Here is a 90685-nt window from a genome sequence, read left to right as displayed (position 1 = left end):
CATTGAATAATCAGGGATATGGAAGAGAGCTGAGGCCTCGCGAATGGAATACCCTTCGTCTTTAATCCATTGAATTACCTTCAGTTTAAAGTCTGAGGAATAGTTTGTATAGGGACACGCAAAAGCTTGATTGCCATGATACTCATATAATTTGACCCAATAACGTAGAGCGGAGTTGTCTACGCCAATCTCGTTAGCAAGGTGACGGTAGCTTATCGTTTCATCAATATATCGACGAACGGCTTGGAATTTGTCTTCTTTCGTAAATTTTTTCAAGGTGAATCCCCCTTAACTCAGAGCTAGATAAGTGTCCAACTCTTGGGGGTCACTTCACTAACGCTCTGCGGGGTCTCATCTACCACGCACTTCCCACAGGAGTCTCACCGTTTCCCTCCGCACCTTTGCCATATGAGGTTCTCGAAATCGCTCTAGCAGTAACCTGCCAAGTTCGGTAATGAAGACCTGCTCACCCACGCCGTTATAGAGTCGTTTTAACCATAGATTCTGCACGAATAAGGCGAGGGAACAGGGTCTGGAAACGTCCACATGAAAAGCGAAAGAAGACCCGAACGTGTGTGTTTTTCTACGAACGGATTCCAAACACCGCAAATCGTCGTTTCCCTGACCCCGTATCCATGCCAGGAATTATCATTCATTATTTCAACTAGACAAGGCTTTCTTTAAGGATGCGCGGTATGTCCTCCTTGCGTTTCCGCGGAAAGCGAGTTATTCTCCGCAGCCCCCATCAACTTCAACAAAAGTCTCGAAACTGAGTCTTCCACAAACGAGAGCATATATAGAAGATGCGGATAATAATGTGTCTTTCATAGTTGCTGAGCTTAGAAATGAAAATATGCATAATCTTTTGGTTCTGTTAAAAACTACCCCTATAACAAAACTATTGGGTCAGGGGTGGATATTGGATGGTATGGAAGAAGACGATGGTCGTTTTTTTGGGTTTAGCCTTGTTGCTTTTCCCTTTATCAGAGTTGACCTATGTCAAACCTGTCCTAGGTTTTTCAAATCAGGTCATTCAGCAAGGGGCCACGGGTGATGATGTCATTGAACTTCAATCCAGGCTGCAGTACTTAGGTTTTTACAACGGCGAAATCGATGGAGTTTTTGGTTGGGGAACCTATTGGGCAGTTCGTAATTTTCAGTATGAATTCGGTCTGGAAATTGATGGGCTCGTGGGTCAGGAAGTGAAAAATAAGCTGAATAAAGCAAGCAACTATGATGAGGGTTATGTGAAAGAACAGATCAGAAAAGGTAAAGATTTTACGCACTATGGAGGTACTCCTAAAACTCAACAAACAGAACAAGGAAATCAACAGCAGCAACAGAATCAACAAAAAAATCAGCAACAACAACAAAACCAGCAGCAACAGCAGCCAGAGGAACCGACAGCCGTCAATGTTCCAAGTGGCTATTCACAAAATGATATTCAATTGATGGCAAACGCTGTTTACGGTGAAGCTCGCGGTGAACCTTATGTAGGCCAAGTGGCAGTAGCAGCGGTCATACTGAACAGGATCAAGAGTGCTTCATTCCCTAACAATGCATCTGGTGTCATATTCGAACCTCGTGCTTTTACTGCCGTAGCTGATGGTCAAATTTGGCTGGAACCAAATGATCAGGCGAAAGATGCAGTTATGGATGCGATTAATGGCTGGGACCCTTCTGGTCAAGCCTTGTACTACTTCAATCCAAACACAGCTACATCGGACTGGATCTGGTCAAGACCACAAATCAAACAAATCGGCAAACATATTTTCTGTAAATAGGAGGTGGGCGTATGGGAAAATGGATCGCCATCATATTACTGAGCATAACTACGATCGGTGCAGGTGTGTGGGGGTATAAAGAGAATCAGGATAAAAATGCCGTCCTGATCCAAGCTGAAAACAGTTATCAAAGAGCATTTCATGAACTGACTTACAATGTCGATCTTCTCCATGACAAAATCGGTTCAAGCCTAGCGATGAACTCTCGAAACCGATTATCTCCTCAACTCGCTGAGATATGGAAAATTTCTTCTGATGCAAGTTCAGATGTAGGCCAACTGCCACTGACGCTTCTTCCTTTTAATAAAACTGAAGAATTCTTACACGACATCGGTGAGTTTACTTATCGGACAGCTGTTCGAGACCTGGAAAAGAAACCCCTAAGTGAAGAGGAGATTCAAATGCTGGAAGAGCTCCACAAAAAGTCCGGTGAAATTGAAGGGGAACTCAGAAAAGTACAAAATGTCGTAATGAAAGATAATTTAAGGTGGATGGATGTTGAACTTGCCTTAGCTACAAACGATGAAGTCGGTGACAATACCATCGTCAATGGATTCAAGACGGTAGAAAAATCTATGGATGGCTTCGAAGAATCCGTGACTAAAACAGGATTCGGATCCTCCGGCCCAGAAAAAAGCTTTCGACACCTTGAAGGTGAAAAAATCGATGAAAAACAAGCGAAAAAAATTGCCAGTCAGTGGCTGGAAAAAGTATCCACAGATAAGCTCACGGTTACAAAATCAGGGAAAGGCGCAGATGTACCTATGTACACAGCTTCCTTCCAAAACGGTGATAAGAATGGGTACATCGATTTAACGGAAAAAGGCGGACATCCTTTGACCATTATGATCAGCCGTAAAGTGGGAGAGCCTGAAATTTCGCTATATGAAGCTTCTGAAAAAGCGAAGGAATATGCGGAAGGCTTGGAAATATCTGATCTAGAGCTCGTCGAAAGCAATCAATATGACAACATGGGGGTCTTCCGTTTCCTCTACACTCAAAATGATGTCAGGTTCTTCCCTGATTCTGTTGTGGTAAAAGTGGCGCTTGATAACGGGGAAGTGTTAGGCATGAGTGCTCGTGATTATTACAATTTCCATAGTGAGCGAGAACTCAATGAACCTGAAATCTCATTGGAAGAAGCAAGAGGAAAAGTGAATCCAAATGTTGAGATACAGGAAAATCACCTTTCTGTAATTGAAAATGATGTCAATGAACAAGTCCTCTGTTATGAATTCCTGGCTACGATGGAAAATACGACCTATCGTATCTTTATCAATGCGACCAATGGACAAGAAGAAAAAGTGGAAACATTGAAGAAAGCGGAGATGAAGTTCAACCAGGAGGTCTGAAAAAGAACCCTTTGATTAGGGTTCTTTTTCTCTGTCTTTAGACCTATTATCTTCCATTTTTTAAAAAGACGTGAGATAATATAATCACGTTTATAGAGGAGGAGCATGATGCAGAATTTGAAGGTGGGGACACCTCTGACACTGGAATTGAAAAAATCAGAAGTGGATGAAGTCGATCATTACAAGTGTAAATTGGTGGACTTTGAAGATAGTAAAATTTACATTGATTATCCTGTACATACTAAAACCGGCCGGACAGGTTTTTTTCTGGATGGCACACAATTCCAAGCAAGCTTCGTCGGTCAAGACCAATCCGTTTATTGGTTTAAGACAGAGGTGGTGGCAAGGGAAAAAAGAAACATACCAGTTATCGCTTTATTCTTTCCAGGCTTGGAAGAATTGAACAGGGTCCAAAGACGTAAGTATGTCCGTGTCAACGCATCTGTGGATGTAGCTATAGAGTGGGATACTTGTTCTTTTCCTACCATTACGAATGATATTAGTGGAGGAGGCGTCATGGTCGTACAATCGCCCTCTAATAAATTAGAGGAAGAGAATAAGATCGACTTGACTCTGGTCCTTCCCATGAATACAGGGGAGACCCATTACGTGTTTGCAATCGGAAAGGTCATCCGCGTCATTCCGGCAAAAGTTTCCCAGCCTGAAAGGGTTTCTATTGAATTTATTGAAATTCATGAAAAGGACAGGCAGTTGATTATCAAATATTGCTTTGAACAACAAATGCAATCACGGATGAGAGCACTCAAATAAAATGGATTTTCATAGTAGAATTATGTTATTCTTGACTGTGATCATTTAGCAAAAATTTTAGAGAAAACGCGCTGTGCCAGTGCGTTTTCTCTTTGATAAGACAGATGGAGGATACGGATCGTATGAACACAATGACAATTGCCATTGACGGCCCAGCGGCAGCCGGAAAAAGTACTGTAGCAAAAAAAGTCGCAGAAAAGCTCTCTTTTATTTATGTAGATACAGGTGCAATGTATCGAGCATTAACATGGAAAGCCTTGAAACAAGGCATTTCGCTTGAAGATGAGGATGGTTTGGCTCAGCTTCTAAGTCAATCTGATTTAAATCTCGTTCAAAGTGATGCCGGACAAAGAGTCATCCTCGACCAACGTGATGTTTCTGAGGAAATCAGGACAGCAGAGGTGACCAATCAAGTGTCAATCGTTGCTAAGCACAAAAATGTTCGCGAAGAAATGGTGCAAAGACAACAAGAACTCGTCAAGGACAAGGGTGTGGTCATGGATGGCCGTGATATTGGAACCCATGTGCTTCCAGACGCGGAAGTGAAGATCTTTATGATTGCTTCTGTCGAAGAAAGAGCAGAAAGGCGTCATAAAGAAAATCTTGAAAAGGGTTTTCCTTCTGATTTGAAACAATTGAAAGAAGAGATCCGAAAACGTGATGAAATCGACTCCAATCGAGAGATTGCCCCGTTGGTAAAAGCAGAAGATGCCATCGAGATCGATACAACATCCATGAATATCGACGAAGTAGTCGAGGGGATTCTAACTATCGTGAATGAGAAATGGGAGAAGGGGGAGCAGGGATGAATCTTTATAAAATAGGAAAAGCCTTATGTAGTGTGATCTTATATCCGATGTACAGAATTAAGATTGTCGGAAAAAAGAACATTCCTGCAGAAGGTCCAGTCATTATTTGTTCCAACCATATCTCCAACGTGGACCCACCGGTTGTAGGCATAACGAGTAGTCGGAATATTTACTTCCTTGCGAAAGAAGAGTTGTTTAAAAACCCTGTTATCGGGGGTATATTGAAAAAAGTCCATGCTTTTCCGATCAAACGTGGCATGAGGGATAGGAACGCCTTAAGAAAAGGTCTGGATATATTAAAAGAAGGCCATGCCCTTGGACTATTTCCTGAAGGGACAAGGCAGAAAAACGGCGAAATCGGCAAAGGCCTTGCCGGAGCTGGTTTCTTTGCTTTGCGGTCTGAAGCGGCGATAGTTCCTTGCGCGATTATCGGTCCATACAAAAAGTTTAAGAAATTGAAAGTGGTTTATGGTGAACCGATTGATATGACGGAATATCGTGAACAGAAGGCTTCTGCCCAGGTTGTTACAGATCGGATCATGGAAGAAATCAGACAATTGCATAAAATTCATCAATCATGAGGCGTAATCACTTGACAAAATGCTCTAAATATTAGAAGTTAGACAAAAGGGCATTTCTGTATTATTAGGTTGTGTCGGAAATTGAAGGAGGTAGCTTGGTATGGATGAAATGAATCAAGAAGTATCTGGAATGAAAGAATTCTCTGCAGGGGACATCGTGACTGGTAAAGTCGTGAAGATTGAAGAAAAACAGGTCCTCGTAGATGTTGGATATAAAGTCGAAGGTATTGTACCTATCAGTGAATTATCCAGCCTTCATGTAGAAAAAGCTTCAGATGCAGTGAGCGAAGGAGACGAGCTCACTCTACAAGTGAAGAAAGTGGAAGATGATGAAATCGTACTTTCTAAGCGTGCCGTTGATGCTGATCAGGCATGGGAAGATCTGGAAGCTAAGTTCGAAAGCGGAGAAATCTTTGAAGCTGAAGTTAAAGATGTTGTAAAAGGCGGGCTTGTTGTCGATATCGGCCTGCGTGGGTTCATTCCAGCTTCTTTGGTTGAAACGTATTACGTTGAAGATTTTGAAGACTATAAAGGAAAAACGCTTTCCCTAAAAGTCGTGGAATTGGATCGTGAGCAAAACCGTGTAATCCTTTCCCACCGTGCCGTCGTTGAGCAAGAGGAATCAGCGAAGAAGCATGAAGTGCTACAATCTCTAGAAGAAGGACAAGTCATCGAGGGTACTGTACAACGTTTGACTGACTTTGGTGCTTTCGTAAATCTTGGAGGTATTGACGGACTTGTACATATCTCCCAGTTATCCCATCAGCATGTGGAAAAAGCATCTGATGTTGTGGAAGAAGGCCAAGAAGTCAAAGTCAAAGTACTTTCCGTCGATCGTGACAATGAAAGAATTTCTCTTTCACTGAAAGCTACTCAACCAGGACCATGGCATGACATCACTTCAAAAGTGAATCCTGGTGAAACTCTTGAAGGAACCGTTCGTCGTCTCGTAAGTTTCGGGGCTTTCGTAGAAGTGTTCCCGGGAGTTGAAGGCCTTGTCCACATTTCTCAAATTTCCAACCGCCACATCGGTACACCTGATGAAGTGTTAGAAGAAGGACAAACGGTTGAAGTGAAAGTTCTGGATGTTGACGAGGATGCTAAACGCCTTTCATTAAGCATGAAAGAGTTAGAGCGTGACGAAACTCGTGCTGAAATCCAACAGTATGAGAAAGAAGATGACAATTCCGGTTTCTCTTTAAGTGACATGATTGGCGACAAACTTGATAAATATAAAAAATAAGCTCTTGAGCAATTAAGTACTGGTCTTTGAACCAAGTCTAAATGGTATAGAGCTTAATAGAAGTAGGGATGGATATGAGCAGATCTGAAAGGAAGATTGACCATATCCGCCATGCCATCAGTCACGAACGGGAGATTCATAATCATTTTGATGATATCGAAATTGTTCATCAAAGTCTTGCCCGTCTCAATTTCGAGGATATACAAATGAATATACAAGTAGGGGAACTTTATTTAAGTTCCCCTCTTTTTGTTAATGCGATGACTGGCGGTGGCGGAGAAGAGACCATGGCGATCAACCGTAACTTGGCTATAGCAGCAAAAGAAACTGGAATCGGTATGGCTGTAGGTTCTCAAATGTCAGCTTTAAAAAATGTTGAAGAACGAAAAACTTATGAAATTGTTCGAGAAATGAATCCTGAAGGGGTCATCTTTGCTAATGTAGGAAGTGAAGCTACTTTAGACCAGGCAAGGGAAGCGGTTCGTATGCTCCATGCCGATGCTCTGCAAATTCATATCAACACTCTTCAGGAAATGATTATGCCTGAGGGGGATCGTGATTTTTCACAACGGATGCACAGGATTCAGGATATCATTGACCATATCGATGTTCCAGTTATAGTAAAGGAAGTTGGCTATGGGATGTCTAAAGAAACCGCTGATACACTCTATCAAATGGGAGTTCGTCACCTTGACGTAGGTGGAAGAGGTGGGACGAATTTCTCTAGAGTGGAAAACATGAGGCGCGAGCGTGCGTACACTTCTTTTAATAATTGGGGCATCCCCACTCCAGTATCTGTTCTTGAGACGTCTATTTCTGATGATTTGCATGTTTTCGCATCAGGAGGAGTTCGGAACGGCCTTGATGGAGCGAAGGCGATGGTGCTCGGTGCAAAAGGTTTCGGAATGGCCGGTTCACTGCTGAAGATACTGGTGAATGAAGGAAGGGAAGCATTAACTGAAGAGATCCATCATATTCTACATGAATTCAAAATAGCTATGATGCTTCAAAATGCTCTCCACCCTAAGAAATTGAATGGAAAACCACACGTAATGCTCGGTTATACGAAGCAATGGTATGACCAAAGGATGAATTAAGCCTATGACAAATTTGTCATAGGCTTTTTTATGTAGCTTTTTTCATGCTTATTTAATATAAACTTCCGATTGTGGAAGACTCATTTTCGAGACTTTTGGTGAGTGGATGGGAGCTGCGGGGAATAGCTCGCTTTCCGCGGGAGCGCGGTGAGCCTCCTCGGACTGCGTCCTTTGGGGTCTCACCATGCACTTTTTCCCTCTTAGTTATCCGGTTCCGGCGCCTAGCGGCTAGTGAGACTTCCCTCGCTTCTGTACGATAAGTCAACATCGAATCACTCCGTTCTTCGTGTTTCCTTTATCTCCGCCAGCTCAGTCCATTCCATACGCCGCTGACCGAGGCGCCTGCACACTTAAGGTAGGAGTCTCGCCATTCCCCTCCGCCCCTTTGCCATATAAGTATCTCGAAACCACTTCCACAAAGGAAATTTACTATGATTAGCATGCAGATGATAAAGAATGGGGCCCCACATTGAAAGCTGCTACAGAGCGCTTGGTAACACTCTGGTATGGATAGTGGAAAACACTCATCCTAGGCAAAGGGGTTGGTTTTTCAGTCTCATGGAATGGGGTGGTTGGGAAGCTGCGAGACTCCCGTGGGAGAAGGAGATAGGCGAGATCCCGCAGGACGCAGTCCGAGGAAGCTCGGCGCTCCCCCACAGGAAAGCGAGTTGCTTCCCAGCCACCCCTGACGCGCAACTCAGCAACGAACCCCAAAAAATATCAAATCGAGTCTTCACAATCCTGCCATATTCTTTAATAACTAATAATCACAATTACGGGCTAACAAACCCTTTCTTTATATAAAATGTTTAAAGCTTTCGTGAACCACACATAATAAATGGTGAAGCTTGGGAGGTGTGGGGTCTTGGAGGCAACGTTTTATTGGTTTGCTTGGTCATTAACGGTCATAGCTGTCTTTTTCATTCAACGTCGGAAACTGAAACGCGATTTGTTACTGATTTTGGGTGTTTTTATGTGTACATATGACATACTTTCTTGGAGTCAAAAAGGTCAATTTTACTTTCACGTCCTTATCCTTCTCGTCTTCGGAACTTATCTTTTTATATCGATTAAAAGAACCGTGTTTGATTATTTCTGGCCGTTCATTCTTAGCGTTGGCTACGCAGCCATTTGGATGTTTCTCATCGTGCATCCTGTGTGGGTGAACTTCCCGGGAATTTCTCTGTTTCTCTTTGTGATCGTGGGAATTCTTCGAATGTTCGTTAAGGATGTCGGTGGCCAGATGGGTTTATGGATGTTAACCAATGCTGGTGGCTCCTTATTTTCTTACATTACTTTCGCCCTTTATCAAAATGAAGGGCTCATTAATACTCATGTAATGCTTTCTCTCTCGATAAAAGGGGTGTTTGTTCTGCTCCTTTTTCATGGCGTAGATCAATTGAAGAGAACTATTCGTAAAAAGAGAAAATCCCTATCTAAAGGAGCTGCTTTTGTGTGAATGAATACACCTATCCAATCATTTTAGGAATCCTCGTCGGTACAGCTCTTCGAGTCTTTATGTTGCGTACTGATTACAGGCAATATCCGACTTACCTTCATGGGAAGATCATCCACTTATCCTTAGGGTTCATTGCAGCTGCGCTTGGAACCATCGCGATCCCCTCTATTATGGAAAAGGAATTCACCGCCGTGACTTTTTTGACGTTAGCTGCTTCTCAGTTCCGGGAAGTACGCAATATGGAGAGGAATACATTGACGGAAATGGACTCTTATGAACTTGTCCCACGAGGCAATACGTATATTGAAGGAATAGCAGTTGCTTTCGAGAGCAGAAATTACCTCGTCATTTTCACTTCTTTTGTCGTCACCCTTTGTTATTTAGCACTTAATGTTTGGGTGGCTTTAGGGGCAGCTGTCATATGCTTTCTTCTATCTGGAATGTTGATGAGCGGTTCGAAGCTCTCGGATATCGTAACGGTAGAAGAGAAATCCATTTCCTTCGACGGAGCCGGATTGTATGTCGATAACATTTACATCATGAACATTGGATTGCCTGAGCGGCAGGAAGAGATTTTGAAATATGGAATGGGCTTCGTATTAACCCCTAAAGAATTCAGTGTCCGTTCTACCATTGCAAACCTTGGGCAGAGGCAGGCCATCTTGCATGATGTATCTGTGACCCTGGGGGTCTTCAGGGATTCAGGTACACCCGCTCTTGTGCCATTGATCAAAAGAGACTTGAATGATGGAAGGATTGGAGTGTTCATTCTTCCTCAAGAAAAGGATTCAAAACGGGCGAAAGAGATTATTGAACACGTACCCGTTCTCGAAAATGCCATACAAATGCCTTCGAAGAAAGGTAGGAGGAAACATTCATGAAAATGGAGAAAGCGATACTGGCTTCCGTTACGACACAGGAAAACAAAGTCCACGGCAGTGCAGCTGTATTCAAGTGTGAAACGAAAGAGGAAATGGAAGCTGTTGCAGCAAACTTAGAAGCTATTTTGGATGGAATCGCTCATGCATTAAGTGATCAACTATATATTATCGTCAAGCATTGAGAAAGAATTGTTTCTTTTTCTAAAGTTTGCTAAGATAGTAAAGTTAATGGCTTCCTGCTGTTCTTCGGAAGATGGGCTGTTAAACCATCGCCCGGGGGAGAGCAGTATTTTTTTGCTTTTCACTACTGAGGAAACATGGAATAATGAAAATAGAAATAAAGAAAGGATGATCCTTTCATGAGAAAATCAGTAATTGCTATTGTAGGACGACCGAATGTTGGGAAATCAACGATATTCAACCGACTTGTCGGAGAAAGAATCTCTATTGTAGAAGATACGCCCGGTGTCACTAGAGACCGGATTTATGCAGAAGCCGAATGGCTGACAACGCGATTCAATGTCATTGATACTGGTGGGATTGAACTTGGGGACGAGCCGTTGCTCGTGCAAATGAGAGCACAGGCACAAGTAGCTATTGATGAAGCAGATGTCATCGTTTTCATGGTGAACGGCCGTGATGGAATTACCGGAGCTGACGAAGAAGTCGCCAAACTTCTATTTAAATCAAATAAACCGGTTGTTCTTGCAGTGAACAAGGTAGACAACCCTGAAATGAGAGAAAACATTTATGAATTCTACTCTCTAGGTTTTGGTGAACCTTTCCCAATTTCGGGGACCCACGGATTGGGACTTGGAGACATGCTCGATGAAGTTGTGAAACACTTCCCTGAAAAAATTCAGGAAGAAATCGATGATGATACCATTCGTTTCAGCTTAATCGGCCGACCGAATGTAGGGAAATCATCGCTCGTAAACAGTCTCCTTGGTCAGGAACGCGTGATTGTCAGTGATATCGCAGGTACGACAAGGGATGCTATCGATACTCCATTCACGAAAGACGATCGGGATTATGTGATCATTGATACAGCTGGAATGAGAAAACGAGGCAAAGTTTATGAAACGACCGAAAAATACAGCATCATGAGGGCATTGAAGGCGATTGAACGCTCAGATGTTGTCCTGACTTTAATTGATGCAGATGCAGGCATTCATGAACAGGACAAAAAGATTGCGGGCTATGCCCATGAAGCTGGAAAAGCTGTCATTATCGTCGTCAATAAATGGGATACCATAGAGACGGAAGAAAAAACGATGAAAGAGTTTGAAGATAAGGTTCGGGATCAATTCCGTTTCCTTGACTATGCACCTATTGTCTTTTTATCTGCGAAAACAAAAAAACGGATTCATACGTTGATCCCTAAAGTTCTGGAAGCAAGTGAGAATCATGCGAAGCGTGTGCAGACGAATCTGCTTAACGAAGTAATTATGGACGCCCTTGCTATGAATCCTTCTCCATCCATCAAGGGTCAGAAGCTGAAAATCTTTTATGCGACTCAAGTTTCTGTCAAACCGCCAAGTTTTGTGGTATTTGTTAATGAACCTGAGTTGATGCACTTCACGTATGAGCGATTCTTGGAAAATAGGATCCGTGAGGCCTTCGGTTTTGAAGGAACTCCAATCAAGATTTTTGCAAGGAAACGTAGCTGATTCATTCAGGAAGGGAGTAGGTAGCATGGAGAAAGTAGCTGTACTTGGTGCGGGGAGCTGGGGCACAGCTCTTGCCCTCGTTCTTGCTGATAATGGGCATGAGGTTCATCTCTGGACACACAGGGAGAACCTTGCTGAAGAAATCAACCAAACGCATCGGAATGAAAAATATTTGAAAGATATTGATCTTCCTCAATCGATTACTGCAAGCCATGACCTAGGAGCGACTGTAGAAAATGCTAAGCATGTGATCTTAGTCGTTCCGACAAAGGCTATGAGAGAAGTCTGCGGCCAGTTAAAGGAAGTTCTAAATGACAAAGTGATCATTACACACGCTTCAAAAGGGATCGAGCCTGGCTCTTACAAGCGTGTATCTGAAGTGATTTCCGAAGAGATCCCGAAAGAAAAGTATGAGGATATCGTCGTCCTCTCCGGTCCAAGTCATGCGGAAGAAGTAAGTCTCAGGCAGCCAACAACCGTAACTGTTTCTGCAGAAGAACTAGAAGTAGCGGAGAAAGTGCAGGACCTCTTCATTAATCGTCAATTCCGCGTGTATACATCTCCTGATTTGGTCGGCGTGGAACTTGGAGGCGCGTTGAAAAATATTATCGCTCTTGGTGCTGGTATTTCGGACGGGCTTGGTTACGGGGATAATGCCAAAGCGGCTCTAATTACGAGAGGGCTTGCTGAAATTGCCCGTCTTGGAACTTCAAAGGGAGCGAACCCGCTCACCTTCTCCGGTTTGACAGGAATCGGGGACCTTATTGTAACTTGTACAAGCTCTCACAGCCGAAATTGGAGGGCTGGGAATAAGCTTGGACAAGGATATCCATTGGAAGAGGTTTTAGACCAAATGGGAATGGTCGTAGAAGGAGTCAGGACGACAAAAGCCGCTTTTCAACTTGCACAAGAGCAAGGGGTGGAAATGCCGATCACTTCAGGGATTTACAGGATTCTATTTGAATCGGCTGATCCAAGAGATGTCGTCGACGAATTGATGACAAGGATCCGTCGACATGAAATGGAGGATTTGACAAATATTCTTGATGAAAAGATGAATGACTGACACATATCGACTCTCGTGCATATACTACACAGAACCTAACGCACGAGGAGGTCAATTGTTCATGAATGATTTTCAAAAGAATATTTTTGATCATCTGAAGAAAAAGGCAAACATCGACCCAGAAGATGTCTTCAAAGTGGCGAATTCTGTACAGAATGCTGATTTCAGTGATGAAAAGACGGTCAGACGTCTTGTTCGCCAGCTCGCAAAGGTTGCTAATAAGAACGTGTCAAAATCGAAGGAAGATAAAATCGTTGAAGCAATCACCAAACAAAACATGCCTTTGGATATGAATACCTTAGGCAAGTTTTTAAAATGATTACGAACCAATAGGCGCCTGAGGAGGCGGTCCTTCATTCGTATGCATAAGATATTACGCAGCAATCATTACACATGAGCTGGTCAGGGAATTGTTTAGTCAACCGGGGCAAACCGTTTGCCCCGGATTTTTTTATGCTTTTTTCAATTGAATCGCTCCGTAAATCTCAATGTTTATTTCATATAAGCTCCCGATTGTGGAAGAATCAGTTTCGAGACTTTTGTTGAGTGGATGGGGGCTGCGGGGAATAGCTCGCTTTCCGCGGGAGCGCAAGGAGCACCTATCGGGTATCCCTAAAAGAAGCCTTGATTTGGTTGAAATAATGAATGACGAATCCTGACCATGGATACGGGGTCAGGGAAACGACGATTTGCAGTGTTTTGGATCAGTGAGTAGAAAAACACACACGTTGTTATCTCCTTTCGCTTTTCATACGGACGTTTCCCAGACCCTGTTCCCACGCCTTATTCGTGCATTTTCTATGTCGGAAACTATGAAGACGACATGGTTTATTAGGACTTCCATTCGACATAGGCCGTTTACTATATGTAGGGTTTCGAGAACCTCATATGGTTAAGGGGCGGAGGGGAATGGGGAGACTCCTGTGGGAAAAAAGTGCATGGTGAGACCCCACAGGACGCAGTCCGAGGAGGCTCACCGCGCTCCCACGGAAAGCGAGTCATTCCCCGCAGCCCCATCCACTTACACAGAAGTCTCGAAACTGAGTCTTTCACAATCCTGTCATATTCTTTAATAACTAATCATCGACTCAATGATTAACAGAGCATACTAAAAAGGTTATAAAAATGGATTAAAAGACTGATAGACTCTGTTTTCTCATCTGTCCGTATACAAAGACTTGTGGTATAATACCATCAGCAAAGTGTGCTTTGAAGGAGGAAGAGCTGTGTCAGAATCAATGCTCAAAATGTACATATCCTTCGCAGGGATTATTTCATTGTTCCTGGCTGTTGGTTTAATTTACTTAAGCAGATATAAATTAAAGGGCTTTCTATCAATAATGATCGCTGTTTTTGCTTATTTGTTTATGATTTTCGGAGGAATTATTATTCTTTATATCGTCCTGAGCGGACCGACGGCCTAACAGGAGGGAGACACTACATGAAACGCTTTTTATTCATATTATTGCCCTTGACGGCATTGTTGCTTTCCGGATGTCTATATCCGCAGAACAAGTTGGCGAAGAACCAGGTGCCGAATGATCAACAGCTTGAGATGGTTCAAAATGCTGTAGACACCTATCAGGAAAAGAAAAACGGCCTGCTGCCTATAAAAACGAAAGATCAAGACACGCCGATCTTTCAAAAGTATCCAATTGAATTCAGTAAGTTGAAGGAATTGAATCTTCTCAATGATTTACCGGGTACATCCTTTGAAAACGGCGGCCATTATCAATATGTGATCATCCACCCTGAAACAGATCCGACAGTGAAAGTACTGGATCTCCGAACAACGGAAGAGGTACGTTCTTTGCAGGTCAAAGTGAAGTTCTACAGAGATAATAATAAATATCCGCCTTTCGGTGATTTCGTCGCTCCTGGGGTTTATGAACTGGATCATGAGAAAATTGGAATGGACGAGCCGCCGATGGTCAACAGCCCCTATTCCGACCAAAAACTTCCCGTTTACCTGGATGAACAGGGGAGAGTGTATATTGATTATCGGAAAGACTTGTACACATACCTAAGAAAAGAAGAGCACAGTTACGAACAAGGGGAAGATATTCGTTACTTATTAACTGATCATACCCCATTTGTCCCTGCCTATTCGACTACCTATACAGTAGAAAATGGAGAGCCTGTGTTTTCAAAAGCTCAGCCATCGACATGATTGTGAACCGTTCCTGCATAGAGGGACGGTTTTTTTCATAGATTTTTAGTGAGCATAAACTAAACTTGATTATACCTTACCTATCCAGCGTTTCTCTTCTCCTGTTTATGCGAATCATCTATGATTGTTCGTCCAGTATGAGTTTCCGTACTTATAATTTCTTGCATATTTCACTAGGACAACGTCATAGAATTAGATTGTCTAGGCTTGTATGAAGGTGAAATTTTATTTGGGAGGGGATCCTTTGGAAAAGGTTGATATCTTCAGTGATATTTCCAAACGGACAAATGGAGATATTTATTTAGGAGTCGTCGGGGCTGTTCGTACTGGAAAATCAACATTCATAAAGAAATTCATGGAGCTCGTTGTTTTACCAAATATGGAGGAAGAATCAGAGCGTGAGCGTGCATTAGATGAATTGCCTCAAAGCGCGGCAGGGAAGACGATTATGACGACAGAACCTAAGTTTGTCCCTAATACGGCGGCAAACATCAATATTGATGATCACCTTGACATCCGCGTCCGCATGGTTGACTGTGTCGGATATGCCGTGAATGGTGCGGTTGGGTATGAAGATGAGCACGGACCAAGAATGATTCATACACCCTGGTATGAAGAGGCGATCCCTTTTCATGAAGCAGCGGAAATTGGTACGCAAAAAGTAATCCAGGAGCATTCGACCATTGGAATCGTTGTGACTACGGACGGTACCATCGGTGAAATCGCCCGGGCTGATTATGTGGAAGCAGAAGAGAAAATCGTAGAAGAGTTGAGAGAAGTCGGAAAACCTTTCATTATGATTGTGAATTCCGCACAGCCGCATCATCCGAATACGGAAAAATTGAGGGCGAACCTCTCTGAGAAGTACGATATACCCGTCCTTGCACTGTCCGTAGAGAGCATGCGGGAAAACGATGTTCAAAATGTTCTACGTGAAGCATTATTCGAATTCCCTGTGCTGGAAGTGAATGTGAATTTACCAAGCTGGGTGATGGTTCTTGATTCCCGCCACTGGTTAAGGAACAACCTTCAAGAGGCGATTGAAGATACAGTTAAAGATATTAAACGATTACGTGATGTGGATACAGTCGTAGGTAACTTCGATCAATACGAGTACATTACAGGTGCTCATATCTCAGGGATGGACCTTGGGGAAGGGATTGCTGAAATCGATCTTCAAGCGCCGGAACATTTGTATGATCATGTCTTAAAAGAAATTGTCGGAGAAGAAATCCGAGGGAAAGATCATTTACTTGAGATCATGCAGGATTTCTCCCATGCGAAGAGAGAATATGACCAGGTGGCAGATGCCTTACAGATGGTCAAACAGACGGGTTATGGAATTGCTGCACCGACCTTAGAGGATATGACTCTCGATGAACCTGAAATCATCAGACAAGGCTCGAGGTTCGGGGTAAGGTTGAAAGCTGTCGCGCCATCGATCCATATGGTTAAAGTGGATGTCCAATCAGAATTTTCGCCGATTATAGGAACAGAAAAACAAAGCGAAGAACTCGTGAGGTATCTTATGCAGGACTTTGAGGAAGACCCACTATCCATTTGGAATTCAGATATCTTTGGCAGATCTTTGAGTTCGATCGTCCGTGAAGGCATCCAGGCCAAACTGGCACTCATGCCGGAAAATGCAAGGTACAAACTACAAGAAACGCTCGAGCGTATCATCAATGAAGGTTCTGGTGGTATGATCGCAATCATTTTATAACGGCTCCGTGTGAGCCGTTTTTAATTTTGCTTTTTTCAGGGATTTGAATAAGACTTAAATGATAGAAATGTGGGTTCTATTTTCACTCGAAGGCACTGTATATCCTCTCCTTTCCATTCTCAAAAACACCAGAAATGCTTACTTTTCAGTGTTTTTAAGAAAAAAATTACGAAGTTTAAAGGATTTTTTAAGGTGGGTGTCGTAATTACCTATGTGAAGATCATTAAAGTTGTGGAAATGCCGTCATATCAAGGTTTTAGAGGGTTTGCCACTTGAAGAAGATTATGGTAGGCTACACCTGAAATGAAGCGGAATTCAGCTCGGAAGTCGCGTTGTTACGCGTTTTTTACAGGATTGTCTATTGAATTTCGCTTTAAACTCGTTTATTATAAGGCTTGTCATCATAAAGATGGCACCTAAATAAACATTTGAAGTGGATGAAACCACTTGAATGAGTTAAACCTTCTTGGGAGGAGGTGAATGGCATGAATAAAACAGATCTAATCAACGCTGTATCTGAAAAAGCTGATCTTTCTAAGAAAGATGCTACACAAGCTGTAGATTCTGTATTCGAATCTATCATGGATTCACTTAAAGACGGTGATAAAGTCCAATTAATTGGATTCGGTAACTTCGAAGTACGTGAGCGCGCGGCACGTAAAGGCCGTAACCCACAAACTGGAGAAGAAATCGAAATCTCCGCGAGTAAAGTACCAGCTTTCAAACCTGGTAAAGCCCTTAAAGATGCGGTTAAATAATAGCTACATAGGGCTTCGGAAAAGGGTGCATGTGCACCCTTTTTCTTTTTATTTTTTTAAAAATCCTGCATTGAGGCCATAATGATGGAAAGGCTCTTCATTCGCAGTGTTCAACAAGGTGGATGTTTTGACAAAAGTCCCCTTTGTAAGAGATAGTAATGATACTAGAAGGAGGCGATCCTATGACTACATCCAACAATGATTTCTTCGTCATAAAAGCCCTTGAAGATGGCGTGAATGTCATCGGTTTGACCCGCGGTACGGATACGCGTTTCCACCACTCCGAAAAGCTTGACAGTGGAGAAGTAATGATCGCTCAGTTTACCGAGCACACTTCTGCCGTGAAAGTACGTGGGAAAGCTGTCATTCAAACAAGCCACGGCGAAATGACGAACGATGCAGAGTGACCATTCGCTCTGCGAACGTATACATAGTAAACAGTAGAAGGTCAAATATGCTATAATGGGAATGGTTTAATAGTGTTCAGGAAGGGACAAGGTGATCAAGTTGAATTCTTCAGATAATGACATCAAACAACTCAAACGAAAAATTGCATCGAAAGTTCGCCACCCTTATTTGGTACGTTTTATCCCTGAGCCGACGATCGATGAAGATAAGCTTGTGATCCTGTCTTCAATCATGGATCACACGAAATTGTCTGAGGTGAAAAAAGAACAATATATCATTACAACGATGCTCGTTCAGATTGCTCTTGATACACACGATCTTGTTACATTATCGGATGAAGACGATGATCGGGAGATTGTTCGCAGCCGTCAATTGACGGTCCTTGCCGGCGATTATTATAGTGGCCTATATTATTATCTCCTCTCTCAACTTGACGACATTCCTATGATTCATACGCTTGCGGGCGCAATTAAGGAAATCAACGAATTGAAGATGGAACTTTATTATAAAGATGTGGAGTCATTCCAAGAATTTTTAGAAGGTTTGAAAAAAATCGAATCCCTTCTTATTCAAAGGGTTGCTTCGTATGTCCAAAAAACAGCCATTAATGATATGGCGGGTGAATGGCTTTTAGCTAAAAAATTGCTGGAAGAAAAACGCAGCTATCAGGAAGGTAATTTTTCCCCTCTCATTGATGCACTTATCAAACGTCCTGCATTGCTAGGAAATAGTGGACAAGTATTGGTGAACATTGAACAAATGCTACAAAACCATATGCACCGGTTGGAAGCGACAATCACCCAGCTTCCCGTCCATTTCAACTGGCTGAAATCTTACATGCATGCTGCCATTCATCATCAATTCAACCATAGACAGATAGCGGAAGAAGGGTGAACATGGAACCACAATCAAAAGAAGAAAGAGTACATCACGTATTCGAAAAAATATATGATCGATATGACAGTATGAATTCAATCATTTCCTTTCAACAACATCGGTTATGGCGTAAAGATGTCATGAAACGAATGAATGTTAAAAAGGGTGACCGTGCGCTTGATGTCTGTTGTGGTACGGGTGATTGGACGATGGCATTAGCGAATGAGGTCGGTACAGAGGGAAAGGTCATCGGCCTTGACTTCAGTGAAAATATGTTATCGGTTGGAATTAAAAAAAAGCTTGCTGGCAGAGTGAAGCAAGTGGAGTTCCAGCATGGGAATGCCATGAGTTTGCCCTATGAAAATGACCAGTTCGACTTTGTCACCATTGGCTTTGGTTTAAGGAATGTACCTGATTATCAACAAGTTTTAAAAGAATTGCATCGTGTTGTAAAACCTGGAGGGAAAGTTGTCTGTTTAGAAACATCACAACCAACCAACCCGGTCTTTAAAAAGCTCTATTATTTCTATTTTGGAAAGATTATGCCTGTATTTGGCAAGCTTTTCGCCAAAAGTTATCAAGAATACAGCTGGCTTCATGAATCAGCTAAAGACTTTCCTGGAAAAAAGGAACTGAAAGCGATGTTTGAAGAAGTCGGATTCAAGAATGTAATAGTAAAATCCTATACGGGCGGCGTTGCAGCCATGCATATGGGGGAAAAGCAATAACTAAGGATGAAATGCCATGAAACTAGCAATGATTTACTCTTTTCTTAAAAATGACCTAGCGGTAATCGAAGAGGCTGTAAACGATACGATTCAATCTGACAATCCAGTACTCAGAGAAGCATCCAGCCAATTGTTACAAGCAGGAGGGAAACGGATCCGTCCTGTCTTTGTCTTGCTTGGCGGTAAATTCGGGCATTATGATATTGAGCGTATGAAAGCAGTCGCTGTTTCTTTGGAGCTCATACATACCGCATCCCTTGTTCACGATGATGTGATCGATGAAGCTGAACTGAGGCGAGGGGAACCTACGATTAAATCACGTTGGGATAACCGGATTGCTATGTACACGGGAGATTACATTTTTGCCAGGTCGCTTGAAAATTTATCTGTGCTTGAAAACCCACGTGCTCACCAGATTCTTGCTGGGACAATGGTTGAGTTATGTTTAGGGGAAATTGAACAGATCCGGGATAAATATAATATCGAACAGAACCTACGCACCTATCTCAGAAGGATCAAAAGGAAAACCGCGTTGCTCATCGCTGCCAGCTGTAGACTCGGTGCCATAGCCGCAAATGCAGATCCTGCTCATGAGCGTGCGCTTTATCAGTATGGCTACTATGTCGGTATGTCTTATCAAATCATCGATGATGTTCTGGATTTTACAGCATCTGAGAAAGAATTAGGTAAACCTGCAGGCAGTGATCTTCTACAAGGGAATATTACTTTACCTGTACTTTTTTCTATGGAAGAAAAAGAGTTCAAGAGGGAATTGGATGTTGCTTTCCAGGAGAAAGAGGATCTGACATCTGATCAACTTCAACACTTGATCAAAAAAGTGCAGTCTAATGGTTCGATCGAACGGTCATTAGAACTGAGCGACCGCTATTTGGAAAAAGCCTATCAATCCTTGAACAAGTTACCGGCGAACCGTGCTAAACAGACCCTGAAAGGGATTGCGAAGTATATTGGTAAAAGAAGGGCATAAATCTATTGCCTTTCTTGCCTTTGTTTGATAGACTTTTTTATGGCACTTATTAAAAGCGCTTTCACACTATACATAAGATGAGGTGTTTGTCATGGAAAAGACATTTTTGATGGTTAAGCCAGATGGTGTACAACGCAATTTGATCGGTGACATTACAGCAAGATTTGAACGCAAAGGGTTTAAACTGGCAGGGGCCAAGTTGATGGCTATTCCTACAGAACTTGCAGAAGAGCATTATGGTGAACATAAGGAAAAACCATTCTTCGGTGAGCTCGTAGACTTCATCACATCAGGTCCTGTCTTCGCAATGGTTTGGGAAGGCGAAGATGTAATTGCAACGGCACGTACAATGATGGGAGCTACAAAGCCTGCTGAGGCTGCTCCAGGAACCATCCGTGGTGATTATGGTGTAACAGTAGGGAAAAACGTCATCCATGGCTCTGATTCGAAAGAAAGTGCTGAAAGAGAAATCGGTTTGTTCTTTGATGAAAAGGAACTCGTCGATTATGAAAAAGATTCACTCAACTGGATCTACTAATGAAAAAAGCCACCTTCCAAAGGTGGCTTTTTTCATTTCATCAACATAAAAAATGCTGTTCACAATATGGCAGGATTGCGGAAGACTTATTTTCAAGATAACCGGGGTTCGTTGCCATGCAAAGAGCCAGAGGTGGTGGGTAAGCTACTCGCTTTCCTGCGGGGATGACGGCAAGCCTCCTCGTGCTTCGCACTGCAGGGTCTCGCCAGCTTCCCAACCACCCCATTCAATGGACGTGAGAAACGAACCCCTTGGCGGAGTGTGAGGGTCTTCCACGATCCATGTCCTATAGTAATCAAGCATTCTGTATCAGGCTTTCAGTGGAGAATATACACTCTTAGGATCTACACGCTAATACTTAGAATCTCGACTATTTATTGAAGTGGTTTCGAGATACTTAAATGGCAAGGGGCGGAGGGGGATGACCCGGCCCACCTCACAAACATTTCGAAACCGAGTCTTCCACAATCGTGAGCTTTTTTTGAATGATAGAGGTTACTCGTTTACAACCTGAAGATGCTGGAGTACGCTTATAGGGAATAAGCAGAGGGAGTTTTGGGGATGAGTCAGGATTACATACAATTCATAGAGAAAGTCCATCGAAAAACAGGAATCGATTTATCGCAGTACAAGGAAGCTCAAATGAAGCGACGGCTGACTTCTTTACGGGAAAAGCGAGGCTATCATAATTTCAAAAGCTATTACAACGCCCTGGAAAACGATTCATCGTTGTCAGATGAATTACTAGATCGTATGACAATCAATGTGTCTGAATTTTACCGGAATAGGAAGAGGTTTGAAGTACTTGAACAAAAAGTCATTCCGTATTTGCTTCAACAAAAGAAGAAGTTACGGATATGGAGTGCTGCATGTTCCACCGGCGAGGAGCCGTACACATTGGCTATGATATTGAGTCGATACATACCTCTTCAACAAGTGGAGATCCTTGCGACAGATCTCGACGTTAATGCCTTAAGGAAAGCAGAACAAGCCCTGTACCATGAAAGATCATTGAAGGAAGTATCACCAGATATACTTAGAAAATACTTCAGAAAAGAAGGAAGCTCTTATCGAGTGATTGATGAGATTAGAAATAGTGTCACCTTCAAAAAGCACAACCTTTTAGCTGACCGTTACCAAAAGGATTTTGATCTCATCGTCTGTCGCAATGTGATGATCTATTTTACGGAAGAAGCGAAGAAGAGCATCTACAAAAACTTCAGCCATTCTCTCGTAGATGGGGGCATCTTCTTCGTCGGGAGCACGGAGCAGATTTTTTCTCCACAAACCCACGGATTTGAAATTTTTGACACGTTTTTTTATAGGAAATGGCAAAAATAAGTGATCGTAAACGCTTTCTAATCTTATTTTATAAAAATTCCGATATTTTGACGACACAAATTTACATCCATATGATATAGTAGTATCTAAAATTTAGAACACCCCCTACAAGGGGATGAATACATAGGAGGTACGTTTATGCGCTACTTAACCGCTGGTGAATCACATGGAAAGCAATTGACAACGATTATCGAAGGAATCCCCTCTCATCTTCCTTTATTGAGAGAGCAAATAAATGAATCACTGATCAGACGCCAAGGCGGATACGGGCGTGGGAAACGTATGCAAATCGAAAAAGACTTAGTAGAAATAACAAGTGGGGTTCGTCATGGATACACCCTTGGCTCTCCCATCACTTTGGTCGTAAATAATGATGACTTTAAACACTGGACGGACATTATGGGCGAAGATCCTCTACCTGAGGAAACGCAAAAGATCCGTCGTACGGTAACGAAACCTCGTCCAGGTCATGCAGATTTGAATGGTGGAATGAAATACGGTCATAGAGATATGAGAAACGTACTCGAACGTTCTTCAGCAAGGGAAACGGCAGCACGAGTAGGGGCAGGAGCCGTTGCTAAGGTGCTTTTGAAGGAGCTTGGCATTGAAGTGACAGGCTATGTGCGTGAAATCGCAGGTATTGTGTCAGAGGTTGATGAAAACCTAACTTTACAACAACGGAGAGAAATTTCAGAGGCATCGCCTGTCCGTACTTTTGACGAAGAAGCGGCAGAGAAAATGATGCATGCGATTGATGAAGCGAAGAAAGAAGGAGACTCGATCGGCGGGGTAACTGAGGTGTATGTAGAAGGAATGCCACCTGGAATCGGTTCATATGTTCAATATGATCGAAAGCTGGATGCGAAAATCGCTGGATCTGTAATGAGTATTAACGCCTATAAAGGGGTTGAATTCGGGATCGGTTTCGAAGCCGCTCGTAGAAACGGAAGCGAGGTCCATGATGAGATCTTATGGAGCGAAGAAAGAGGATATTACCGTCGTACCAATCGCCTCGGAGGCTTTGAAGGTGGGATGACGACGGGTATGCCGATTGTCGTTAAAGGGGTCATGAAGCCAATCCCTACCTTGTACAAACCTCTACAGAGTGTGGATATCGAAACCAAAGAACCGTTTAATGCAAGTATTGAACGGTCCGATTCCTGTGCCGTTCCGGCTGCTTCTGTCGTAATGGAGCATATCGTAGCTTTTGAGCTGGCTAAAGCCATTACAGATGAATTTCCAGCCGATTACTTTCCACGTCTCAAACGTGCTGTCGATGATTACCGCAAGGAAGTACGTGAATTTTAATGGCTTCTGTCACGGTCCGATCCAGTAGTCATGACTATGAAGTATTGATTGGAAAAGGTCTACGGCATCATTTGGTTGAATTCATTTCATCCGGTTACACGTCTATATTAGTTATTACAGACAGTACGGTTAAGGATTATTACTTGCAGGATGTGAAGGAAAGTTTATCAGAAGCAGCTCCTGTTTTTACGGCAGTCGTTCCTGCAGGAGAGTCTTCGAAGAGTATGGTCAGGTACGAAGAGCTCCTTGACAGTTGTGTGGATGTAAAATTGGATCGCAAATCTCTTATTATCGCCCTTGGTGGAGGGATGATCGGGGATTTGGCAGGGTTTGTATCATCCACGTATTTACGCGGTATTGATTACATCCAGATGCCTACTACGATTTTAGCCCATGACAGCAGTGTAGGCGGTAAAGTGGCCATCAATCACCCTAAAGGGAAAAATCTAATTGGTTCCTTTTATCATCCAGTGAAAGTAATCTATGACATTGAAACGATGGAAACCTTGCCCGAGAGCGAAATTCGTTCCGGGTATGGGGAAGTGATCAAGCATGCTTTTCTCAGTGACGAAGACTGGGCGCATCGCCTGCTAAAAGGAAAACTTTCCGAACTTTCAGTGAACCAGTTAGAGAGCGATATAATGAAAGGGATCCAGGTGAAGGCTTCGATCGTAGAGAAAGATGAAAGAGAAGCTGGAATCAGGAAGTATTTGAATTTAGGTCATACCCTTGCTCATGCGATTGAAGCGGAGCTGGGTTACGGGGAGATCACCCATGGGGAAGCTGTTGCCGTAGGACTGCTATTTATGATGAAGTTGAGTAACGAACTTAAAGGGGCCCAGCTTCCTATACAAGCGTATAAGGAATGGCTGGATAATAATAATTATCCAGTTTCCGTTTTAACCAGGATCCGACCTGATCGAATGTTGGAGAGAATGAGGTTGGATAAGAAAACACTGAGGCGGAAAATCAATTTTGTCCTCCTCCATGAACTGAGTGACCCTTATGTGGTGGAAATCGAGGAGGCGCAATTACTAGAACAGATGTCTCTTTTAATTAATGAGGTGAGTGGAGAATGATGATTCGAGGTGTAAGGGGAGCGACAACGGTTGAAAGAAATGAACATGATGAAATTGTAGAACAATCCTATCAATTGCTCCAAGATGTCATAGCTTCCAACCAAATTGAAGCAACGGATGTTGTTTCGGTCTATTTTACAGTGACAGAGGATTTGAATGATGCCTTCCCTGCAAAGTCCCTGAGAAAAATAGATGGATGGACGTATGTTCCGGTGATGTGCATGCGGGAAATTCCGGTGCCTGGTAGTCTTGAGAAGTGTATCAGGGTCATGGTGACCGTACAGACGGAAATTGCACAAAAAGATATCCAGCATATCTATCATAATCATGCAAAACAACTGAGACCAGATTTAAAGAGTTGAGAGGAGTATCCCAATGAAAGCCAAAGACATTCTAAAAAACATGAAACCATACAAGCCGGGTAAAGGGATAGAGGAAGTAAAGAAGGAGTTCGGTTTGGATCGGATCGTTAAGCTTGCTTCCAATGAAAATCCATTTGGTTTTTCTCCCGTGGTGGAGAAAGAATTGCCGAAACTAATCTCGAATTTAGAAATCTATCCTGATGGATATGGCGCAGAAATTAGAAAGAAAGTCGCTCGTTTCATCGGTGTGGAAGAGAACCAGTTGATCTTCGGAAATGGTTCAGATGAAGTGGTCCAAATCATTTGCCGGACTTTTCTTGAGCCAGGTGCCAATACAGTTATGGCGACACCAACTTTTCCACAGTATCGCCATAATGCGTTGATTGAAGGTGCGGAAGTTAGAGAAGTCCCACTGGTCGATGGTCACCATGATTTAGAAGGCATGCTTCAAAATATTGATGAACAGACACGTGTACTTTGGATTTGCACGCCGAATAATCCGACAGGTGTCCATATCGATCTAACGACATTACAGTCTGTTCTGGAACGGACGCCTGATCACGTTCTTGTTGTCATTGATGAAGCTTATTACGAATATTTGGAAGCGGATGATGCTTTTGATTCCATAGAGGCATTGAATCGCTATCCAAACCTGATGGTACTCCGTACTTTCTCTAAAGCATACGGTTTAGCAGGTTTACGAATCGGCTATGGTGTCGGTCACCCAGAGGTCATTCAAATTCTTGAACCATCCCGCGAGCCTTTCAACACTTCAACAGTTGCACAAGCGGCTGCTCTGTTAGCTTTGGATGACCAGAAGTTCATTGAAGAAACGGTTGATGAAAACCGAAAAAACAAAAAAGCTTTGATGCAATTCTGTGATGATCATGGATTGAAATATTTCGACACTCAGGCAAATTTCCTTTTGATTCATTTGCCTTGCAGTGGTGATGAAATGTTCGAATACTTGTTGACAAAAGGGTTTATCGTACGCTCCGGGGAAGCGCTGGGTTTACCGAATACCATTCGATTAACCATTGGGAAGAAAGAAGACATGCAGGAGATCCAGGAAGCGATGAAGCAAAAGCTCGCTTCTGTTGATGAACAATGAAGCAGAAAATACTCATCGTTGGTTTAGGACTCATCGGTGGTTCTATAGCTATGAACGTCTCTAAGAAAGAGGATGTATTCATCATTGGAATGGACGGGGATGAAGAAACCCTTAATATGGCTCTGAAGCAAGGGGTCATTGATCAGGCCTCGTTCAATTTTGAAGAAGCAGCTCAGGAAGCAGATATCTGCATTTTAGCTACACCCATTTCCATTACCATCGACTACATTCAAAAGCTCGAGTCTATGGATTTGAAAAAACCGTTGCTAGTGACAGACGTTTCTTCTGTGAAAAACCAGGTGCTGGAAGCGGCGAACCGATTAACACATCCTTTCCTTTCCTTTGTAGGTGGACACCCGATGGCAGGTTCGCACAAACATGGCTATACGGCTGCGAAACCACATCTGTTCGAGAATGCGATTTATGTGTTGACCCCATCTGTGCATGCCGATGAAAAGGAAGCGGATGTGATTAAAGATTTGTTATCAGAAACGAAGGCTCGTTTCGTGACATTTACAACGAAAGAACATGATGAGATGACCGCGGTCATCTCTCATTTTCCGCATTTAATCGCTTCTTCACTCGTCCATCAGGCAAAAGAGTGGGAAGTCACACATCCATATATTAAACAGATGGCGGCAGGGGGATTCAAAGACATTACTCGAATCGCCTCCAGTAATCCGAAATTGTGGCAGGATATTTTCTTTCAAAATAAAAAACTCCTCATTTCCATGCTTGATGACTGGATCGGGGAGATGGAGAGAATAAAAATCTATCTTTCCGAAGGTGAGAAAGAGAAAACGTACAAGTATTTATCTGATGCTAAATTGTACAGAGACGGCCTCCCAACAAAAGACAAAGGAGCCATCCCATCTTTCTATGACATCTATGTTGATATCCATGACCAACCAGGTGCGATCCGTGATGTGATCGGAATCCTGGCGGAAGAAGCCATCAGCATTAAAAATATTCAAATCCTTGAAATTCGGGAAGGGATTACCGGAGTGTTGAGAATCAGCTTTGCTACAAGTGAAGAACAATGGAAGAGTAAAGAAATATTAGATCACTACCAATACGAAGTAATGATCCAACAGTAGAGGAGGATTCCTATGTCCAGTATTGAGTTGAAACCAACAGATAAACGACTGAAAGGGGAAATATCTGTTCCTGGTGATAAATCCATCTCCCACCGATCCGTCATTTTCTCAGCATTGGCGCAAGGAACTTCTGTCATTACGAATTTTCTTACCGGTGAAGATTGTTTGAGAACGGTCGAAGCCTTCCGCCTCATGGGGGTTAACATCGAGCAGGAAGGGAATAAGATTACGGTTCATGGAAAAGGGATTTCCCACCTAAGAGAACCTTCCCAACCGATCAATTTCGGAAATTCAGGGACAACGGCACGGCTAATGAGCGGAGTGCTTGCAGGTCTTCCTTTATTCACGACAGCATTCGGAGACGAGTCATTGTCCAAGCGCCCCATGGACCGTGTCATCCAACCGCTTAGAGTGATGGGAGCGGAGATCCGAGGGCGTGAAGATGACTCCTTGCTCCCACTTGCCTTCCGCGGGAAAAATCTTGAGGGGACTCGCCATGAATTGACAGTGAAAAGTGCTCAAGTGAAGTCTGCTTTGCTATTAGCAGGTATGCTGGCAGAAGGAGAAACTGAAGTGATAGAGCTTGGGGAAACCAGAAATCATACGGAAATGCTTCTTCCTGAATTCGGGGTGGATGTAGAAGTGGAGGGCAGGTCTATTAAAATCAAGGGTGGACAAAAGCCTTTTGCTTCCGATATCAAAGTTCCTGGTGACATCTCTTCGGCAGCCTTTTTCCTCGTGGCCGCTTCGATTGTTCCTGATAGTGAATTAATAATTAGGGATGTCGGGCTCAACCCGACGCGTGACGGGATTGTAAGAGCATTGAAAGAAATGGGAGCGAATATAGAGGTCCATGTACATACACATATCGGAAGTGAACCTGTTGGTGACATCGTTGTCCGTCACAGCCGGCTAAAAGGAATGACCTTAGAAGGAGACCTTATTCCGAATGTGATTGATGAAATCCCGATCCTTGCTCTGGCAGCGACGCAGGCAGAAGGAAAAACGATCATTAAAGATGCGGAAGAACTGCGTTACAAGGAAACGGACCGAATTGAAGCTGTCGTCGAGACGCTTACTACTTTAGGCGCGGATGTTCAAGCCAAAGAAGATGGAATGGTTATCCAGGGAGGCTCACCTTTAAAAGGGGGATCCGTCGATTCTTTTGGAGATCATCGTATCGGTATGATGGGTGCGATCGCTTCCTTAATTTGTGAGGGAGAAGTCATCGTCAAGAACAAAGATTGTATCAACATCTCTTATCCTTCATTTTTCACAGACTTAAATCAAGTCCTGAATTAAATTAACTTCATAGTTTATGTAAAGCTCTCATACGATATAAAAAGCCTACTTGGAGGTTTCATCGTATGGGAGCTTATTGGTTTCAAGGATATGTTGAAAATGACAAAGGCCCCTGTTTTAGTGAATGCACAGTTAAGAAAGAGAAGTTTGTCAGAGACCGGACTGGAAAAGAGCCTTATACGTTGATGGTCGTGGATGGATTTCACGTCAGCCCAGGACATGTGATGATGGATCTTAACGAGCCGCTTGCTTTTTCACCCTCCGTAACCGACACAGGGAATCGCTACATAAAAAGAGGGTGTACCTTGTTACTCACACAACACCTAGTGACTAGTTTACGTCACTACCGAAATCAATATGACCAATTTTTAAATCGATGTCAATCACTGCCTCTCGATTATATGGTCATACCTGTTGTGCCGGCAAAGATGCTGCGGCCAGAAATGGTCCGTTTTTTTGCCAGAAAAGGAAGCCCCTTTTTATGTGTGGAAGTGCAGTCTGTAGGAGAACTAACTGAGGTTTGTTGGGAATGGGTAGCTCAGGCGCAGGCTTATAAACGAATGCCGTTGACAATGTTCGTCAAAGATACAGAGAATACGTCGAACAACTATGCAGAATTGTGGTCTTCACTTTGCGAACAGTATGGTATCATAAAGCTAACAGATGTACAGGATGATGAAATACTCTCTTTGAAAAATTTAAAAGACAGCGGGATCTACCCTCACAAAGGCGGAATCGTCCCTGGAGGGTATGCGGATTATAACCTTTATCGCTTTTCAGAAGACCGAACGTTTGAAGAGGCGGATGATTTTAGATATCATAATTCTGTTCCTAATGTAACGGTTATGAATGGACAGGTGAAACAGGTGAACCAGAAGGTCATCGATGAAAAGCCTGGATCCCACATACAAGTGAAGATTCACAAGCATTTTGTTTAAACGGAAAGGATGTCATCATGGAGGAAATTCAAAAAGCCATCCGTCAAATGGAAGCCCACAAGACGGAAGATGCGATAAAAACTCTAACACAATATTTGCCAGAAGCAGATGAAGAAGAGAGGTTCACGATTGCTGAACTATACATGCAATGGGGGATGCTCGAAGAAGCTAAGATGGTGTTGCACGAACTGATACAACGCTATCCTAAAGAACAAGAACTGAAAGTCATGATGGCAGAGATCCACATTGACCTTGATGAAGATGACGAAGCGATTGAACTGCTGGACCAATTTGGGCCGGAAGATGAAGACTACTTGCAAGCGCTCGTGCAGCTTGCGGATCTTTATCAGGCTCAAGGGCTTTATGAAGTAGCTGAACAGAAGTTACTAATGGCTAAACAAGTGGAGCCGAATTCAGCCATCATTGATTTTGCTTTAGGAGAGCTCGCATTCTCCAATGGGGAATATTCGAAGAGTATCCCTTATTATGAAAATGCCATGCACCATCAGCCGGTCATTGGTGATATTGAAGTTGCAACAAGACTGGCCGAGGCTTATGCAGCTAATGGAGAATTTGAACAAGCACTTGAGTATTTCCAAAAAGTCGAAGAAGATAATCCTGATGTCATGTTTCGCTATGGTTTCGTAGCTTACCAGGCAAATCGTAATGACATTGCCATCCACGTTTGGGAAGAGTTGATTGAAAAGGACCCTTACTTCCAATCGGTTTATCCTCACTTGGCTCAAGCTTATGATTCAGAAGGTATGCCGAAGGAAGCATTGGATATGGCTAAACAAGGACTCGCAAAAGATGAATTCAACAAGGAACTCTATCATCTTGCCGGTACGTTATCTCATAGACAGGGAAATAAAGAAGAAGGTTACGAGTGGATGAGAGAAGCGGTTGCTTTGGATCCTGGATATAAAGAAGCCATTCTTTTCCTGATTGAAAATTATAAAGCTGATGATATGAATGATAAGATCATCGATTTGATCAACGAGTTGATCTCGATGGGAGAGGAAGATCCGAATTACCTGTGGGAACTCGCTCAGGCTTATGAAGAGGAAGAGAGATTCAAGGAGGCTTATGAACAGTATCAACAAGCGTATCCTTCCTTGAAGGAAGACACAGACTTCTTGAAATCTTACGGTTATTTCCTTGTAGAAGAAGGAAGGATGTCTGAAGCACGACAGATTTTTGAAGAATACCTGGCGATCGACCCTACAGATACAGAAATTGAGGACTTCGTAGAGCGGCTGAAAGAACAATGAGCTGATTAATAAAGCGCAGGAGGGGCGCCCATATGCAAACACCAATCTCTGTGGATGAGAAAAAAGACTTTGTCCGCTGGTTTTTGAATCACTTTCAGTTGAAAAAGCGAGAGAGTGTTTGGATTCTGAATTATTTAATGAACCATGAATCTCTTTTGTCTAGTGTCCATTTTGTTCAGGAAGTGAAGTTTTGTCCGCGTGGCATGGAAATCAGTGCCCAGGGTGTTTCTGACCCACCTTTCCGTTTTTATAAAGGCCAGGTTATGACGAATGACGCCGAGAAGTCGTTTCATGATTTAAGGATGAATCAAGGAGAACCTGTCTATATTCAAATGAACTTTGAGAATGCACAGCAATGCTCGAAATATGCTCTCGTACTAGAGGAAAACCCTTACCTTCCAAAAGACTACTACTTAAATGACAGAGATAAAAATGAAGCGGAACGCCTGTTGTCTGTCAGTCTTTTACAACATAGGCAGAAAAGCATAGAAGATCGAATCGACGAAGCTCTGATCAATGGGGAGCGAGACGAATTTAAAGCATTATGCGGAAAGCTTGAGAAAGTCAAGCAGGATTTGAATGCATTTTTATGAGATATGAAAGCCGGAACCTTCAAATGAAGAGGTCCCGGCTTTCATTTTTGTTTAAATATAGTAAAATAAAAAGAAAATGATACATAGATAAAGGATGAAATGAATTATGAGATGGACAAAAGCAGATACTACGCAATACATACCTGAAAAACAGTATATTGATACCGTAATCATTCCCTTGATTCCATTTGATCCGGGGAACGACCAACACATGGTAAAGCAAGCCTTCCAGCGGGAGTTGAACCAAGTGTTTACGAACCTGATCGAAAAAGAATACAAGGGGAGGATCTTCCTAGCGCCTGATTATTACTATCTTGAAGGATCACAAGCTGACGAAAAAGAGAGGATCAATCGTTGGATTCATAAGTTCAAAGAGCAACCTTTCCATCACGTTTTTCTTTTTACTTTCGACAGTAAATGGAAAAAATACGAAGGAGAACTTGAAGGACACGTCCTATGGGTGCCTGGCATGGGTTCTGGCGATATTCAGTCTACAGAAACACAGTCGTTCGTTCGGGAGCAAGCCCATCAGATCAGTGATTTGATCCAGGCCTATTGGTAACTGGATAAAAGTTCCGACAAGGTTTGATAATTTATTGACCGCGCCTTAAGATTGCGCTATCATGGTAATGTCCTAGTAAACTGTGTGTAATCAATCCATGTCGCATGGATTACAGCATAGAGGGGGGAAAAGAATGAGCGATAAAAAACGAGTATCCCGACGCCAATTTCTCAACTACACACTTACTGGTGTAGGCGGTTTCATGGCAGCCGGAATGCTTGCACCGATGGTTCGTTTTGCAATCGATCCAGTATTGAAAACGAAAGAAGGTGGAGATTTCGTCTCCGTAGCTTCCGTTGATGAACTTACGAATGAACCGCAGCGTTTTGAGTGGACGATCGATCAAGTGGATGCTTGGTATGAATCAGAAGTTCAGAAAACGGCATGGGTGTACAGAAACGAGAATGATGAAATTGTAGCACTATCACCAATTTGTACTCATTTGGGATGTACGGTCGACTGGGCTTCCAACGAGGAGTACCCGAACCAATTCTTCTGTCCTTGTCACGCTGGCCGTTATACGAAAGACGGAACCAACGTGCCAGGAACTCCACCGACGGCACCACTGCCACGATTCGAGTTTAAAGTTGAAGAAGGTATGCTTTACCTAGGTGAAACGAAAGATTCAGGAGGGGGGGTATAATACATGCTACAGAAAATTTACGACTGGGTGGACGAGCGTGTAGATATCACCCCGCTTTGGCGTGATATCGCTGATCACGAGGTTCCTGAACACGTAAACCCAGCACACCATTTTTCAGCATTTGTGTACTGTTTTGGTGGATTGACTTTCTTTGTAACGGTCATTCAAATCTTGTCAGGGATGTTCCTGACCATGTATTATGTGCCGGACATTGAAAACGCTTGGAAATCTGTTTATTACTTGCAACGAGAGGTTGCTTACGGTCAAATCGTCCGTGGTATGCACCACTGGGGAGCGAGTCTCGTCATCGTCATGTTATTCTTACATACGCTACGGGTATTCTTCCAGGGAGCTTACAAAAAGCCTCGTGAGTTGAACTGGGTCATTGGTGTACTCTTGTTCTTCGTCATGTTGGGACTTGGCTTCACAGGATACCTGCTACCATGGGATAACAAGGCTTACTTTGCGACTCAGGTCGGTCTTGAAATCGCTGCAGCAACACCATTTATCGGTGACCAAATTCGGACGTTACTAGCCGGAGATCCATCGATCGTTGGTGCACAAACGCTTACACGTTTCTTTGCTATTCACGTATTCTTCTTGCCGGCTGCACTTTTCGGATTGATGGCGTTCCACTTCATTTTAATCCGTAAACAAGGAATTTCCGGACCACTATAAAATGTATCGTTAAAAAGGAGGGAAAGCTGTGCATAGGGGAAAAGGGATGAAGTTCGTCGGTGATTCACGAATCACGGCTGAACGAAAAGCCAACTTACCAAAAGACTATTCGGAATACCCAGGCCGTACAGAAGCCTTCTGGCCTAACTTCTTGTTGAAGGAGTGGCTCGTAGGATCTGTCTTCTTGATTGGATTTCTTATTCTGACTGCTGCTCACCCATCACCACTTGAGCAACAGGCGGATCCGAACAACGCAGGTTATATTCCATTGCCGGACTGGTATTTCTTATTCTTGTATCAATTTCTAAAATATCAATTCGCAGGTGGAGATTACATCGTTCTCGGTGCCATCGTTATGCCAGGCCTAGCCTTCGGTGCTTTGCTGCTGGCTCCATTCCTGGATCGCGGGCCAGAACGTCGCCCTCATAAGCGTCCGATTGCTGTCGGATTGATGCTTTTAGGCTTTATCGCAACATTCTGGTTGACTTATGAGTCTGTTTCTCATGCTGATTATGAAATGCGTGCGGAAAAGTACGGAGTCAACGTGGAAGCGGTTGAATCAACGATCGATAAAGAACATCCTGGATATGCAGTTTATGAAGCGAACTGCTTGAGCTGTCACGGGGATGCTCTGCAAGGACAAGGAAACTATCCATCCTTGATTGATGCTGAATTGACTGTGGACCAAGTCAAAGATATTGCTGTAAACGGTGTCGGTGAGATGCCTTCAGGTATTTTTGGCGGAAGCGATGAAGAGCTTCAGCAACTTGCTGAATTCGTCGTTCAAGCTGGCGGCGGTGAAGCTGGTGGTGAAGGCGGAGAATCTTCCGGTGAAGGATCCGAAGGGGGATCTGAGGAGGGTTCTTCTGGTGAAGGTTCTGAAGAAGGATCTTCAGATGAAGGCTCCAGTGATTCAGAAGGTTCTGGATCTGAAGAGTAATTAGATACTTAATTCAATGTAGCCGCGCTTTTCAAAAGCGCGGCTACATTTGTATTGGAGGTACGAGGTAACATGAAACAAATGATCACCTACCTATTGACTAACCGATCATTTTTAATCATGCTTTTCTTCATTAATTTATTTGGAACCATTTACGGATACATATGGTATGAACCTCAGCTTTCTGTGACCGAACCTATATTTCTGCTGTTCGTTCCTGATAGCCCGACAGCCAGTTTGTTCTTTACTATATTCCTGGGGTTTTATATTTTTGGAAAAAATGTTCCCTACATAGAAGCACTTGCCATCATTACCCTTTTAAAATATGGAGTATGGGCAGTCGTTATGAACGGTTTGACTTTATTAGAATATGGATCGCTTCCATGGACCGGTTATATGTTAATTTTTTCACATGGAGCTATGGCTGTTCAAGGGCTTCTGTATGCTCCTTTTTATAAAATAGAAATGAGGCATATTGCCGTTGCTGCCGTATGGACGCTTCACAATGATGTGATTGATTATGTATTCGGTCAAATGCCTGTGTATCCAGCTATTGTAGAGTATATGGACGAAATCGGATATTTTACATTTTGGCTTAGTATCGGATGTATTCTTTGTGCCTACGTCTTATCTGTAAAAAGAAAATACCCAGTCTAAATTTCCTTTCCTTCTCATAAAATGAAATAATACTTGTGAGAGGGGAGAAGTGAAATGGGACGTGCCGTGTTATTGTTCATTTGTTCCCTTATTTTCACACTCGTACCATCGGGCCTTTTACATTCATGGTCGGAGGGACCTTCTGATTGGGAAACTTTTGCATCACAATACCGCCGGTTAGCTGCTGATGAAAAATTTGACCTTGCTGAGCGGCTTTGGAATAGTAAATATGCGGAAATGGAACAATATGTCCAAACCCTGCCGGATCACCATAAAGAAACATGGACACACCTCGACCTCTATAGTTCAACAGATGAGCTTGAAGAAACCAAGTGGGAGGAGGGGCTCCTTACTTTTCTCGAAGTTACTTCGTCCGAAAATCCCTATCCCGTCATAGCAGAAAAGCTGGAGCATTTTTCAGACCGTTCTGTTTCTTCTGTTCCTCTTGAAGATATCGAAGAGGAGTGGAACATGATACGTCCTGTTGTTATGAATTATGTAGACGGGGCAAAAATGAAAGAAGCCAATCAAGCGCTGCATGAATTATCGGTTATTGATTCTATTACTGGTCGGGAAAAGTTCAGTGAAAAAATTACAGAGCTCGTCAAAGGAAAGTCCCAGCAAGACTGGAATGCTTTCTTATCGACAGCCATTTTTATAGGTGGCGCGATATTAGTTACATTGCTTTATGTTGGCGCGATCAATTATAGAGAAAGTTCGAAAAATAGACACAGAATGAAGAGTGGTCATAGTTGATTTTTCATGCATTTTTGACTAAAATTGACCTATATACTCACATCCAAGATGGAGGAATGAAAGATGAGTTTTATTATTTACTTTGCGCTAATATTGATTATTCCACTGTGGGCGCAATCAAAGGTGAAAAGCACCTACAAAAAATATTCAAAAGTTCCAACATCATCTGCCATGTCAGGAGCAGAAGTAGCTAGAAAAATTCTTGATGACAATGGATTATACAATGTTGCTGTAGAAGAAGTCCGTGGACATTTAACGGATCATTATGACCCTCGTTCGAAAGTGATCCGTCTTTCAACAGATATTTACCATGGTCGGTCAACAGCAGGAGCTGCTGTTGCCGCACACGAAGTCGGTCACGCGATTCAAGATGCACAGGATTACGCATTTTTACGCTTCCGAAGTGCTCTTGTTCCCGTTGCGAGTTTCGGTTCTAACATTTCCATCTTCCTTATTATCGGTGGATTTCTACTTGGAATGGCAGGACTTGCTCTGGCAGGAATTGTATTCTTCGCGGCTGCTGTGTTGTTCCAATTGATCACGTTGCCTGTTGAATTCGATGCTTCAAACCGCGCGATGAGCCAGTTGGTTTCAACCGGAGTCATCCGTAATGATGAAGAGCGCAAAACGAAGAAAGTGTTGAACGCTGCAGCGATGACTTACGTTGCCGGTGCTCTCGTTGCACTTGCTGAATTGCTGCGTTTTGTATTCATGTTCGTTGGCATGAATGAAGAGTAAATAAGAAAAACCGATCCTTGTAGTAGGATCGGTTTTTTCATTGAGATTTTTTTCATTTAAAAATTTAGTAGATAGGATTTTTGTTCTCATCAAGAGTGAAGCCTTCGCCCATCACATCATGTACATGACTAACGGCGACAAATGCATGAGGATCAATATGGTCGATAATTGACTTGAGTCTTACAATTTCATTTTTTCCGATTACGCAATAAAGCACATCCCTCTTCGAACCAGAAAAGGAACCTCTTCCTTCGAGCACGGTTACGCCTCGATCCATCTCCTCCATCACGCGCCTTGAGATTTCTTCACTCTTCTCAGAAATGATTGTGGTACCTCTTGCGGCATATGCCCCTTCTTGGATGAAGTCTATGACTCTTGCTCCGACAAACACAGCTACCAATGTGTACATACCTCTTGTGTATTCGAGATATGTAATAATGGATACAAAAATGACAAGGGCATCAAAGAGGAACATGGCTCTTCCCATACTCCAGCCAAGATACTTATTGATAAGACGGGCGATAATATCGACTCCACCTGTCGTCCCACCGTACCGGAAAATAATGCCCAGCCCTACGCCAATGAACACTCCTGCGAACAGGGCAGCCAATGTAAGGTCATCGGCCAGGTTGAATTCAATCATATAGTTCTGAGAAACTGAAATGAAAACGGAGACGGCAAGGATGCCGATTAAGGAATAAAAAAATGTAGTACGACCAAGTATCTTCCATCCGATGATGAGGACCGGAATATTGAGCACAATATTCATAATGGCCGGATCCCATTCAAATAGGTATAAGAGCAGCAAGGTAATTCCAGTAAATCCGCCTTCTCCTAATTCATTTTGAATGTTGAAATGGACGAGTCCGAAAGAAAAGATAGCGGATCCGATTAAGATCCATATGATATTTTTCAAGCGTAGTCCGAAGATTTTCATATGTACACCTCCAATATTTAATCACACGACTTCAATTATAGATAATTCAAGCGATTGCGGCAATAACATCATTTTTCTATTTGGATTTTGCTTAAGGTTAGTATTGATTATTCATAAGGAAGTTATTGAAGTATATGGCAGGGTTCTGGAAGGCTTGATTTCGAGCCTTTTGTGTAAGTGGATGGGGCGGAGGGGAATGAGTCGCTTTCCGCGGGAGCGCGCCTGAGCCACTTCGGACTACGTCCTGCGGGGTCTCACCAAGCACTCTTTTTCTCTTAAATATCCGGTTCCGGCGCCTAGCGACTAGTGAGACTCCCCTCGCTTCTGTACGATAAGTCAGCATCGAAACACTCCGTTCTTCGTGTTTCCTTTATCTCCGCCAGCTCAGTCCAGTCCAAACGCCGCTGACCGAGGCGCCTCCACACTTAAAACCGCTTTTTCCTATAATACAGAGATGGTTGAAGACATCCCATCTTGGTCTAGGGGTTCGTTTGTCTCCGGTATCAAATGGGGTGGTTGGGAAGCTGCGAGACTCCCGTGGGAATGGATTGGCTGGCGAGACCCCACAGAGCGAAGCTCGAGGAGGCTTGCCGTCATCCCCACAGGAAAGCGAGTAGCTTCCCAACCACCCCTGACTCCCAATATGGTAAACGAACCCCGTTTATCTCCAAAAGGAGTCTTCCACAATCGGAAGCTTATATAAAATAATCAATAATTTTTAAAGGTTTAAACTAAAAAATTTGTCAAATGGCGGCCTTTTGGCTAACATTTAGAGAGAGTCCTTAAAGAAGCGAGGGTTTTTAATGAACTACACGACAAAAGATATCCAACAAAGAGTGGATGAGTACATATCGCAATTTAAAGAAGGTTATTTTTCTCCTCTTAGTCTTCAGGCACGGTTGACAGAAGAAGTGGGAGAGATGGCAAGAGAAATCAACCATCGATATGGGGAGAAACCCAAAAAGAGTACGGAAAAAGATAAAGCTCTTGAAGAAGAGCTTGGCGATGTTATTTTCGTCCTTACATGTTTTGCAAATTCACTGGACATCGATCTCTCTGATGCTTTTGAACAATCCATGAGTAAAATTGAGACGAGAGATAAAGATCGCTGGACACGTAAAGAAGGAGGAACGAATAGTGAGTAATATTAAAGTGATTGTCGCAGGCCCGCGTGGTAAAATGGGCAAAGAAGCATTAAAAATGATCGATAATCAATCCACGCTTACACTTGTGGCTTGTATTGATCGAAAGCACGAAGGAATGACTGTGAAAGAACTGGATGGTTTTCCTGATATGGAAGCGGTCATCTATACGGATGCTGCCACATGTCTGAGTGAAGTCGAAGCTGATGTTCTGATTGATTTGACGACACCTGAGAATGGGTACAAACATACAAAGCTTGCTATTGAAAACGGCGTCAGACCCGTCGTTGGTACTACAGGATTTTCAGAAGATGAACTATCCGAGTTGACTACCCTGGCATCGGAACGAGGGATCGGGACCATCATTGCTCCTAACTTCGCTATCGGGGCTGTTCTCATGATGCAATTTTCAAAGTGGGCAGCCAAACATTTTCCGGATGTGGAAATCATCGAAAAGCATCATGATCAAAAGCTTGATGCTCCTTCAGGGACCGCACTTAAAACCGCTGAGTTAATTAAAGAGGTTCGCCATCCTCATAAACAAGGACACGAATCAGAAACCGAAACGCTTGAAGGTGCCCGCGGGGCGGATGTTGATGGAATGAAAATTCACAGTATGAGGCTTCCGGGTCTTGTGGCTCACCAGGAAGTCATCTTTGGTGGACACGGCGAAACACTGACTGTAAAACATGACTCCATTCATCGTGAATCATTTATGAGCGGGGTGAAACTTGCTGCAGAACGTGTGATGGAACTTGACGTCCTCGTTTATGGTCTTGAACACATACTTGACTAACAGGGAGAGGTTTACAATGAATATCGCATTGATTGCGCACGATAAAAAGAAAGAAGATATCATCCGTTTTGCGAAAAAATATCATTCCATCTTATCGAAGCACCAATTGTTTGCTACAGGTACGACAGGGATGAGAATCGCAGACGAAGCAGACTTGAAAGTGACAAGGTTTCAATCCGGGCCGCTCGGCGGCGATCAACAAATCGGAGCTAAAATTGCAAGTGAAGAGATGCATATGGTTGTCTTTTTCCGTGATCCGCTTACAGCACAGCCCCATGAACCTGATATTAGTGCTTTGCTGAGGTTATGTGATGTTCATCAAATCCCTGTAGCGACAAACCAAGCAATGGCAGATATTATGATTCAGGCCTTGGATCATGGAGATTTCGATTGGAAAGGCATCATTGAAATGAACAGATAACAGGAGTGATCGATTATGGCTAAAATAGGTATCACTTGTTACCCGACCGTAGGGGGATCAGGTGTCATTGCTACAGAGCTTGGGAAGTTGCTGGCAGAGAAAGGGCATGAAATCCATTTTGTGGCATCTCAAGTCCCCTTCCGTCTGAACCGTGTATATCCGAATATTTATTATCATGAAGTGGAAGTCAGTAATTATCCAGTATTCCAGCACCCCCCTTATGACCTAGCTCTCGCAGCTAAGATGGCAGATGTAATTAATAGAGAGGAATTGGATATTCTCCATGTCCATTATGCGATGCCACATGCCATTTGTGCGATTTTAGCCAAGCAAATGTGTGAACGTGATGTAAAAATTATTACGACGCTTCATGGAACAGATATTACTGTCCTGGGCATAGATTCCAGTCTTAAACAAATGATTCGGTTTGGGATCGAACAGTCGGACAGAGTCACGGCTGTCTCGCAAAGCCTTGTTGACCAAACGAAAGAAATGTTACATACAGACCGGTCCATTGACGTCATCTATAATTTTGTAGATGAAAGGGAGTATTATCGTAAAGATGAACAACGTCTTAAGGAGCACTATGGAATTCATGAAGAAGATGCGGTACTCATCCACATTTCTAATTTCCGAAGAGTAAAAAGAGTGACAGATGTCATCAAAACCTTTGCAGCTGTCGCAGAGCAAATGCCTGCGAAGTTGTTGCTAGTTGGAGACGGTCCGGAATATTCCGAATGTCATCAACTTGTTCAACAGCTAGGGTTAGATGATCGCGTCCTCTTTTTAGGAAAGCAGGAAAACGTTAGTGAACTCCTTTCTATTTCAGATTTGAAATTATTGTTATCTGAGAAAGAAAGTTTTGGACTTGTCCTTCTTGAAGCCATGGCGTGCGGCGTGCCTTGTATCGGAACAAATATCGGAGGGATCCCAGAAGTTATCGATCATGGGGAAACCGGTTTTATCGCAGAACTTGGAAATGTTGAACAAATTTCCTACTTCGCCACAAAAGTATTAGAGGATAAGGATCTGCATCAAACGATGGCTGAACGATCGAAAAGAGTCGTTCATGATAAGTTCGCAACAAACACAATCCTTAGACAGTACGAAACTCTTTATGAACAGGTGTTGAATCATGAGTAATCACGAAGTATTCGAACCTGCCTTTGAAGTAATTCAAAAGATTGAGGAAGCTGGGGGCGAAGCTTACATCGTCGGTGGTGCTGTTCGTGACTATTTAAGCGGCATACCTGTCAATGATATCGATATTGCTACTTCAGAAACCCCTGAACGGATCCAGGAAATATTTGAAAAAGCCATCCCTGTAGGAATTGAGCATGGCACCGTGATCGTGCGCCATCGTTCTGTTTCATACGAAGTTACGACATATCGTGTAGAAGAAGGTTATGAAGACTACCGTCATCCAGATGAGGTGACCTTCGTCCGGGATATCACCCTTGATTTGGCGCGAAGAGACTTTACGATTAATGCAATCGCTATGAGTAGAAACGGCAATCTTATTGATCCTTACCACGGACATGATGCAATACGCAAGGAAAGGATTGAAGCTGTTGGTCAGCCAGCTGAGCGTTTTCAAGAAGATCCGTTACGAATGATGAGAGCTGTCAGGTTTGCCAGCCAACTTTCATTTCATATTGAAAAGAAGACAGAAGAAGCATTGAATCGCTTGTCTCATTTACTTCAATACATTTCCATTGAAAGAATTGCAGTGGAAACGGAGAAAATTTTCAGAGGCTCGGATTATGCATTAGGATTACACTTACTGCATACGACAGGGTTGAAGAATCATCTGCCAATTCTTAAAGACTTGGACATCCATAGAAATGTGCCGAATTCACCTCTAGTTGGATGGCATGAGATTATCGCTTTTTATGTGTTGCAATTTCCACAGTTATCAGCAGAAAATTTCATGAAGTCATGGAAACTTTCAAAGGATACAAAGAAAAAAACAATTCAGTTATTGTACGCCTATAAACAGTATGAAATAGAGAAGAATGTGACAGCATGGCTTGTTTATCAATTAGATGAAGAACTCTTCCCATCGTTCTCTAGATTGTTCTCTGCTTTACACCAAGAAGATGTAAACTTGGACAAGGCTTTGATGGAGATGAAAGAACGGCTTCCTATTCTTGACAAAAGGGAGCTGACTTTCCAAGCCAAAGACCTTCTGCAATTGTTCTCAGATTTACCGAAAGGTTCATGGATCTCAGAATGGATGGATACGATTGAACACCATGTGGTCACAGGGGAAATGGAAAACGATTATGAAAAGATAAAGGAGTGGGTGAGGGAATGGAATCCACCCGCAAGGAATTAATCCAGTTACTCAATAACGTAGAGGGCCATATATCAGGCCAGGAACTTTCCGGCCAGCTGGGAATATCAAGGACAGCCGTCTGGAAGCATATGAACGAATTAAAGAAGGACGGATATGAAATTGAGGCCGTCCAACGTAAAGGTTATAAAATTTTGTCTTCCCCCGATAAGATCAGTGAGAACACTCTCAGATGGGGGCTGGATACAAAATGGATCGGTCATGAATTGCATCATTACGACCAGGTAGAATCCACCCAGGAAATTGTGCATCAGCTTGCCAAACAGGGAAAACCGCATGGAACTGTAGTCATTGCAGATGAGCAAGTGAAAGGAAAAGGGCGAATGTCGAGAAATTGGGATTCACCGAAAGGAAAGGGGATATGGATGAGTGTCCTCTTACGCCCGAATCTACCTCCTGTGCAAGCACCTCAAATCACTCTCCTGGCAGCAACCGTATTAGCAAGGATGATTGCAGAAAGGTCTGCGTTGGCTCCGCAAATCAAATGGCCGAATGATTTATTAATTAATCATAAGAAGGTATCAGGAATTCTTACCGAAATGCAAGCGGAACAAGATACCATCCAATATATTGTGCTGGGTATGGGAATGAACGTAAACCAAGAAGATCGTGAAATCCCTGCAGATATTAAATACAAAGCTTCTTCACTGAAAATCGAATCCAGACAGCATTGGAATATTCAACAAACGGTTCAGCACATTCTCCGTCTTTTTGAAGAAACGTATGAACGGTTTGAGGCCCATGGGTTTTCATCCATTAAAAAAGATTGGGAGCACTTCGGATACAAAATCGGCGAAGAAGTGACCATATCTACAATGAAAAAAACGTGGCAAGCGACCCTTGTAGGGATTGAGCCTGATGGAGCTTTGCGCGCGAAAAGCAAAGACGGAGAAGAAGAGAAACTATATTCAGCGGAAATTCATTGGGGAGAGGGAGGATATCATGCGTAATAAGGCACAGTTCCTGCGTATGAAGCATGACAAAGATAAAATCGTCATGATCACAAGTTATGATTATCCATCAGCGAAAATGTCAGAGGAAGCGAATGTTGATATGATTCTCATCGGAGACAGCTTGGGAATGACGGTACTTGGTTATGACTCAACGATCCCGGTGACGATGGAGGATATGATCCACCATGGAAAAGCGGTCTATCGTGGTGCACCTGACACATTCAAAGTCATTGATATGCCCTTCATGTCCTATCATATTTCCACAGAGGACACCTTGAAAAATGCGCGTAGACTCTATCAGGAAACAGGTGCTCAAGCATTAAAGCTTGAAGGGAGCGGTGAAGTCTCTGAAGTGATGAAAAAGCTTGTCCATGCCGGGATTCCTGTGGTCGGTCATATCGGTTTAACTCCGCAATCGGTCAACGTTCTCGGGGGTTACAAGGTTCAGGGGAAGGATCAGGGATCAGCGGAACGACTCATCGAAGAAGCGCTTGAAATCGAAGCGGCAGGTGCAATGGCTCTTGTTCTTGAGTGCGTTCCTAGACAATTAGCAGAGCAAATTACAAACCGGTTGTCTATCCCTACGATTGGGATCGGTGCCGGGGCAGAGTGCGATGGTCAGGTTCTCGTCTACCACGATATTCTAAAATATGGGGTTGATCGATTACCGAAGTTCGTAAAGCCTTATATCGATAGCAACCATCTTCTAGGAGAAGCGGTGCAATCTTATGTAAAAGAAGTGAAGATGAAGGCTTTTCCGGAAGAATCCCATACATTTACTATGAATCTTAATGAACTGCCAGAGGAGTAAGGTGAAAAATGGAAGTACTAAGAGAAATTGATCAAGTGAACACATTGATTTCCGAGTGGACGAAAAATGGGGAGACCATTGGATTCGTTCCTACGATGGGCTACCTTCATGAAGGGCATATCCGCCTTATTAAAGAAGCGAAGAAGGAAAATGATAAAGTGATTCTCAGCATTTTCGTGAACCCTCTGCAATTTGGGGAGGGGGAAGATTTGGATACATACCCTCGTGATGAGGAACATGATCGAAAGGCAGCAAAAGAAAACGGTGTTGATCTTGTTTTTCTTCCTACCAATGAAACGATGTATCCGCAGTCATTATCCGTGAATATGACGGTTACCAAACGGACGAATGTTTTGTGTGGAAAGAGCCGTCCGGGCCACTTTGATGGGGTAGTTACCGTCCTCACTAAGTTATTCAATATTACAAGACCTGACAACGTCTACTTCGGAATGAAGGATGCACAACAAGTAGCTGTCGTAGATGCGTTGATCAAAGATTATAATATGCCTGTCAATCTCATCCCTGTCCCTACGGTAAGAGAGGAAGACGGTCTTGCGAAAAGCAGTAGAAATGTCCGTCTCTCCGATAAGGAACGAAGAGAGTCTCCGTCCATACAGGAAGCGCTGCAGTATGGCAGGAGACTTGTCATGGAAGGACAAAGGTCCAAAGAATTTATCATTGAGGCGACAGAGAAGTTTCTTGAACAGAAAACTCGTGGTAAGATAGATTATATTGAATTATTATCTTATCCTGAGTTAGAATTTATAGAGAAGATCGATCGTCCTGTGATTCTCGCTGCGGCTGTATTTTATGACAATGTGAGGTTGATTGACAATGTCGTTTTCGATCATGAAGGACATGTCATCTATGGGTGATCGTCAAGGAGGTCATTTCATATGTTACGTACAATGATGAAAGCAAAAATACACCGGGCGCGCGTAACTGAAGCGAATTTGAACTATGTTGGAAGTGTGACGATCGATCAGGATTTGCTTGATCAAGTCGGTATACTTCCCCATGAAAAAGTGCAGATTGTCAACAATAATAATGGTGAACGTCTTGAGACCTATGTGATTGCTGGTGAGCGTGGGAGTGGTGTTATCTGCCTGAATGGTGCAGCGGCCCGCCGTGTACAGCCGGATGATATTATCATTATTGTTTCCTATGCGATGCTTAATGAAGAGGAACTTGAAGAATTTCGTCCAAAGATTGCCCTGATGGATGAGAATAACAAGGTTGAGAAAATCATCGAGGAAGAACCACCTTTACAAGCATTGCCATTATAAGAAGTGACTAGCGAGTGAAGAAAGGATCTATGCCACGGTCTTAGGCAAGGTCCTTCCTTTTTGTTGTGAAAGTAGGGATGAACATGAAAAGATTTGCAATTGTGGATTTAGAGACAACAGGAAATGCGGCTTCAAAAGGGGATCGCATCATAGAAATCGGTGTCGTTGTTATGGAGGAAAATGGGACCATAGTGGAAGAGTTTTCTTCCCTTGTTTATCCAGAAAAAGAGATCCCTCCGTTTATTCGGTCATTAACCGGAATTGAAAATGACGATGTTTTAGATGCACCGCTCTTTTCTGAAATTGTAGGGGATGTCTATCCTCTGTTTCAACATGCTTACATTGTGGCGCATAACATCGAATTCGATCTGGGTTTTCTAAATGATGAATTGGTACGGTGCGGTTATCAACCTTTACATAATCCGATTATTGATACCGTGGAATTCGCACGCATTCTTATGCCGACTTCTCCTACTTTCAAGCTGGGACAGCTAGCAGAACGGTTAGAGATGGGCCATGATCGACCACACCGAGCATTGTCAGACGCTCAAGTAACCGCTGATTTGCTCCTTTATTTATTGAAAGAACTTCAGCGTCTCCCAGAGCGCACGATCCAGCATCTGTTAAAAATCGAAGGGAAATTGAAAAGTGATTTCAGAGAGTTCTTTCTGAAGTATTTGGAGGAAAAGCGGTATGGCAGCAACAACGAATCTGATGTGATGCTTAAGCACGGGATTGCCGTCCGTAAGCAAGTGCCGGACCGTGCACCTAAAACCATTCAACTTCCACCGTTCAATACGTGGAAAACGCAAGTGTTTGAAGGAGAAAATGGCCTTGGGAGTCTGCTTCCTGATTATGAAATCCGCAAAGGACAGCAGGATATGACAGCAAGTGTCAAGCAAGCTCTTGAAGAGAACAATCATGCGATATTAGAAGCAGGTGCTGGAACGGGCAAGTCAGTCGCTTACCTACTATCCGCAGCTTTCCAGGCTATGGAAAGTGGAAAACGTGTCGTCATTTCCACCCACACGACGAGTCTGCAAAAACAATTGCTGGAAGAAGAAATACCTAAGGTCGAGCGGATGTTTCCCCGCCCGATTAAGGCTGTACTTTATAAAGGGAAATCTCATTATATAAGTTTAATTCACTTCCATTATGAGCTTGAGAGGTCGTATCAAGATAATTATGATATTGCACTGACAAAGGCGATGATTCTCGTTTGGTTGACCATAACCCGTACGGGGGACGTGGATGAAATTCAACTTCCGTCAAATGGCAGACAATTTTGGCATAAAGTATCATCGGAACAGTCAAGCAAAACCGTAAGGCTCGGTATTACTGACGACAGCTTTTTCCAATGGGCCCAGGAGAAGGCGGCTCAAGCGGACCTTGTGATTACAAATCACGCTCTTCTTTGCATGGATATAATGAAAGAGGAATCAGCCCTGCCGGATTATGAGCATGTAATTATTGACGAAGCTCATCATTTGGAAGCAGTGGCTAGTCGGTACTTTGGAGTACGAATGAATTATCGTGAACTTCAACGGCATTTGACCCAATTTGGAGAGATCTTTCATAAGAGTCTTTATAAGGAATGGTCTTTGCAGGAAGATTTTTATATGAACCTGATGAGAGGCCAACAATCTATTGATGAGGCGAAGGAAGAACTGAGTCATCTTTCGCGTTATATTTATCAAAGTGTCAAAAAGCAGAAGAGGTTTGGGAAAGGGAAGAGTGATGTTGGACGTACCCAGCTTCTGTTAAAACCTGGAGAGATGCCGGCATTCATTGACACAGCTAAAGAAATGTCCCATCGTTTCTTAGCTATGATAAAAAAATTGATTGTCCACATGGGAAGAATGGAAGAACAACTGAGAATGCAGCTTGCAGTTAGAGAAGACTACAGTATTCCCATTCTTCTCTCCCGGTTGAACAATCAAATGGATGTATGCCAACAGATTCGCTCCCAGCTCATTCATTATTTTGATTTCACAAGAGAAGAAGAAGTGAAATGGGTGGAAATTGAAGGAGAAGGAGCCGTTAACGCGATCTATTTATTCAGTGAACCTTACGATGTCGCTCACCTTCTCGAACAACGGCTTTTTAGTAGAAAGCGTAGTGCAATTTTGACGAGTGCCACTTTATCAACAGATGGTTCTTTCGAGTACATTCGAAAGTCCTTGGGGTTAAAAGATTTTGCCAATACCATAGAAGCTGTCATTCCATCTCCTTATCAGTTTAAGGAGCAGGTCCAGCTTATGGTACCGAATGATTTCCCAAACATAAAAAATGATCCCGACTCGTTTGTTGAAGCGCTTAGTGAAGCCATTTATTCTGTTGCTGAAGTGACAAAAGGGAGAATGCTTGTTTTATTTACTTCTTATGAAATGCTTCGTCAAACCTACACACTTCTAAAAGAGTTTATTGACCCAGAAGAGTTCATGGTTTTCGCACAAGGCGTATCAAGTGGAAGTAGAGATCGTTTGAAAAAAAACTTTCAAGCGTTCGATCAGGCTATTCTCTTAGGGACGAGTTCTTTCTGGGAAGGTGTGGACATACCAGGAGAGGATCTCTCCTGTCTAATGATGGTCCGTTTACCTTTTCAACCACCAGATCAGCCTATACAATCGATGAGGAACGAACGATTGCAAAAAGAAGGGAAAAATTCCTTTATGGAGAAATCCCTGCCTCATGCAATCATTCGGTTCAAACAAGGTTTTGGAAGATTAATTCGAAGCAGTTCTGATCGAGGAGTCGTCTTTATTTGTGATCAACGGTTGATAGAGGCAAGGTATGGGAAATACTTCCTGAATTCCTTACCAGAAGTCCCCGTATCTTATGAGTCCACCCGTCAATTGATTAATAAGATTGAAAAATGGCTCTGACGCTAGCGCATTGGACTAGACGAACCTGTTATAATAAAAAGCGGACCCCGCACAATGGAGGTTTTTAACCGATGGAAAATAAGATTGAAACGTTATCGACGGTCAGAATCCAAAAGTCTGATGATCTTTATAAAATTGTCGATACATTGAACCGCACACTGAAAGAAAATAATCTGATGTTTGGGTTGGCACTGGATGATGACGATGCTGAGACCGCAGTCTTCACCATTTACCGTACCTAGTTGGTTGAAGTGGAGCCTTGCGATAGTAGGAACCCTCTTTATTCTAGCTTTTATCCTTTTCCTATGGGTATATATAGATGTGAATCAGGACCGGAAAGAGGGTCACCCTCAAGCAGAAGCGATTGCTAGAGAACAAGGGGACCTTACAAGGATCGACCATGTTTCTACATACCATGGCGAAAGAGAATTTCATATCGTCCAAGGAATCAACGAATCCAAAGAAGCATCTATTTTATTCATGGACATCAAGGAAAAAAAGATCCTTGATGAGGTTCCTGAAGAAGAAGCGCTGCCTTTGGAGGAGATGCGCTCCCGGTGGGGGAATACATGCTCCAATTGTACATTCAAGGATATACAATATGGTTTTGAGGAAAACGAACCTGTCTTTCAATTGACTTATATCGATGAACAGAACCGTTACGTACTGGATTATTTTACATTGCAGGGTGAAGCGTTTGATCAGCGTTTTGCTTTCAGACAGAATGAGTAAAAGGAGTGAACGTTTATGGAATTAGCACAACGCGTGCAAGCTTTAACACCATCAACAACATTGGCAATCACAGCCAAAGCGAAAGCATTGAAGGCAGAAGGTCATGATGTGATTGGATTGGGAGCTGGCGAGCCCGATTTCAATACACCCTCTTATATTTTGGATGCTGCCAAGCGTGCGATGGATGAGGGAATGACGAAATACACACCAGCTGGCGGTGTTCCTGAGCTGAAGAACAGCATTACAGCAAAACTGAAACGCGACCAAGACCTAACCTACACAAATGAACAAATCATCGTTACCACAGGTGCGAAACATGCATTGTTCACTTTGTTCCAGGTCCTCTTGAATAAGGGGGATGAAGTCATCGTTCCGGCTCCATACTGGGTCAGTTATCCAGAACAGATAAAACTCGCTGAAGGTACGCCTGTGATTGTTTCAGCAGAGGAATCCAATGACTTTAAGCTTACACCAGAGCAACTGAAAGAAGCCATCACACCTAAAACGAAAGCTGTGATCATTAATTCACCAAGTAACCCGACAGGTATGATGTACTCGGAATCAGAATTAAAGGCGCTCGGCGAAGTGTGCCTTGAGCATGATGTCCTGATTGTATCGGATGAAATCTACGAAAAATTGATCTATACAGATGAAAAACATGTTTCCGTAGCTCAGCTGTCAAAAGAACTCTATGATCAAACGATTATTATCAACGGGGTTTCCAAGTCCCATTCTATGACAGGGTGGAGAATCGGTTTCGCTGCGGGAAATAAAACGATCATTAAAGCGATGTCCAATATGGCTTCCCATTCGACATCTAATCCGACGACCATTGCCCAGTACGCAGCACTCGCTGCTTATACGGCATCTGAAGAAAAAGTAGACGAAATGAAAGAAGCGTTCAAAGAGCGGCTGGACGTGCTTCACAAGCGTCTTGTTCAAATTCCTGGTGTGAACTGTGCGAAACCATCCGGCGCTTTTTACCTTTTCCCGAATGTGAAAGAAGCAGTTGAACAGGGTGGCTTTGAGAACGTGGATGCATGGGTGAAAGCTCTATTAGATGAAGAAAAAGTTGCGCTCGTCCCTGGGTCTGGATTCGGAAGCCCTGATAATGTGCGCCTGTCCTATGCGACATCTCTGGATCAGCTTGAAAAAGCAGCTGATCGAATCGAACGTTTTGTAAACAAACATCAATCTTAAGCTTTTGGAGGTTTTAGTGTGAAAACAACTATTTCTGAAGTATCAAAATATGTAGGCGAAGAAGTGACGTTAGGAGCTTGGCTTAGTAACAAACGCTCCAGTGGTAAAATTGCATTCTTGCAACTTCGTGATGGAACAGGATTTATGCAAGGGATCGTCGTTAAAGCAGAAATCGGGGAAGATAAGTTTCAAGATGCTAAGGCTTTAACACAGGAGTCTTCTCTTTATGTGACAGGTGTGATCGTGGAAGATACTCGTTCGCCACTTGGGTATGAAATGCAAGTGAAAGATTTTGAAGTCATTCACGAAGCTGTCGACTATCCAATCACACCAAAGGAACACGGTCCAGAGTTCCTGATGGATCACCGCCATTTGTGGTTACGATCTAAGCGTCAACATGCCGTCATGAAAGTACGAAATGAAATCATTCGATCCACTTACGAATTTTTCAATGACAATGGGTATGTCAAAATTGACCCTCCTATTCTTACGGGATCATCGGCGGAAGGAACGACAGAACTCTTCCATACGAAATATTTTGATGAAGATGCCTACTTGTCTCAAAGTGGTCAGCTTTACATGGAAGCTGCGGCGATGGCGTTTGGACGAGTATTCAGTTTCGGACCAACGTTCCGTGCTGAGAAATCAAAAACCCGCCGTCATTTGATTGAATTCTGGATGATTGAGCCTGAAATGGCCTTCATGGACCATGAAGACAGTCTTCAAGTACAGGAACAGTATGTTTCTCATGTCGTTCAATCGGTTCTTAAAAACTGTAAGATTGAACTTGATGCACTCGGTCGTGACACAGAGAAACTTGAAAAAATTCAAGCTCCATTCCCGCGCATTAGTTATGACGATGCCATCCAACTTTTGAAAGATAAAGGATTTGATGATATCGAATGGGGAGAAGATTTTGGAGCCCCACATGAAACAGCTATTGCTGAAAGCTATGATAAGCCTGTTTTCATTACGAATTACCCTTCTGATATCAAAGCGTTCTATATGAAGCCAGATCCTGAGCGCCCAGAAGTGGTTCTATGTGCAGATTTGATCGCCCCAGAAGGATATGGTGAAATCATCGGTGGATCTCAACGTATCGATGATCTGGAGTTAATGAAACAGAGGTATGAGGAACATGATCTCACAGGGGATGCGTACAAATGGTACTTACAATTACGTGAATACGGCAGTGTTCCACACTCTGGCTTCGGATTAGGACTTGAACGTACGGTCGCTTGGATTTCAGGAGTCGAGCACGTTCGCGAGACTATTCCATTCCCTCGTTTATTGAATCGACTTTACCCGTGATCACCAATCATGTGGATGAACGAACACCGATTTAACGCCTGTGGCGTATCGGTGTTTTTCATTCCATGAAGATTAAGAATGGAGGGATTGATTTGGCTAAATACCAAAGCTTTCAGAACATCATGGATAACCAAATGGTCGTTCCAACCAAACTTCTTGAACATTTTCATCAGCTGAAGTTGAATGAAACAGAATTGGTCGTTCTTTTGCAAATCCACCGTTTTCGCACAGAAGGCAACGGTTTTCCTACACCTGAACAACTGGCAGCTCATCTTTCCATTACAGCGCAAGAATGTTCACGAGTGCTTAGAAGCCTGATACAAAAAAGAATGATGACGATTGAACAAAATCAAAATGAAGATCGTGTGCTTAATGAGTACTATTCATTGGAGCCTTTGTGGGAAAAACTTTTTGCTGCATCACCGAAACCTCAAACGAATGACCGGTCGTATGATGAGAATATTTTTCCGTTGTTCGAGCAAGAATTCGGGAGACCCCTGTCTCCATTTGAAATTGAAACCATCAATATATGGCTTGATGAGGAAGATCAATCCCCTGCATTGATCAAGGCCGCGTTAAGAGAAGCTGTATTAATGAGCAAATTGAATTTTAAATACATTGACCGCATCCTGAGGGAGTGGAAACGTAAAGGTGTCAAAACGGTGGAGCAAGCCCGGGAACAGGGCAAGCAGTTCCGCCAAGGCCAACAGGCACCAAAAACACAAAAGCAGGAAAATAAGAAGCGGGATATCTCCCTTTACTATAACTGGTTGGAGGAGGATTCTTAAAACATACGATGTTGAATAAACAGCAAATCCGTCATTGTTTAGATACGTTTGAAGAAATGTTTCCTGAGGCCGAGTGCGAATTAACACACAGCAATCCTTTTGAACTCCTCGTTGCTGTCGTTCTCTCTGCTCAAGCGACAGATGCATTAGTGAACAAAGTGACCCCTCACCTTTTTGAAAAATATAAAAAGCCCGAGGACTATATCGCTGTTCCATTAGAAGAGCTCCAGGATGATATCAAACGGATCGGCTTATACAGGAACAAGGCAAAGAACATAAAGAAGCTTTCCCAAACACTTGTGGAGAAATTTAATGGGGAAGTTCCCCCGACAAAAAAAGAGCTGGAAAGTTTAGCAGGAGTGGGGAGGAAAACGGCAAACGTCGTAGCTTCCGTTGCTTTTGATGAACCTGCAATAGCAGTGGATACACACGTGGAGCGTGTTTCCAAACGCCTCGCTCTTTGTCGATGGAAAGATTCTGTGTTGGAAGTCGAAAAGACGTTGATGAGGAAAATACCGGTGGAAGAGTGGAGTGTGACCCATCACCGGATGATTTTTTTCGGCCGCTATCATTGTAAAGCGCAGCGTCCGAATTGTGAAGAGTGTCCTTTATTATTTCTGTGCAGGGAAGGACAAAAACGAATGAAAAAGAAAGAGAAGTCCTAATAAAAATACCCTCTCGAATTTTCGAGAGGGTATTTTTTGTTTAGGCCGCATCTTGTTGATTATCCTGATCCTCTTCAGCTGGCGGTTGTTCTTCATCAGAACCACTGTTCCCGTCTGAACCACTGTCTCCACCTGAACCAGAACCATCATTTTGATTTTGGTCATCGTTTTCACTGTCATTATTATTTTCAGATCCATCGTCTTGTCCATCGTTTTGTCCATTGCCTTGGCCGTTGCCTTGATCATTGCCTTGATCATTGCCTTGATCATTGCCTTGATCATTGCCTTGATCATTGCCTTGACCATCACCGTTATTGTTACCGTTTCCGCCGTTATTTCCTTGTCCGTCTCCCTCGTTGTTTTCTTCAGGAGGACCTTCACCTTCAGCGTTTTCTTCTTCATCTTCCTGATTTTCTCCGTCTTCGGATTCTTCAGGATTTTCCTGTTCAAGAGAACCTGGAGCTTGAACTTTGACGGTAGCCGGATCACTATTTGCTGTATTATCGTCATCACTGATGACCACTACAGCAAATTCGTAGGAAGCACCCGGATCAACGTTCGTAATCTCGACACTCGTTTCTTTCGTTGTTGTCAATTCTCTCATTTCTCCACCATCAATAGAGGCAGCAATACGGAAACTGACTCCATCTGTATTTCCGTAGGACCAAGAGAGATCTATACTGGATGTTTCTTCATTGAATTTACCTGCCAACGATTGGACGGGATCCAGCTTCTGATAAGTTTCTGATACTTTAGAAGGCTGATTGTCTACATGGAATAGTTCTGTCACAATCCGGTCCGAAGGTGTATATTCACTAGGTAAACGTGCTGGTCTGGAACCTTTTTCTACATCTACCCATGCAACGGAATCCGGTTTAGTAAAGTCAGCAGTTTCTATTCCTTGCGACAATTGACTCATCAAAGGTTTGTAAATCTGTTTGGGTATATCTTTTGCCGCCTGGGACATTGGATCTTCTTCATCGTAACCAGACCAAATGGAAATGGAATAGTTCGTTGTGTACCCATTGAACCAGGAGTCTGATGCAGAATTCCCGCGGTTTGTCGTTCCGGTTTTTCCTGCGTCAGGTACACCAGGTACGTTGGCTGCCGTTCCTGTACCTTCACTCATAGTTGTTTGTAGCATGTTAGAGATCATGAATGCTGTGTAACTGTTCATTGCAGACTTAGGCTCCGGAGTCAGTTCAATCGTTCCTTCACCAGGTACTTCGACTTTTGTTACAGTATGCGGTTCATTATATACACCTTCATTACCAAAGGCAGCGTAGGCGGCCGCCATTTCTTTAGGGTTTGTTCCCACTCCGCCTCCAATGGCATCTGAAAGCATAAAACCTTTCTCAGGTATCTTAAAGCCGAGTCCACTTGCGAACTCTTCAGCTTTATCGACCCCTGTTTCTTCCATTAATTTAATGGTTGGGATATTTAATGAACGGCTTAAAGCGTATCTCGCTGATACCCATCCTCTGAACTTATTATCAAAATTATTGGGTGTCCATCCGTTATTGACGTCAAATTCAGTTTTTTCATCTTTAATCTGATGATAAGTGGACATTTTATTATATTGAATCGCTGGTCCATAGGCTGTAATCGGTTTGAATGTTGAACCTGGTTGACGATTGATTTGTGTGGCCGTATTGAATTGACCTTTTTGGTAGTTTCGGCCTCCACCAATCGCTCGAATGGCACCTGTCTGTGTATCGGTTACAGCAACTCCCGCCATTAATTTTTCGTCTGGCCACGGAGTAGGGCCTTCATTACTTAAGAGCTGCTGAACTTGTTCCTGAGCTTTAGGATCGAGCGTTGTATAAATTTTCAACCCGTCCTTATAAATATCTGAACCATCCATTTTCTCTTTAATTTCACGTTCCACTTCATCCAGGAACGCTTGGAATGGTGCTTCTTTTTCAGGTTGTCTTTCAATCAACATGTCTTCGATCTTCACTTGTCGTGCTTCTTCTGCTTCAGCTTCTGTTATTTTCCCATGTTGTACCATCAAACTAAGAACCGTGTTCATTCGATCCTTCGCTAAATCTGGATTTTCAAATGGCATGTACCCACTCGGCCTTTGAGGGAGACCTGCCAATAGGGCAGCTTCAGGCAATGTTAGCTCACTGAGCTCTTTCTTACCAAAATAAGTTTCCGCAGCTTCAGCAACCCCGTAAGCCCCAGCACCATAGTAAATCTTATTCAGGTACATTTCTAAAATCTTTTCTTTGGAATATTCCTGATCTAACTTAATAGCCAAATACTGTTCTTGCACTTTACGTTTTATGGTTTTATCTTTCGTCAAAAATGATTCTTTGACGACTTGTTGTGTGATTGTACTCGCTCCTTCAGCACCGAACCCGCCAGTGATGTTCGCCAGTACGGCGCCTCCGATTCTACGGAAGTCAATACCGATATGATCGAAAAAGCGTACATCTTCTGTCGCTAATACAGCGTCTTCAAGAACGGTAGGAATGTCGTTGTATGTGATTTTCGTCCGTCGTTCGTCTCCGGCTAAATCAGCAAACAAGTCTCCGTTTTTGTCATAAACTTTGGAAGAGAATGGATCGGATAATTTCGATTCATCTAAACTTGGAGCCGTAGCGACATAATAGGCGAATAGTGCTCCAACCCCTAACATCAGAACAACTCCGATGGTTAAGAGGGTCATAAAAATCCTTTTGAATTTTGAATTGCTTTTTCCTTTTTTCGATGATTTCTTTTGTTTTCTTCTTGCTGTACGTGACTGGCTATCGTTGGCCATTTACATTTCCTCCATTTCAGAAATAAAGCTTATCGATGGCAGTGGCATAGTGAACCCTGGCCTGATAATGAAAAGGGATTTTGATTCCTTCATTTGTGATGTAAGCATAAGGAATCGATTTCCTTCCACCATTCCACTGATCTTCCCAAAAAGAAAAAATCGCTGAGGATGGAAGGAGGTATGTCTCGTCCAGAGGTGTGAACTTTATGATCATAAAGCTGATTCCATCATGTGCTTGGACAGCCCTCATATGGTCAATCTGGTGTTGGTGAACGTTACTTAATGGAAAAGACGTTTTGTTTTTCGTTTCTTTAGCCTCAAAATCGATGTACTTCCCACGATAAACTCCATTAAAGTCTGTCGTTGAGGCTTGTTTGAAATACGCTTCTTTAATGACAGCGGCGCTACGCTTCGGGTAATCCACTTGTACAATTTGAACAGGCGTGGGTTTTTTATGGACCACCGCGACTCCTGCTTGCAGATAATATTCATTTGTTACATTAATGTCTTCTTCCAGTGACATTCCCCTGTTACTGAAATCCGGTTTTGTTTTTCCTTTGGGAGCCAAATTTGTCTTGGAACCACGTCTCCCATTGGGATAATTCACAACCAATCCCTCCCTATAGCCATGAGAGTATCATACCAAATTTTCGTGTCCAAGAATATATACATGCGACTCATTTTATTTAGACGTATAAAAGAAAGGAAAGTTTCACCTGTTCACACGATTGACACATATAAGGAATCCGCCATGACTATCTTCCCTTCCATATTCCATTCAAAACCCTAATCATAATCCTTCGATAATGGAAGGGGTTTTTTGTCTCGTGTAGTGAGTGAATGGTATCCTTTACTCCCGAAATTATTAAATCGAAAGAAGAGGGAATAGAACATTGTTGTTTCTGCTGTTTCAAATGTTTTTTATAAAAAAAGCTGCTGCTATAAAAAATAGCAACAGCATCTGTCCAATCACGTAGAAGGGCGGTTCTCACCAGCTAATTTAGGATTGTCAGTTTTTGCTGGTGTCGGTTTCTTATTTTTCTGTTCTTTTTTCTTAGCCATATGCTTTTCTCCTTTTATGTCGAAGATTAAAGTCTGGTTTGACTTGTTTTGTTGCTTTAGTTCTAGTCTTGTCATCCGTAGAGGAGTTATGCATGCAATAGAGAATTTGTATAACACCAATAAAAGGGGGAGTAGTGTATGAAGAAAAATAGTGTCATCACACCAAATGAATTTGAGGAACAGCTCTCGCACTTACAGGAAAAATTCTCCTTACTTGAGCGCAGGTTGTCGATCAAAACAGATGAAATCGTGTTTAATATGGCCGTCTCCCACCGTAAAGAAATGGATGAATTGAAGAATGAAGTCTTCGGGCTTCGTGATGAATTAAGGAAGATGAAAAGAGAACGTCGGTATGAATATATGGGTAAGGTTGCTCAACAGGCCAGACGTCGTTCCGTAGGTTGATTTTGATGCCCTTTGTTCCCTCATGATATTATGAAGGAGGAAAGGTGTGGGAAGTAATGAATTTAAAAGCCAATACGAACAAATTGAAGCGTCTAATTGATGAAAGACATCAACGCTTTTTAAATACGGAAGGTCCCGTGGAAAAAAAGAGCTATGACTTTTTTAATCAGGTTAAAAAAGAAACGGATCCGATGTTCCGTTTGACCAACGAATGGGTCAAGGAAGCAGAAGCCTTCGTGAAAGACCGAAAAACGAATGTGCATCCGAACCAAGTGAAATCAACACATGAAAATATTGAAATGATCATCCTTCATAGTTATTACTTGGATGTTCATCGCAAAAGGTTCAAAGAATTATATCAATCCTCCCATTATGTTTTGGATATGGTACTTGACGATATAGAACGAAATGAAAAAAGCTCCCAATAAGGGAGCTTTTTTCATTTGAATGAAGTTTTAAAGGGTATCCTTTAATCCCACATCCGCCAGTTATTTTCTGGATATTAACAAGTAAAACGATGGAACAAGCAAAAGTGTGAGTACTGTTGAAAAGGCGAGACCGGATACAATCGATACCGCCAGTGGCTTGAAAAGTACATCTCCTGTATAAATGATTGGTGCAAGGGCTGCAATTGATGTTAACGATGTCAGGACGATTGGGCGGATTCTTGCTCGACCTGCTTCAATGACAGCTTCTACATTACTGGTATATCGTTCCCGGTTCTGCTCAATAAACTCGACAAGGATGACGGAGTTCCTTACAACAATACCAGAAAGGGAGACGATGCCTAATACAGCTAAGAAACTGAGCGGTTCCCCTGAAACGAAAAGTCCGATTATGGCCCCTGTTACGGCTAAAAATACGGTTCCTGTGATCAGTAAAGGCATAAGCAGGGAATTGAACTGGATGGCAATCGTCAAATAGATTAAGAACAAGACGATGACAAATAGCTTCGTTACTTCTACAAAAAACTCGGAACGTGCATCCGATTCGCCGCTTTCAACAAGCGAATAACCTTCCGGAAGGTCATTTTTAATGTCGTTTATGACTTCCGATGATTGTTGATTGAAGCTACTTTCCATTCCCTCTTCAGGATATGCTTCAACTGTGATGGTGCGTTCTCCATCCAAGTGCGGAATTACACCGATCCGTTCAGTTGAATCTGTTGTGATAATTTCATCAAGTGTAAGGATTTCTGGTGGGCCATCACCTTGACTCGACTGCTGGCTGACAACCTTCAGCTCAGATAGGGCTACACCATCCTCTACGCCGTCGTCAACCATTATCTCGATCGGTAAGCGTTCTACACCATTGTCGAAAGTGCCCAAAGGTACTCCGATATTTGCCAATTGGAGTTGAGATGTAATTTGGTTGATCGCAATATTATTTTCCGCAAGCAGTGTACGATCAGCATTGTATTCCGTGAAAGGCTGTGTCTCGGCATTTAGTGTAGCTATTTCAGCACCTTCCAGCTCACTTAATCGATTTCTTGCTTCCTCTGCCTCGGAAATCAATGTTTCAATTTCAGGACCTTGGATTTGGATCTGGACAGGTGGTGAAGGTGGTGGACCAGAAACAATGGTTTCAAGGAAAATTTCACTTTCCGGGAACTCTTCCCTTAAAGGCTCCTCCCATTCCTCTATAAAATCACTTGCGCTCGTCTGGTCTCTGTCTACCCGGACCAGCACTTGACCTGTATTCTCACCGGAACGCTGCAATCCTGAACTGAATAAGTTAGGAAGGCCACTGCCTGAATAGATGGCTGTTTCAGTAATGTTTTCTTCAGATTCCTCTAGAAATTCGGTTAATTCTTGTAACCCTTGATCTGTTTCCTGAATCGTAGTTCCTTGAGGGTTCTCAACAGAAATGGTGACTTCAGGACGATCAGCAGCAGGGAAAAACTCAAACGGAATCCGAATGGCGAGTGTAGCTAATAGGGCACACACAACAAGACCAATTAAGGAAGTGACTAGTGGCTTTTTCGTAGTAGTAGGAAGAATCCTGTCAGCGTAGATACGTTCTACTCGATCAAACAAACCACCAAGAAGTCCCGATTTTGCTTTTTTAGATTTTTTCCTCCGTTTTTTCCTTGCATATTGAACGGTAGGAATGAAGGTCAGAGCAATGATGGTGGATGCCAACACCGTAAAGATTAAGACAGATGGCAGGGCTCTGATGAAATCCCCGTTCGATCCCGATAGAAACGTCAAAGGCAGGAAACTGAAAATGATCATGAGTGTGGAAGTAATGATGGACTTGCCGACTTCCCTCACACCCCGGATTGTACCTTCCATCGGGCCATCTCCGAGTTGAAATCTTCTTTGAATGTTGTCATTGACGACAATAGCGTCGTCTACCAAAATACCAATGGCTATAATCATTCCAATGACTGAAATTTGATTTAAATCCACTCCGACATATGGAAGAGGGATTAAACCAATGAGAATGGATATTGGGATCGATAAAGCAACGAGAATCGCTGACGATAACGGAAGACCCAGTACCATAATGATGATGACAGCAAGAAACGAAATAGCAAAGGAAGTAATCAGATTCGAAAAGACTTCATCAATGATTGTGCTTTGTGTGTAAAATCGATCGACCTGAATTTCTGATGGCAGCTGTTCTGACAAAACATTAATCTTGTCTGTCAATTCTTTTTGAAGGGCACTAATGTTTACCCCTTCTTCAGTAAGTACGGTGACAGATAGAGCAGCCTGGTCTTTATAAGTAATAAGGTCTTCAACTTCTTGGTTTGTAATCTCTATGGACCCAATTTCTGCGAGGGTGACAGGCTCTCCTTCCGAGCTATTTCCGACAAATAAACTTTCCAATCCTTCAATGTCTGAATATTTCTCGAAAATTAGTTGATGGATGGTGCCATCTCTTTGTTCTGAACCAATTGGTGAAGGTCCTAATTCTTCACTCAAAGAACTGATTACGGAAGATGGAGATATTTGCAACTCATTCAATTGGTCATTATCCAAACTGACGGCTACTTTTTGATCGGGCAGGCCTTTGACTAAAACGGAATCGACACCAGGGGTCTTGGTCAATTCTGCCTTCCATTCTTTTAATTCTTCGCGTAAGTTAAATAATTCTGTTCGCTCATCACTGTATAAGTGATAGGAAGCAACGGCTGACATCGTAGTGTCTGTGTTCACGTCAGGGGCTTGTACTTCCTCTGGAAAAGACCTTGATACTTCTGATACGGCTTGCCGGATCTTGGCATTCGTTGTATCTGTATCTTCATCCCCGGATAGAGTAGCGGTCACTGTACCGAATCCTGTTGTGGACGCAGAGGTGAGCTCATCAATCCCTTCTGTATTCGAAAGCTCTTCTTCTAAAGGATTGATGATTGTCCGTTCCACTTCTTGAGGTGTTGCTCCAGGATAAACCGTGGAAATTGATGAGACATTTACATTAATTTCAGGAATTTCCCGTTTTGGTAGTTGTAGATAAGTGAAAATCCCTGTGAAAATCAATAACAAAATAAAAATCCAAATGATTTTGTTGTAATTTAAAATTGACTTCATTTTGTTCCTCCTAACCTATATGATTTTAATGCTCTTTCAGTATAAACTTTTTTCCGACACATGTGTCAATTAAATGCTCCCTCAATGTGCTATACTAAAGTGAAAATGAAACCGCTTTACATTTCGCTTATATTCATATATAATGACCTTCCCATAAGTAGGGAGGGATGTAGATGGAATCGAAACAACTAATCAATGAAGCTAAAAAGATACGGGAAAAAGCTTATGTACCTTATTCAAAATTCCCCGTTGGTGCTGCTCTAGTCACAGAAGACGGGACCCTTTATACAGGATGCAATATAGAAAATGCCGCCTATCCTGTTACATGTTGTGCTGAAAGAGTGGCGATTTTCAAGGCTGTTTCCGATGGGCATGACAAATTCAAGGAACTGGCCGTTGTCGCTGACACGAAAAGACCGGTTCCTCCATGTGGATCTTGTCGTCAAGTCATGAGTGAATTCTTCCAGTCTGATGTTAAAATTCACACAACGAATCTGCACGGGGATACAAAAACATTTACAATGGAAGAAATACTTCCATTTTCGTTTTCTTCTGCTGATCTATCAGAAGAAGAGGCGGAATAGGCAGGAAAAGGATGAGACTCTCATCCTTTTTTTATTTGATTTCTATAGCTCTATAGAAATCGATGATTTACCGATGGCTTATAACAGGGAAAAAGCGGTACAATCCAACCACGAAGAGAGGTGCGAAAAATTGTATAAAACGAATGATTTTAGAGGCGAATTGCAAATTTCTGTGACAATGAATAGGTATCCGTTGATAAGAAAGTAATGGATATGATGATATCGCCTAGTACATTCAAGCTCTTTGTGACATACGCTGATAAGGAATAACAGAACAAGGAGTGAAAGCACAATGCATCAACATTCTATGCAGGACTCTTGCGGCTGTGGACCGATGTCCCCCATGTCGCCAGCCGGAAACCGCAGACCGATCGTATGTCCGGTCCAAAACTGTGTAGTGGATAACTACTTCTGTGAGAATCAAGACTACATTCATCCTACGCACATTCTCGTTCGAAATAATCATACGTTGAACAATAACCACTATTTCCCATATATGGTTTCTGAGCAAAACAACTTCCGAACTCAAGACTTCGCTTTTCCTCAAGGGTCTTCGCCAGACTATAACTGGATGGATTATATGAATCCTCAAGACATGGGTCAAATGCCTTCAGGTCAAGGCCAAATGCCAATGATGAACGAAGAGGATATGGAAGAGATGGAAGGTATGATGGGCCAAGGTGGTCAAATGCCAATGACGGGTCAGGGTCAAATGCCGATGATGGGTGACGGTCAGATGCCAATGATGGGTCAAGGTCAAATGCCGATGATGGGTGACGGTCAGATGCCAATGATGGGTCAAGGTCAAATGCCGATGATGGGTGACGGTCAGATGCCAATGATGGGCCAGGGCCAAATGCCGATGATGGGCCAGGGACAGATGCCAATGATGGGTTCAGGCTCAAATAGTTAAGATGAGATAAGCCACGAAACTGTGGCTTATTTTCTTTTTTTTAGGAAACATATTAAAATAAATGAAGGATAAGGAGGAAGAACATTGAAAACCATTGTTGTGACGGGTTATAAACCGATGGAAATGGGTATTTTCAAGCATAATGATCCAAAAGTCGATTTCGTAAAAGAGACCATAAAAAGAAGATTACGTACCTACATAGAAGAAGGTTTGCAATGGGTGCTCATTTCCGGACAAATGGGAGTCGAGTTATGGACGGCTGAAGTCGTGCTCGATCTAAAAGAAGAGTATGATGTGAAATTAGGCGTTCTTCCACCTTTTGAAAACCAGGAAGAGCGATGGCCTGAAGATCTTAAGCTTGTTTATGAAGAAATAACAATGACCGCCGATTTCTACCAGCCGATTTATAATAAAGGGTATGAAGGTCCTTATCAATTCAGAGCAAAAGATCAATTTCTAATCGATCACTCGGAAGGATGTCTCGTTTTGTATGATGAAGATACAGAAGGTAGTCCACAATATTTCTTAAGAGTAGCGAAAAAGGCTCAAGATCAAGGAGGGTATGAGATCGTTTATATTACTCCATTAGACCTTGAAGAGACGGTAGAAGAGCTTCGGATGGCCGATCCAGATTTCTGGAGTCAATAAATGTTCCAGATTTGAAATTGACATTTTCGTTACCTTTTGAAAAAATGGATGTAATGTGTGAAACAGAGGTGAGAAAAATGAACTTAGAAGAGTATCATTTAAGCGGTAAGGATATACTTGAGAAAGACTTTAAAACGTCTATGAGAGGGTATAACCAGGAAGAAGTAGATGAGTATCTGGACTTGATCATTCAGGATTATGACCGTTTTCAGCAGGAAATTGAACGTCTACAGCAGGAAAATGACCGTTTGAAAAAAATGTCATCACGGGAAACGACACAGAGACAAAGGCAACCATCCACGAATAATCATCAAGTGAATTATGATATTTTGAAGCGTGTTTCAAACTTAGAGAAGGCTGTTTTTGGCAATAAATACGCTGACTAGTATTCAATTTTTTCCAATGACAAGCGAGTAAGTGTCTGTTATAATGGTTTAGCACGTCTTAAGAGGCGTAATGACAAATGTTAATGCTCATTTGAATACTCGGGTAATCGCTGTATAGGTTTCTATACAGAGGAAAGTCCATGCTCGCACAAGCTGCGATGCTTGTAGTGTTCGTGCTTGACGAAACCATAAGTCAAGGGAGTTCTTTAGAACTTACGGCAGGGAAAATTCCTAAGTCTTTGATATGGAATGACTACCTTGAAAGTGCCACAGTGACGGAGCCGGAGTAGAAATACTTCGGGTGGAACGAGGTAAACCCCACGAGCGAGCAACCCAAATATAGGTAGGGGCACTTTTCAATGGGAAATGAACCAGAGAAAAGGCCGTTTGACGGCAGATAGATGATTGCCACCGGAGTACGAGGTTGACCACCGTTTGCAGTACAATGGCACAGAACATGGCTTACAGAGTATTCAAAGGTCGCTAATGATACAGATGACACCCTTCTGAAAAGCCGTATGCTTTTTAGAAGGGTTTTTTCTTTTTGTAATGCATTTATTAGTGAACGAAATCGTTTTTGTTTGTTCATGCTACATATGAAGGAGGTTCATTATGTCGAAAAAAGTTACGTTGATTGCAACGGCAGCTATGGGACTTGAAGCCATAGTGGGTAAAGAGGTTAAAGCTTTAGGCTATGAAGACATTCAGATAGAAAATGGAAGAGTTGTATTTGAAGCGGACGTTTCAGCAATACCGCGAGCCAATCTTTGGCTTCGGACAGCGGATCGTGTCAAATTGTTGGTTGGAAAGTTCAAAGCCACATCATTTGATGAACTTTTTGAAAACACGAAGGCATTACCGTGGGAAACTTTTATAGAGGAAGACGGAGAATTTCCGGTTGTTGGTAAATCGGTAAAATCGAAGCTATACAGTGTTCCGGATTGTCAATCGATTGTTAAGAAAGCGATTGTAGAACGATTGAAAGTCAAACATGGCATTGATTCATGGTTGAAAGAAACCGGGGCCTTTTACAGAGTAGAAGTGGCGATTCATAAGGATGAAGCGTTATTGACAATTGATACATCGGGAAGTGGACTGCATAAGCGAGGATATCGCGTAGGCCAAGGGGAGGCGCCATTAAAAGAGACACTAGCCGCTGCACTCGTACAGATTACAAATTGGACCCCTGATCAACCGTTTGTGGATCCGTTTTGTGGTTCAGGGACGATTGCCATAGAAGCCGCATTAATTGGTCAGAATATCGCACCTGGTTTTAACAGGGAATTCGCTTCAGAGAATTGGAGTTTCATACCGCAGAAGGTTTGGGATGATGCGTTTCAAGAAGCGGAAGATTCAGCGAATTATGACCAGCCACTTCAAATCTTCGGCTCTGACATTGACCCCGACTTGATTGAAATCGCGAAAAAAAATGCAATGGAAGCAGGACTCGGAGAATTGATCACTTGGAAACAAATGCAGATGAGTGATTTCAAACCGAAGCAGGAAAACGGGTACCTCGTGTCTAATCCTCCTTATGGAGAGCGTATGGGTGAGCGGGAAGAAGTGGAAGATATGTATCGCAACCTTGGTACGATTATGCGTGATCATCCATCTTGGAGTGTGTACATTCTTACTTCTCATGAAGGGTTTGAGAAACTTTACGGTAAGCCTGCCACTAAAAAACGGAAGCTCTTCAATGGCTTTATCAAAACGGATTATTATCAATATTTCGGCAGGAAGCCAAAATCGAAGCCTGACAATGGCAAAGGATTCGGTTTCTAATTTGTTTGATAAAGTTATTCATTTAGGTGAAGGGGAGAGGTAGATTTGAGTCATACAACCGAACAGAAATTTATGGATCTATTAAAAGAACAATCGGCTTATGGGGAAGCGATCGGGCTGATGGCTTGGGATATGAGAACAAAAGCCCCACGAAAAGGAATCGAAGGTCGTTCGGAAGTGATCGGGGTCATGTCCCAAAAAGTTCATGAGATTCAGACCTCGGAGAAAATGCGCCATTATATTGATGAACTGAAAGGAAAGACCCAAGATCCCATGTTAAAAAGAGCGGTGGAAGAAGCGGAGGAAACGTACAACAAAACGGCTAAGATTCCAGCCGATGAGTATAGAGCTTATGTGACGCTCCAAACCAAAGCTGAATCCATGTGGGGAGAGGCGAAAAGCAACAACGACTTCGAAAGTTTCCGCCCATACTTGGAAAAGTTGGTCGAGTACAACCGCAAATTCGCAGATTATTGGGGATATGAAAACCATCGCTATGATGCTTTGTTGAACAATTACGAACCGGGCGTAACTGTGAAGGTCCTGGATGAAGTGTTTCCAAAAGTGAGGGAAGCTTTATCTTCTCTTCTTAAACAGATCAAAGAAGCGCCAAATCAACCTGACCCCTCAGTCCTGAAGGGCCGCTTCCCGAAAGAATGCCAAGCTGAGTTCAGTGAAGCGATTTTAGAGCGCATGGGTTATGATTTTGATGCCGGACGCTTAGATGAGACGGTGCACCCTTTTGCGATCGGACTGAATACCAATGATGTGAGGGTAACAACGAAATACGACGAAAAAGATTTCCGGACAGCTGTCTTTGGAACGATTCACGAAGGAGGACATGCCCTTTACGAACAGAGCATCGATCCAAAGCTTGCTTTTACACCACTTGCGGACGGGACTAGCATGGGTATTCATGAATCACAGTCTTTGTTTTGGGAGAATTTCATCGCTCGTAGTGAAGGCTTTTGGAGAAATCATTATGAGTTGTTCAAGAACTATGCCCCTGAGCACTTCCAACACTTATCCCTTGAGAAGTTTTATCCAGCTGTCAATGAAGTGAAACCATCCTTGATTCGGATTGAAGCGGACGAGTTGACGTATTGTTTGCACATTATGGTCCGCTATGAGTTGGAAAAAGCTTTGATTGCTGGTGAAATTGAAGTGAAGGACCTCCCAGAACTGTGGAATCAAAAGATGGAAGACTACCTTGGAATCACGCCTGAGAGTGATTCTGAAGGAGTCCTTCAAGACATTCACTGGTCGGGTGGGGATTTCGGCTACTTTCCATCCTATGCATTAGGATACATGTATGCGGCCCAGTTGAACTCCAAGATGAGAGAAGAAATTGATGTGGATCGTTACATTGAAGAAGGTGACTTCCACAAAATAAAGGAATGGCTGACGGAAAACGTGCATCAGTATGGAAAAATGAAAAAACCGCTGCAAATCTTAAATGACATTACTGATGAAGGATTGAATCCTGATCATCTTATAGGTTATTTAACAAATAAATATAAAAAAATCTATCAGTTTTAACATGAAAAGAGCCCGGCTGGATAAGCCGGGCTTTGAGTTATTTAAGACATTTCTTCCATCAAATCTGGAGTTGCTGGGAAACCAGCTTCTTTAAGGATTTCATTGAACTGATCGTTGAATTCCGTAAATTTCTTTTCGGCTGCCGTAAAGTCAGCATTTTCCGTGTTTTCATTCAATGCTTTCTCTACACCTTCATAATAAGCTTGAAGGGAAGGCAGCGTTTCTTCGAATTTTGTCATGACATCTTCAGGTAGATCAGCTTCAACTGTATAATTGTCGACCATGGAAGAAGCTTCGTTTGCTGCTGTCTTAGCTTCTTCAGCTGCAGATTGGATCGCTTCTGGATCAGGTTCTTCTGCTGAGACAGCTGCTTTATAAGCAGAAATTTTCTGTTGATATGGTTTGAAAGTGTTCGTCAGAGCCATTTGAGCACTGAGCAATTCTTTCTTCACCTTTTGTTCATCATTTTCCTGATTTTCTGTCGTGTCTTCTGTCTGGTTTTCTGTGTCTGCGTTTGTGCCTTCTTCCGTGTCATTGTTACATCCTGCTAAAACAAGTGCTCCGGAAAGACCTAAAGCTAACAACCATTTTTTCATACAGACAACCCCCTTTTTTTCTATTGACGATTTTCATTCTATGTCAGGCTTTCCCTTATGTAAAGAAATTGCAAAAATGTTATACTATACTGAAAATTCAACACTATTGATGGAGGCTATTGCAATGTACTTACCAGACTTTAGATTAGAAAAAAAACTTGCTGTGATTACAGGAGGAACGAAAGGAATTGGTAAAGCCATCACTCTCGCTTTTGCAGAATCTGGTGCGGATGTGATTGTGATCGCCAGAAACTTGAAAGACCTTGAACAGATAAAAAAAGAAGTGGAAGAGCTTGGACAACAGGCGTCAATCATCTGTAAGGATATTAACGATTATAAGGAGATCATCCAGGAGGTTGAGAACGTTCGTGATGGGCGGGATCTAGACATATGGGTCAATAATGCAGGGATGAATATCAGAAGTGAAGCAGAAAGGGTAACAGAGGAAGAATGGGACCAGATTATATCGACGAATATGCGCAGTGCTTTCTTTCTGTCTCAATATGCAGGTCAAGTGATGAAATCCTCTAAGAAGGGGAAAATTATTAACATCTCTTCTGTCGGGGGCCATACAGCTTTACGTACGGGAGTCGTTTATGCCATGACGAAAAGCGCGCTTATCCAAATGACGAAAAACCTGGCCCTTGAATGGGGGAAATATAATATCAATGTCAATGCGATCGGCCCCTGGTATTTTCCAACCTCGCTCACAGAAAGACTCCTTCAGGATGAATCCTATGTCCAGGAAATTCTTGAACGAACACCACTGAAAAGGATTGGTAAACTAGAGGAATTGAGCGGTGCCGCTGTATTCTTAGCTTCAGACGCTGGAAATTATATGACAGGTCAGACGTTGTTTGTTGACGGAGGTATGACCATTTACGGATTTTAATCGAACCCTTTACTTACCTGGGTGTGAGCTCCATAGAGTGACATAGCAAAAGCGCCATAAGAAAATGGCGCTTTTGCTATGTCATCCATGGTTTTTCTTCAATCATTAAAATCAAAAAAAGTTGATGTTCCTGTTCAATGCTCAAAGGGATCAGAAATCCTTTACTGAAATCTTCCACCTTTTTTTCTTACAATGACCGTCGGTGTAGTGATATCAATGGACGGTTCATGCTTAGAATTGAGTCAGGCAGTAATAGACTGTTTTAAAGATCTCCGAATCCTCTCCAAAATAGATCGATTTGACATAGGTCCATGGTGCCGCGAAAGACGCCATTTACAGACATAATTTCCTCTTTTTTGTACATAGTAAAAAAAAGGAGGATGAAAATGCCATACATACTATCTTCAGGCGTTCAATGTGCTGACTATTCCTTTAATCAATCCGATGTTCAAGAGCTCGTTTATGAATTGTTTCCTCTAAAAGATCACGAGAAAAAAAGGTTGATGCCGATTTTTGAACACGCAAATATTGAAAAGCGGCAATTCGCTGCTCCATTAGAGTGGTTTAAAGAAAATCATGGATTAGAAGAGAGGAACCATTTATACCATACGAAAGCATTAGCCTACAGTTTAAAAGCGGTCGCTTCTTGTTTAAAGAACCTAACGGGAGAGAATGAATTTTCTACAGCAGATATCGATCATCTCATTTTTGTTTCTTCCACTGGCATTTCCACCCCTACCCTCGATGCTTATATTATGAATGAACTCGGCTTCAGGGAGGATACGAAACGAACGCCTTTGTTTGGACTTGGATGTGCAGGAGGAACAAGCGGTGTCGCTAAAGCTTATGAATGGCTGCTCGGCCATCCGGATCAGAATGTTCTTGTTATTTGTGCAGAACTTTGCAGCTTGACCTTTCAGGCGGAGGATGCCAGAGTGAGCAATTTCGTAGGTACTGCTTTATTTGGGGACGGAGCTTCCGCTGTTTTAGTAGTGGGGGACCAGTCCCCCTTATTGAAGAAAAAAAAGCATCCTCTTCCCAGAATTATCAATTCCAGTTCCAGAACAAAAGCTCACAGTACAGATGTGATGGGGTGGAGGGTTGTGGATACAGGTTTTGAAGTTATTTTTAATAAAAGTATCCCCCGGTTAGTCAAGGAATTTTGGAGTGTACATGCGGAACAAGTCGTACACAACAATGGATGGCTCGTTAAAGACCTGCCTTTCATTGTTGCTCATCCCGGCGGTAGAAAAGTGTTGGAAGCCTACGAGGAAGTATTTGATTTGAATGAGGAGGCTTTAACTATTCCGAGAAAGGTGTTATCCGCTCATGGGAATATGTCCTCCCCAACGGTACATTTTGTGCTGCATGAAGTCTTAAAGACGAAACATGAAAAAGGGACGAAATCGATCATGACTTCTCTCGGACCTGGATTTAGTTCAGAAATTGTCAGTTTGGAGTGGGAATAGAATGGAGATTTTTTTATGGATGATCTTAGCTTTTTTAATATTTCAGCGGTTAGGCGAACTTGCCCTGGCTAATCGGAATCGTAAGTGGATGGTTGAAAGAGGTGCAAAGGAGTGGGGGCAAGGTCACTATTTCTTGTTCATTCTTTTACACAGCTCATTTTTTGTATGTGTCATTGCGGAGTTCGTTTGGACTCCATATGTTCAGCAACCATTTTTTTATATCGCGCTCATCGGGTTCTTCGTGTTACAGATTCTTAGAATCGCTTGCATTCGAACTTTAGGAAAACGGTGGAATACGAGAATTCTCGTATTACCGGATGAAGAGCCCATTCGAAAGGGGATCTACCGGTTTGTGAAACACCCGAATTACGTGATCGTTTTTTTTGAATTGATGGTCATCCCTGTGTTGTTTCATGCTTATTTAACGGCACTGATTTTCCCATTCCTACACTTGCTTGTCCTCACGGTGAGAATTCCTGCCGAGGAAAGGGCATTACAGGAACGAATGTAAATGTGCAAAAAACATTGCTCATTTCTTGAGTGTCTGTTAAGATTCTAATTAGAAATGAAATTCATTTTCAATTAGAAAGGTGAGAACAAAAATGGTGGTTTTCATAATGTTAACGGTCGCCGTTTACAGTAGTTTGATGATTTTCGTATTAGCTAAGTTGGGAAGCGTCCCTGCTCAAACCGTGATGAATGTCTTCAGAATGAAAAACCAAAGTTCTCATTTCTACCACAAAAAAAGATATGAACGGACCCTTTCGGCCAGGTGAATGCACCTGGCTTTTCTTATGGTTGAAATTCTTGAAAAGGGAATGAAAAAATCATGAAAAATTCAGGTCGAACAGCCGATAACTTCGAATTTTTTGTTATGATATAGAAAAATGTCGAAAATACAGACCGATGACGGATAAGGTTAGGAGAGTATTATGGATAGAAACACGTTAGCTTACTTCTTAGAAGATCTTTGGAGTAAGGGGTTTAAATTGAGTGATGAGGATGTACAATTTATTTATTTTGGGAATAACTCTTCTAATGCTCCTGAATGGAAAACCATTGTAGCTGTAAACATGACTTTGAAAATTCAACAGTCCTTTGACCCCAGTTTTTTCATTAGCATTTTAGAACTTATTTCGAATCCATCCATTACTAGTAAAAGAAAGGCTTATGAATCCATCGAAGAACAACTTTCCATTGCAAGGACCACACACAAATAAAAGAACCCAGATCACTGCTGATCTGGGTTTTGTTTCGTCTGCAGACACTCTCTGGCAAGGCGGTCTGCATTTTTGTTTTGTTTGTCAGGAATCCATTTATAAAAAACATAGGAAAAGTTTTCTTCAAGGTTCATAATCTTTTCAAACAAGGGAAGGAATTTCTCATTCTTTGTATATCGCTTATCCATGGTATCTACGGCGATTTTTGAATCAGACCTGATCGAAATGATTTCTCCGGGATACTTCTCCTTACAAATTTGCAAAGCATGGATAATTGCGAGGAACTCCGCTTCATGATTCGTCCAAGTCCCTAAGTGAAATTGATACTCTTCCGTTTTTTGATTTTGTTTAATGACCACTCCTGCAGCACTTGGCCCAGGTTCTCCACTGCAGGCAGCGTCTGTGTACACTTCTAACATGGCACATGACCTCCTCATTCAGAATGCGGCATTTTTTTGGCCATATAAAAGAATGGTGTATCCAAAGCTGCCACGATGAACTTGATGATATAGGTTGTTATGAAAATCTCAAGCCAAACCTCGAAAGGATACAAACCGAAAAAAGCGATGAAACAAAAAATGCTCGTATCTAACAATTGACTGATCATCGTACTTCCATTGTTCCTGATCCAAAGCGCACGATCAGACGGGAAGAGCTTTTTCAGTTTGGCATATAACCATACATCAAAATATTGGCTTACGATATAAGCAAGCATGCTGCCAAGTGCAATTCTTGGAACAAGACCAAATAAAGCCTGCAACGCTGGTTGAGCGATATCGTTTTCGCCAGGATTGAAAAGAATGGCGAACTGCATAATGATTGTCATAATGATTAATGTGGAAAAACCCATCCACACAGCTTTTCTCGCCTCTTTTTTTCCGTATTTCTCGTTAAGGATATCGGTAGCTAGAAAGGCTGTTCCATAGACAATATTTCCTAGAGTGGCATTTAAGCCGAACATCTCTACTGTTTTGACTACTTGGATATTGGCAAGGACGGTGGACATTCCGATCCACACAAATAAGCCAGGTTTTCCGAACAATCGATAAACTCCAATTAGTAATGCGAAATTAATTAGTGCAAATAATATCCAAAGGACTTCGTTACTCATCGTATTTCCTCCTTAGTTTTGGTATCGCGGGAGTTCCCGAACCGCGGGTAAATAGAACCAACAGCGATCCATTATACGATGGTACGAGCCATTTGACAAGCACCATTGCCCTTATTCAATAATATGGCAGTATTGTGTAAGACTTGATTTCGAGACTTTTGTGGGAGTGTAGGGGGCTCCGGGAAAATGTTCGCTTTCCGTGGGCGAGTGATGAGCCTCCTCGAGCTAACGCTCTGCGGGGTCTCATCTACCACGCACTTCCCACAGGAGTCTCACCGTTTCCCTCCGCCCCTTTACTTTATGAGTGTCTCGAAAACCACTTCTGGAATAATCAACTTTTATGCTGAAGGTAAGGAGTAAATATAAACCTCTATATAGCATATATTCCGAGCGTGAAAGCTTGATATAGAGAGCTTTTTGTTTGTAACAAAGAGGATAGTGGAAGTCATCCCATCTTGGTATTGGGGTTTGTTTCTCTCTACATGGAATGCCGTGGGCGATGGAGCTAGACGAGTTGCTTCCCAACCATCCCTGACTCCAAATATGACATACGGCCCCTGATTATCTCGAAGCTGAGTCTTCCACAATCGGGAGCTAATATTGAATATGGAGTGGGGGAGTTATGTGGGTTGTTGGTCGTTAGAGGGTAAAGAAAAAGCAATCTCCGGGGAGATTGCTTTTGATGGAACATCTATTCTTTCACAACGTTCGCAGCTTGTGGGCCGCGGTCGCCTTCTACGATTTCGAAAGTAACTGCTTGACCTTCTTCTAGAGATTTGAAGCCTTCTTCCTGAATAGCAGAGAAGTGTACGAATACGTCGTTTCCACCCTCAACTTGAATGAAACCGTAACCTTTTTCTGCGTTGAACCATTTGACTGTACCATTTTGCATGATTTGTTCCTCCTAAATCTTGCACGTAAAACGTGGAAATTACAAATATCAGATCGAAAAAAAACCTCATAGAAGGTCGGAACAATAAATTCCGAAGCACTTCTATGAGGAGTTACCTGTCATTTATGTTCCGATCGTGTTATTTGCTTACCTCAAATATATCGTATGAAAAAAGGAGCGTCAACATTCTGACTCTAATAAATTTCAACAACTTGTAACCGCTTCCCAGGATGGGATACTATAACTCATAACGAGAGTCAGGTACAATGATAGAAGATACATAAGGAAAGGAAAGATCTTCAATGAAATCCGATATAGAAATTGCTTTGGAAGCTAATATGAAACCAATCCATCAGATAGCTGCACAGTTGAACTTATCAGAGGAAGACTGGGAACCTTATGGACATTATAAGGCTAAATTGTCGGACCAACTGTTGAATAAACTTTTGGATCGAAAAAAGGGGAAAATCATCTTAACGACATCGATTAACCCGACACCTGCTGGAGAAGGGAAATCCACGGTAACGGTCGGATTGGGACAAGCCTTGAACAGGCTGAATCAACGTGCTGTGATCGCACTGAGAGAGCCTTCCCTTGGACCCACAATGGGAATTAAGGGTGGGGCAGCGGGAGGAGGATACTCCCAAGTTGTACCGATGCAGGAAATCAATCTTCACTTCACCGGGGATATCCATGCCATTACATCAGCGAACAACGCACTTTCTGCTTTTATCGATAATCATATTCATCAAGGAAATGAACTCAACATCGATCCCCGAAGAATTTCATGGAAGCGTGTGATGGATTTAAATGACAGAGCTTTAAGGGAAGTTATTGTCGGTCTTGGTGGCCCTGTGAAAGGAGTTCCGAGAGAAGATGGTTTCAACATCACTGTTGCTTCAGAAATTATGGCCATTCTTTGTTTAGCGAAAGATCTTACTGATATGAAGCAAAGACTTGCTGAAATTGTCATTGGATACACCTATGACAAAAAGCCAGTTCAAGTCAAACAACTAGGAGTGGAAGGGGCTTTGACACTTCTTTTGAAGGATGCGATCAAACCAAACCTTGTCCAGACCCTTGAGAATACACCAGCCATTATTCATGGAGGACCATTTGCGAATATTGCCCACGGATGTAACAGTGTGATGGCCACAAACTTAGCTGCAAAACTTGGAGATTATGTGGTAACAGAAGCTGGTTTCGGAGCTGACCTTGGAGCAGAGAAGTTTTTGGATATTAAAACGAGAGCAGGCGATCTTGAACCTGATGCAGTTGTTATTGTAGCTACGATAAGGGCCTTGAAAATGCATGGAGGTATGGAGAAAGGGTTGCTTGAGAGTGAAAACGTGGAAGCTTTAAAGGATGGGATCGGAAATTTGAAAAAGCACATGGAAACCATCCACCAGTATGGACTTCCTTTTATTGTGGCGATCAACCAATTCCCTTCAGATACAGATCGGGAAATCGAGTTTCTTACTCAATGGTGTGAAGAACAAGGGGTGGAGGTATCTCTTACAAACGTCTTTGCCGAAGGTGGCAAAGGTGGTTTGGACCTGGCAGAAAAAGTGATGGGTGCTTGTGAGAAAAAAACCGCTCCTATGAAATATATTTACGAATTGGAAGATTCGATCGAAGAAAAAATCGGTAAAATTGCGACGAACGTATATGGAGCTGAAGGTGTTGATTTTTCATCAAAAGCTGAGAAACAGATTCGGCAACTGAAAGAACTCGGATTTGGAGATCTGCCTGTTTGTATGGCTAAAACTCAATATTCCTTATCTGATGATCCTAAAAAGCTGGGCCGTCCGCAAAATTTCAGGGTAACCGTCAGAGAGATCTATCCATCGGTAGGGGCCGGTTTCCTTGTCGCTTTAACGGGGGACGTCATGACCATGCCAGGGTTGCCTAAACAGCCTGCCGCTTTGCGGATGGATGTAGATGACAAGGGCATTATCCATGGTTTATTCTGATACAAGGCTCGGCAATGATCTGCTATAATCATTCAAGCCGCCCCTTTTATATATGGGTTTGAAAATGAAACAGGTAAAAAACGGTTAATCGAAGGTAAGGGGGATTAAAGGTGACAATACGCATTGGTTTGACTGGATGGGGAGACCACCCCGCTCTTTATTCAGACCGGACAAGACCTGAGGAGAAACTATCTGCTTATGCTTCCCACTTTCCTGTGGTTGAAGTAGATACAGCCTTTTATGCAATCCAACCCGTTTCCCGGTATGAAAAATGGCTGAAGGAAACGCCTGAGTCCTTTTCATTTGTCATTAAAGCATTTCAACAGATGACAGGTCATGACAGAGAATCAAGGACGGTTCAGGAAGCGAAGGATTTGATGAAGCGTTATGAAGAATCGATCCAGCCCGTATGGGAAAGCGGACAAGTGTACGCTTTATTATTTCAATTTCCGCCATGGTTTGATGTACGAAAAGAGAACATAAGGAAACTTCGTTATATCCGGGAGTGGATGGAAGATTACCCACTGGCACTGGAGTTTAGAAACCGTACGTGGTTTGAGCCTGCCTATTATGAACAAACGTTATCTTTCATGAAAGATCAACAATGGATTCACAGCATATGTGACGAACCACAAGCAGGAGAAGGCTCTGTACCACGCATTCTTGTACCTACCCATCCTGAAAAGACATTGGTCCGTTTTCATGGACGAAATATTCACGGTTGGAACAAAAATGGTCGTAAAGACTGGCGGAGCGTCCGCTTTTTGTATAGGTACAATGAGGAAGAATTGCAGGAGTGGAAAGATCAGGCGTTAAAGCTCGAAAAAATGACACCTGAGGTCACTCTTTTGTTTAACAACAATTCAGGTGGCGATGCCGCAGATAATGCTAAGCAAATGCAGGAGCTTCTGGATATCAAGTATGAAGATCTTAATCCACGACAAATGGACCTTTTCAACTTTTAGGAGGATATCATGGACAAAAGGGAAGCACTGGAAACAATTAGGCATTTCGTTAATGATCTATTTCGTGATGATACGAGTGGCCACGATGACATCCACATGAAACGCGTGGCCGCATGGGCGAAATACATCGCGGTCAATGAGGGTGATGATCCATTTTTATGTGAAGTGGCAGCCCTCCTTCATGATGTTGGAGATCATAAATTGTTCTCAAATCCGGCACAGGCGATTCTTCAAAGGGATAAACTCCTTGTGGATGTCGGTTTTTCAGAAAAAGAGGTCGATCTGATTGCGGATGCGATCCGAACGGTATCTTTTTCAAAAGGAGCTGTTCCGAATTCGAGAATCGGAAAAATCCTCCAAGATGCTGACAGGTTAGATGCCATCGGAGCGGTCGGCATTGCACGAGCCTTTGCTTTTGGTGGTACCATCAATCAACCGATATATAAGGAAGAGGAAAAGGATGCCATTGACCATTTTTATGAAAAACTTTTGAAACTAAGAGAATTGATGCATACCGAAAGTGGAAAGCGAGAAGCGGAAAGACGTCATCAATTTATGCTTCAATACTTAGAAGAGTTCTACCGTGAACAAGAATTCAGAGAGGAGACCAGCCATGTCAAAGAATGAACAGGCTTATTTAAATATGTGTGAACACGTGTTGAAAGAAGGAAACTCAAAAGGAGACCGAACAGGAACCGGTACCCTTTCTGTTTTTGGCCATCAGATGCGGTTTGATCTTCAAGAAGGTTTTCCGCTCATGACCACAAAGCGTGTTCCTTTCAAGCTGATTGCTAGTGAACTGTTATGGTTCATGAAAGGGGATACGAACATCCGCTATTTATTGGAAAATAAGAATAACATTTGGAACGAGTGGGCCTTTCAAAAATGGGTGGAGAGTGAAGACTATCAAGGCCCTGACATGACTGATTTTGGACGCCGCAGCCAGAAGGATGAGGAGTTCAAAAAACAATACAAAGAGCAGATGGACACGTTCAAAGAGAAAATCCTAAAAGACGATGCCTTCGCAAAAGAGTTCGGTGACCTCGGCGCGGTTTATGGAAAGCAATGGAGGGAATGGAAAACAAGCAGAAGCGAAACCATCGATCAGCTTCAAAATGTGGTAGAAAGCATCAAAAATAACCCTGACTCAAGACGACATATCGTAACCGCATGGAACCCGGAGGATGTTCCCTCAAACATGGCTTTGCCACCTTGTCATATCCTTTTTCAGTTTTATGTCGCGGATGGTAAGTTATCCTGCCAGTTGTATCAAAGGAGCGGGGACATTTTCTTAGGAGTACCGTTCAATATTGCAAGCTATGCGTTGTTAACCCACCTGATCGCCCATGAATGTGGGTTGGAAGTCGGTGAATTCATTCACACTCTTGGAGATGCTCATATATACAGCAACCATATGAATCAAATCCATGAACAATTATCGAGAGAACCTAGAACATTGCCGTCCTTAACCTTGAACAAGGAAAAAGAAAGTATATTTGATTTCGATATGGAGGATATCACCATCGAAGGTTACGATCCCCATCCAAGCATTAAAGCTCCAGTAGCTGTTTAACATGAAGTCATTTATCGCGAATTTAATATAAGCTTCCTTTAGGTGAAGACTCAGTTTCGAGACTTTTGATGAGCGGGTTGGGGCTACGGGGGATGACTCGCTTTCCGCGGGAGCGCGATGAGCCTCCTCGGACTGCCGTCCTGATGGGGGCTCACCAAGCACTCACTTCCCGCAGGAGTCGTAGCCCCTTGCTGTAAGAAGTTCTCGAAACTACCTTCCAGGAACAGGAGCTTTAATAGTTAAGAATCCTATACCGACACGGTTTAAACAGGACTTTACAACATAACTAGGCAGGGTACTATAGAAGGGATTTCGAGAACATCATATGGTAAAGGGGCGAAGGGGAAACGGTGAAGACTCCTATGGGATGTGCGAGACAGCTGAGACCCCACAGGACGTAGTCCGAGGAGGCTCAGCGCCCGCCCCATGGAAAGCGAACCTTTTCCCGCAGCCCCTAGAATCTCACAAACGTCTCGAAATCGAGTCTTCCTTAATCCTGCCATATACTTTAATAACCAAAAAATAAAACCAGCGTTTAATAAAGCAAATTTTAATAAAAGAGGTGTTAAGGATGATTTCATTCATATTTGCAATGGATAAAAACAGATTGATTGGAAAAGACAATGATTTACCATGGCATATTCCGAACGACTTTAAATTTTTCAAGGACACCACATGGGGAAAAACAATCATTATGGGAAGGAAAACATTTGAGTCCTTTCCACAACCTCTTCCTGAGCGGGAGCACATCGTTATTACAAGCAATGAGAATTATGACCGTGAAGGATGTACAGTGATCCATTCCATTGATGAAATTCTTCAAATGGAGAAGAATAACCCGGATAAAGAATGGTTCGTGATCGGTGGAAGTGTACTTTTTGAAAAAATGCTTCCTTATGCGGACCGTATGTATTTGACTTATATCGATGCAAGCTTTGAGGGGGACACTTATTTTCCGGAGTATGACGAAGCCGAGTGGACCCTTGTTTCTGAGACGAAGGGTCTGAAAGATGAAAAAAACCCGTATGACTATTATTTCCGTACCTACGACCGGAAGAGCTCCTAATGAAACAAAAGGAATTGTGTGGAGTGATTCTCAATGGGGGAGGATCAACAAGAATGGGGACCGCTAAATCTTCTTTGACTTTCGATTCTATAACCTCATTGGAGTTGATTGCTTCGACTCTTTCAAAGGTGACCGACAACATCATAGTGAACCAGAATGCACGAAAAAACGTCCCCTACACGGTCGTTGAGGACATTTACGAAGATGCTGGCCCCCTTGCTGGATTGCATGCGGTCATGAAAGAAAAGCCGGCCACATGGTTTATCTTGGCTGCATGTGATACTCCTTTCGTAAGTGAAGAAGTTTATCGTCATTTGATTCAAGAGGCGGATGAAACGGTAGATGCGGTGATTCCTGTCTATGATGGTCGATTTCAGCCTGTCTCCGGAGTGTATCATATCCGGATTTTAGACAAACTGGAGTCTTATCTATCTCAAGGCGGCAGGAAAGTCCGAGGGCTTTTTGATAATATTAAGACAAAAGAATTGACTACTTATCCAGGCATCGATCACGAGAAACTTTCCATGCACTTTTTTAATATGAACACACCAGGGGAATACGCGTTAGCAAGAGATTTGTTTAAAAAGTGGAAGAGGTAGAGACAATAGAATACAGGGCATGATATGATAGGAAAGATAAAGATGGTAAGAAATTTTAGGTGAAGTTGTTTCTTTTCTTTGTCTACTCTTGTAAAATAGATTTAAAGTACGTGTTGAAGGCGGTGAATGGACATGCTGTCAAGTATCGGAATACCAGGTCTGATTTTGATTTTGACGATTGCGTTAGTCATTTTCGGCCCGAAGAAATTGCCTGAAATCGGGAAGGCTGCTGGAGAAACGTTGAAAGAATTTAAAAACTCTGCTCGTGATCTAACAAGTGACTCTAGTGAAGAAAAAACGAATAAATAACATAAGCATAATTTTCTTAAGACATAACTAATGGAGTGATTGACCATGTTATCAAGCATTGGTGTACCAGGTCTCATTCTGATTTTAATCATCGCACTTGTCGTTTTTGGTCCTTCAAAACTTCCTGAAATCGGGAAGGCGTTCGGTAGTTCCCTTAAGGAATTCAAGAAAGCTACAGGCGACATTATGTCTGATGATGAAAGCAGTAAGACAGAAAAGAAAACCAAAGAATAAAATGAATAAAGAAGGTGTAAGGGGCTTTCCCTTACATCTTCTTTTTGTCAGGCTCCTATCAGCCTGGAGGTGAATGTAGTGTCAGAACAAAAGATAACTCAGGATATCGAAATGAATGTCACCGATCACTTGAGTGAGTTGCGAAAACGCGTATTATGGACGTTAGCTTTTTTTATCACTTTCTTCATTGTAGGCTTTATCTATGTTGAAAGAATACAGACATTTTTTATTAAAGATTTACCGTTTGAATTGAATATGACGAGTCCTGGTGAAATCATTTGGATCATTTTTACGATTGCAAGCCTTGTAGCGATCGTTGGGACATTGCCCATTTTATCGTTACAAATATGGTTATTCGTTAAACCCGCCTTAACACCGAAAGAGCGGAGGGTTTCGCTTTCCTACGTGCCCGCGATCTTTTTATTGTTCCTAGCGGGTCTCACGTTTGGCTACATCGTATTTGTTCAGCTGATTCTGCCGTTTCTCTTGTCTCTTAATAATGGAATGTTCAATGAAATTTATACAGTGGAGCGGTATTTCCGCTTTCTTTTCAGAGTAACAATTCCTTTTGCGGTATTATTTGAGATACCGATCATCATCATGTTCTTGACGAGCCTCGGCATCGTCAATCCCGTCTTTCTGGTGAAAGTACGGAAATATGCGTATTTTATTTTGATCATTATCGGAACCATTATTTCCCCACCGGATTTCATCCTGCAATTAGTGGTTGCGGTTCCTTTAATACTCTTGTATGAGGTAAGCATCATCCTATCGAGGATTGTCTATCGTAAGAAGCTTAAAAATCACCGGGAATTCATGGAATCTGAAGAATAGATATTCAGAGAATAAAGAGTCACTTGCAGTGGCCCAGAGATGCACATCTCTGGGCTTTTTATTTTAACTTTTTCAAAAAGATCTAGATTTCTTTTCTTTACACTATTATCTTTTGCTGTACAGGCCGGAACATGATAAAAATAATGTAGGAATATGCGAGGAGGAACTAAACCGATGAGATCTTTTTACCACTATATGATGAGATACAGAGGGAACAAGAAAAATAATGATGAAAAACAACTCGCTGAATGGATGTTCGATGACCACAGCTTCCCAAAGCAGGCGAAATCTTATGATGAAATCAGTTCCTATTTAGAGTGGAATGCACCATTTCCTTCTGCTTTATCCGTTTTTGATCAATTATATGAGAAATACAAAATAGAAGAAGAATAAAAGAGAGGTGAACCCATGAAAATATTACACACGGCTGACTGGCATTTGGGAAAAATCGTGAACTATGTACATATGACGGAAGACCAACGCTATATTCTTCAGCAATTCGTTGAAATAGTACAAAGAGAAAAGCCAGATGTCATCATTATTGCAGGGGATCTCTACGATCGTTCCATCCCACCAAAACAAGCGGTGGAATTACTGAATGAAACGTTGACGACTCTCATTAATGACTACCAGGTTCCTGTTCTTGCGATTTCGGGTAACCATGACAGTCCTGATCGGTTGAACTTCGGCAGTCAAATGTTCAGGAAACAAGGGCTCTTCTTAGATACGAAGTTACAAAAAGAGAGAGAACCTGTCACGTTGTACGATCAAGACGGACCTGTTCATTTTCATCTCATCCCTTATGTAGAGCCTGCTGAAGTGGCGTATGCGTTTGAAGATGAAGCTATTAAAACTCATCAACAGGCAGCAGAAGTTCTGATCCGGGATATCGAGCAACGCTTTAACATGGATGATCGTCATGTTTGGATTGGCCACTCTTTTTTAGCCGGGGGGATGGAATCGGAATCTGAAGAGCGCTTGTCTATGATTGGTGGGAGTCCTTATGTGGATGCCCGTTTATTCAAAGCTTTTTCTTATGTCGCCCTCGGTCACCTTCATCAGCCTCAGAGAGTGACGGAGGATTATATAAGGTACAGCGGATCGATTTTGAAATATTCGTTTTCTGAAGTCAATCATGCAAAATCTGTGACGCTGATTGATATGGATCGGGAAGGTTCTTGTGTATTAGAAAAAATCCCACTTACGCCGTTAAGAGATTTCCAAGTCATTGAAGGTTATTTTGAAGACCTGCTTACTGGAGAAGCCACTGAAAATCCCGAAAACTACTTACATGTGCGCCTCTTAGATGATGGGCAGCTTGTGGATCCGATGGGCAAATTACGAAAGGTGTACCCGAATATTCTTCACTTGGAAAGACGTAGGTCAAAGACGAACCTGCAAATGGAAGAACTGCAGGAAGTCAAAAAGCGTCAGAAACTCTCACACGCCGATCTTTTCGCTTCGTTTTATGAAGACATTAAAGGGGAATCGATCCCGCTAGAACGGAAAGAATTGATCGAACAAGCCATAGATAAGCTGAGAAAAGAAGAGAGGGGGAGATAAGATGAAAGCACTCACTCTTACGATGGCAGCTTTTGGTCCTTATCGTCATAAGCAGGTGGTTGATTTTACTACTTTAGGAGAAGAATCGATTTTCCTCATTACCGGTCCTACAGGCGCAGGAAAAACAACGATTTTTGATGCGATGTGCTTTGCCCTCTACGGACGTGCGAGTGGCAGCGATCGAGACCAGGACTCGATGCGCAGTCATTTCGCAGATTCAGGAGAGCCAACCTATGTAGAATTCACTTTCGAACTAAGAGGCAAAACGTATCGCATTGTGCGGATGCCAAAACAAATGAAAAAAAAGGAGCGTGGTGAGGGGTGGAAAGAAGACCCTGCCCGTGCCGATTTTTATATCATACAAGACGAAGAAGAGAAACTGGTAGCATCGAAAATCAAAGAAGTGAATGAATACATTGAAGAAATTCTCGGTCTTGATTATGAACAATTTCGGAAAATGATCATGATTCCACAAGGAGAATTCCGAAAGTTAATCTCTGAAAACAGTAAAGAGAGAGAAGAAATTTTACAGCGCATTTTCAAAACGGAGTTTTTCGCAGAAGTGACCGACTACTTCAAAAAACAGTCGAAGGCACTGGAAACGGAGATCAATCAATTTGAATGGAAAATTTCTCAGGAGAAAGAGAGAATCGTTTGGGGCGAAGAGGCAGATGCTGATTTGGAAAACGAGGAACTCTCAAAAGTCCGGGAACGATTGAATGAACGGATCGATCATCAGAAACAAATGGTTTCTGATGAAAAAGCCTATGTAAATCAACTTCAGCAAACTACAGATACCTTGCAAAACCAGTACTTCGAATCAAAGCAGCTCCTGGATCTTTTTGAAGAAAGGGACAGGTTGTCCATTGAACATCAGAAACTCGAAGAAAATTCGACTGCCATCAAAGGTTTGGAGAAAGAGTATGCCGATGCTAAACAGGCAGCGGAGGTCCGGCCCTATGAAAAGCAGTACGAAGAACGAAAAAGAGAACTTGATCAACTTTGTTCGACCCAAAAAGAGAGAGAAGAGACATACAATCGTGTGAAATCAGAGTTTCATGATGTTCACGAAGAATATGTAAAGGAAGCGGATCAACAAGAAGATCGTGACAGGTTAAAAGAAGCCTGGCAACAAAAATTAAGAGAAAAAGAGCATTTGGAAGAGTTTTTGAAAAAGAATCAAGGACTAGAAGATCTCGAAAAGGATATGGACAAGAAACGTCGTTCCCTCTCAGATTTAAAGGAAACGGAACAAAAGATACATGAAGACACGAAATTGATGAAAGAAAAAATGAAAGGCGAAAGGTCTTTAAGAGAAGCGGCTTATGAGAAAAAGCAGTCTTATCAGAACTTGAAAATCAGAAAAGAAACCGTTGAACGCTTATCCAAAGAGTGGTTCCAATTGGCCAAGCTACGCACAAAATATCAGTCTATTTTCAAAGGCTATCAAGAAGAAAAACAAACGTTACAGTCAATAAAAGAGACTTATGAAAAAGCGCTGGATGATATTAGAAAACATCATGCGTACACCCTATCCTTACATTTAAGTGATGGCACACCGTGTCCTGTGTGCGGCTCACCTGAACACCCTGATCTGGCAGGAAAACCGGATGAGGTGATGAGTGAAGAACAGGTGGATCGTCTTAGGGAGCGTCATAAAGAAGCAGAACGATCCTTCGAGAAGGTACAGGATGAGTTGATCCAGGTGAAATCTGAAGGAGAAGCACAGCGTCAATTGACGGAAAGCATCTGGAGCGATTTAAAAGTGGAACACGAACTCTCCGAAGATTCAATTGAAGAAGAAAGACAGACCTGCTCTGATGAGATGAAAAAAATACTAGAAGAATATAACGACCTTAAAGAAAAAATAGAAGCTATTCAAACCATCGAGAAGAAAGTAGACCAGATGGATCAGCATTTGGAATCGCTAAAAAAAGAAAAAGACGCGCTACAGCAAACCATCAATGACCAACAGCAGGAGCAAACCAAGCGAAAAACAGAGTTGGAAACATTAAAAGAAAACGTGTCTTCCACGACCGATCATCCTGGTGAATTAGTTGAAGAAGCGGCCAAGCTTGAAAACTTATATAAAAATGCAGATAAGAAATGGAAAGATATCCAAAGCTTATATCAAAGAAAACGGGACGAATGGCAGAAGATCCAAACTTCTGTAGAAGAAGGACAGAACTACTTGGATCAAGGAAAAAAAGCTCTAGAACAACGGAAAACGGAATTTGATCAAACGCTTGTTCAATTTTCTTTTGAATCGGTCGAGGAATATCAATCCGCCATTCGAGCGCCTCAAAAGATGGAACAAATGATCAACGAAATCCAGCAGTACCAACAAAGGGTGCATGTCGTCAATGAGCGGTTGGAAGAGTTGAACCAGAAGCTGAAAGAAAAAGAAAGGCCAGAATTAAACGCCGTTCAAGAGAAATTGGAAGAAATGCAGGAAAAACTGAACGCGCAACGGGAAGTCGTGAATCATCTAAACGTATCTCTGCAACAAAATGAATCTATACGAGAAAATATACGGGCGCTTGTGGAAGAACAAGGGGAACTGGCTGCGAAATATTATGATATCGCTGAGTTAGCTCAGATTGCTAACGGGGACAATCATTTGCGCCTATCATTGGAGAGGTATGTGCTGGCTTCTTATTTGGATGAAATCCTCATACAGGCCAATTTGCGCCTCGATCAGATGACGGATCACCGTTACCAACTCATCCGGAGCGATTCTATCGCTAAGCGCGGGGCTCAAAGTGGACTTGATCTTGAGGTGATCGATCATCATACAGGGCAGCAGCGTTCAGTAAGGACATTATCTGGCGGAGAAGGATTCAAAACATCCTTAAGTTTAGCTCTTGGAATGGCTGATGTCGTCCAGGCTCACGCCGGTGGTGTGCAGTTGGACACACTGTTCATCGATGAAGGTTTCGGGACACTGGATGACCTTTCGTTAGAACAAGCGATTGGCTGCCTGAGAAGTCTGCAGGACGGCAATCGGATGCTCGGTATTATATCTCACGTGCAGCAATTGAAAGAGGAAATCCCTGCGAAATTGCAGATTGATGCCGGCCCGGAAGGATCGAAAGTTGAATTTGTCTTTCAATAAAGGTAGGAATATTTCCTACCCTCCGAATTGTCTTGTCTGAAAAGCGCCAATGTTCAACAGTAGTCCCCAAATTCTCTGTTCATGATAAACAAATAAACAAAGATACTTGTCATATTCTGCGCTTGCCCGGGAAATATCTGAACTTTCCAGCGGGAAATGCTCATGAAGGAGGTGTTCAGATGATCCAACTAGCCACTGATTGGGCAGATCGCCTGAACGAAGAGTTTACAAAAGATTATTTTAAAAAATTGCAGAGTATTATAGAGACGGAATACAAAACCCACTCCATCCATCCTGCCTATGATGATGTTTTCGCAGCCCTACGATACACACCTTATTCGTCAACAAAGGTAGTGATTCTTGGTCAAGATCCTTATCATGGAAAGAACCAGGCTCATGGGCTCAGTTTTTCAGTCCGACCCGGCAATCGTATCCCACCATCCCTTCGGAATATTTACAAAGAACTAAAGGAGGATCTGGGTGTTCAACCTCCAGATCATGGCTCCCTTCATTCTTGGGCAGACCAAGGGGTGCTTCTTTTAAACGATGTATTAACAGTGAGGGAAGGGGATGCAAATTCTCACAGAGGATTAGGATGGGAAACATTCACAGATGCAGTCATTCAAACATTGAATGAAAGAAAGAAACCGGTAGTATTCTTTTTGTGGGGGAAACATGCACAAAAGAAAGGCTCTTTCATTAATCGTGAAAAACATCTAGTGCTGACTTCGTCTCATCCCAGTCCATTTGCCGCACATAGAGGCTTTTTCGGTAGTCGGCCATTTTCTCAGGCGAATACTTTTTTATGCAACAACGGGATGGATCCGGTGGATTGGTCGTTACCCCCAGCTAACATAGAGACAGGAGCCCAAACCAGTTCATAAAAAAGGCATATGCTAGAGTATTCTAACGTTTCGGAGGGGTTTTTATGTTTCCGACAGGTCAACCGCCTTTCCCTCCTATGGGCCAGTTCCCAGGGTTTCAGCAAGCTGCACCGCAAATGATGCGCTCGATGGCCCCGTATCTAAATGCGGGCAGCCGGGGTTTTGGCGGCTTTGGAGCTCCAGGCTTTTTAGGAAATACAGGTTTCGGCGCCGGATTCCCAGGAGTTCTCGGTGGAGGTGGAGGTACTGGTTTTGGTGCGCAGGCTCTTGGTGCTGCAGGGACAGCTGCAAAAACAGGAGGAGCTGGATGGCTTGGTCATATGCAGACTGCCCTGAAAGCCATGCAATCGGCAGCACCAATGATGCAGCAATACGGACCGATGCTGAAAAACATTCCTGCCATGATCAATATGATGAAAATCATGAATGAGCCAGACGATGATGATGAGAGTCTTGTACCATTGGACGAAAGCAGTAAGAAACCGTCTGTTTCTCAGGAATGGGAATCAACAAGTGTTCTCGATAAAAAAGAGAAAAAACGATCTCAAGGTGCATCACAGCCTAAATTATACATTTAGGCTGTGCGTGTAGCTTGATTTTTTTTGTAGAGTTAGCAAGAATAAGAACATATCTAATTATAGAAATGAGCACCTATGCCTTAGGAGGTTATATATTGAGTACACAATTAGAAAAAGCGACATTTGCCGGGGGATGCTTCTGGTGTATGGTCGAACCTTTCGATGAACGTCCTGGAATCGAATCCATTGTATCAGGCTATACAGGGGGACATACAGAAAACCCGATGTACATGCAGGTGGTCACGGAAACGACGGGTCACAGGGAAGCGGTACAGATCACTTTCGATCCGGCCATTTTTCCTTATGAACGGCTGGTTGAGCTTTTCTGGCAGCAAATCGACCCCACCGATGCCGGAGGTCAATTCGCCGATCGAGGCCACTCCTATACGACAGCCATCTACTATCACAGTGAGAACCAAAGGCAAGTGGCTGAAAAGAGTAAAAAAGAGCTTGCATCATCTGGAAAATTCAAAGACCCGATTGTAACGGAAATTTTGCCGGCTGAAACGTTTTATACTGCAGAAGACAAGCATCAGGATTATTATAAAAAGAATCGTTTTCATTACAAACGGTATAAGAAAGGATCCGGGCGAGCTGATTTCATTAAAGATCGTTGGAGTTATGAAAAAGATCCGGATGAACTAAAGCAACGCTTAACTGACATCCAGTATAAAGTCACACAGGAAAATGCAACTGAGCGGCCTTTTCAAAATGAGTTTCATGACCATGAAGAAGACGGTATCTATGTGGATATTGTTTCGGGCGAGCCATTGTTCAGTTCCAAGGATAAGTATGATGCAGGCTGTGGTTGGCCAAGCTTTACGAAACCTATTGAAAAGCAGCAGGTGAAAGAAGAAGTTGATAGGTCTCACGGAATGTTCCGTACGGAAATCCGAAGTGACCGGGCGGACTCCCATCTCGGCCACGTATTCGAAGATGGACCTAAAGATCGGGGAGGATTGCGTTATTGCATCAATTCTGCTGCATTGAAATTCATCCCTAAAGAAGAGATGGAAGAAAGAGGATATGGATATTTGACGTACCTTTTTCAATGAGTTTCTCCGGATACCCCTCTTTCCTTTGATGATGATGATATAATGAAGGAAGCTTGAGGAGGTACCGAATTGGGAAGAAAACGAATTCTTACAAAAGAAGAGATTTTAAAAGAGACAGGTGCTTTGCTCAGGAAAGAAGGGATCCACGGGGTTCATTTTAAAAAACTTTCGACGGAGCTTCAGGTGAGCAGAAGTACCCTCTATGAATATTTTAAAAATAAAGAAGACCTCATTCTCTCTTACATGAGAAACATGATGGAAGAGATGACCAAACAAATCGAAGCGATACCGGAAGAGGAAGCGCCAAATAAAAAGCTTTACAGTCTTCTATACATTTTTCTTGACCATGCAGAAACCCATCATATTGATCAGATGATCCGGGAACTGCAAAACAGTGATCAGACCTTAGCCTTATTCTATCGCACAAAAATCCATGAAGATTTAATGGGAACGTATAATCAAATGTTGGATTGGATCGATGATGCGAAAAAATCAGGCATATGGAAAGATAAGATAGAAAGCGAGATGGTTGCTGATCTCATTTTCCATTCCATATTATTTCCTACCAGGCATAAATATGGAGTGAAAGAAATGACGGATCAACTTTTTAGAATGATCGAATATGGTGTTAAAAACGAATAGGTTAACCGCTTCCCGAATGGGGAGCGGTTTCTTATATTCCTCTCATTCTTCGTTAATCTTTTTAGATTTCTGAAAGGAGCGGTGGCTCCATGAAACCTTCGAACAAAATGAAAACTTATTTGATCGCATTGCCAGGCGGTCTTTTGTTCGATTTTTTGAACATCCCGATCCCATGGATATTGGGACCGGTCGTGTTCGTTGTACTCGCTAAATACTTCACGGCATTGGAATCGGAAACTGTACCGGCAGCAAAAAACATCGCCTTTGTTCTACTAGGAATCCAGATTGGTCTTACATTCAGTGCGGAAACGTTTCGTTCTATCGGTCCTTATCTCTTCCCTTATACCATTCTTACATCAGCGATGATTGCACTCAGCTTAGTAGCCGGTTTGTACATAGCCAAGTTTGGGACTGTAGACAAAACGACCGCGCTTGTAGGAAGTTCTCCAGGTGGGCTGTCTGCCATGATTGCCATTAGTGAATCTATGAAAGGAAATAGCGCGCTTGTGACGATTTTTCATACGTTACGTTTGATCAGTGTTCTTTTTATCATTCCTTTTTACGTCACTCATGGAAATTTCGATGTTTCAACAGCTGTCGTTGCTGGTGTCACGGAAGGGGTGAATAAAGGCTCTTATTATACCATTCCTTTATATTTCGTAGCTGCCTTCATAGCCTGGAAGGTGAGGGACTGGATCCCTGCTTCGCTCGTCATCATACCCATGCTTATTATAGGTTCATTAAAGACAGCAGGTGTCCCTTTCTATCCCTTACCTGGCATAATTTTTACTCTTGCTCAATTTTTCTTAGGCACGTACTTAGGACATACGGTTTCTTTAAGAGAGATCATTTCAGCTGGAAAGACCTGCATTGCTTTCTTAGTTTTGGCTGTTTCCATGATTGGAGTGGGAATTGCGATGGCCTTTGTATTAAGCTGGTGGACAACCATGGACATAAAGACAGCAGTTTTGGCCTTGGCACCTGGCGGCCTTGTAGAAATGGCCATCACTGCAGAGCAAACGGGTGGTGAACCTGCCATAGTGAGCTCTTTGCAGACGATTCGTTTATTGGTGATCGTCCTCCTGCTCCCCTGGTTGTTCAAAAAACTAAGAATATGATTTTTTGACATTATCTCGAATTAAAGATAAAATGAAGGTAGGTTGAGATTAGTTTTCCATAAAAATATTATGTAAATTAGAATGAAAGGGATGAAGCACAATGAATATGAAACATATTTTCCAAAAAGGTAATTCAGAACGGACCTTGTTGCTTCTTCATGGTACAGGGGGAACAGAACAAGATTTGCTGCCTATAGCAAAGATGATTGACCCGGATGCATCTGTTCTATCTGTAAGAGGGAATGTATCGGAAAATGGAATGCCGCGGTTTTTCAAACGTCTAAGAGAAGGAGTCTTCGATGAGGAGGATTTGATTGCAAGAACGGATGAACTGAACGCTTTCCTTGATGAGGCCAGTAAAGAGTACGGGTTCGATCGTAACCATATTATCGCTGCCGGATATTCCAATGGAGCGAATATCGCAGGAAGCCTTCTTTTTCATTATAAAGAAAGCTTGCGGGGAGCTTTGCTGTTCCATCCGATGGTGCCGCGGAGAGGTATTGAACTCCCTAAACAATCAGGTCTTCCCGTATTTATCGGTGCGGGTGAAAATGACCCGATCTGTCCAGCTCAAGAAACAAAAGATTTAGAGGAGCTATTAACTGAGGCTGGAGCGGATGTCACCGTCCATTGGGAGCGTATGGGACATCAATTGACAGAAAATGAAGTGAAAACAGCGGCAGATTGGTATAAAGGCCAATTTTAATCGTCTATAATATTGAGTCATCCCTTTGTTCATTGTATGATAGGTACACAGAAACCAAGGAGGATGTCCTATGATTCACAAAAATTGGGAAAACAATGAAACCATCAAACAAATCGAATGTGTTCATAACGATGCAAAAAAATTCGTCGTGAACAATGTACTTACTCCAGGCAAAGTGTATGATGTAAAAAACGAAAGTGAAGAGTTTTACTTTGTCATTGATAATTCCGGCCGCATGGGCGGTTTTTATAAGGAGTACTTCAAAGAGGTATAATAGACTGTTAAGCCAGGGACTTGATCCCTGGCTTTTTGTATGGCTGAAAATCTCCTTATCAAGTCCCTCTCGAAAAATAAAATCTTTATTATAGGGATTTGTTCTCATGTTTATACAAAAGATTAAGTAGGGTAAGGGTAATTAAAAAGTTCTTGAAAGGAAGCGTATGCCATGATTTTGGATAATATTAGGATCTACCAGCCTTATCAAACTTATGAGAGTGACCGCACTTATGCGATTAAAGTGGAAGGGGAAAAGATCGTGGCTATTTATGACTCCCCTTACAATGGAGAGGAAGATGTTGTAGATGGGAGAGGACGGACCCTTTCTCCTTCCTTCAGTGATAGTCATATGCACCTGCTCCGTTACGGGCTGTTAAAAAAAGAATTAGACCTTACCCAAGTAACGAGCTGGGAAGAAATGAAAGCTGTTGTCGAGAACCATTATGATGAACTTCAACAGTACGATTGGATCTTTGGAAAAGGATTCAATGATGGAAACTTTGATGATATCGATCACCTTTTAACAGCAAAAGATTTAAATGAAATTCAAGTGAATGCATATATGTACTTCATGCATCAGGATGGGCATGAATGTGTTATCAGTGAACAAGCAATGGAATTGTTGAAAAAAGAAGAGGATTTTAAGAAAGAGCCAGATGAATTCAAAGAAAAAGATGAACATGGTCTTTGGAATGGCCGCTTCAAAGATACGGCGGTTCATTACATCAAACACCATTTTTGGGGACGTTCTGCTGAAGATGCAAAAGAAGCCTTAAAAAAAGCGCTGCCTCATCTTAGCGAACATGGCATCACATCTGTTCATACAGATGAT

General features: G+C 42.5%; 96 protein-coding genes and 1 other RNA gene (1 of these 97 running past the window's edge). 88 read left to right on the top strand and 9 right to left on the bottom strand.

Translation table 11 applies throughout. The features are described from left to right. The coding region (locus tag BLS23_RS11000; RefSeq protein ID WP_143015254.1) for a helix-turn-helix domain-containing protein at window positions 1-276 on the bottom strand (276 nt) is incomplete at its 3' end. Between the two features lie 647 nt (window positions 277-923). Between BLS23_RS11000 and sleB the strand changes: the two genes are divergently transcribed. The 39 genes from sleB (at window position 924) to BLS23_RS10800 (ending at window position 36278) form a co-directional block, all read left to right on the top strand. Then, window positions 924-1784 carry a spore cortex-lytic enzyme gene (sleB, locus tag BLS23_RS10995; RefSeq protein ID WP_089652597.1) on the top strand — a complete coding sequence of 287 codons (861 nt, stop codon included), beginning with the start codon at window positions 924-926 and terminating at the stop codon, window positions 1782-1784. A gap of 11 nt (window positions 1785-1795) precedes the next feature. Continuing rightward, window positions 1796-3136: a germination protein YpeB gene (gene ypeB, locus BLS23_RS10990; protein WP_089652596.1), complete on the top strand. Its 1341-nt coding sequence runs from the start codon at window positions 1796-1798 to the stop codon at window positions 3134-3136. A gap of 108 nt (window positions 3137-3244) precedes the next feature. Next, a complete protein-coding gene (locus BLS23_RS10985) occupies window positions 3245-3907 on the top strand; it encodes a flagellar brake protein (RefSeq protein WP_089652595.1) in 663 nt (220 codons plus the stop codon). Window positions 3908-4029: 122 nt separating this feature from the next. After that, a complete protein-coding gene (cmk, locus tag BLS23_RS10980; RefSeq protein ID WP_089652594.1) occupies window positions 4030-4716 on the top strand; it encodes a (d)CMP kinase in 687 nt (228 codons plus the stop codon). Beyond that, the gene (locus BLS23_RS10975; protein WP_089652593.1) at window positions 4713-5297 is read left to right on the top strand and encodes a lysophospholipid acyltransferase family protein; all 585 of its coding nucleotides are present in this window, start codon (window positions 4713-4715) and stop codon (window positions 5295-5297) included. The genes cmk and BLS23_RS10975 overlap by 4 nt, the downstream gene beginning before the upstream one ends. A 100-nt stretch (window positions 5298-5397) precedes the next feature. Further along, a complete protein-coding gene (rpsA, locus tag BLS23_RS10970; protein WP_089652592.1) occupies window positions 5398-6540 on the top strand; it encodes a 30S ribosomal protein S1 in 1143 nt (380 codons plus the stop codon). Window positions 6541-6614: 74 nt separating this feature from the next. Continuing rightward, a complete protein-coding gene (gene fni, locus BLS23_RS10965; RefSeq protein WP_089652609.1) occupies window positions 6615-7637 on the top strand; it encodes a type 2 isopentenyl-diphosphate Delta-isomerase in 1023 nt (340 codons plus the stop codon). Between the two features lie 865 nt (window positions 7638-8502). Beyond that, window positions 8503-9096 (top strand): YphA family membrane protein, encoded by a 594-nt coding sequence (locus tag BLS23_RS10955; protein WP_089652590.1) that lies wholly within the window; start codon window positions 8503-8505, stop codon window positions 9094-9096. Continuing rightward, window positions 9093-9977, top strand: a complete 885-nt coding sequence (locus tag BLS23_RS10950; RefSeq protein ID WP_089652589.1) for a YIEGIA family protein — start codon at window positions 9093-9095, stop codon at window positions 9975-9977. Before BLS23_RS10955 ends, BLS23_RS10950 begins: the two co-directional genes overlap by 4 nt. Next, window positions 9974-10159 carry a capping complex subunit for YIEGIA gene (locus BLS23_RS10945; RefSeq protein ID WP_035504885.1) on the top strand — a complete coding sequence of 62 codons (186 nt, stop codon included), beginning with the start codon at window positions 9974-9976 and terminating at the stop codon, window positions 10157-10159. Before BLS23_RS10950 ends, BLS23_RS10945 begins: the two co-directional genes overlap by 4 nt. 177 nt (window positions 10160-10336) lie before the next feature. Beyond that, entirely contained in the window at window positions 10337-11647 is a 1311-nt protein-coding gene (gene der / locus BLS23_RS10940; RefSeq protein WP_089652588.1) for a ribosome biogenesis GTPase Der, read from the top strand. 25 nt (window positions 11648-11672) lie between these two features. Next, window positions 11673-12713 (top strand): NAD(P)H-dependent glycerol-3-phosphate dehydrogenase, encoded by a 1041-nt coding sequence (locus BLS23_RS10935; protein WP_089652587.1) that lies wholly within the window; start codon window positions 11673-11675, stop codon window positions 12711-12713. Between the two features lie 61 nt (window positions 12714-12774). Next, the gene (locus BLS23_RS10930) at window positions 12775-13032 is read left to right on the top strand and encodes a stage VI sporulation protein F (protein WP_089652586.1); all 258 of its coding nucleotides are present in this window, start codon (window positions 12775-12777) and stop codon (window positions 13030-13032) included. 907 nt (window positions 13033-13939) lie between these two features. Then, window positions 13940-14137, top strand: a complete 198-nt coding sequence (locus BLS23_RS10925; RefSeq protein WP_089652585.1) for a DUF2768 domain-containing protein — start codon at window positions 13940-13942, stop codon at window positions 14135-14137. A gap of 17 nt (window positions 14138-14154) precedes the next feature. After that, on the top strand, window positions 14155-14883 hold the full coding sequence (locus BLS23_RS10920; protein ID WP_089652584.1) for a hypothetical protein: 729 nt from the start codon (window positions 14155-14157) through the stop codon (window positions 14881-14883). A gap of 244 nt (window positions 14884-15127) precedes the next feature. Then, on the top strand, window positions 15128-16606 hold the full coding sequence (gene spoIVA, locus BLS23_RS10915) for a stage IV sporulation protein A (protein WP_089652608.1): 1479 nt from the start codon (window positions 15128-15130) through the stop codon (window positions 16604-16606). 485 nt (window positions 16607-17091) lie between these two features. Next, a complete protein-coding gene (locus tag BLS23_RS10910; RefSeq protein ID WP_008638574.1) occupies window positions 17092-17364 on the top strand; it encodes an HU family DNA-binding protein in 273 nt (90 codons plus the stop codon). 182 nt (window positions 17365-17546) lie between these two features. Then, window positions 17547-17771 (top strand): trp RNA-binding attenuation protein MtrB, encoded by a 225-nt coding sequence (gene mtrB, locus BLS23_RS10905; protein ID WP_089652583.1) that lies wholly within the window; start codon window positions 17547-17549, stop codon window positions 17769-17771. A gap of 91 nt (window positions 17772-17862) precedes the next feature. After that, complete coding sequence (locus tag BLS23_RS10900) at window positions 17863-18666, top strand: heptaprenyl diphosphate synthase component 1 (protein ID WP_089652582.1); 804 nt, start codon at window positions 17863-17865, stop codon at window positions 18664-18666. 2 nt (window positions 18667-18668) lie between these two features. Next, window positions 18669-19376 carry a demethylmenaquinone methyltransferase gene (locus tag BLS23_RS10895; protein ID WP_089652581.1) on the top strand — a complete coding sequence of 236 codons (708 nt, stop codon included), beginning with the start codon at window positions 18669-18671 and terminating at the stop codon, window positions 19374-19376. Between the two features lie 16 nt (window positions 19377-19392). After that, window positions 19393-20364: a heptaprenyl diphosphate synthase component II gene (gene hepT / locus BLS23_RS10890; protein WP_089652580.1), complete on the top strand. Its 972-nt coding sequence runs from the start codon at window positions 19393-19395 to the stop codon at window positions 20362-20364. Between the two features lie 91 nt (window positions 20365-20455). Further along, window positions 20456-20902: a nucleoside-diphosphate kinase gene (gene ndk, locus BLS23_RS10885; protein WP_089652579.1), complete on the top strand. Its 447-nt coding sequence runs from the start codon at window positions 20456-20458 to the stop codon at window positions 20900-20902. A 561-nt stretch (window positions 20903-21463) separates the two neighbouring features. Continuing rightward, a complete protein-coding gene (locus BLS23_RS10880; RefSeq protein WP_089652578.1) occupies window positions 21464-22243 on the top strand; it encodes a CheR family methyltransferase in 780 nt (259 codons plus the stop codon). Between the two features lie 138 nt (window positions 22244-22381). Beyond that, window positions 22382-23551 (top strand): chorismate synthase, encoded by a 1170-nt coding sequence (aroC, locus tag BLS23_RS10875; protein ID WP_089652577.1) that lies wholly within the window; start codon window positions 22382-22384, stop codon window positions 23549-23551. Next, on the top strand, window positions 23551-24630 hold the full coding sequence (gene aroB / locus BLS23_RS10870; protein ID WP_089652576.1) for a 3-dehydroquinate synthase: 1080 nt from the start codon (window positions 23551-23553) through the stop codon (window positions 24628-24630). The genes aroC and aroB overlap by 1 nt, the downstream gene beginning before the upstream one ends. Continuing rightward, window positions 24630-24992: a chorismate mutase gene (gene aroH / locus BLS23_RS10865; protein WP_089652607.1), complete on the top strand. Its 363-nt coding sequence runs from the start codon at window positions 24630-24632 to the stop codon at window positions 24990-24992. Before aroB ends, aroH begins: the two co-directional genes overlap by 1 nt. A gap of 13 nt (window positions 24993-25005) precedes the next feature. After that, on the top strand, window positions 25006-26103 hold the full coding sequence (gene hisC / locus BLS23_RS10860) for a histidinol-phosphate transaminase (RefSeq protein WP_089652575.1): 1098 nt from the start codon (window positions 25006-25008) through the stop codon (window positions 26101-26103). Continuing rightward, on the top strand, window positions 26100-27200 hold the full coding sequence (locus BLS23_RS10855) for a prephenate dehydrogenase (protein ID WP_089652574.1): 1101 nt from the start codon (window positions 26100-26102) through the stop codon (window positions 27198-27200). Before hisC ends, BLS23_RS10855 begins: the two co-directional genes overlap by 4 nt. Before the next feature lie 12 nt (window positions 27201-27212). Then, entirely contained in the window at window positions 27213-28502 is a 1290-nt protein-coding gene (gene aroA / locus BLS23_RS10850; RefSeq protein WP_089652573.1) for a 3-phosphoshikimate 1-carboxyvinyltransferase, read from the top strand. Window positions 28503-28567: 65 nt separating this feature from the next. Beyond that, on the top strand, window positions 28568-29440 hold the full coding sequence (locus BLS23_RS10845; RefSeq protein ID WP_089652572.1) for a hypothetical protein: 873 nt from the start codon (window positions 28568-28570) through the stop codon (window positions 29438-29440). Window positions 29441-29457: 17 nt separating this feature from the next. Further along, on the top strand, window positions 29458-30711 hold the full coding sequence (locus tag BLS23_RS10840) for a tetratricopeptide repeat protein (protein ID WP_089652571.1): 1254 nt from the start codon (window positions 29458-29460) through the stop codon (window positions 30709-30711). Window positions 30712-30743: 32 nt separating this feature from the next. Further along, window positions 30744-31304, top strand: coding sequence for a ReoY family proteolytic degradation factor (locus BLS23_RS10835; protein ID WP_089652570.1), 561 nt, complete (start codon window positions 30744-30746; stop codon window positions 31302-31304). Between the two features lie 106 nt (window positions 31305-31410). Then, complete coding sequence (locus BLS23_RS10830) at window positions 31411-31866, top strand: YpiF family protein (RefSeq protein ID WP_089652569.1); 456 nt, start codon at window positions 31411-31413, stop codon at window positions 31864-31866. Window positions 31867-31999: 133 nt separating this feature from the next. Next, window positions 32000-32509, top strand: a complete 510-nt coding sequence (locus tag BLS23_RS10825) for a QcrA and Rieske domain-containing protein (protein WP_089652568.1) — start codon at window positions 32000-32002, stop codon at window positions 32507-32509. A 3-nt stretch (window positions 32510-32512) separates the two neighbouring features. Continuing rightward, window positions 32513-33187 carry a menaquinol-cytochrome c reductase cytochrome b subunit gene (gene qcrB / locus BLS23_RS10820; RefSeq protein ID WP_035504929.1) on the top strand — a complete coding sequence of 225 codons (675 nt, stop codon included), beginning with the start codon at window positions 32513-32515 and terminating at the stop codon, window positions 33185-33187. 28 nt (window positions 33188-33215) lie between these two features. Further along, window positions 33216-34127, top strand: coding sequence for a menaquinol-cytochrome c reductase cytochrome b/c subunit (locus BLS23_RS10815; RefSeq protein WP_089652567.1), 912 nt, complete (start codon window positions 33216-33218; stop codon window positions 34125-34127). Between the two features lie 81 nt (window positions 34128-34208). After that, window positions 34209-34784 carry a lipoprotein heptaprenylglyceryl N-acetyltransferase LhaT gene (gene lhaT / locus BLS23_RS10810; RefSeq protein ID WP_167356072.1) on the top strand — a complete coding sequence of 192 codons (576 nt, stop codon included), beginning with the start codon at window positions 34209-34211 and terminating at the stop codon, window positions 34782-34784. A gap of 54 nt (window positions 34785-34838) precedes the next feature. Then, window positions 34839-35540, top strand: a complete 702-nt coding sequence (locus tag BLS23_RS10805) for a hypothetical protein (protein ID WP_089652565.1) — start codon at window positions 34839-34841, stop codon at window positions 35538-35540. 63 nt (window positions 35541-35603) lie between these two features. After that, on the top strand, window positions 35604-36278 hold the full coding sequence (locus BLS23_RS10800; protein WP_089652564.1) for a zinc metallopeptidase: 675 nt from the start codon (window positions 35604-35606) through the stop codon (window positions 36276-36278). A gap of 64 nt (window positions 36279-36342) precedes the next feature. Here BLS23_RS10800 and BLS23_RS10795 read toward each other — a convergent pair whose 3' ends face one another. After that, window positions 36343-37215 (bottom strand): YitT family protein, encoded by an 873-nt coding sequence (locus BLS23_RS10795; protein ID WP_089652563.1) that lies wholly within the window; start codon window positions 37213-37215, stop codon window positions 36343-36345. Window positions 37216-38018: 803 nt separating this feature from the next. Between BLS23_RS10795 and BLS23_RS10790 the strand changes: the two genes are divergently transcribed. The 16 genes from BLS23_RS10790 (at window position 38019) to nth (ending at window position 52561) form a co-directional block, all read left to right on the top strand. Beyond that, the gene (locus tag BLS23_RS10790; protein WP_089652562.1) at window positions 38019-38360 is read left to right on the top strand and encodes a nucleotide pyrophosphohydrolase; all 342 of its coding nucleotides are present in this window, start codon (window positions 38019-38021) and stop codon (window positions 38358-38360) included. Continuing rightward, complete coding sequence (gene dapB, locus BLS23_RS10785) at window positions 38353-39153, top strand: 4-hydroxy-tetrahydrodipicolinate reductase (protein ID WP_089652561.1); 801 nt, start codon at window positions 38353-38355, stop codon at window positions 39151-39153. The genes BLS23_RS10790 and dapB overlap by 8 nt, the downstream gene beginning before the upstream one ends. Window positions 39154-39169: 16 nt before the next feature. Beyond that, a complete protein-coding gene (locus BLS23_RS10780) occupies window positions 39170-39574 on the top strand; it encodes a methylglyoxal synthase (protein ID WP_089652560.1) in 405 nt (134 codons plus the stop codon). Between the two features lie 12 nt (window positions 39575-39586). Beyond that, window positions 39587-40717, top strand: coding sequence for an N-acetyl-alpha-D-glucosaminyl L-malate synthase BshA (gene bshA, locus BLS23_RS10775; protein WP_089652559.1), 1131 nt, complete (start codon window positions 39587-39589; stop codon window positions 40715-40717). Next, a complete protein-coding gene (locus BLS23_RS10770; protein WP_089652558.1) occupies window positions 40710-41912 on the top strand; it encodes a CCA tRNA nucleotidyltransferase in 1203 nt (400 codons plus the stop codon). Before bshA ends, BLS23_RS10770 begins: the two co-directional genes overlap by 8 nt. Continuing rightward, window positions 41888-42880, top strand: coding sequence for a biotin--[acetyl-CoA-carboxylase] ligase (locus BLS23_RS10765; protein ID WP_089652557.1), 993 nt, complete (start codon window positions 41888-41890; stop codon window positions 42878-42880). Before BLS23_RS10770 ends, BLS23_RS10765 begins: the two co-directional genes overlap by 25 nt. Further along, window positions 42873-43694 carry a 3-methyl-2-oxobutanoate hydroxymethyltransferase gene (panB, locus tag BLS23_RS10760; RefSeq protein ID WP_089652556.1) on the top strand — a complete coding sequence of 274 codons (822 nt, stop codon included), beginning with the start codon at window positions 42873-42875 and terminating at the stop codon, window positions 43692-43694. Before BLS23_RS10765 ends, panB begins: the two co-directional genes overlap by 8 nt. 8 nt (window positions 43695-43702) lie before the next feature. Next, window positions 43703-44569: a pantoate--beta-alanine ligase gene (gene panC, locus BLS23_RS10755; RefSeq protein WP_089652555.1), complete on the top strand. Its 867-nt coding sequence runs from the start codon at window positions 43703-43705 to the stop codon at window positions 44567-44569. Between the two features lie 21 nt (window positions 44570-44590). Next, window positions 44591-44980, top strand: coding sequence for an aspartate 1-decarboxylase (panD, locus tag BLS23_RS10750; protein WP_089652554.1), 390 nt, complete (start codon window positions 44591-44593; stop codon window positions 44978-44980). A gap of 83 nt (window positions 44981-45063) precedes the next feature. Continuing rightward, a complete protein-coding gene (dinG, locus tag BLS23_RS10745; RefSeq protein WP_089652553.1) occupies window positions 45064-47865 on the top strand; it encodes an ATP-dependent DNA helicase DinG in 2802 nt (933 codons plus the stop codon). Between the two features lie 71 nt (window positions 47866-47936). Next, entirely contained in the window at window positions 47937-48107 is a 171-nt protein-coding gene (locus BLS23_RS10740; RefSeq protein WP_089652552.1) for a YpmA family protein, read from the top strand. Then, window positions 48070-48597 carry a cell wall elongation regulator TseB-like domain-containing protein gene (locus tag BLS23_RS10735; protein WP_167356071.1) on the top strand — a complete coding sequence of 176 codons (528 nt, stop codon included), beginning with the start codon at window positions 48070-48072 and terminating at the stop codon, window positions 48595-48597. The genes BLS23_RS10740 and BLS23_RS10735 overlap by 38 nt, the downstream gene beginning before the upstream one ends. 15 nt (window positions 48598-48612) lie before the next feature. After that, the gene (locus tag BLS23_RS10730) at window positions 48613-49797 is read left to right on the top strand and encodes a pyridoxal phosphate-dependent aminotransferase (protein ID WP_089652551.1); all 1185 of its coding nucleotides are present in this window, start codon (window positions 48613-48615) and stop codon (window positions 49795-49797) included. Between the two features lie 18 nt (window positions 49798-49815). Continuing rightward, window positions 49816-51108, top strand: coding sequence for an asparagine--tRNA ligase (asnS, locus tag BLS23_RS10725; protein ID WP_089652550.1), 1293 nt, complete (start codon window positions 49816-49818; stop codon window positions 51106-51108). Between the two features lie 92 nt (window positions 51109-51200). Then, window positions 51201-51896, top strand: coding sequence for a DnaD domain-containing protein (locus BLS23_RS10720; RefSeq protein ID WP_089652549.1), 696 nt, complete (start codon window positions 51201-51203; stop codon window positions 51894-51896). Between the two features lie 8 nt (window positions 51897-51904). Next, a complete protein-coding gene (nth, locus tag BLS23_RS10715) occupies window positions 51905-52561 on the top strand; it encodes an endonuclease III (RefSeq protein ID WP_089652548.1) in 657 nt (218 codons plus the stop codon). 40 nt (window positions 52562-52601) lie between these two features. Here the strand turns inward: nth and BLS23_RS10710 are convergent, their stop codons facing one another. Both BLS23_RS10710 and recU read right to left on the bottom strand, forming a co-directional pair. Beyond that, window positions 52602-55328, bottom strand: coding sequence for a PBP1A family penicillin-binding protein (locus BLS23_RS10710; protein WP_089652547.1), 2727 nt, complete (start codon window positions 55326-55328; stop codon window positions 52602-52604). A 16-nt stretch (window positions 55329-55344) separates the two neighbouring features. Then, window positions 55345-55935 carry a Holliday junction resolvase RecU gene (gene recU, locus BLS23_RS10705; protein WP_089652546.1) on the bottom strand — a complete coding sequence of 197 codons (591 nt, stop codon included), beginning with the start codon at window positions 55933-55935 and terminating at the stop codon, window positions 55345-55347. A gap of 593 nt (window positions 55936-56528) precedes the next feature. On the opposite strand from recU, the gene BLS23_RS10700 reads away from it, so the two are divergent. Beyond that, a complete protein-coding gene (locus tag BLS23_RS10700; RefSeq protein ID WP_089652545.1) occupies window positions 56529-56795 on the top strand; it encodes a hypothetical protein in 267 nt (88 codons plus the stop codon). Between the two features lie 56 nt (window positions 56796-56851). Then, a complete protein-coding gene (locus BLS23_RS10695) occupies window positions 56852-57223 on the top strand; it encodes a YppE family protein (protein ID WP_089652605.1) in 372 nt (123 codons plus the stop codon). A gap of 60 nt (window positions 57224-57283) precedes the next feature. Here the strand turns inward: BLS23_RS10695 and BLS23_RS10690 are convergent, their stop codons facing one another. Continuing rightward, the gene (locus BLS23_RS10690) at window positions 57284-60331 is read right to left on the bottom strand and encodes an efflux RND transporter permease subunit (protein ID WP_089652544.1); all 3048 of its coding nucleotides are present in this window, start codon (window positions 60329-60331) and stop codon (window positions 57284-57286) included. A gap of 173 nt (window positions 60332-60504) precedes the next feature. On the opposite strand from BLS23_RS10690, the gene BLS23_RS10685 reads away from it, so the two are divergent. The 7 genes from BLS23_RS10685 (at window position 60505) to BLS23_RS10655 (ending at window position 66183) form a co-directional block, all read left to right on the top strand. Continuing rightward, the gene (locus tag BLS23_RS10685) at window positions 60505-60915 is read left to right on the top strand and encodes a cytidine deaminase (protein ID WP_089652543.1); all 411 of its coding nucleotides are present in this window, start codon (window positions 60505-60507) and stop codon (window positions 60913-60915) included. Window positions 60916-61207: 292 nt separating this feature from the next. Continuing rightward, window positions 61208-61828: a CotD family spore coat protein gene (locus BLS23_RS10680; RefSeq protein WP_089652542.1), complete on the top strand. Its 621-nt coding sequence runs from the start codon at window positions 61208-61210 to the stop codon at window positions 61826-61828. Between the two features lie 84 nt (window positions 61829-61912). After that, window positions 61913-62476 (top strand): SLOG family protein, encoded by a 564-nt coding sequence (locus BLS23_RS10675; protein ID WP_089652541.1) that lies wholly within the window; start codon window positions 61913-61915, stop codon window positions 62474-62476. A 77-nt stretch (window positions 62477-62553) separates the two neighbouring features. Continuing rightward, window positions 62554-62862 (top strand): cell division regulator GpsB, encoded by a 309-nt coding sequence (gene gpsB / locus BLS23_RS10670; protein ID WP_089652604.1) that lies wholly within the window; start codon window positions 62554-62556, stop codon window positions 62860-62862. A 95-nt stretch (window positions 62863-62957) separates the two neighbouring features. Beyond that, an RNA gene (rnpB, locus tag BLS23_RS10665) (RNase P RNA component class B) lies at window positions 62958-63332 on the top strand. 142 nt (window positions 63333-63474) lie between these two features. Further along, the gene (locus tag BLS23_RS10660) at window positions 63475-64644 is read left to right on the top strand and encodes a THUMP domain-containing class I SAM-dependent RNA methyltransferase (RefSeq protein ID WP_089652540.1); all 1170 of its coding nucleotides are present in this window, start codon (window positions 63475-63477) and stop codon (window positions 64642-64644) included. Between the two features lie 72 nt (window positions 64645-64716). Then, entirely contained in the window at window positions 64717-66183 is a 1467-nt protein-coding gene (locus BLS23_RS10655; RefSeq protein ID WP_167356070.1) for a carboxypeptidase M32, read from the top strand. Between the two features lie 41 nt (window positions 66184-66224). On the opposite strand, the gene BLS23_RS10650 is transcribed toward BLS23_RS10655, so the two are convergent. Continuing rightward, window positions 66225-66779 (bottom strand): hypothetical protein, encoded by a 555-nt coding sequence (locus BLS23_RS10650; RefSeq protein ID WP_089652538.1) that lies wholly within the window; start codon window positions 66777-66779, stop codon window positions 66225-66227. Window positions 66780-66903: 124 nt separating this feature from the next. On the opposite strand from BLS23_RS10650, the gene BLS23_RS10645 reads away from it, so the two are divergent. The 4 genes from BLS23_RS10645 (at window position 66904) to BLS23_RS10630 (ending at window position 70360) form a co-directional block, all read left to right on the top strand. Beyond that, a complete protein-coding gene (locus tag BLS23_RS10645) occupies window positions 66904-67671 on the top strand; it encodes an SDR family NAD(P)-dependent oxidoreductase (RefSeq protein ID WP_089652537.1) in 768 nt (255 codons plus the stop codon). 386 nt (window positions 67672-68057) lie between these two features. Continuing rightward, entirely contained in the window at window positions 68058-69140 is a 1083-nt protein-coding gene (locus BLS23_RS10640) for a type III polyketide synthase (protein ID WP_089652536.1), read from the top strand. A 1-nt stretch (window position 69141) separates the two neighbouring features. After that, window positions 69142-69651 (top strand): isoprenylcysteine carboxyl methyltransferase family protein, encoded by a 510-nt coding sequence (locus tag BLS23_RS10635; RefSeq protein ID WP_089652535.1) that lies wholly within the window; start codon window positions 69142-69144, stop codon window positions 69649-69651. 421 nt (window positions 69652-70072) lie between these two features. Next, on the top strand, window positions 70073-70360 hold the full coding sequence (locus BLS23_RS10630) for a DUF6123 family protein (protein ID WP_089652534.1): 288 nt from the start codon (window positions 70073-70075) through the stop codon (window positions 70358-70360). An 11-nt stretch (window positions 70361-70371) separates the two neighbouring features. Here the strand turns inward: BLS23_RS10630 and BLS23_RS10625 are convergent, their stop codons facing one another. From BLS23_RS10625 to BLS23_RS10615, 3 genes are all read right to left on the bottom strand, one after another. After that, window positions 70372-70779, bottom strand: coding sequence for a ribonuclease HI family protein (locus BLS23_RS10625; RefSeq protein WP_089652533.1), 408 nt, complete (start codon window positions 70777-70779; stop codon window positions 70372-70374). 14 nt (window positions 70780-70793) lie between these two features. Further along, window positions 70794-71471 carry a queuosine precursor transporter gene (locus BLS23_RS10620; protein WP_089652532.1) on the bottom strand — a complete coding sequence of 226 codons (678 nt, stop codon included), beginning with the start codon at window positions 71469-71471 and terminating at the stop codon, window positions 70794-70796. A gap of 691 nt (window positions 71472-72162) precedes the next feature. After that, complete coding sequence (locus BLS23_RS10615) at window positions 72163-72363, bottom strand: cold-shock protein (protein ID WP_035504999.1); 201 nt, start codon at window positions 72361-72363, stop codon at window positions 72163-72165. Window positions 72364-72665: 302 nt separating this feature from the next. On the opposite strand from BLS23_RS10615, the gene BLS23_RS10610 reads away from it, so the two are divergent. The 20 genes from BLS23_RS10610 to BLS23_RS10515 form a co-directional block, all read left to right on the top strand. After that, window positions 72666-74336 (top strand): formate--tetrahydrofolate ligase, encoded by a 1671-nt coding sequence (locus BLS23_RS10610; protein ID WP_089652531.1) that lies wholly within the window; start codon window positions 72666-72668, stop codon window positions 74334-74336. A gap of 110 nt (window positions 74337-74446) precedes the next feature. After that, entirely contained in the window at window positions 74447-75301 is an 855-nt protein-coding gene (locus BLS23_RS10605) for a DUF72 domain-containing protein (RefSeq protein ID WP_089652530.1), read from the top strand. A gap of 9 nt (window positions 75302-75310) precedes the next feature. Beyond that, window positions 75311-75928, top strand: a complete 618-nt coding sequence (locus tag BLS23_RS10600) for an HD domain-containing protein (protein WP_089652529.1) — start codon at window positions 75311-75313, stop codon at window positions 75926-75928. Continuing rightward, on the top strand, window positions 75915-76874 hold the full coding sequence (locus BLS23_RS10595) for a thymidylate synthase (protein WP_089652528.1): 960 nt from the start codon (window positions 75915-75917) through the stop codon (window positions 76872-76874). The genes BLS23_RS10600 and BLS23_RS10595 overlap by 14 nt, the downstream gene beginning before the upstream one ends. 571 nt (window positions 76875-77445) lie before the next feature. Further along, complete coding sequence (locus BLS23_RS10590) at window positions 77446-77940, top strand: dihydrofolate reductase (protein WP_089652527.1); 495 nt, start codon at window positions 77446-77448, stop codon at window positions 77938-77940. Then, window positions 77940-78539 carry a molybdenum cofactor guanylyltransferase gene (gene mobA / locus BLS23_RS10585; RefSeq protein WP_089652526.1) on the top strand — a complete coding sequence of 200 codons (600 nt, stop codon included), beginning with the start codon at window positions 77940-77942 and terminating at the stop codon, window positions 78537-78539. Before BLS23_RS10590 ends, mobA begins: the two co-directional genes overlap by 1 nt. A gap of 132 nt (window positions 78540-78671) precedes the next feature. Continuing rightward, complete coding sequence (locus BLS23_RS10580) at window positions 78672-78848, top strand: twin-arginine translocase TatA/TatE family subunit (RefSeq protein WP_089652603.1); 177 nt, start codon at window positions 78672-78674, stop codon at window positions 78846-78848. 45 nt (window positions 78849-78893) lie between these two features. Continuing rightward, complete coding sequence (tatA, locus tag BLS23_RS10575; protein WP_089652525.1) at window positions 78894-79082, top strand: twin-arginine translocase TatA/TatE family subunit; 189 nt, start codon at window positions 78894-78896, stop codon at window positions 79080-79082. Window positions 79083-79193: 111 nt separating this feature from the next. Next, window positions 79194-79916 carry a twin-arginine translocase subunit TatC gene (tatC, locus tag BLS23_RS10570; protein WP_089652602.1) on the top strand — a complete coding sequence of 241 codons (723 nt, stop codon included), beginning with the start codon at window positions 79194-79196 and terminating at the stop codon, window positions 79914-79916. A 174-nt stretch (window positions 79917-80090) separates the two neighbouring features. Continuing rightward, window positions 80091-80309 carry a YozE family protein gene (locus tag BLS23_RS10565; protein WP_089652524.1) on the top strand — a complete coding sequence of 73 codons (219 nt, stop codon included), beginning with the start codon at window positions 80091-80093 and terminating at the stop codon, window positions 80307-80309. A gap of 15 nt (window positions 80310-80324) precedes the next feature. After that, window positions 80325-81479, top strand: a complete 1155-nt coding sequence (locus BLS23_RS10560; protein ID WP_089652523.1) for an exonuclease SbcCD subunit D — start codon at window positions 80325-80327, stop codon at window positions 81477-81479. Between the two features lies 1 nt (window position 81480). Continuing rightward, the gene (locus BLS23_RS10555; protein ID WP_089652522.1) at window positions 81481-84594 is read left to right on the top strand and encodes an AAA family ATPase; all 3114 of its coding nucleotides are present in this window, start codon (window positions 81481-81483) and stop codon (window positions 84592-84594) included. A 179-nt stretch (window positions 84595-84773) separates the two neighbouring features. Beyond that, window positions 84774-85478, top strand: coding sequence for a uracil-DNA glycosylase (locus BLS23_RS10550; protein WP_089652521.1), 705 nt, complete (start codon window positions 84774-84776; stop codon window positions 85476-85478). A gap of 44 nt (window positions 85479-85522) precedes the next feature. Then, entirely contained in the window at window positions 85523-86056 is a 534-nt protein-coding gene (locus BLS23_RS10545; RefSeq protein ID WP_244157175.1) for a YqfQ family protein, read from the top strand. Between the two features lie 95 nt (window positions 86057-86151). Next, complete coding sequence (gene msrB / locus BLS23_RS10540; RefSeq protein ID WP_089652520.1) at window positions 86152-87111, top strand: peptide-methionine (R)-S-oxide reductase MsrB; 960 nt, start codon at window positions 86152-86154, stop codon at window positions 87109-87111. 69 nt (window positions 87112-87180) lie between these two features. Continuing rightward, a complete protein-coding gene (locus BLS23_RS10535; RefSeq protein ID WP_089652519.1) occupies window positions 87181-87753 on the top strand; it encodes a TetR/AcrR family transcriptional regulator in 573 nt (190 codons plus the stop codon). Window positions 87754-87842: 89 nt separating this feature from the next. Next, complete coding sequence (locus BLS23_RS10530) at window positions 87843-88871, top strand: AbrB family transcriptional regulator (RefSeq protein WP_089652518.1); 1029 nt, start codon at window positions 87843-87845, stop codon at window positions 88869-88871. A 106-nt stretch (window positions 88872-88977) separates the two neighbouring features. Beyond that, window positions 88978-89577: an alpha/beta hydrolase gene (locus BLS23_RS10525; RefSeq protein ID WP_089652600.1), complete on the top strand. Its 600-nt coding sequence runs from the start codon at window positions 88978-88980 to the stop codon at window positions 89575-89577. Between the two features lie 70 nt (window positions 89578-89647). Then, window positions 89648-89851 carry a DUF6501 family protein gene (locus tag BLS23_RS10520; RefSeq protein ID WP_089652517.1) on the top strand — a complete coding sequence of 68 codons (204 nt, stop codon included), beginning with the start codon at window positions 89648-89650 and terminating at the stop codon, window positions 89849-89851. 171 nt (window positions 89852-90022) lie between these two features. Next, window positions 90023-90685, top strand: the start of a protein-coding gene (locus tag BLS23_RS10515; RefSeq protein WP_089652516.1) for an amidohydrolase. Its footprint extends 933 nt past the window's final position; only the first 663 of its 1596 coding nucleotides appear in the window; the start codon lies at window positions 90023-90025; its stop codon lies off the right edge, out of view.

It is taken from the genome of Halobacillus aidingensis (assembly GCF_900104185.1).
Taxonomy (GTDB): domain Bacteria; phylum Bacillota; class Bacilli; order Bacillales; family Halobacillaceae; genus Halobacillus; species Halobacillus aidingensis.
The sequence above is the reverse complement of the archived record's forward strand: the minus strand, read 5'-3'. Positions and strand labels throughout refer to the sequence as shown.

What these genes read in the sequence shown, in the direction of transcription:
- rpsA (WP_089652592.1), top strand. Translation starts at nt 5,398, where the DNA reads ATGGATGAAATGAATCAAGAAGTATCTGGAATGAAAGAATTCTCTGCA.
- BLS23_RS10845 (WP_089652572.1), top strand. Translation starts at nt 28,568, where the DNA reads ATGGGAGCTTATTGGTTTCAAGGATATGTTGAAAATGACAAAGGCCCC.
- BLS23_RS10525 (WP_089652600.1), top strand. Translation starts at nt 88,978, where the DNA reads ATGAAACATATTTTCCAAAAAGGTAATTCAGAACGGACCTTGTTGCTT.
- BLS23_RS10840 (WP_089652571.1), top strand. Translation starts at nt 29,458, where the DNA reads ATGGAGGAAATTCAAAAAGCCATCCGTCAAATGGAAGCCCACAAGACG.
- mobA (WP_089652526.1), top strand. Translation starts at nt 77,940, where the DNA reads ATGAAACAAAAGGAATTGTGTGGAGTGATTCTCAATGGGGGAGGATCA.
- hisC (WP_089652575.1), top strand. Translation starts at nt 25,006, where the DNA reads ATGAAAGCCAAAGACATTCTAAAAAACATGAAACCATACAAGCCGGGT.
- BLS23_RS10695 (WP_089652605.1), top strand. Translation starts at nt 56,852, where the DNA reads ATGAATTTAAAAGCCAATACGAACAAATTGAAGCGTCTAATTGATGAA.
- BLS23_RS10770 (WP_089652558.1), top strand. Translation starts at nt 40,710, where the DNA reads ATGAGTAATCACGAAGTATTCGAACCTGCCTTTGAAGTAATTCAAAAG.
- BLS23_RS10660 (WP_089652540.1), top strand. Translation starts at nt 63,475, where the DNA reads ATGTCGAAAAAAGTTACGTTGATTGCAACGGCAGCTATGGGACTTGAA.
- BLS23_RS10830 (WP_089652569.1), top strand. Translation starts at nt 31,411, where the DNA reads ATGAGATGGACAAAAGCAGATACTACGCAATACATACCTGAAAAACAG.
- BLS23_RS10680 (WP_089652542.1), top strand. Translation starts at nt 61,208, where the DNA reads ATGCATCAACATTCTATGCAGGACTCTTGCGGCTGTGGACCGATGTCC.
- BLS23_RS10700 (WP_089652545.1), top strand. Translation starts at nt 56,529, where the DNA reads ATGAAGAAAAATAGTGTCATCACACCAAATGAATTTGAGGAACAGCTC.
- BLS23_RS10690 (WP_089652544.1), bottom strand. Translation starts at nt 60,331, where the DNA reads ATGAAGTCAATTTTAAATTACAACAAAATCATTTGGATTTTTATTTTG.
- BLS23_RS10855 (WP_089652574.1), top strand. Translation starts at nt 26,100, where the DNA reads ATGAAGCAGAAAATACTCATCGTTGGTTTAGGACTCATCGGTGGTTCT.
- tatA (WP_089652525.1), top strand. Translation starts at nt 78,894, where the DNA reads ATGTTATCAAGCATTGGTGTACCAGGTCTCATTCTGATTTTAATCATC.
- BLS23_RS10985 (WP_089652595.1), top strand. Translation starts at nt 3,245, where the DNA reads ATGCAGAATTTGAAGGTGGGGACACCTCTGACACTGGAATTGAAAAAA.
- BLS23_RS10765 (WP_089652557.1), top strand. Translation starts at nt 41,888, where the DNA reads ATGGAATCCACCCGCAAGGAATTAATCCAGTTACTCAATAACGTAGAG.
- hepT (WP_089652580.1), top strand. Translation starts at nt 19,393, where the DNA reads ATGAAACTAGCAATGATTTACTCTTTTCTTAAAAATGACCTAGCGGTA.
- ypeB (WP_089652596.1), top strand. Translation starts at nt 1,796, where the DNA reads ATGGGAAAATGGATCGCCATCATATTACTGAGCATAACTACGATCGGT.
- sleB (WP_089652597.1), top strand. Translation starts at nt 924, where the DNA reads ATGGTATGGAAGAAGACGATGGTCGTTTTTTTGGGTTTAGCCTTGTTG.
- gpsB (WP_089652604.1), top strand. Translation starts at nt 62,554, where the DNA reads ATGAACTTAGAAGAGTATCATTTAAGCGGTAAGGATATACTTGAGAAA.
- BLS23_RS10935 (WP_089652587.1), top strand. Translation starts at nt 11,673, where the DNA reads ATGGAGAAAGTAGCTGTACTTGGTGCGGGGAGCTGGGGCACAGCTCTT.
- BLS23_RS10800 (WP_089652564.1), top strand. Translation starts at nt 35,604, where the DNA reads ATGAGTTTTATTATTTACTTTGCGCTAATATTGATTATTCCACTGTGG.
- BLS23_RS10825 (WP_089652568.1), top strand. Translation starts at nt 32,000, where the DNA reads ATGAGCGATAAAAAACGAGTATCCCGACGCCAATTTCTCAACTACACA.
- BLS23_RS10880 (WP_089652578.1), top strand. Translation starts at nt 21,464, where the DNA reads ATGAGTCAGGATTACATACAATTCATAGAGAAAGTCCATCGAAAAACA.
- BLS23_RS10530 (WP_089652518.1), top strand. Translation starts at nt 87,843, where the DNA reads ATGAAACCTTCGAACAAAATGAAAACTTATTTGATCGCATTGCCAGGC.
- qcrB (WP_035504929.1), top strand. Translation starts at nt 32,513, where the DNA reads ATGCTACAGAAAATTTACGACTGGGTGGACGAGCGTGTAGATATCACC.
- BLS23_RS10730 (WP_089652551.1), top strand. Translation starts at nt 48,613, where the DNA reads ATGGAATTAGCACAACGCGTGCAAGCTTTAACACCATCAACAACATTG.
- BLS23_RS10910 (WP_008638574.1), top strand. Translation starts at nt 17,092, where the DNA reads ATGAATAAAACAGATCTAATCAACGCTGTATCTGAAAAAGCTGATCTT.
- BLS23_RS10975 (WP_089652593.1), top strand. Translation starts at nt 4,713, where the DNA reads ATGAATCTTTATAAAATAGGAAAAGCCTTATGTAGTGTGATCTTATAT.
- nth (WP_089652548.1), top strand. Translation starts at nt 51,905, where the DNA reads ATGTTGAATAAACAGCAAATCCGTCATTGTTTAGATACGTTTGAAGAA.
- BLS23_RS10610 (WP_089652531.1), top strand. Translation starts at nt 72,666, where the DNA reads ATGAAATCCGATATAGAAATTGCTTTGGAAGCTAATATGAAACCAATC.
- BLS23_RS10635 (WP_089652535.1), top strand. Translation starts at nt 69,142, where the DNA reads ATGGAGATTTTTTTATGGATGATCTTAGCTTTTTTAATATTTCAGCGG.
- mtrB (WP_089652583.1), top strand. Translation starts at nt 17,547, where the DNA reads ATGACTACATCCAACAATGATTTCTTCGTCATAAAAGCCCTTGAAGAT.
- BLS23_RS10795 (WP_089652563.1), bottom strand. Translation starts at nt 37,215, where the DNA reads ATGAAAATCTTCGGACTACGCTTGAAAAATATCATATGGATCTTAATC.
- BLS23_RS10640 (WP_089652536.1), top strand. Translation starts at nt 68,058, where the DNA reads ATGCCATACATACTATCTTCAGGCGTTCAATGTGCTGACTATTCCTTT.
- BLS23_RS10620 (WP_089652532.1), bottom strand. Translation starts at nt 71,471, where the DNA reads ATGAGTAACGAAGTCCTTTGGATATTATTTGCACTAATTAATTTCGCA.
- BLS23_RS10590 (WP_089652527.1), top strand. Translation starts at nt 77,446, where the DNA reads ATGATTTCATTCATATTTGCAATGGATAAAAACAGATTGATTGGAAAA.
- lhaT (WP_167356072.1), top strand. Translation starts at nt 34,209, where the DNA reads ATGATCACCTACCTATTGACTAACCGATCATTTTTAATCATGCTTTTC.
- BLS23_RS10685 (WP_089652543.1), top strand. Translation starts at nt 60,505, where the DNA reads ATGGAATCGAAACAACTAATCAATGAAGCTAAAAAGATACGGGAAAAA.
- BLS23_RS10630 (WP_089652534.1), top strand. Translation starts at nt 70,073, where the DNA reads ATGGATAGAAACACGTTAGCTTACTTCTTAGAAGATCTTTGGAGTAAG.
- aroB (WP_089652576.1), top strand. Translation starts at nt 23,551, where the DNA reads ATGGCTTCTGTCACGGTCCGATCCAGTAGTCATGACTATGAAGTATTG.
- BLS23_RS10580 (WP_089652603.1), top strand. Translation starts at nt 78,672, where the DNA reads ATGCTGTCAAGTATCGGAATACCAGGTCTGATTTTGATTTTGACGATT.
- aroA (WP_089652573.1), top strand. Translation starts at nt 27,213, where the DNA reads ATGTCCAGTATTGAGTTGAAACCAACAGATAAACGACTGAAAGGGGAA.
- BLS23_RS10550 (WP_089652521.1), top strand. Translation starts at nt 84,774, where the DNA reads ATGATCCAACTAGCCACTGATTGGGCAGATCGCCTGAACGAAGAGTTT.
- BLS23_RS10595 (WP_089652528.1), top strand. Translation starts at nt 75,915, where the DNA reads ATGTCAAAGAATGAACAGGCTTATTTAAATATGTGTGAACACGTGTTG.
- BLS23_RS10545 (WP_244157175.1), top strand. Translation starts at nt 85,523, where the DNA reads ATGTTTCCGACAGGTCAACCGCCTTTCCCTCCTATGGGCCAGTTCCCA.
- aroC (WP_089652577.1), top strand. Translation starts at nt 22,382, where the DNA reads ATGCGCTACTTAACCGCTGGTGAATCACATGGAAAGCAATTGACAACG.
- BLS23_RS10655 (WP_167356070.1), top strand. Translation starts at nt 64,717, where the DNA reads ATGGATCTATTAAAAGAACAATCGGCTTATGGGGAAGCGATCGGGCTG.
- BLS23_RS10615 (WP_035504999.1), bottom strand. Translation starts at nt 72,363, where the DNA reads ATGCAAAATGGTACAGTCAAATGGTTCAACGCAGAAAAAGGTTACGGT.
- BLS23_RS10650 (WP_089652538.1), bottom strand. Translation starts at nt 66,779, where the DNA reads ATGAAAAAATGGTTGTTAGCTTTAGGTCTTTCCGGAGCACTTGTTTTA.
- panC (WP_089652555.1), top strand. Translation starts at nt 43,703, where the DNA reads ATGGAAGTACTAAGAGAAATTGATCAAGTGAACACATTGATTTCCGAG.
- dinG (WP_089652553.1), top strand. Translation starts at nt 45,064, where the DNA reads ATGAAAAGATTTGCAATTGTGGATTTAGAGACAACAGGAAATGCGGCT.
- BLS23_RS10710 (WP_089652547.1), bottom strand. Translation starts at nt 55,328, where the DNA reads ATGGCCAACGATAGCCAGTCACGTACAGCAAGAAGAAAACAAAAGAAA.
- BLS23_RS10645 (WP_089652537.1), top strand. Translation starts at nt 66,904, where the DNA reads ATGTACTTACCAGACTTTAGATTAGAAAAAAAACTTGCTGTGATTACA.
- ndk (WP_089652579.1), top strand. Translation starts at nt 20,456, where the DNA reads ATGGAAAAGACATTTTTGATGGTTAAGCCAGATGGTGTACAACGCAAT.
- cmk (WP_089652594.1), top strand. Translation starts at nt 4,030, where the DNA reads ATGAACACAATGACAATTGCCATTGACGGCCCAGCGGCAGCCGGAAAA.
- BLS23_RS10920 (WP_089652584.1), top strand. Translation starts at nt 14,155, where the DNA reads ATGAAACGCTTTTTATTCATATTATTGCCCTTGACGGCATTGTTGCTT.
- fni (WP_089652609.1), top strand. Translation starts at nt 6,615, where the DNA reads ATGAGCAGATCTGAAAGGAAGATTGACCATATCCGCCATGCCATCAGT.
- BLS23_RS10735 (WP_167356071.1), top strand. Translation starts at nt 48,070, where the DNA reads ATGCTGAGACCGCAGTCTTCACCATTTACCGTACCTAGTTGGTTGAAG.
- BLS23_RS10600 (WP_089652529.1), top strand. Translation starts at nt 75,311, where the DNA reads ATGGACAAAAGGGAAGCACTGGAAACAATTAGGCATTTCGTTAATGAT.
- BLS23_RS10780 (WP_089652560.1), top strand. Translation starts at nt 39,170, where the DNA reads ATGAATATCGCATTGATTGCGCACGATAAAAAGAAAGAAGATATCATC.
- aroH (WP_089652607.1), top strand. Translation starts at nt 24,630, where the DNA reads ATGATTCGAGGTGTAAGGGGAGCGACAACGGTTGAAAGAAATGAACAT.
- BLS23_RS10520 (WP_089652517.1), top strand. Translation starts at nt 89,648, where the DNA reads ATGATTCACAAAAATTGGGAAAACAATGAAACCATCAAACAAATCGAA.
- BLS23_RS10790 (WP_089652562.1), top strand. Translation starts at nt 38,019, where the DNA reads ATGAACTACACGACAAAAGATATCCAACAAAGAGTGGATGAGTACATA.
- BLS23_RS10835 (WP_089652570.1), top strand. Translation starts at nt 30,744, where the DNA reads ATGCAAACACCAATCTCTGTGGATGAGAAAAAAGACTTTGTCCGCTGG.
- BLS23_RS10625 (WP_089652533.1), bottom strand. Translation starts at nt 70,779, where the DNA reads ATGTTAGAAGTGTACACAGACGCTGCCTGCAGTGGAGAACCTGGGCCA.
- panB (WP_089652556.1), top strand. Translation starts at nt 42,873, where the DNA reads ATGCGTAATAAGGCACAGTTCCTGCGTATGAAGCATGACAAAGATAAA.
- der (WP_089652588.1), top strand. Translation starts at nt 10,337, where the DNA reads ATGAGAAAATCAGTAATTGCTATTGTAGGACGACCGAATGTTGGGAAA.
- BLS23_RS10560 (WP_089652523.1), top strand. Translation starts at nt 80,325, where the DNA reads ATGAAAATATTACACACGGCTGACTGGCATTTGGGAAAAATCGTGAAC.
- BLS23_RS10895 (WP_089652581.1), top strand. Translation starts at nt 18,669, where the DNA reads ATGGAACCACAATCAAAAGAAGAAAGAGTACATCACGTATTCGAAAAA.
- panD (WP_089652554.1), top strand. Translation starts at nt 44,591, where the DNA reads ATGTTACGTACAATGATGAAAGCAAAAATACACCGGGCGCGCGTAACT.
- BLS23_RS10945 (WP_035504885.1), top strand. Translation starts at nt 9,974, where the DNA reads ATGAAAATGGAGAAAGCGATACTGGCTTCCGTTACGACACAGGAAAAC.
- BLS23_RS10930 (WP_089652586.1), top strand. Translation starts at nt 12,775, where the DNA reads ATGAATGATTTTCAAAAGAATATTTTTGATCATCTGAAGAAAAAGGCA.
- tatC (WP_089652602.1), top strand. Translation starts at nt 79,194, where the DNA reads ATGAATGTCACCGATCACTTGAGTGAGTTGCGAAAACGCGTATTATGG.
- BLS23_RS10565 (WP_089652524.1), top strand. Translation starts at nt 80,091, where the DNA reads ATGAGATCTTTTTACCACTATATGATGAGATACAGAGGGAACAAGAAA.
- BLS23_RS10805 (WP_089652565.1), top strand. Translation starts at nt 34,839, where the DNA reads ATGGGACGTGCCGTGTTATTGTTCATTTGTTCCCTTATTTTCACACTC.
- BLS23_RS10740 (WP_089652552.1), top strand. Translation starts at nt 47,937, where the DNA reads ATGGAAAATAAGATTGAAACGTTATCGACGGTCAGAATCCAAAAGTCT.
- BLS23_RS10555 (WP_089652522.1), top strand. Translation starts at nt 81,481, where the DNA reads ATGAAAGCACTCACTCTTACGATGGCAGCTTTTGGTCCTTATCGTCAT.